Genomic DNA, 113949 nt, shown 5'->3' on the forward strand with positions numbered 1-113949 from the left:
CGGTCCGGTCCGAACGTCTTGGCGGTATAGGTGGGCTGGCCGGCATCAACCAGCAGGGGAACTCCGTCCACGGCGACAACTACGGAACCGACATCCCGGTGGTTGTGGTGTTCGCCGTTGTGCCCGCCTTTGGCTGCCAGGAGCAGGCCCCGGGACGTTCCGGCTGTCTCGCGGGCAACCATGATCTGGACGGACGGAAGGTAGGTGAAGGGAACCAGGGGCGGGCCGGTCCGGTCCGCTGTGCCCGCGCTGTGCACCTTTTCCGGTGTCTCCACCTCCGTTTTCTCCGGGCTGCCCAGTAGCGAATGAAGCACACGTCCGAGCCCTGCTGAAGGCTCAAGTTGGGAGGCCATCATGGCCGCTGCGTGACGGGCGGCATCCTGGTCGCCAAGGCGTTCCGCCCAGCCATGGAGCATGTCCCAGGGCAGGGCGGCCGCTGCCTGCGCTGGACCGTCGGCCACGTTCAGGAACCAGTTGGCGCCGATGTGCATCCGGTGCGGAAAAGCCACCACTTCGCGGACCACGGGCAGGCCGGCGTCGAGCCTTCCCCCGGTGGCCTGCTCCAGCAGGGCCAGGCCCTCGAGCGCACGTCCGGCACCGTTCCACCAGTAGGCAAAGCCCTCGTCTATGGCACCGTCGGCAGGAAGGGAGGCGAGGAAACGGTCCAGGCCCTCGATGCACCGGGAAATTGTGCGCGCCTGGGTGTCGGGATCGTCCACCAGGAAGAGCGCCGTGGCTATGAGATTGGAGTGGATCCAGGGATTCCAGTTGTGGACGTCCCCGTCCAACCCCAGCCAATGCCAGTCCATCCGGTCCAGGAAGGGCCGGACAACGCGCCGGGCGGCCTCCCCTCGGATCCGCGTGCGCAGGCCCGGCGCCCTTTCGTCCAGCTGTCCGCCCAGGACGTGGTCAATCCACGCCAGTTGTGCTGCCACTTCACCGGCACCCAGGTCCAGGAAGGGACGGTCTGGGTCCGGCACCACTTCCCTGCTGCGGGCAAACACGTCGTCGTGGGCAGCCCAGCTCCAGGAGCTCTGCTCACAGAGGAGGTAGGCGCCGTCGATCACTTCATCCAGCCAGGGCGCCGGCCCGGCATCCGTCCCGGAAGCTGCTCCAGCGTGTCCTGACACCAGGGCCATCACCACGGCGCGGGTCAGCCGTTGCTGGCGGGCGGCCACCAGCCCCTCGTAGGCGGTGCGGTTTCCGTCGCGGAAGTACCGCGCATAGTGGGAGACCAGCGGCTGCGGCCACGGGTTTCCCCGCTCGTCGCAGGCCTGCTTCCGCAGCGGCTCAAGGACAGCGCTGTCCGCGGCGAGCCACCGGGGGCCACCTTCACGGGGCAACTGAAGCCGTGCCCGTGCGCCGTACAGCAGGCTCACGAGCCCGGAGGCGCCGGCGGCGGAACCCCATGCGGTTGCGAGGGGTTGCGCGGCCCTGGCCGTGGGATGGGCCGCAACTCGGAGGGGTGGTGTCATTCGCGAAAGCCTCAATGTTCGACTGTGAATGTTTCTGAATGAATACGATCAGCTTGGATGAACTGTCTTGTTTATGAGTATCTACTGATTGTTAGATGTGATGCAAGACATGGAATCAAGCCCGCCGCAGGGCACCGCCACAACCCGAAAGGAGGCCCCGTGTCCCGAAAACCCAAGGCCCTGCTCGTCATGAACCGCGGCACTTTTGCGGACCAGTTCGATACCTCGCGGCTGGAGCGCCTCGCACACCTGGTGGATCTCGGCGCCCAGCCGTGGACCGCTTCACTCGACGTCAAGGAACACCCCGGACTGGCACCGCGCCTTGCGGAGGTGGAAATCCTCCTCACCAGCTGGGGCGTCCCCCGGCTGGATGCCGCCGCGCTGGCACACATGCCGAGGCTCCGCGCCGTCTTCCACTGCGCCGGGACTGTCCGCAGCTTCGTCAGCCAGGAACTGTGGGACCGCGGCATCCTGGTGACCAACGGCGCCGACGCGAACGCCATACCGGTAGCCGAGTTCACCTTTGCCTCCATCGTCCTGGCCGGCAAAAAGGCCCAGGTGCTGTCCAACGATGCCCGGATCCACAGGGAGGACTGGAGCTACAGCTCCTTGCGCGGCGAGCTGGGCAACATCGGTCGGACCATCGGGGTCATCGGCTTTTCCCGCATTGGACGCAGGGTGGTCCAGCTGGTCCAGCAGCTCCAGGACGTCACCTGCCTGGTGAGCGATCCCCATGCCGATCCTTCAGCCGTGGCCGCAGCAGGGGGGCGACTGGTGTCCCTGCCGGAGCTCCTCGCGGCGTCGGACATCGTCACCGTACACGCCCCGGCACTTCCGGAAACCCGGCATATGCTGGGCGCAGCCGAACTGGCGGCGATGAAGGACCACGCCACCCTGATCAACACTGCCCGCGGTTCACTGGTGGACACCAGCGCGCTGGAAGCCGAATGCGCCACCGGCCGCATCCACGCGCTCCTTGACGTCACGGAACCCGAACCGCTGCCGGCAACCTCCGTCCTCTATGACCTTCCGAACGTGGTGATCACTCCGCACATCGCCGGTTCCCTGGGAACTGAAACCCGCAGGATGTCCGACGCCGCCCTGAACGACCTGGAACGGTACCTGACCGGACAGAAACTGCTGGCGCAAGTGGTCTCTGACGACCTTTCCCTCAGCGCCTGAGCAGTCCGGTATCCGGGCAACCGCAACCGCAAACCTCGCCGCAGCCGCGGCAAACCCGAATCCCTAGTAAGGAGAACGCAATGAAGCGCACAACCCTCGCCGCCATCGCCCTGGCAGTGACAGCAGGACTTGGCCTGACCGGCTGCGCCGGCGCCGCCGGTCCCGCGGAACCCCAAAGCCAGGACGGCAAAACCCGCCTGACGGTATCCGTGTGGAACTACGAAGGCACACCGGAATTCAAGGCCCTGTTTGACGGCTACGAGGCCGCAAACCCGGATGTGGACATCGAGCCGGTGGACATCCTCGCGGACGACTACCCGCAGAAGGTGACCACCATGCTGGCCGGCGGCGACACCACCGACGTCCTGACCATGAAGAACGTCATCGACTACGCCCGCTACGCCAACAATGGCCAGCTCCAGGAAATCAACGGTGTGGTGGACGCCGTAGGCAAGGACGACCTTGCCGGGCTGGACGCATTCGACATTGACGGCAAGTACTACGCGGCGCCGTACCGGCAGGACTTCTGGCTGCTCTACTACAACAAGGAGCTGCTCAAGGCCGCCGGCGTCGAAGAGCCCAAGGACCTGACCTGGGATGAGTACACCGCGCTGGCCCAGAAGCTCACCAATGAAGAGGGCGGCAAGAAGGTCTACGGCACCTACCACCACATCTGGCGCTCGGTTGTGCAGGCCATAGCGGCGGCACAGAACAACGGTGACCAGATCAGCGGCGAGTACAGCTTCTTCGAAGACCAGTACAACACCGCACTGGAGCTGCAGAAGAGCGGTGCCACCCTGGACTTCGGAACGGCCAAGAGCCAGAAGACGAGCTACAGGACCATGTTCGAAACCGGCCAGGCCGCCATGATGCCCATGGGAACGTGGTACATCGCCGGTGTCCTGCAGGCCAAGAAGGACGGCAAGACCAGCGTGGACTGGGGCCTGGCCCCGCTGCCGCAGAAGGACTCCAACGGCAAGGTATCGACGTTCGGCTCGCCCACGGCTTTCGCCGTCAACAAGAACGCCGCGCACTCCGAGGAAGCCAGGAAGTTCATCGAATGGGCTGCCGGCGAAGAAGGCGCCAAGGCCATCTCCAAGATCGGCGTGGTCCCGGCCCTGCAGAACGATGCCGTGACGGACACCTACTTCCAGCTCGAGGGCCTGCCCACCGATGAGCTGTCCAAGAAGGCGTTCTCCCCCGACGAAACCGCGCTGGAAATGCCGGTCAGCGACAAGTCTGCCGCCACGGACAAGATCCTCAACCAGGAGCACGACCTGATCATGGTGGGCGAGCGCTCCGTGGCCGACGGCATCACCGAGATGGGCAAGCGCGTCAAGAGCGAAGTCCTCGGTCAGTAACAGGCAGCCATGACTACTGAAACAGTTCCTTCGGTTGCCCCGGCTCCAGCACCTGTCCACAGCCGGGGCAACCGGAAGCAGGCGCGGCGCAACACCCTGATCGGCTGGACGTTCATCCTTCCGAACTTCCTGGGCTTCCTGGCTTTCACCCTGATCCCCGTAACCGCAGCTTTCGCCCTCTCCTTCATGGAGTGGACCTCGTTCACGGCCCCCCGCTGGGTTGGACTGGAGAACTTCCAGCGCATGTTCCAGAGCGACACCTTCTGGGTGGCGCTGCGCAACACCGTGGTCTACGCCCTGGGGCACGTCCCCCTCACCATGGCCCTGGCCCTTCTCCTGGCCATGCTGCTGAACCGCAAACTGAAAGGGATCGGCTTCTTCCGGGTGGCCATCTTCTTCCCGTACATCACGTCGCTGGTGGCTGTGGCCGTGGTCTGGAACATGCTCTTCAGCCCGGACACGGGCCCCATCAACCAGTTCCTGAACTCGATCGGGATCGCGGAACCCCCCGGCTGGACGTCCAGCTCCGACTGGGCCATGCCCGCCGTCATCATCACCAGCGTCTGGCGGGACATGGGGTACTACATGGTCCTCTACCTGGCAGGCCTGCAGGCCATCCCCAGCGAGCTGTACGAGGCCGCGGAGGTGGACGGTGCCAGCGCATGGCAGCGTTTCTGGAACGTCACCATCCCGTCCCTGCGGCCCACCACCTTCTTTGTGGTGGTGATGCTGACGGTCTCCAGCTTCAAGGTATTCGACCTGATCGTGGTCATGACCAACGGCGGGCCGGGACGCTCCACCACGGTGCTGTCCCAGCTCATCTACCAGGAGGGCATTGGCGAAGGGAAGTTCGGATACTCGTCCGCCATTTCGCTGGTGCTGTTCGTCATCGTCCTGACGGTCACCGTCCTGCAGTTCAAGATCCAACAGCGGAGGGAACGCTGATGACCAACATGGCCGAAGACCTCAAGGCCGAGGCGCCCTTCGCCGGGGCGGGCCTGGCACCCGCGGCGGAAGACCGCCGTCGTACGCAGCGCGACTCCCCGCGGGAACGGAAGAAGCGCACCACCGACGCCGTCATCTACGGCGCACTGGTGGTGCTGGTGGTGGCGCTGATGGTGCCGTTCATCTGGATGGTGTCCTCCTCGCTGAAGGAGAACAACCAGGTCCTCACCGTTCCGATCCAGTGGATCCCTACGGAGTTCGTCTGGAGCAACTACACGGACATCTGGACCCGGATCCCCATGATGGGGTACCTGCAGAACTCGCTGTACCTCGCGGTGATCATCACGTGCCTGCAGGTCCTCACCGGTTCACTGGCTGCCTACGGCTTCTCCAAGGTGCGCTTCCCGGGACGGGACGTGCTGTTCCTGGCGTACATCGGCACCATCGCCGTTCCGTGGCAGGCCTACATGGTGCCGCAGTACATCATGATGCAGAACCTGGGCCTGACCAACAGCTTCAACGCCCTGATCCTGCTGCAGGCCTTCGGCGCGTTCGGCGTGTTCCTGATGCGGCAGTACTACATGACCATTCCGGATGAACTCTGCGAGGCCGCCCGGATCGACGGCCTGAGCGAGTATGGCATCTGGGCGCGGGTCATCCTGCCGCTGTCCAAACCGGCGCTGGCCAGCCTGGCGCTGCTGACGTTCGTGAACACCTGGAACGACTACATGGGCCCGTTCATCTACCTGACGTCCAACCGGCTTTGGACCGTCCAGCTGGGCCTGCGCTCCTTCGTGGGCCAGTTCGACGCCGAGTACGCCATGATCATGACCGGCTCCGTCATCTCGGTGATCCCCATCCTGGCCATCTTCCTGGTAGGCCAGCGCTACTTCATCCAGGGCATCGCCACGAGCGGCATGAAAGGATGACCACCGCGCAGCACCCAACCCCCTCCCGGCGGCGTGGCCTGGCCGGACGCCTTCCCAGCCCCGGGTTTGAGACCTTCGGCGGCATCTTCGGCTTCGTCTACACCTTCCTGGCCGGGAACGTCTTGCTGGCCCTGGCCAACGCGCCGCTGGTGCTGTGCCTGGCCCTGGTGGCGGACCCCATCGCCGCCTGGCCGTTCTTCCTTGGGCTTTCGGTGACTGTTCCGCCGTCCCTCGCAGGCCTGTTTGCCTCCTTCCAGGCTTTGAACGACGACGGCGCCGCGGTTAAGCCGGTTGCATCCTTCCTCAGGGGCTACTTCGGCGGTTTCCGGCGGACCGCCCCGCTGGGGCTGGCCGCCGTGGCGGTGCTGCTGTTCCTCGGCGTGGACCTGGCTATCACCCGTTCCATGCCGGCAGCGGCCGTGCTGGTACCTATCATCGGGGTGGCCGCCGCCGTCACCGTGGCCGTCACCGTAACGGCGAGCGCCGGCGTGGTGCTCTTTCCCGAAGCGGGACTCAGGGTCCTGCTCAAGGCAGCCCTCTACCTGTGCGTGCAGCGCTGGTACCTGAGCCTTTCCGCGCTTGTCCTGCTGGGCATCATCGCCTCCGCCGGGCTGCTGCAACCGGTGCTTGGTGTGGCCCTGGCACCGGCCCCTCTGCTGTTCGTGGTGTGGAGCAACTCGGCCTACGCCTTCCACGCAGCGCTCCGTACTCCCTAGCTGCGGATTTCCCCATAGCCGGGGCGGGTTCCAGCGGGTAAAACTGAGAGATGACTACCCCAGAGCTGGTGCTAGGCCCCATGATGCGGTACGTGGACCAGACCTCGGCGAGCATCTGGGTGGAGACCCGGGACACCGCCCGCGTGACTGTCAGCGCCGGAGCCGGGGAGTGGGAAGCGCGGACCTTCGCCGTCCACGGCCACCACTACGCCCTGGTGGAAGTGGACGGCCTGGAGCCTGGAACGGTGACGCCCTACACAGTGGCAGTCAACGGAATCCCGGTGTGGCCCGAGCCCGGTACGCGGTTCCTGCCGCCGGTGATCGCTACCCTCAAACCCGGCAAGCCGCTGCGCCTGGCCTTCGGTTCCTGCCGCACCAGCGTCCCCCACGACGAGTCCGGAAACCGCAGCCACGGCGTGGACGCCTTGCGGGCCTACGCCCTGGAAATGGGTTCCGGGGGCAAGGAGCCCTGGCCGGACCTGGTGGCGTTCCTGGGGGACCAGGTGTACGCCGATTCCACCAGCGACCAGATGCAGGAATTCATCAGAGCCCGGCGGGACATCACGGCGCCTCCGGGCGAGGAGCTCAAGGACTTCGAGGAGTACGCGCACCTCTACTATCTGGCCTGGTCCGACCCCGCCAACCGCTGGCTGCTGTCCACGCTGCCCAGTGCCATGATCTTCGACGACCATGACATCCGTGACGACTGGAATGCGTCGCGGAGCTGGCGGGAGGCGATGTCAAAAACCACGTGGTGGCAGGGGCGGATCGTGGCGGGGCTCGCGTCCTATTGGGTGTACCAGCATCTGGGGAACCTGTCCCCGAAGGAGCGCGCCTCGGATGTGATCTGGCAACAGATTGCCGCCCACCCCGGGGAGGGAGAGCCGGACATCACCGCGGAGCTGGACCGTTTCGCCGCGAGGGCCGACCAGGATCCGGAAGCCTACCGGTGGAGCTTTTGCCGCGATTTTGGCGACACCCGGCTGCTCGTGGTTGATTCCCGTGCCGCCCGGAACCTGGATCCGGACCACCGCGCCCTGCTCGATGAGGCCGAGATGGACTGGCTGGATGCCCGGATGCACGGCGGTTTCCGACATCTGCTGGTGGCAACATCCCTGCCGTTCCTCCTGCCCATGGGCCTCCATCACCTGGAGGCCTGGGACGAGGCAGTCTCCGAGGGCGCCTGGGGCAGATTCCCGGCGCGGATCGGCGAAAAACTCCGCCAGGCCGCGGATCTGGAGCATTGGGGCGCTTTCCAGCAGAGCTTCCGGCGTGTCGCTGCGATGGCCAAGGAAGTGGCCGACGGCGGGCGCGGACCTGCCCCGGACAGCGTGACCTTCCTGTCCGGGGACGTGCATTTCTCCTACGTCTCCGAGGTGGAGCGGACTGCGGGCAGCCGCATCATCCAGGCGGTCTGCTCACCTATCCGCAATCCGCTGCCGCGGCTGATGCGGTCCTTCGGCGCCGTGATGTCCTACGGCCTGGCCGCCCCGGTGGGAGCCCTGGCCGCACGGTCGGCGAAGGTCCCGGACCCGCCGTTCCGCTGGTCCGGGATCAAGGGCCCATGGTTCGACAACAACCTTGCCTGCCTTGAAGTGGTGCCGGAAGGCCTGAAGCTGTGGTGGCAGCGGGGCGTCGTGGAGGAAGGCAACAACCTCAATCCGCGCCTGGAACGCGTGGCCGAAATTACCGTCGCGTCCCGCAGGGCGGGGCGTGCTGCCGTTACACCCTCTTAGATCAGGCCCTGGGCCAGCATGGCATCGGCAACCTTCACGAACCCGCCGATGTTGGCGCCGAGCACGTAGTTGCCCGGATCGCCGTACTCATCGGCAGTGGAGGCGCAGCGGTCGTGGATGCCCACCATGATCTCGGTGAGCCGTTCCTCCGTGTGCTCGAAGGACCACGAATCACGGCTGGCGTTCTGCTGCATTTCCAGCGCCGAGGTGGCCACCCCGCCGGCATTTGCCGCCTTGCCGGGTCCAAAGAGCACGCCGGCGTCCTGGAACACTGCTACGGCGTCGCGGGTGGACGGCATGTTGGCGCCTTCACCGACCGCAAGGAGCCCGTTGCGCACCAGCCGGGCGGCAGCATCGCCGTCGAGCTCGTTCTGCGTGGCGCAGGGCAGCGCCACTGTGGCGTCCACGTCCCAGACGGAGCCGCCTTCCACGTAGGAGACGCCGGCGCGGCGTTCGGCGTAGTCCTTAAGGCGTCCGCGTTCCACTTCCTTGACCTCACGGAGAAGCGCGACGTCAATGCCCGCCTCATCAACCACGTAGCCTGAGGAATCGGAACAGGCCACCGCGGTGGCACCCAGGGACTGGGCCTTGGCGATCGCGTTGATGGCCACGTTGCCGGAGCCGGAGACCACCACGCGCTGGCCGTCGAAGGACGCCCCGCGGGTCTTCAGCATCTCCTGCGTGAAGATGACCGTTCCAAAACCCGTGGCTTCCGGCCGGACCAGGGATCCGCCCCAGGAAATGCCCTTTCCGGTGAGGACGCCGGATTCGTAGCGGTTGGTGATGCGCTTGTACTGGCCAAACAGGTATCCGATTTCGCGGCCGCCCACGCCGATGTCACCGGCCGGAACGTCCGTGTATTCGCCAATGTGCCGGTACAGCTCGGTCATGAAGGACTGGCAGAACCGCATGACCTCGGCGTCGCTGCGGCCGCGGGGGTCGAAGTCCGAGCCGCCCTTGCCGCCGCCGATCGGCATGCCGGTGAGGGCGTTCTTGAAGATCTGTTCAAAACCGAGGAACTTGACGATGCCCAGGTATACCGAGGGGTGGAAGCGCAGCCCGCCCTTGTATGGACCCAGTGCCGAGTTGAATTCCACACGGAAACCACGGTTGATCTGCACCCGGCCGGAGTCGTCGGTCCAGGGGACACGGAAAATGATCTGGCGCTCGGGCTCGCAAAGCCGCTCAAGGATGGCCGCCTCAAGGAATTCGGGGTGCCTGTCATGGACGGGCCCCAGGCTTTCGAAGACCTCAATTACTGCCTGATGGAACTCCGTTTCGCCGGGGTTCCTGGCCAGGACGGTGTCCCTGATGGCCTCCAGCCGTGAATCCATGAACTTTTCCTTACCGTGGGCGTACTGCGGACTGCCAGGAAGGGCGGCATTATCCCCGAACAGTTTACGTTTCAACCTAACCGATTATGACCGGGCACCGTTAAGTCGCACGAAAGCAATGCCCTAATGTCCGTATTGTGACAGAAATATTCCGCTTAGTGATAATTGCCAGGACGATGCCGACAGGATCCCGCTGATGCCGCACGTCTGCCTCCTCCTCTCCGGCGCCGCCCTCCTGGTCAACGGGCTCGCTGCCCTAGGGCACCTACCCCGCCGCGACGCAGCAGTTTTGGGCATGCTGGTGGGAACCCTGCAACTGGTGCTCGGCGTCGTCGTACTGTCCCTCGACGGTGCCGCCGGCTCAGCGCCGGCGGCCGCCGGGATCCTCCTGTTTGGGCTGACCTACGCCTACGTGGGCCTGGATACCCTGCTGGACCTTGGATCGAAGGGGCTGGGCTGGTTCTGCGGGATGGTTGCCTTTGTTGCCGTGCTCCTTGCTTTCTTCTGGTTCCCTGCCGATCCCCTCTTGGCCGTGCTGTGGCTGGCGTGGGCGGTGCTCTGGGGCCTGATGTTCGCCTCCCTGGCGCTGGGCCGGAGCCGGTTGGACCCCTTCATCGGCTGGGCGCTGGTCCTGGCCAGCCAGGTGACGGCCACGGTACCGGCCTTCCTGGGGATCGCCGGGCTCTGGCCGTACAGTGCCCAGGTTGCCGCGGCCGCCGCCGGCCTGCTGGGCCTTCTTTTCCTTGCCGCAGGCGTATTGGCCCGGCGCCGGCCGCCAGGGGAATGGCCCGCACCGGAGAATCCCGGAACCCTTGCTGCCCTGCCCCGGAGGGCACGGCGCTGAGAGGCACGGGACTGGGAAGCACCGCACTGGGAAGCGCGGCACTGGGCGGCACGGAACTGGGCGCCGTGGCATACTGCCGTAACCAGTGCCTGCCGGATCCGCCGGCTGACGGCCGGAAGGGGTTTCGATGCAGGAATTCGTCATGGTGGACGAAACGGTGCGGCAGCATGTCCTTGACGCCCTGGCGCGGGCGGGCGACTCCGCAGATCCTGACTTCCGGCGGAGGTTCGAGGCTCACTTCCCGGACCTGTGCCGCCTCTTCCGGTCCCTCTACGGATCCCGGCAGGACTGGCTGGACCAGCTGACCGCCCTGGTGGTGGAAAGCGCACGCTCCTGGCAGGAGCGGCCCGCCGAGCTGAAGGTCCTGGACGCACAGCGCGAGGCGGACAGCGGCTGGTTCCTGTCCAGCACCATGCTGGGCGGGGTCTGTTACGTGGACAGGTACGCGGAAAGCCTGGAGGGGCTCCGCACCCACATCCCGTATTTCAAGGAACTGGGCCTGACCTACCTGCACCTCATGCCGCTGTTCCTGGCACCGGAGCCGCACTCCGATGGCGGATACGCGGTTTCGAGCTACCGCGAGGTGAACCCGAAGCTGGGCACCATGGAGCAGCTCCGCGGCCTTGCCGCCGAATTCCGCAGCCACGGCATCAGCCTGGTGGTGGACTTCATCTTCAACCACACCTCGGACGAGCACGAGTGGGCCCGGCGGGCGGCCGCAGGCGACCCCAAGTACAGCGACTACTACTGGATCTACCCTGACCGGACCATGCCGGACGCCTTCGAGCAGAACGTTCGCGAGATCTTCCCGGAGAACCATGCGGGGTCCTTCATCCGGATGGAGGACGGCCGCTGGGTGTGGGCCACTTTCCACACGTACCAGTGGGACCTGAACTACTCCAACCCGGACGTGTTCCGGGCCATGGCCGGGGAGATGCTGTTCCTGGCCAATCAGGGCGTGGACATCCTGCGGATGGATGCGGTGGCCTTCATCTGGAAGCAGCTGGGCACGCCCTGCGAAAACCTGCCCGAGGCGCACGTCCTCCTCCAGGCCTTCAATGCAGTGTGCCGGCTGGCCGCGCCGTCGCTGCTGTTCAAGTCCGAGGCAATCGTGCATCCGGACGAGGTGGCACTCTACATTGACCCCGCCGAATGCCAGCTCTCCTACAACCCGTTGCAGATGGCGCTCATCTGGGAATCCCTGGCCACCCGGGACGTTTCGCTCCTGGCCCAAGCACTGGAACGGCGGCACAACATCCCCGCCGGCACCTCGTGGGTGAACTACGTCCGCAGCCATGACGACATCGGCTGGACGTTCGCCGACGAGGACGCGGCGGAACTGGGAATCAACGGCTTCGACCACCGCCGCTTCCTGAACTCCTTCTATGTCAACCGCTTCCCCGGCAGCTTCGCCCGCGGGGTGCCGTTCCAGGACAACCCCAAGACCGGTGACTGCCGGATTTCAGGGACGACGGCGTCGCTGTGCGGCATGGAGGTGGACCCGGCGGAGGCCGTGGAGCGGATCCTCCTGGCCCACTCGGTTGCCTTCAGCACCGGCGGCATCCCCCTGCTGTACCTGGGCGACGAAGTGGGCCAGCTGAACGACTACGGGTATGCGAAGGAGGAAGGGCACGACGCCGACAGCCGCTGGGTGCACCGGCCCCACTATCCGGAGGAGCAGTACGCCCGGCGGCACGATGCCGCCACGCCCGAAGGCGCCGTCTACGCGGGCCTGAAGCGGATGATCGAGGTCCGCGCGTCCGCTCCCGAACTGGCAGGAACAACGCTCCTCGATTTCGATACCCACAACCGGAGCGTCCTGGCCTACCAGCGGCCGGCAAGTGCAGCCGACGGCGGCGAAACGCGGGTCCTGGCCCTCGCGAACTTCAGCGACGAACCCCAGTCCCTGCCAAGGGAAACCTTCAGCGGATTCCATCCCGCCGCCGTCGACCTTCTCTCCGAAGCAGCGCTGCAGCTGGACGAGGGCGTCATGCTCCTCCCCCGCCAGTACCTCTGGCTGCGCGTCATTCCCCAGTATTGATTCGGCCCACGGGCACGGGTCGTGAAACCATACGGATCATGGCCCAGAAGATTGCGTACCAGGGTGAGCCCGGCGCCAACTCCAATATCGCGTGCAAGCAGATGTTCCCGGACATGGAAAGCGTGCCCTGCGCGAGCTTCGAGGACGCGTTTGAACTCGTAGCCAGCGGCGAGGCGGAGCTGGCCATGATCCCCATCGAGAACTCCATTGCGGGGCGGGTGGCGGACATCCATATCCTGCTGCCCCAGTCCAACCTGCAGATCGTGGGGGAGTTCTTCCTGCCCATCCACTTCGACCTGCTGGGCATCCCTGGCAGCACCATCGAGGACGCCACCGAGGTCCACAGCCACATCCACGCCCTGGGCCAGTGCCGGAAGCTCATCCGCGAGCACGGCCTCAAACCCGTTATCGCCGGCGACACCGCAGGTTCCGCCCGGGAAGTGGCCGAGTGGAACGATCCGCGCAAGCTGTCCCTGGCGCCGCCGCTCGCCGCGCAGATCTACGGCTTGGAAGTCCTGGCCTCACGGGTCGAGGACGATCCCTCCAACACCACCCGCTTCGTGGTCCTGGCCCGCGAAAAGGAGCTGCCGGCCCGGGATGAACTCTCCGGACCGGCAGTCACCAGCTTCGTGTTCCGCGTCCGCAACGTCCCCTCCGCCCTATACAAGGCACTGGGCGGCTTCGCCACCAACGGCGTGAACATGACTAGGCTTGAGAGCTACATGGTGGGGAACGAGTTCGCTGCCACCATGTTCATGGCCGACGTCGAAGGCCACCCCGAGGACATGCCGCTCAAGCTTGCCCTGGAGGAACTGGACTTCTTCACCACGGAGGTGCGGATCCTCGGCGTCTATGCGGCCGCGGAGTACCGGACGGGTCAGACGGTCAGCGGCTGACCTGCCCGCTGCCGCTTCAGGAGCGGCCCGAAGAACTCCGCCAGCTCAGTGGTGGCCGTCAGCGGCAGGATGTTGGCCACGTACTGGTCCGGCCGCACCACCACCACAACACCCCCGCGGTCCAGGCCCCGCAGCTCGAAGATGTCAGCTTTGGGGTCGGTGCCGTAAACCTTCTCGTAGTCCGTCAGCTTGAACGGGCCCACCTGCGGCTTGAAGACCGCCGGCACCGCATTGATGTCCAGCTCTGTGTGCGGCTGCTGGTAAACCACCTTCACATCGAACCAGGCGTCAGGATCAGCATCCGACGGCGTTGCGGCCAGCGGCGATTGGGGTGAGGACGCGAGCCATGCGGCCAGCTTGTCCGTGGCGGACCCTGTGCCCGGAAGGGCGGGATCGGCGAAGACGTAGATCCGCCACCGGCCGTCCGCCGTGGCGTGGTGGCCCAAGTGGATGGGGTTGGTGTCGCCCACCCGCACCACGGGGGCGGACTTGAAGCGCTTGCCCACCGGAAAACCTGTGGCCAGGTCCTGGTGGTCGGAGCTGCCAACGATCAGCGAGGGCGTGTACTGGGTCATGAAGCCGGCCGGAAACTCGGCGGTACTGACGTAGAAGTCCTCCAGATCCGAAGGGTTGGCGAACTCCTCGGGCTTCTTGGCCATCATGGTGGACCACTCTTTGTCGAAGTCGATGAGGTTTTTCGCCACCACCTGGCGCTCCTCCGAGTAGGTGGACAGCAGGCTTTCCGGGCTGCGGCCTTCCAGCACGTGCCCCAGCTTCCAGGCCAGGTTGAAACCGTCCTGCATCGAGACGTTCATGCCCTGCCCAGCCTTCGCACTGTGCGTGTGGCAGGCGTCGCCCGTGATGAACACCCGCGGCGTCTGCTTGCCGCGCTGGTCCGGAAGGACGTCGTCGAACCTGTCCGTCAGGCGGTGGCCCACCTCGTACACGCTGTGCCACGCCACATTCCGGACATCAAGGGTGTAGGGGTGGAGGATCTCGTTGGCCTGGTGGATGATCTGCTCAATGGTGGTGGCGCGCACGGCGCCCTTGTTGTCCGGATCCACCACGCCAAGGTCCACATACATGCGGAAAAGGAAGCCGCCCTCACGGGGGATCAGCAGGATGCTGCCCTTTTCGCCCTGGATGGCGCACTTGGTGCGGATGTCCGGGAAGTCCGTAACAGCCAGGACGTCCATGACGCCCCAGGCATGGTTGGCGGCATCGCCTGCAAGGTGGCAGCCGATCGCGTCCCGGACCTTGCTCCGCGCGCCGTCCGCACCGATGACGTACTTGGCGTGGACAACCCGTTCCTGGCCTTCGCTGGCACCGTCGGCGTGCGCCAGGGTCACGGTGACGGGATACTCCCCCTGTCCGGTGACCTCAAGGCCGCGGAACTCGTAGCCGTAGTCCGGCACCATGCGGGTGGGCGAGTTGGCCATGAACTCCGCGAAGTAGTCAAGGACCCGGGCCTGGTTGACTATCAGGTGCGGGAATTCGCTGATTCCCATTTCGTCGTCCACGGCGCGGGCGGCCCGGACGATGCGGGAGTGGTCCGCGGGGTCCGGCTTCCAGAAGGCCATCTCGGTGATCCGGTAGGCCTCGGCAATGATGCGCTCGGCGAACCCGAACGCCTGGAAGGTCTCAACGCTGCGGGCCTGGATCCCGTCGGCCTGGCCGATGGGAAGCCGTCCCGCCCGGCGCTCGATAATGCGGGTGGTCACGTTGGGGAACTGTGAGAGCTGCGCGGCGGCGAGCATGCCGGCGGGCCCGGTGCCCACAATGAGCACGTCAACCTCGTCCGGGAGCTCAGCTGGTCGGTTGATGCCGACGCCGGCTGCCGGCCTGACGCGCGGGTCTCCGGATACATAGCCGTGGTGGTGGAACTGCACGGGTTTCCTCACTTCGTTGTGTGGGTTCAGGCGAATTGGTGTTCGATAATAGAATTTCAGTTTCCATATAAGAAAGCTGTGCGACTGAGCACCACAGTACGCCACCTGTGACGCGGACGACAAGGGTGCCCGGATGCGCCAAAATTCGGGGTTGACGGACGGCCCGGCGAGCGCGATAGTGATCGTATACGATTTCGTACCTCGCAAGGAGATGCATTGGAGCACGTCAACGGAGACACCCTGGCAGGGGCCCGCAAGGTGATCGCGGTGCACATCAACTACCCCAGCCGGGCAGCCCAGCGGGGGCGCACTCCGGCGCAGCCGTCCTACTTCCTGAAGCCGTCGTCGTCGCTCGCCCTCAGCGGCAGCGCTGTTGAACGGCCGGCGGGCTGTGAACTGCTCGGCTACGAGGGCGAGATTGCCCTGGTCATCGGCAAGGCCGCCCGGCGTGTCAGCCTGGAGGACGCCTGGACCCACGTTGCCGCCGTGACCGCCAGCAACGACCTCGGCGTCTACGACCTTCGCTACGCGGACAAGGGTTCCAACCTGCGTTCCAAGGGCGGTGACGGCTTCACGCCGGTGGGCCCGGCACTGATCCCGGCAGACGCCGTCGACCCCTCCCGCCTGCGCATCCGCACCTGGCACAACGGCCAGCTGGTCCAGGATGACACCACGGAGGACCTGCTCTTCCCGTTCGGCCGGCTGGTGGCGGACCTTTCGCAGCTGCTCACGCTCGAAGAAGGGGACATCATCCTCACCGGCACTCCGGCGGGCGCGTCCGTGGCCAGGCCCGGCGATGTGCTGGAGGTGGAGGTGGGCACCGCTGACGGCAGCCTCACCACCGGCCGGCTGGTCACCCGGGTGGAGGAAGGCACGACGCCGTTCGCGGACTTTGGTGCCGGACCCAAAGTTGATGACCTGCAAAGGGAGGAGGCGTGGGGTTCGCGCGAGGCTGCGGGGCTGGCTGCCCCTGCCAGCGTCCTTACCCCTGAGCTGAAAGCCAAGCTGGAGTCCGTGGCCACGGCCACCCTGTCCTCGCAGCTGCGCAAGCGCGGCCTCAACAACGTGAGCATTGACGGCCTGCAGGCCACCCGGCCTGACCGCCGCGTGGTGGGCCTGGCCCGGACCCTGCGGTACGTGCCCAACCGGGAGGACCTCTTCAAGACCCACGGCGGCGGCTTCAATGCCCAGAAACGGGCCATCGACTCCGTGAACGAGGGCGAGATCCTGGTGATGGAGGCGCGCGGCGAAAAGGGCACCGGAACCGTGGGCGACATCCTGGCCCTGCGTGCCCAGGTCCGCGGCGCCGCAGCGATCATCACGGACGGCGGCGTCCGCGACTATGCCGCCGTGGCCGGGCTGGAGATGCCCACCTACTTCGCCAACCCGCACCCCGCCGTGCTGGGCCGCCGCCATATCCCGTGGGACACGGACATCACCATCGCCTGCGGCGGTGCCACCGTCCAGCCCGGGGACATCATCGTGGCCGACTCCGACGGCATCCTGGTGATCCCGCCGGCCATCGCGGAGGAACTCGTGGAGGACTGCATCGCCCAGGAGAGGGAGGAGACCTTCATCTTCGAGATGGTCAAGCAGGGCAACAGCGTGGACGGCCTCTACCCGATGAATGCCGCCTGGCAGGCACGGTATGAGGAGTGGAAGGCAGGCAAGGCCAATGACTGAAACAGTGTTGGCCGCGGGCAGCAAGTCCCAGCAGGCTTACGAAGTGGTGAAGGCCAGGATCGTGGAGGGCACCTACTCCCCCGGCTACAGGCTGGTCCTGGGGAGCATCGCCAGGGACCTCGGGGTCAGCGTGGTTCCGGTCCGGGAAGCCATCCGGCGGCTTGAAGCGGAGGGTCTGGTGACGTTCGAACGGAACGTCGGCGCCACGGTGGCCGGGATCGATCCCACCGAATACCTCTACACGATGCAGACCCTGAGCATTGTGGAGGGTGCCGCCACGGCCTTGTCCGCGCCGCTGATCGATGCGGTGGCGATTGCCCGCGCCCGGGCCGTGAATGAGGAGATGCGGGAATGCCTCCAGCACTTTGATCCCGTCCGGTTTACCCAGCTGAACCAGGACTTCCACGGCATTCTGTTCGAGCACTGCCCCAACCCGCACATCCTGGATCTGGTCCACCGGGGCTGGAACCGGCTGGCAGCACTGCGGTCCTCCACGTTCCGTTTTGTCCCCGGCCGCGCCCATGAATCTGTGAATGAGCACGAGGCGCTGCTCCAGCTCATCGAGTCCGGAGCCACCGCCGACGAGATCGAGAAAGCCGCGCGGCGCCACCGCTCCGCCACCCTGGATGCCTACCTGGCACAAAGCAAGCAGTAAACCTACAAGTCAGGACTCAATGATGACCTCTCCCGTAGAAACGCCCAGTACCCATTACGTGCCGCAGGACCTGCCCACCTCCATCCAGCACTACATCAACGGCAAGTTCGTTGACTCCGTGGGCGGGGCGACCTTCGACGTCCTGGACCCGGTGTCCAACAGGAACTACGCCACCGCGGCAGCCGGCCAGAAGGAGGACATCGACCTCGCCGTCGCCGCCGCCCGCGAGGCCTTCGTCAACGGCCCGTGGCCCCGGATGAAGCCCCGCGAACGCGCCCGCGTGCTGAACAGGATCGCCGACGCCGTCGAGGCCCAGGAAGCCCGGCTTGCGGAGCTCGAAACCTTTGACACTGGCTTGCCCATCACCCAGGCCAAGGGCCAGGCCCTCCGGGCCGCGGAGAACTTCCGCTTCTTCGCGGACCTGATAGTTGCCCAGTTCGACGACGCCATGAAGGTCCCCGGCTCGCAGATCAATTACGTGAACCGCAAGCCGATCGGCGTCGCCGGGCTGATCACCCCGTGGAACACGCCGTTCATGCTCGAATCCTGGAAGCTGGCACCGGCCCTGGCCACCGGCAACACCGTGGTCCTCAAACCCGCCGAGTTGACTCCGCTGTCCGCGTCCCTGTGGGCCACGATCTTCAAGGACGCCGGACTGCCGGACGGCGTGTTCAACCTGGTCAACGGCCTGGGCGAGGAAGCCGGCGACGCGCTGGTGAAACACCCGGACGTCCCGCTGATCTCCTTCACCGGCGAGACCACCACCGGCCAGACCATCTTCCGGAACGCCGCCGCCAACCTCAAGGGCCTGTCCATGGAGCTCGGCGGCAAGTCCCCCTGCGTGGTGTTTGCCGACGCCGACCTGGACGCTGCCATTGATTCCGCGTTGTTCGGCGTCTTCTCCCTCAACGGCGAGCGCTGCACCGCCGGCTCCCGCATCCTGGTGGAGCGCGCGATCTACGACGAATTCTGCGAAAAGTACGCCGCCCGTGCCAAGAACATCGTGGTGGGCGATCCGCACGACCCCAAAACCGAGGTGGGTGCCCTGGTCCACCCGGAGCACTACGAAAAGGTGGCCTCGTACGTGGAGATCGGCAAGTCCGAAGGCCGTCTCCTGGCGGGCGGCGGCCGCCCCGACCACCTGCCCGAAGGCAACTACATCGCACCCACCGTGTTTGCCGACGTCGCACCCGATGCGCGGATCTTCCAGGAGGAAATCTTCGGACCCGTCGTGGCCATCACCCCGTTCGACACCGACGACGAAGCCCTCGCCCTGGCCAACAACACCAAGTACGGGCTGGCGGCCTACATCTGGACGCAGAACCTGACCCGGGCGCACAACTTCTCCCAGAACGTCGAAGCCGGCATGGTGTGGCTGAACAGCCACAACGTCCGTGACCTGCGCACCCCGTTCGGCGGCGTCAAGGCCTCAGGCCTGGGCCACGAGGGCGGCTACCGCTCCATCGACTTCTACACCGACCAGCAGGCCGTGCACATCACCCTTGGCACCGTCCACACCCCCAAGTTCGGCAGCATTGGGGACTCCGCCGCCAACGAAGGCTGAGCGCCCGCACCCACGCCAGCCCGCCGGCGTCGTTCTTTCCAAAAACCTTTCAAAGAAGAGAGACCATCATGACCAACTTCGTTCCCACCCCATCCGTCCCGGCGCCGGACATCGTCCGCTGCGCCTACATGGAAATCGTGGTCACCGACCTCGCCAAGTCCCGCGCCTTCTACGTGGACATGCTCGGCCTGCACGTCACCGAGGAGGACGACAACGCGATCTACCTACGGACCCTCGAGGAGTTCATCCACCACAACCTGGTGCTGCGCAAGGGACCAGTCGCCGCCGTGGCAGCATTCGCCTACCGGGTGAAGTCCCCCACCGAGGTGGACGCCGCCGAGGCGTATTACAAGGAACTGGGCTGCCGCACCGAGCGCCGCAAGGAAGGCTTCACCAAGGGGGTGGGCGACTCCGTCCGCGTCGAGGATCCGCTGGGCTTCCCATATGAGTTCTTCTACGAGGTGGAGCACGTGGAGCGCCTCACCCAGCGCTACGATCTCTACTCCGCCGGCGAACTGGTCCGCCTGGACCACTTTAACCAGGTCACCCCGGACGTCCCCCGCGGCCGCAAGTACCTGGAGGACCTGGGCTTCCGCGTCTCCGAGGACATCCAGGATTCCGACGGCGTCACGTACGCCGCGTGGATGCACCGCAAGCAGACGGTCCACGACACCGCCCTGACCGGCGGCAACGGCCCCCGGATGCACCACATCGCGTTTGCCACGCATGAGAAGCACAACATCATCCAGATCTGCGACAAGATGGGCGCCCTGCGCATCAGCGACAGGATTGAGCGCGGGCCCGGCCGGCACGGGGTGTCCAACGCGTTCTACCTGTACATCCTGGACCCTGACGGCCACCGTGTGGAGATCTACACCCAGGACTACTACACCGGCGATCCGGACAACCCCACCATCACCTGGGATGTGCACGACAACCAGCGCCGCGACTGGTGGGGCAACCCGGTGGTCCCGTCCTGGTACACCGAGGCCTCCCTGGTCCTGGACCTGGACGGCAACCCGCAGCCCGTCATCGAGCGCGAGGAAAAATCGGAGATGGCCGTCACGGTGGGCGCCGACGGCTTCTCCTACACCCGCAAGGATGGAGCTCCTGAAGAGGACCGGACCGGTTTCAAGCTTGGGGCGCAGCTGTAGCCATGCTGGATGACAAGACGATCGAGGCCATCGCGGACGAGCTGGTGGAGGCAGGCCGGAACCGGAAGCCTGTTCCGCGACTGACTGCCCGGTACCCGGACATGACCGTGGAGGACTCCTACGCGGTCCAGCAGTTGTGGCGGCGCCGGAACGAGGAAGCCGGCCGGACCCTGGTGGGGCGCAAGATCGGCCTCACGTCCAAGGCCATGCAGGCCGCTACCGGCATCACCGAACCGGATTACGGCGCCATCTTTGATGACATGGTGCTGGAAACCGGGTGTTCCGTGGAGTGGGACAAATATACCCATCCGCGGGTGGAGGTGGAGCTGGCGTTCGTGTTGAAGGACGGGCTGAAAGGCCCCGGTGTCACGATCTTCGATGTCCTGAATGCCACCGACTACGTGGTTCCAGCCCTGGAGATCCTTGATTCGCGGATTGAGATGGAGGGCCGGACCATCGTGGACACCATCTCGGACAACGCCGCCATGGGCGCCATGGTGGTGGGCGGCCGCCCCGTCAAGCCCGACGCCGTGGACCTGCGCTGGGTATCCGCGATCCTCTACAAGAACCAGACAGTGGAGGAAACCGGCGTCGCCGCCGGCGTCCTGGACCACCCGGCCAACGGCGTGCACTGGTTGGCCAACAAGATCGCCGCCCACGGGGATTCACTGCAGGCCGGCGACATCATCCTGGCCGGATCCTTCACCCGCCCGCTCTGGGTGTACAAGGGCGACACCGTGCACGCCGACTATGGGCCCCTGGGGAGTGTGACATGCCGTTTCGACTAGGGGACACCTTCCGGGATGCACTTGCTGCGCAAAAGGGTGAAGCAGGCCGGCCGCTGGCAGGAATGTGGGTCTGCTCCGGCAGCCCGCTGATTGCCGAACTCTGCGCCGGATCCGGGCTGGACTGGCTGCTGGTGGATGCCGAGCACAGCCCCAACGGGCTCGAATCCATCCTGTCCCAGCTGCAGGCCATCCACGGCTACCCGGTCCAGGTGATGGTCCGCCCGCCCGTGAATGACCCCGTGGTGATCAAGCAGTACCTGGACCTTGGCGTGCAGAACCTGCTCGTCCCCATGGTGAACTCGGTTGCCGAGGCGGAGGCGGCGGTGGCGGCAACGCGCTACCCGCCGCACGGCGTGCGGGGCGTGGGTTCTGCGCTGGCCCGGGCCGCGCGTTGGAACCGGGTCCCGGACTACCTGGCTCGCGCCAGTGAGACCATCAGCGTCACGGTGCAGATCGAATCGACTGCGGCGGTGGACGCGGTGGAGGACATCCTGAAGGTGGGCGGCGTGGACGCCATCTTTGTCGGCCCGTCGGACCTCGCCGCTTCCATGGGCCTGCTGGGACAGCAGGAACACCCCGAGGTGCGCGCCGCCGTCGAACACTGCCTGGCCGCCGCCAAAGCGGCCGGCAAGCCCGCCGGCGTCAACGCCTTCAACCCGGATACTGCCCGGCACTATCTCGACGCCGGGGCCAACTTCATCCTGGTGGGCGCCGACGTCGCGCTCCTGGCGAGGGGTTCCGAAGCCCTCGCCGCTCGGTACGTCCCGGCGGCGAACACCAAGCCGGCCGACGGCGGCGCCCCCGCCAGCTACTGACTTAAACACAAAGGACAGCGCCGGGGCAGTTTGGGGGACCTGCCCGCGGCGCGGGGTCTGTTGTTCCGCCTGGCTAGGCGAGGGAGAGGAAGAGCTTCTCCAGCTCTTTCCTGTCCATGGTGTTGTCCTCGCGGACAATGCACTGTTCCAGGCCGCTGGCGATGATCGCGAAGCCTGCCCTGTCCAGCGCCTTGGATACGGCAGCGAGCTGCGTGACGATGTCCTTGCAGTCCCTGCCCTCCTCCAGCATCCGCGTGACAGCGGCGAGCTGGCCCTGGGCGCGCTTGAGGCGGTTGACCACTGGGGCCAGTTCAGTCGAGTCGAGTTCCATGAGGTCTCCGTAGGTGGGTTCTTGCCTTCAACTATATACCCCTCGGGGTGTTTTGACTACCCCCGGGGGTATCTGTGATACTCGGTGGGGTATTCATCCTTCCCCTATCGAGAGGCCAGCAATGACTTCCCCTTCCACGGCAACCACCGTTACCGCACTCGCCCCTGAAACCCTCCAGTCCTGGTTCAAAGAGCACCAGGACCTCGTGGTGCTCGATGTCCGTTCGGCTGCTGAGTTCGAGTCCATGCACATCCGCGGCTCCTACAACGTGCCGCTGCCGCTTTTGTCCGAGCACACTGACGAGCTCGCTGCCCGGCTGGGTTCCCGTGTGGTCCTGGTCTGCCAGTCCGGCGTGCGCGCCGAGCAGGCCCGCCAGCGCCTTGCCAAGGCCGGAATCGACACCGCCTACGTCCTGACCGGCGGCGCACCCGGCTTCGCCGCCGCCGGCGGTGACGTGGTCAAGGGCAAGGACCGCTGGGACCTAGAGCGCCAGGTCCGCCTTGTGGCCGGCTCCCTGGTGGTCCTGGGCCTGGCCGGCGGCAAGTTCGTCTCCCCGAAGATCCGGACGCTCGCCGGGGTCATCGGTACTGGCCTGACCTTCTCCGCAGCCACCAACACCTGCGCCATGGGCAAGGCCATCTCGGCGATGCCGTGGAACAAGGCCGCCAAGGAACCCACCCGCGAAAGCGCCATCCTTACCCTGCCCGCAGTCAGCAACAAGAGCACGGAAGCCGCAGCCTAATGACCCTCACCCTCGTCCTGGTTCTCGCCCTGTCGGTAGTCATCGGACTCTCGCTCGGCGTCCTGGGGGGCGGTGGATCTATCCTGACGGTCCCGATCCTGGTCTATGTGGCCGGGTTTGAGGCCAAGGAAGCCATCGCTGCCTCCCTGTTCGTCGTCGGCGTCACCTCCGCGGTCAGCGTGATCAGTCACGCCCGCGGCGGCAGGGTGATGTGGCGGACCGGCCTGATCTTCGGCGCCGCCGGCATGGCCGGCGCGTTCGTCGGGGGCCTGCTGGGCGGGCACATCCCCGGCCAGATCCTGCTCATCGCCTTCGCCATCATGATGGTGGCCACCTCGGTGGCCATGCTCCGCGGCCGGAAGAAAAAGAACGACGACGGTGCCGCACCGGTCAAGCATGAACTGCCCCTGGGCAGGGTCCTGCTGGACGGGGCTGTCGTCGGGCTCATCACCGGCCTGGTCGGCGCGGGCGGCGGATTCCTCGTGGTCCCGGCCCTGGCACTGCTCGGCGGCCTGCCGATGTCCGTTGCCGTGGGCACCTCCCTGGTGGTCATCGCCATGAAGTCCTTCGCCGGACTCGCCGGATACCTCACCACCGTCCAGCTCGACTGGGGCATCACCCTCAGCGTGACCGCCGCCGCCATCGTTGGCTCGCTCATTGGCTCGAAGCTGGCCGGCCGGATCCCCGAAGCGGCACTGCGGAAGGCCTTCGGCTGGTTCGTCCTGGCCATGGGAACCTTCGTCCTCATCCAGCAGGCCCCGGCCGACCTGCGCTGGTTCATCGCCGCCGGAATCGCAGCCCTCACCGCAGCCACCGCCGGCATCTGCTGGTTCTTCATCAGCTCCTGCCCCCTGCGCAACCGCACCGGCCGCCGCAGCAAAATCCCCTCACCCGCCTGAACCCATCACCACCAAGGAGAACACCATGGACCTCATCAGCTCCCTGAAAAAAGCGTTCAGCAAGCCCTACACAACGGTCTCAGTAGCTGAGGCCAAGGATCTCCTGTCCTCAGGCGCCGCGCTGATCGATGTCCGCTCTGCCCAGGAATGGCGCTCCGGACGAGCTCCCCAGGCGAAGCACATCCCGCTGGACCGGCTGCAATCCGGCTTCGCCGGAACCAACACGACGGGAATCAACAAGAACAAGCCCGTGATCGCTGTCTGTGCCTCCGGGGTTCGCTCCGCGTCAGCGGCACGGCTCCTTGCCTCCCAGGGGTACCAGGCCTACTCCCTGCGCGGCGGCATGGGCGCCTGGCGCTCGGCCGGCGAGCCCGTCCGCTAACACCAGCACACAATTTTTCGAAGGAGAATCCAATGGCTGAAATCACCATCACCGAAGCCGACCAGCGGCGCACCAGCGCCCGCATCCTCGATGTCCGCGAGGACTTCGAGGTCGCCGAAGGCATCATCCCCGGCGCCCTGCATATCCCCATGGGCCAGCTGCAGGCACGCCTGTCCGAACTGGACCCCGCAGTGCCCGTCATTGCGGTCTGCCGCAGCGGCAACCGTTCAGCCCGCGTGGCCGACGCCCTCAACGGAGCCGGCTACACCGCCGACACCATGGCCGGCGGCATGATTGCCTGGACCCGCGCGGGCCTCCCCACCACCTGACCCCTGCAGTTCCGCCAACCTCCACCCCACACAACGCCCGAAAGGAACGAAAGACGATGGCAACCATCGACGTCACCGAACAGAGCTTCGCCCAGACCCTGGAGAGCAACGAGATCGTCCTCGTTGACTTCTGGGCAGCATGGTGCGGCCCCTGCCGCATGTTCGCCCCCACCTACGGGAAGGCCGCAGAACGGCACCCGGACATCACCTTCGCCAAGGTGGACACCGAAGCAGAACAGGCCCTCGCCGCAGCAGCGAACATCACCTCCATCCCCACCCTCATGGCCTTCAAGGACAAAACCCTCGTCTTCTCCCAGCCCGGAGCCCTCAACGCCACCGGCCTCGAAGAAGTCATCCAGGCCGTCAAGAACCTGGACTTGGACAAGCTCCGGGCAGATGCAGCCGGCCAGCCCGCCTGACGCGGGAGCACCACGGGAACCATTGCGCACCATCACCGCGGACGGCCTCGCCGAAATCTGGCCCGCCGCCACGGTAGTGGACGTCAGGAGCCGGGAGGAGCATTCAACCGCTTTCATCCCGGGCAGCCGGAACATCCCCCTGGACGAATTGCCCTCCCGGCTTGCCGACCTGCCCGGCGGCACGCTGTACCTCATGTGCGGGTCAGGAAAACGCAGCAGCCAGGCCGCCCGGATCCTTACCGACCGCGGATACCAGACCGTCAACGTGGCCGGCGGGATCACCGAGTGGTACCGCAACGGCCACCCCGTCACCTATCAACCCACCCCGGAAAACCCGTCACAGCAACAACCTGGCCACGCCCCGGCAGGCCTGCGCCGGCTCCTGCACAAGCTGTTCCACAGAAAAACGGCCTAGGCCGCAGTCCACTTGCAGGATACCCCCCGGGGTATCTATACTGGATTCAGAACAAACCCCCAAACCCCTTTCAACCAAAGGAGATCACCAGATGCTTATCGAGCGCATTTACGATGAAGACCTCGCCCAGGCCAGCTACCTGATCGGCTGCCAGGCCAACGGCACCGCCGTTGTCGTCGACGGCCGCCGCGACATCGCGGTCTACCAGGAACTGGCTGAAAAGAACGGCATGAAGATCATCGCCGTCACCGAAACCCACATCCACGCCGACTACCTCTCCGGCACGCGCGAACTGGCTGCAGCCACCGGCGCGAAGATCTACGTCTCCGGCGAGGGCGGACCGGACTGGCAGTACGAATTCGACGGCGAACGCCTTTACGACGGTGACAAGATCACCATCGGCAACATCAGCATCCAGGCCGTCCACACCCCGGGCCACACCCCCGAGCACCTGTCCTTCCTGGTCACCGACGGCGCGTTCAGCGACCACCCCGGCTACCTGCTCTCGGGCGACTTCGTCTTCTCCGGCGACCTCGGCCGCCCGGACCTGCTGGACGAGGCCGCCGGCGGCATCGACACCCGCTTCGAAGGCGCCAAGCAGCTCTTCGCCAGCCTGCGGGACAAGTTCCTCACCCTGCCGGACTACGTGCAGGTCCACCCCGCCCACGGCGCCGGCAGCGCCTGCGGCAAGGCCCTGGGTGCCATCCCCTCCTCCACCGTGGGCTACGAGCGGCTCTACGCCTGGTGGGGCCCCTACCTCGCCGCCAACGACGAACAGGGCTTCATCAACGAACTCCTCGACGGCCAGCCCGACGCCCACGCCTACTTCGGCCGGATGAAGCGCGAAAACCGTGAAGGCCCCGCCATCATGGGCGAGCGCACCCCGCTGCCCGAGCTCGCCCCGGGCACCGTCGCAGCAGGCCTGGCAGCAGACACCCTGACCTTCATCGACACCCGCCCCAACAGCGACGTCCACGAAGCCACGGTTGCCCGATCCCTGAACGTCCCGGCCGGCAAGTCCGTGGCCAGCTACGGCGCCTGGGTAGTCAACCCTGAGACCGACAAGAACCCCTTGGTGCTGCTAGCACCGGACCAGGAAGCCGCCATGGACATGTGGGACCACCTGGTCCGCGTCGGCATCGACAACGTCGCCGGCTACCTCACCAGCATCGAAGGGCTCCCCACCGCCACCCCGAAACTCATCCAGCCCGAGGAACTCGACGGCTTCGACGCCGCCATGATCCTGGACGTCCGCAACAAAACCGAGCACACCGCCGGACACATCCCCGGCTCCCACCAGCTCAGCGGCGGCCGCGTCATGTGGCACCTGGACGAACTCCCCGTCAACGGCACCATCATCACCTACTGCCAGTCCGGCGTCCGGAACTCCGTAGCAGCCAGCGCCCTGCGCCGGGCCGGGTACGACGTCGTCGAACTCGACGGCAGCTACGCCGCCTGGGACGCCTTCCAGCAGACCCGACAGAACGCCGTCTCAGCAAAGTAAACCCCCTAAGACCGCCCGGGCAGGACCCCCCTCCTGCCCGGGCAGCCCGGGCGCGCCCCCGCGCGTCCGGGCATCCTTATATCCCACCTCGAACGGAGAACTCCGCATGCAGGGCAGGACAATCCCACGCCATGGGCGGGGATCAGGCGGTACCGTGCTGGGGCTTCGGCAAAACCTGGCACAGTTCATGCTGCTGGTGGCGGTCAACGCCCTGGTGGGCGGCACACTGGGCCAGGAGCGCACCGTGCTGCCGCTGCTTGCGGAAGATGTCTTTGGCCTGGACCAGTACACCACCGCCCTGACGTACATCGTGGCGTTCGGGCTGGCCAAGGCTGCCACCAACTACTTCGCCGGAACACTCTCGGACCGCTACGGCCGGAAACCGGTACTCATTGCCGGCTGGCTCATTGCCCTCCCGGTCCCGCTCCTGCTGATCTTCGGCGATTCCTGGGGGGTGATCGTGGCTGCCAACGTGGTGCTGGGCATCAGCCAGGGCCTCACCTGGTCCACCACCGTGATGATGAAGATGGACCTCGTGGGCCCCGAACGCCGGGGCCTGGCAATGGGACTCAACGAAGCTGCCGGCTACCTCGGCGTTGCGGGCACGGCGCTGGCCACCGGCTACATCGCCTCAACCTACGGGCTGCGGCCCTGGCCCTTCCTGCTCGGGGCAGCGTTCATCGCCATAGGCCTGGGGCTGTCCGTGCTGGCAGTGCGCGAGACACACCACCACGCAAAAACCGAGGCTGCCAGCCACGTCTCCGTCCACGCAGGAGCCCGGGCCGGCCTGAGCAGCCGCGAAGTCTTTACGCTCACCAGCTTCCGCGACAGGTCGCTTTCCTCCGTCAGCCAGGCCGGGCTGGTGAACAACCTCAACGACGGCCTCGCCTGGGGGCTTTTTCCCGTCCTGTTCGCCGCTGCGGGATTGAGCATCGAACGCATCGGAATCCTCGCCGCGGTCTACCCGGCCGTCTGGGGTGCGGGGCAAATGATTACGGGCCCGCTCTCCGACCGGATCGGCCGCAAACCGCTCATCGCCGGAGGCATGCTGGTCCAGGCCGCTGCGCTGGCCATCGTCGCCGTCGGGCAGGATTTTGGAACCTGGCTCGCAGCGCTGGTCCTGCTCGGCGCCGGCACGGCGATGGTCTACCCCACCCTCCTCGCAGCGATCGGCGACGTCGCCCATCCACTCTGGCGGGCACGTTCCGTGGGGATCTACCGGCTGTGGCGGGACGGGGGCTTTGCTGTGGGAGCCCTGCTTTCCGGGGTCCTTGCCGATGCTTACGGCATCCCGGCGGCGGTGCTTGTGGTTGCCGCCATCACCGCAGCATCCGGCGTGCTGGTGGCCGTCCGGATGCGCCGGACGGACCATCACCGGCGCGGCTGAGCCCAGTGCAGCTCATCCGGCAGGGAGCCGTCACAGCGCCGAAAGGATCCCGGCGATATCGTCCATGACGCCGGGCACCAGTGAATAGTAGGCCCACGTGCCGCGTTTTTCCCGGTGCAGGATCCCGGCTTCCACCAGGATCTTCAGGTGGTGGGAAACAGTGGGCTGCCCCAGGTCCAAAGGCTCCGTCAGATCGCAGACGCAGGACTCCCCCGATTCCTCCGCCTTGACGATGGACAGCAGGCGCAGGCGGTTGGGATCGGCCAGGGCCTTGAAGACCAGCGCTTTCCGCTGAGCCTCTTCAACGCCCAGCGCCGGCTTGTCCGAGGGAACGCAGCAAGAAGCGTCGACGGCGGGAGCAGCAGTCTGCAGGAGGTTCATGACACCCATTATGCACATAGATTGACATCCATCGATATAGCTGGCAATACTTCCTATATCGACTTTCATCAATCTATTACCGAGCAGCGCAGGAGACCCGTGAGCACCCGGACCCAGATACCGCCCACCCAAGGGGAAGAGGCCGTCGTCGGCAAACTTTCCACCCTGGACCGTTTCCTCCCTGTATGGATCATCGCCGCCATGGCCCTCGGCCTGCTGCTCGGCAACCTGGTCCCGGGCCTCAACACAGCCCTGGAAGCGGTGAAGGTAGGCGAAGTGTCGCTGCCCATTGCCGTCGGCCTGCTGGTCATGATGTACCCGGTCCTGGCGAAGGTCCGCTACGACCAGGCCCGCCGCGTGATCGGTGACAAGAAACTCATGGTCTCCTCCCTGGTGATCAACTGGCTCCTGGCCCCCGCTTTCATGTTCGTCCTGGCCTGGGTCTTCCTCGCGGACCTTCCCGAATACCGGACCGGCCTGATCATCGTGGGCCTGGCCCGCTGCATCGCCATGGTGATGATCTGGAACGACCTCGCCTGCGGGGACAGGGAATCCGCCGCAGTCCTGGTGGCCATCAACTCCGTTTTCCAGGTGGTGGCCTTCGGTGCACTGGGCTGGTTCTACCTGCAGCTCCTGCCGTCTTGGCTTGGCCCGCCCACCACCAGCGCGGATTTCTCCTTCTGGGCCATCACGCTTTCGGTGCTGATCTTCCTGGGCATCCCGCTGCTCGCCGGCTTCCTCACCCGCACCCTCGGCGAAAAGGCCAAGGGCCGCGACTGGTACGAAGGCACCTTCCTTCCCAAGCTCGACCCGTGGGCGCTCTACGGCCTGCTGTTCACCATCACCCTCCTCTTCGCCCTGCAGGGCGGAACCATCACCGCCCGCCCGCTGGACGTAGCCCGGATCGCGCTTCCGCTGCTGGTCTACTTCGTGGTGGTGTTCGGTGCCGGCATGCTGATCGGCAAGTGGCTGGACCTTGGCTACGCCAAGACCACCACGCTGGCCTTCACGGCCGCGGGCAACAACTTCGAACTGGCCATCGCCGTGGCGATTGGCACCTTCGGTGTGACGTCCGGCCAAGCCCTTGCCGGCGTCGTCGGCCCCTTGATTGAAGTGCCGGCACTTGTTGCACTTGTATACGCCGCACTGTGGGCGCGAAAGCGCTTCTTCAGCTCCGCCACCGCTTCACTCTGACCACCGCCATACCCCGGGAGAACACCATGACCACCGAATCTGCCAAGAAGCCCTCCGTCCTGTTCGTCTGCGTCCACAACGCCGGCCGCTCCCAGATGGCTGCCGCCTTCCTCACCAGCCTCTCCAAGGGTGCGATCGAGGTACGCTCCGCAGGCTCCCAGCCCGCGGACAAGATCAACCCCTCCGCCGTGGAGGCAATGGCCGAGGTAGGCATTGACATGTCCGCGGAGGTCCCCAAGGTCCTGACCACGGAGGCCGTGAAGGAATCCGACGTCGTCATCACCATGGGCTGCGGCGACGAATGCCCCTACTTCCCGGGCAAGCGCTACGAGGACTGGGTCCTGGAGGACCCGGCCGGCAAGGGCGTGGAGTCCGTCCGCCCCATTCGTGACGAGATCAGGGGCCGGATCGAGGACCTGATCGCTTCCCTGACCCCCGCCGCCAAGTAACTTCCCAAGAGCATCAGGAGACTCCCGTGACTGAAACCGCGACCGCAGAGAGCGTCAACAAAGAACAGCTGATCATCATCGGTTCCGGCCCTGCCGGCTACACCGCCGCCATTTACGCCGCCCGCGCCGGGCTGGAGCCCCTGGTCCTGGCCGGCTCGGTCACCGCAGGCGGGGCACTGATGAACACCACGGAAGTGGAGAACTTCCCCGGCTTCCCGGGCGGCATCCAGGGCCCTGAACTGATGGACGGGCTGCAGCAGCAGGCGGAAAAGTTCGGCGCCAAGGTAGTGTTCGACGACGTCACGGAGGTGGCGCTGGCGGGCCACCTCAAGCGCGTGGTCACGGGCGGCGGCGACGTGCACGAGGCCCCCGCCGTCATCCTCGCCACGGGTTCCGCCTACAAGGAACTCGGGCTGCCCGAGGAGAAGAAGCTCAGCGGCCACGGCGTGTCCTGGTGCGCCACCTGCGACGGCTTCTTCTTCCGCGAGCAGGACATCATCGTGGTCGGCGGCGGTGATTCGGCCATGGAGGAAGCGATGTTCCTGACCCGCTTCGGCAAGTCGGTGACCGTCGTCGTCCGCCGCGAGGAGCTGCGCGCCTCCCGCATCATGGCGCAGCGTGCCAAGGACCATCCCAAGATCAGCTTCGCATGGAACTCTGCCATCACCGCCATCCACGGCGACAGCAAAGTCACCGGCGTCACGCTCACCGACACCCGCACCGGGGAGACCCGGGAACAGTCGGCCACCGGTATTTTCGTAGCGATCGGCCACGTCCCGCGCACCGAACTGGTTGCCGGGCAGGTGGACCTGGACGACGAGGGCTACATCAAGGTGGACGCCCCCACCACCGTCACTAACCTCTCGGGCGTCTTTGCCTGCGGGGACGCCGTGGACCACCGCTACCGGCAGGCCATCACCGCTGCCGGCACCGGCTGTGCCGCAGCACTCGACGCCGAACGCTACCTCGCAGCCCTCGAGGACGCGGACAGCATCGCCACCGCCCTGGTGGAGGAACCAACCCACGCCTAGAAACCCTGCTAGGGGAGGGGGTGAGCTGAATGGATAGAGGATGCTGCGGCGATTCCGGTTGCTGCGACGACGGTTCCTGCACTGACGAGGACTGCTGCTAACCCCAGCACGCCCCCTCCCCCAACCAGGTAGCAGCAAGTGTCGTTATGAGCCCCCAAACGACATCTACTGCTACCTGGTTGGGCCGCCCACCGCGCACACCTACGGATGAAACAGAGGACACCATGGATGCAGCACAGAACCTTGCAGCACAAGCTCTTCCCGTTGCCGTGATCGGCGCCGGTCCCGTGGGGCTGGCCGCGGCGGCCCACCTGCTGGAGCGCGGCCTCGAGCCGCTCATCTTCGAGGCAGGCACGACGGCGGGGGCGGCCATTGAGCAATGGCGGCACATCCGGCTGTTCTCCCCTTGGCGGTTCAACCTTGACGCCGCCGCGGTGCGCCTCCTGGAGTCCGCCGGGTGGGAAGCCCCCCGGCCCACCGCGCTGCCATACGGCGGGGAACTCGTGGACAATTACCTTGCGCCGCTGGCTGCGCTGCCCGCCATAGCCTCCCGGCTGCGGACCGGCGCCCGGGTCACCGCCGTGACCCGGGCGGGGCTGGATAAGACCCACACCCGCAACCGGGACACCACACCCTTTACTGTCCGGGCAGAGCACGCGGACGGGGAAACCCGGGACCACACCGTTGCCGCCGTCATCGACGCATCCGGCACCTGGTCCCGCCGCAACCCCTTGGGCACCTCAGGCCTACCCGCCATCGGCGAGGACACCGCAGCGGACCGGATCTCCGCACCGCTGCCGGACGTTACGGGCCGTGACCGGGCAGCCTTCGCAGGACGCCGGGTCCTGGTGGTGGGTGCCGGCCACTCCGCCGCCAACACGCTGACCGGCCTCGCAGACCTCGCCAAGGATGAGCCCGACACCCGGATCCTTTGGGCCGTCCGCGGCGCCTCGGCCGCCAAAGTCTACGGCGGCGGCGACGCCGACGGGCTTCCTGCCCGGGGACAGCTCGGCGGCCGCGTCCGGCGCCTCGTGGAGGCCGGGAAAATTGAGCTCCACACCGGCTTCGGCATCAGCTCACTGAAGACCCTCGACTCCCATGTCACAGTCGAAGCCGCCGATGGCCGCACCCTTGATGCCGACGTTGTGGTCCCCTGCACCGGGTTCGGCCCCGACCTGGACATCCTGCGCGAGCTCCGGCTGGAGCTCGATCCCGCCGTCGAAGCTCCCCGCGAGCTCGGCCCGCTGATCGACCCGGAATTCCACTCCTGCGGCACCGTCCCCCCTCACGGCGCCAAGCTCCTTGCCCACCCGGACAAGGACTTCTACATCGTGGGCATGAAGTCCTACGGCCGGGCACCCACGTTCCTCCTGGCCACAGGCTATGAGCAGGTCCGCTCGGTGGTGGCCGCCCTGGCCGGGGACCGCGAGGCGGCTGACACCGTCCAGCTGGAACTGCCTGAGACCGGCGTCTGCTCCACGGACGCCGGCACCAGCTGCGACGTCCCCGCCGCATCCGCCGCCCAGCCCGATGCCGGCTGCTGTGCATCCCCCGAGCCTGTCCTGGTGGGCTTTCCCACGGGGCTTTCCCACGGCCGCTCCGGCAGCAACTAGATCCAGACACTGAACACCGACCTCCGGAGCAGCACCATGTCCAACCCCAGCCACCAGCCACCCGCGTCCAAGAAACCGGCCGTCCTCTTTGTCTGCAGCAAGAACGGCGGAAAATCCCAGCTCGCCGCCGGCCTGATGAACCAGCTGGCCAACGGGAACGTCACCGTGTACTCGGCCGGCACCAAACCCGGGAAGTCCCTGAACCCCCAGGCCGTGGAGTCGCTCACCGAACTGGGCATCGACATCAGCAGCGAACACCCCAAGCCGGTCACGGAGGACGTCCTGGACGTTGTGGATGCGGTGATCGTGCTGGGAACGGAAGCGAAGCTCGAGCCCCGCGAGGGAACGCGCTTTGAGGTGTGGGAGACCGACGAGCCCTCCGAGCGCGGCATTGAGGGCATGGAGCGCATGCGCCTGGTGCGGGACGACATCAGGTCCCGTGTCCGGGACCTTTATGAGGATCTTTCCCGCGGTTAGCCGCGATGCCGCCTACCCCATCGCAGGAGCGGCGGAAGTGCGGCCGGCAAACTGCCGGCGCGCCCAGCGGGCCAACTTCTTGCCCTTGCCCTTCCACCAGTTGTCCTCGTCCTTGTCGTGGTGGAGGCGGAAGATGATGGCCACCAGCACGAACATGCCCATAACCACATCGATCCAGGACCACAGCACCAGCGCGATGAGCACCGTCAGGCCATTCACCACGATGGACGGAATGGCCAGGGAGCGGAATACCGTGCTGGCCAGGTAGCGCCGGTGGGACCTCGGGACGGACAGTGCCCGCACCATGTCAAAGCAAACGCACACCACCACCACCGTCTGTCCGAGTGCCAGCAGCATCTGGCCGGGAAGCGAGCCGCTGAACGCTGCCACCGACTCCATCCCCGGGCTCATCGGTGAACCCCAACGGCAGGGCTGCAAAAAGCGAAACCACACATGGAAAAACCCCCAGAAACTTTGGAACCACTGCTGCTGATCCAGCAATGGTTCCATTGAAGTTTCCGGGGGCTCCAGGGGTCACGAGTAGTGGGTACTCTATTTCCTGCCCGTACCCGTGGTGTTGTACTTACCTGCCGATGGCGCGAGGCCGCCACAGCACCACAGCCTGAGAGCGCGGGCGTGGACGCTGGCCGCGTGCCAGGCTCACGACGTCGCCCGCAGCGCCCGCAGCGAAGATCCGGGTGTCCAGCGGCTGCCGGCGCCGGCCGAGTTCCTCGGTCAGTTCCGCAACCCTGCTCTGCAGGGCGGCCACCTGGTTCTCCAGCTCCAGGATCCGCTTGATCCCCTCCAGCGAGACGCCTTCCTGGGACAACCGCTGCACCTCACGGAGCATGTTGATGTCCCGCTGGGAGTAGCGGCGGGACTTGCCGGGGGCACGGCTGGGCGAGACGATGCCCAGGCGGTCGTACTGCCGGAGCGTCTGGGGGTGCATGTCCGCAAGTTCAGCCGCGACCGAAATCACGAAGATAGGCTGGTCAGCACTGACGTCCACAGCACACCTCCCCTGCTACAACCGGGCCTTGGCGGCCAGGCCCTCACGGACATCGGCTCCGGACGTGGCCTCGGCAAACGCCTTGACCGCGGCTTCGGCTTCCTTGTTCAGGTTCTTGGGGACGGCGACGTCGATGGTCACCAGCAGGTCGCCGGTTCCCTTGGACGTCTTCACGCCTTTGCCCTTGACCCGCAGGGTGCGGCCCGACGGCGTGCCGGCCGGAACGCGGACCCGCACCTTTTCGCCGTCGATCGTGGGCACCTCGATGTCTGCTCCCAAAGCAGCTTCGGGGAAGGTGACGGGAACGTGGATCCGCAGGTTGTCGCCGTCGCGCGTGTAAAACGCATGCGGCTGGACGGCGACGGACACCACCAGGTCCCCGTAACCGGCGGCGCCAGGCTGGCCCTTCCCCCGCACGCGGACCTTCTGGCCGTCCTTGATGCCCGCGGGCACCCGGACGTCGATCACTTCGCCGCTGGGCTCCCGAAGGCCGATGGTGGTGCCGCGGATGGCACCGGCGAAGGAAATACTCGTGGAAGCTGTGCGGTCCGCACCCTTCTGCGGGGTCCGCTGGAATCCGCTCTGGCCGAAGCCACCGCCGAAGAGGTCGGCGAACTCCGGCGGGATGCCGCCGGCGGAGGGGTTGAACCCGCCCGCATGCCGCCCGGTGTTGCCCGTGAACAGGCCGCCGAACATGTCCTCGAAGCCGGCGCTGCCCGCCCCGGCTCCGCCAGGTGCGAACCGGGCACCGCCGCCCATGGCCCGGATGGCGTCATACTGCTGGCGCTCATCGGGGTCCGAGAGCACGGAGTAGGCCTCGGAGATGTCCTTGAACTTCTTCTCCGAGGCAGCATTGCCCGCATTGGTATCCGGGTGGTGCTGCCGCGCGAGCTTCCGGTACGCCTTCTTGATGTCGGCGTCGGAAGCGTCCTTGGCGATACCAAGGATCGCGTAAAAGTCCTTGTCCACCCAATCCTGGCTAGCCAATGGCGTTTCCTTTCAAGAATTGTGCCGAGATGACAGTTCGCGCCAATGTTCTGTCGAATCACTGCCGCGAACTGTCATCTCGATGGGAGTAATGCTAAGCCGGAACGGCCACAATCACCTGGGCTGCGCGGAGGACCCGGTCGCCTGACTTGTAGCCGGAGCGGAGCACCTGGCTGACGGTGTCAACCTCGATGTCCTCGCCGGGCTGCTGGATCAGGGCCTCGTGGATCGTGGGATCGAACTCCACGCCGGTCTGGTCGATGCGGACCAGGCCATAGGTCTTCAACGCGTTCTCCAGCTTGGTGGCGATCGCGGCGAACGGTCCGTCGGCCAGGTCGCCGTGCTGGCGCGCCGCGTCCACGTCGTCCAGGACCGGAAGCAGGGAGTTCAGGACGCCGATGACGGCCATCTCCCCTGCCACCGCGCGGTCCCGTTCAACGCGCTTGCGGTAGTTGACGTACTCGGCCTGCAGCCGGAGGAGGTCGTTCCGCAGCTCGGCTGCCTCTGCGTTCGCCGAGCCCGTTGCAGCCGCGCCCTGCGCCACGGATTCCTCCGCCGGCACCTCCACGCCGTTGAGGATTTCCTCGGCCTGGGCAAGGGCGTCGCCGTCGGAATCCTGCCCAGCGGAATCCTGCCCGGCGGAAGCCGAACCTGCGCCCTGGCCGCCTTCATGGTGGCCGCCCTCCGGGTGCCGGGCCTGCCCGGTCACCGGGTCAACCTTGCGGTTGTCCCGGATGACCGGCTCGCCGTCGTGCCCGCCCTGGCCGGTGGAGGCGTTGTGTTCTTCCTCGTTACCGTGATGGGGCATGATTACTTCTTCGCTTCGTCTTCGTCGATGATCTCGGCGTCAACGATGTCCTCGTCGCCAGCCTTGTCACCGGCAGCGGAACCCGCAGCGCCTTCAGCACCTGCAGCGCCGGTGGCGCCGTCGGGTGAGCCGGCCTGGGAGTAGATGGCCTCGCCCAGCTTGCCCTGGGAAGCCTGCAGCTTCTCGAAGGCTGCCTTCACCGCGGCGTCATCGGTGCCTTCGAGTGCCTTCTTGAGGTCGTCGACGTCGGCCTGGACCTCGGTCTTGACCTCTTCAGGCAGCTTGTCGGCGTTGTCGGCGATCAGCTTGTCCACGGAGTAGGCGAGCTGCTCGGCGGTGTTGCGGGTGTCGGTTGCCTCGCGGCGGGCCTTGTCCTCGGCTGCGTGCTCCTCGGCATCCTTGACCATGCGGTCGATGTCTTCCTTGGAGAGGCTGGAACCGCCCGTGATGGTCATGGACTGTTCCTTGCCGGTGCCCTTGTCCTTCGCGGAGACGTGGACAATACCGTTGGCGTCGATGTCGAAGGTGACCTCAACCTGCGGGACGCCGCGCGGAGCCGGAGCAATACCGGTCAGCTCGAACGTGCCCAGCGGCTTGTTGTCGCGGGTGAACTCGCGCTCGCCCTGGAAGACCTGGATGGCAACGGAGGGCTGGTTGTCGTCCGCCGTGGTGAAGGTCTCGGACCGCTTGGTGGGGATGGCGGTGTTGCGCTCGATCAGGTGCGTCATCACGCCACCCTTGGTTTCGATGCCGAGGGACAGCGGGGTGACGTCGATCAGCAGGACGTCCTTGCGCTCACCTTTCAGCACACCGGCCTGCAGGGCGGCACCAACGGCTACAACCTCATCCGGGTTCACACCCTTGTTGGGCTCCTTGCCGCCGGCCAGTTCCTTGACCAGTTCGGAGACGGCGGGCATACGCGTGGAACCGCCGACGAGCACGATGTGGTCGATGTCGGAGAGCTTGATGCCGGCTTCCTTGATGACGTCGTGGAACGGCTTCTTGGTGCGCTCCAGCAGGTCCTTGGTGAGGTCCTGGAACTTGGCGCGGGTCAGCTGCTCGTCCAGGTGGACCGGGCCGTCGGGGGTGACGGACAGGTACTGGAGGGAGACGTTGGTGCTGGAGGAGGAGGAGAGTTCCTTCTTGGCCTGCTCGGCTGCCTCGCGGAGGCGCTGCAGGGCGATCTTGTCCTTGGACAGGTCGATGCCCTTGACTTTGAGCTGGTTGAGCAGGTAGTCAACGACGCGCTGGTCCCAGTCGTCGCCGCCCAGGCGGTTGTCACCGGCGGTGGCGCGGACCTGGATGGTGGAGAAGTTGTCCTCGTCCTTGCCGACTTCCAGCAGCGAGACGTCGAAGGTACCGCCGCCGAGGTCGAAGACCAGGATGAGTTCGTCTTCCTTGCCCTTGTCCAGGCCGTAGGCCAGGGCTGCCGCGGTGGGCTCGTTGACGATGCGCAGGACGTTCAGGCCTGCGATTTCGCCGGCTTCCTTGGTTGCCTGGCGCTCGGCATCGTTGAAGTAGGCCGGGACGGTGATGACGGCGTCGGTGACCTTTTCACCCAGGTAGGACTCGGCGTCGTTCTTCAGCTTCATGAGGATACGCGCGGAAATTTCCTGCGGGGTGTACTTCTTCTCGTCAATGTTGACGGTCCAGTCCGTGCCCATGTGGCGCTTCACCGAGGCGATGGTGCGGTCAATGTTGTTGACGGCCTGGCGCTTGGCGATCTCGCCCACCAGGACTTCGCCGGACTTGGAGAATGCAACGACGGACGGCGTGGTGCGGCCACCCTCGGCGTTGGCAATAACGGTGGGCTCGCCACCTTCGAGAACGGAGACGACGGAGTTGGTGGTTCCGAGGTCGATACCTACTGCACGTGACATGTGTTGCTTCCTTCTTTCCTTGGAAACTGGTTGGCGCCCGCTATTGAGCGTTCTGCACTCAACTTTACTCAGCACGCGATTGATGTCAATCCCAAGTTGAGCGGGGTACGCTCAACTTCGGCGCAGGGATCCGTGCAGCCGCCAGCACTGGCGCGGATTTGGCGCTTAAACGCGGACGACGGCGGCTCTCCGCTTTCGCTGTTGGAGAACCTACCGCCGTACTGCTTGTGTTGAGGTGCTACCGCTCGCTGTCGCGCCGGCCGTGCAGGGGGTCCCGCTCTTCCCGGGCTGCGTCCGCTTCGCGGGCCGTGCCGGACGTGCCGGCTTCGCCGTAGTCCCCGTCCGGGTATTCCCCGTCCTCAAGGTTCCCGGCCGGCTCCCCCACGGCACCGGCATCGCCATAGTCGCCCTCCACGTACTGCCCGCCCTCGCCTTCCAGCCCGGGGGCAGTGCTTCCCTTGCGGGGCTGCTCGGCCGGGGATTCCTGGTTCTCGGTCATGGTGCATCTCTCCTTTGAGTTCCGCGTCCATGCGGGCGCAGAGGCAGTCTATCGAGCCGGCGTTTCCTCCAACAGGGCCTCAGCCCGGCCCGGACGCTCCCCAACCGCCTGCCGCCCCAGCTTGCTGGGCCACCAGATGCGCGGGCCGATGTCGTAGGCCAGGGCCGGCACCAGCAGCGACCTCACCAGTACGGTGTCCAGCAGCACGCCGAAGGCCACAATGAAGGCCAGCTGCACCAGGAACATGATGGGGATGACGCCCAGGGCGGCGAAGGTGGCGGCCAGGACCACGCCGGCGGAGGTGATCACGCCGCCGGTGACGCCCAGGCCGCGAAGGATGCCGGGCCGGGTACCGTGTTTCAGCGACTCCTCCCGGACCCGGCTCATCAGGAAGATGTTGTAGTCCACCCCAAGTGCCACCAGGAATACGAAACCGAACAACGGAACGGTGGCATCAGCGCCGGGGAAACCCAGGATGTTGTTGAAGACGAACGCCGAAACCCCCATGGCTGCCGCGTAGGACAGCACCACCGAGAGCACCAGCAGCACCGGCGCGAGGACTGAGCGGAGCAGCAGCATCAGGATGAAGAGGATAACCACCAGGACCACGGGGATGATGATCACCAGGTCGCGCTGGGCGGTGGTGTTGGTATCCAGCGCGGTCGCCGTCACCCCGCCCACCAGGGCCTCCGGGTCCACGGCCTTGACGTCTTCGCGCAGGGCCTTGACCGCTTCCTCGGCCTCCAGGGAGTCCGCGGCAGAGTTCAGGGTGGCGTTGATGAGCACCCTGCCGTCGCGGACGTCGGGGGCGCTGGGAGCGCCGGGGGCTCCGGTGATTGGTACGCTGCCCTGCGCCAGCAGGTAAGCCTCCCCCACGCCGTCGGCGGCTTTCACCGCATCCAGCACCTCCTGCGCCTTGCCTTGGTCCGCAACCACGACGGCGGGGCTGCCGCTGCCGGCGTCGAAGTGCCGGGCCAGGGCGTCCTGGCCGTCGACGGCGTTGGAGGCTGTGAGGATCACGTCCGTCTGCGGGACGCCGTTGGCCTTGAGCTGCAGGACGCCCGCGGACGCCACCAGCAGCAGGAGGACCGAGGCGATCCAGACCGCGCGAGGACGCCTGGAGACCAGGGATCCGGTGGCGCGCCACAGGCCCTTCTGCCCCTCCAGCCCGGTCACCAGTTCGGGCTCGCGCTCGTCCTCCGGGACCAGCTTGGGGCGGAACGGCCAGAAGGCCGCCCGGCCCAGTAGAGCCATCAGTGCCGGGAGCAGCGTGAGGGCCGCGAACAGGGAGCAGAGAATTCCGGCAGCAGCCACGGGGCCCAGGGCCTTGTTGGAGTTCAGGTCGGAGAAAAGCAGGCACAGCAGGGCAATGATCACGGTGGCGCCAGAGGCCAGGATGGGCTCGAACGATGCCTTCCACGCGGTCAGGACGGCTGCGGTGCGGTTGGTGGTGTGGGTCAGGGCCTCGCGGAACCTTGCCACGTAGAGCAGGGCGTAGTCCGTTGCGGCACCAATCACCAGGATGGACAGGATTCCCTGGCTTTGGCCGTTCAGCTGGATCCATCCGGCCTTTGCCATTCCGAAGACCAGCAGGATGGCTGCGCACAACGCAAAGACGGACGTCAGGAGCACCATGATGGGCAGCAGGAGGGAGCGGTAAACAATCAGGAGGATCACAAATACTGCGGCGAGGGCCACCAGGAGGAGGATTCCGTCAATGCCGGCGAAGGCGGCCGTGAGGTCCGCGGCGAGTCCGGCAGGTCCGGTCACGAAGGTCTGCATCCCTTCGGGGGCGGCCTCGGCAACGGTGTCCCTCAGCTCCTGTACAGCCTCTTTGACCTCAGCGGACGAATCGATCGGCGCGATGAACTGGACCGCTTTGCCGTCCTCGGACGGGATCGGGCCGATGACGGCGCTGCCAAGCTGCAGCCCCTCCAGTTCTTCCTTCAGGCCTGCCACCTCACCCAGCTGCGCGGGAGTGAAGGCTTCATCGCTCTCGATCACGATCACGCCGGGCACCTCGTCCGAATCCCGGAACTTCGCCTGCCAGTCCTGTGCGGCCGTAGCCTCAGCGCTGGCGGGCAGGAAGGAAGCCTGGTCATTGGATGAGACTTCTTCGAGGCGTCCGAAAGTGGGGCCTCCGACGCCGGCGAGTGCCAGCCACGTCAGAACCAGGATGACGGGGACCAGCCAGCGCAGCCAGAACGGCACGCGTTCCGTTCTTTCCGATTTGTGTTTCATGACGCCTTCCGGACGACGGGCGGGAGTAGCATTGTTTCCATATTAGAGTATCTCCACCATGGAGATAAGCGTCTGGCTAGCTTTTTCTGGATTTCCCGGATACTGGGGCGCTTGGGCCGCTCAAGTAATATCCGTCAGTACGCAAAGCACAAATGCTCTGCAGGCGGCCAAGGACCAGGAGGTGGACATGGCATACGGCACCGACCCGGCACCGCAGGGAGGGCCTCCGCAGCCTGCCGGCGGACCCCATCCCCTGGTGCGCCTCCTGCAGGAGTTCACGCTGGAGGCCAACCGCTACGTGGACACGGCAGGCGGCCGCAAGGACATGCACCGGACAGACCTCAACGCCCTGGCCGTGATCATGCGCCACACCGCCAAGGGAAATGTGGTTACTCCCGGACTCCTGCGCAAGGAACTGCACCTCAGCTCCCCCGCCACCACTGCCCTGATCGACCGGCTGGACCATTCCGGGCACGTGACCCGTGAGCGGCACGGCTCGGACCGCCGTCAGGTCCAGCTCAGGATGACGCCCAAGGCTTTCCAGGAGGGCGGTGCAATTTTCGCTCCGCTGGCCCGCCAGATGGGCAGTGCCATGGCCGGATTCTCGGCCGAGGAGCTGGATACCGTCACCCGATTCATGACTGCCATGGTGGAGGCCACGGTTGCGGCGCGCGAAGAGTCCTCCGCCAGCCAGCCGGACAACCCTGCCTGACCCAACCAACTCCCCCGCCCCACCCCGCCCGGCAATCCCCACCACCCAAGTAAGTAGCAGTTGGGGGTAGCGTTTGGTTATGAGTGCGCAGCAGCCTGAAGACGACGTTTACACGCACGGCCACCATGAATCCGTGGTCCGCGCCCATGCCGCCAGGACCGCCGAGAATTCGGCAGCGTTCGTCCTGCCGCACCTCACACCTGGGTCCGGCGTGCTTGATGTCGGCTGCGGACCGGGCACCATCACGTGCGACTTCGCCGCCCTGGTGGCACCGGGGAAGGTGACGGGGCTGGACCGGTCCCCGGACATCATCGCCCAGGCAAAGGCGCTCGCCATGGAGCGCGAGGTTCCCAACGTGGAGTTCGTGGCCGGCAATATCTATGACCTGGACTTTGAGGATGAGACGTTCGACGTCGTCCACGCCCACCAGGTGCTCCAGCACCTTACGGACCCGGTGGAGGCGTTGCGTGAGATGCGGCGGGTGGCCAAGCCCGGCGGCATCGTTGCCGTGCGCGACGCCGATTTCCACGGCATGAGCTGGTACCCCGCCATTCCGGAACTGGACGAGTGGATGGAGCTCTACCAGCGCATCGCGCGGCGGAACGGGGCGGAACCCGACGCCGGCCGGCGGCTGGTGAGTTGGGCTCAGGCGGCCGGGTTTACCGACGTGGCGCCCTCCAGCAGCAACTGGCTCTATGCCACCAGCCAGCAGCGCCGGTGGCAGGCGCGCGTGTGGGGCGAACGCGTGCTCCATTCCGCCTTCGCGGAGCAGGCACTGGAGTACGGCTTCGCCAACCCTGCGGACCTGGCCCGGATCTCGGCCGGGTGGCACCGTTGGGGTTCCACCGACGACGGGTGGTTCCTGATCCCCAACGGCGAGGTCATCGCCCGGGCCTGACCTTGCGGCGCTTTGATACGTGGCTTGCCCACAGGTCTCACCGGGTGCACCTGCTGTACGGCAGTTGCGGCCCGCCATCAGGGCAAACAGGTGATTAGGTGGCGCCAACGACCACTAAACTCGAATGGTGCAATTCTCCCTTTGGCTCGCCCTGGTGGGCGCCGGAACCCTGATCAGCTTCACGCCCGGCGCCGGAGCCATCAACACCATGAGCAACTCCCTGAACGCCGGGTTCCGCCGGTCCATCTGGGGCATCCTGGGACAACAGGCAGCCCTGGTGATCCACGTGGTGATCGTGGCGCTCGGCGTCGGAGTGCTGGTGGCAAGCTCTCCCGTCGCCTTCAACATCATCCGCTTCGCAGGCGCCGCCTACCTGGTGTACCTGGGCATCAGGCAGTTCCTGAGCAAGCCGGTTCTCGAAGAGCAGCAAACCGCCGCCCTCCGGAATGAGCCCGCCTGGTCCATCTTCCGCCGGGGGCTGTGGGTCAATCTGCTCAACCCCAAGGCCATCATCTTCTTTTTGGCCTTCATGCCCCAGTTCATCAGGCCCGAACAGGCGCTGCTCCCCCAGTACATTGTGCTGACTGCCACGATTATTGCCATTGACATCCTGGTGATGTGGTTCTTCTTTGCGGCAGCCGCCCGGTCCTTCCACCGCTTTACGCGCTCCACCCGTGGGCAGCTGGTCCTCAGCAAGGTTTTTGGCGTGCTCTTCATCGGCGTGGGCATCCTCCTCGCCGTCCTTCACTAGACTCAACCATCCAGCGTTCGTGACACGGAAAGAAAGTTTCTTTACAAGGCTGTCAAGCAATGTGAATGACTTCTCTAGCCAATCCGTCCAATAGCGCGCATGCTTAGTTTCATGAACTCAGCGTCGAGCCCATACCGCGTCATCGCCGTCTGCACCGGAAACATCTGCCGGTCCCCCATGGCTGAGCTCATGCTCGCCGCGGCCCTTGAACGCGAAGGCCTGGACGGCCTGGTGGCCGTGGACTCCGCAGGAACCACCGGCTACGAGGCCGGACGCCCCATTGACCCCCGGGCCGCCCGCCGGCTCGCCGCCACCCAGCTTGGCTCAGAGCAGCACGTGGCACGCGAGTGGGAGCTGGACTGGTTCCATTCAAGGGACCTGATCCTTGCGCTGGACATCGACCACTATGCCTGGCTCAGCGAAGCCGCTCCGGACCAGGAGTCACTGGACAAGATCCGCATGTTCCGCAGCTTCGATCCCGCCACGGCAGGCCTGGACCTGCTGGACCAGGGCATCGAGGACCCCTGGTACGGCGGCCACGCGGACTTCGACGCCGTCTGGCACCAGATCCACGCTGCACTCCCGGGGATCGTGGAGCACATCAAGTCGGCCGTCCTCCGGGGCGCGGAACTCCAGCGGCAGGCCCGTTAGCTCCCTGCCCGTTGTGCAAGGCCGGCGGCCGTAAAGGTACGCTCTACTCCATGAGCCCAGCCCCCGTCATCATCGCCATTGACGGACGCTCCGGCGCTGGGAAGACCACGCTCGCCGTCGAACTGGCCGCCAGGCTGCGCGCGCACCACAGGGTGTCGCTGTTCCACCTTGAGGACATATACCCCGGCTGGAATGGGCTGGCGGCGGGCATCGAGAGGTATGTCTCCACGGTGCTCGCTCCCCTGAGCCGCGGGGAGGCAGCCTCCTGGGTCTGCTGGAACTGGGAGAAGCATTACGACGGCGAATCCCGGGTGACGCTTCCGGCCGAGATCGTCATTGTGGAGGGCGTCGGGGCCGCCGCGGCAGAGGCCCGGCCGCTGCTGAACGCGGTGATCTGGGCCGAAGCGCCGGATGACGTGCGCCGGATCCGGGCGCTGGACCGGGATGGCGAAACCTATGAGCCGTTCTGGGACCAGTGGGCAGCGCAGGAAGAGGCGTGGCTCGCGGCGGACAACGTCCCCAGCATTGCCGATATCCGCGTCCGGAACCCCGCGGACGGATCAGCACCGGCGGACGTGCTGCAGGTCCTCCCCTACCTTCCGGCGCTGGCCCCGGCCCTGGCACCGGAACTGTCAGCACGGCGGGGGCTGCGCCTCCGCGCGGAACGGCTGGACGTCCGCCCGGACGGCCCAGGACTTTTCCGTTCCCTATACGGCCGCTCGGCCAACGCCGTCTGGCTGGACTCCTCCAACGCGGGGGCCCTGCCGGAGCAGGACGGAGGGGAAGCGGCGGCTGCGGAGCGCAGCCGCTTTAGCATCATGGCGGACGACGGCGGCACGTTCGGCCAGTCTGTAACGCACCGTTCGGGCCAGAGCCTGATGAGCGCGGGATGCGCCACCGCCACCGTACAGGGCCCGTTTTTCCGTTGGCTGGACACATTGTGGGGCCTCCCCGCCGTCGAGAGTCCCAAGGCGTACCCCGGCGGGTTCACGCTCGGCTGGCTCGGGTGCCTGGGGTACGAGCTCAAGCGCGAGACGGGCGGCACCGACGTTCCCTCCCCCACCGCCGACGCGGCGCTCATCTTTGCCGGCAGGGCCGTGGTCCTGGACCACGCCGAAGGAACCGCCTGGCTCCTGGCACTGGACGCTCCCGACGCGGATGACTGGCTGGACCGGGCGCGGGCCGCCGTGGAAAACGCAGGGCCGGCCGCTAGGGCCGGCGGCAGCACCGGCGTCGTCCTCCCGGCAGCGCCGGAATTCCGCAGCCGGGACACGCGCGCTGAATACCTGGCGAAAATCTCTGCAGCACAGCACCAGATCGGGGAGGGGAACTCCTACGAGGTCTGCCTGACCACCGCCCTGTCCGCGGACATTCCGGCGGATGCCCTGGATCCGTGGACCACCTACCTGGCGCTGCGCCGCAGGAATCCCGCCCCCTTTGCCAGTTACCTGCGCTTTGGCAGCCTCACGGTAGCCAGCACTTCGCCCGAGCGGTTCCTGAAAATCGCGGCCGACGGCGGCATGCGGGCAGAGCCGATTAAGGGAACCCGCCGCCGGGGTGCAGACCCTGCCGAGGACGCCAAACTTCGCACAGACCTTGCCACGGCGCTGAAGGACCGCGCCGAAAACATCATGATCGTGGACCTGCTGCGCAACGACCTGAGCCATTTCGCCGTGCCCGGCTCGGTGACCGTCAGCAGGCTCTGCGCCATCGAAAGCTACGCCACGGTGCACCAGATGGTGAGCACCATCGATGCGCAGCTGAAACCCGGTTCACCCCGGGCCGAAGCCGTGGCCGCCTGCTTCCCCGCCGGATCCATGACCGGCGCGCCCAAAATCAGCACCATGGCCATCCTGGACAGCCTGGAAGGCGGACCCCGCGGGGTCTACTCGGGAGCCATCGGCTATTTTTCGTTGGACGGGGCCACGGACCTCGCCGTCGCCATCCGGACCCTGGTGACCAGCACCCGCGGCGACGGAACGGCGGAACTGACGCTCGGCGTCGGCGGTGCCATCACCGCGGATTCGGATCCGGAGGACGAATACGAGGAAATCCGCACCAAGGCGTTCGGCGTCCTCTCAACGCTCGGCGCGGACTTCCCCCACACCTGACCCCTGGAGTTTTTGTCCAGATATGCAGACTTCAGGTCCCCTAAACCCTACATAAGTGGACAAAAACTCCCAGGGTTTACTGGACCGTTGCCGTCAGCCTCGCCACGTTGTCCACGTAGCGGGCCGCCAGGGGCCGGTTGATCCAATCCGTCAGCTTGAGCTCGTGGGATATGTCCCGGTAGGTGTCCTCCACGGCCCGCATCTTGGTGACGATGTCCTCGCCCAACAGCATGACGGAAACCTCCATGTTCAGGGAGAAGGAGCGCATGTCCATGTTGCTGGAGCCGAGGACCGCCACCTCGTCGTCGATGGTGAAGTGCTTGGCGTGGAGCACGAACGGGGCCTTGTAGAGGTAGATCCGGACGCCGGCTTCCAGCAGGGCCTCGTAGTAGGACCGCTGGGCGTGGTGCACCAGGAACTGGTCACCCTTCTCAGATACGAAAAGCTCCACGTCCACCCCGCGCTGGGCGGCTGTGGTGATGGCGTAGAGCAGCGAGTCGTCCGGAACAAAGTAGGGGCTGCAGATGGAAATCCGGTGCTGGGCCGAGTAGATCAGGGTGTTGAACAGCCGCAGGTTGTTCTCGGTGATGAACCCGGGGCCGCTGGGAACCACCTGGGCGGTGACGTTCCCCGGTTCCGGATTGGCCGGAAGCTGCAGCTGGTGCTCCAGCGATTCATCGGTTTCGCTGAGCCAGTCGGTGGCGAAAACAACGTTCAGCGTGGTGACGATGGGCCCGCGGAGGCAGGCCATCAGCTCCACCCATTCGCGGCCTGCCTTGCGGTGCCGGGGGTTGTTGTAGGAGGGCTCGATCAGGTTCTGTGAACCCGTGAAGGCGATTTCGCCGTCGATCACCATGATCTTGCGGTGGTTGCGCAGGTCCGGCCGGCGCCACTGGCCGTGGATGGGCAGCAGCGGCAGCATCCGCTTCCACTGGATCTTGCCGGCGCGCAGCCGCTTCAGCAGTTTCCGGTAGCCCTGCACCCGGAGCGTGCCGATATGGTCGAACAGCACGCGCACTTCCACGCCACGCTCGGCTGCCTCCTCCATGGCCGTGAGGAGGTCGTCGGTGATGTGGTCCGTGCTCATGATGTAGAACTCGGCGTTGACGAACTTCTTCGCCTTGCGGACCGCGTTTGTCATCTCCAGCAGGGAGTCCGGGTAGCCGGGGATCAGGTCCACGGAGTTGCCGTCCACCATGGGCAGGGACCCCAGCCTGCGGTTCAGTTCCCCGGCGGACTTGACCCATTCGGGTCCCGGGTAGTCGCTTTCGACGTCGGCAAGCGAGGAGATCCCGGCCCGCACCCGTTCGTTGACCTGCTGCTGCTGCTCCCGGCGGCGGCTGGAGAGCTTGAAGTTGCCGAACAGGAGGAACAGGATGATGCCCACGAACGGAACGAAGAAGATGCCCAGCAGCCAGGCCATGGCCGTAGTGGGCCGCCTGTTGCCGGGAATGATGCCCACAGCCAGCACCCTGATCACCAGGTCGGCGATGCCCAGCACCACAACCACCCACCCTGGAGCGGTGCCGGCAAGCGAAAATGGCCACAACACGTGAGATGAACCCCCGGAAAATGAGCTCCCGGCGGACGGTTTCCAGCCAGGGCACTTCGCCCAGCTTATCGGTGGGACGCCGCACTAAGCTGGAGCCATGACCTCTCCAGCGCCCGTGGTTCTCGTTTTCCTCGACCCCACTTACCCTGACGGCCGGCTGGCCGACGCTTCCCAGCCGCAGCTGATGGTGACAGACCAGGGCGCCACCCGCGGTGACGGTGTCTTCGAGACCATGCTGGCCGTGGGCGGAAACGTCCGGAAGATCCAGGCCCACCTGGACCGTCTTGCCGGCTCCGCAGACGCGCTTGACCTCGCCATCCCCGGTCAGGACGAGTGGCGCCGGGCCATTGCCACCGCACTGTCCGAGCACCGGGTCCAGAACCCTCCCGCCGCCGGGGCCGGGGACGAACTGGTGGTGAAGCTTGTGGTGACCCGCGGTGTGGAGGGCGCGGCTGCCCCCACCTGCTGGGTGCAGGTCTCGCCCGTGGGCGCAGGCGCCCGGCGCCAGCGCGAAACCGGGATCGACGTCATCCTCCTTGACCGCGGCTATGACAGCGACGCCGCCGAGCGCGCACCGTGGCTGCTGCTCGGCGCCAAGACACTCTCCTACGCCGTCAACATGGCTGCCCTGCGCCACGCCCACAAACAGGGCGCGGACGACGTCATCTTCATTTCCACGGACGGCCGGGTCCTGGAGGGTCCCACCTCCACTGTGCTGCTGGCCCACGTGGAAAAGACCGACGACGGCACATCCGTGAAGCGGCTGATCACGCCCCAGCTGGACAGAGGGATCCTGCCCGGAACGTCGCAAGGGGCGCTGTTCACCGCCGCCAAGGCAGCAGGATGGGAACTGGGCTACGGCCCGCTGGAGCCGCAGGACCTGCTGGACGCCGATGCTGTGTGGTTGATCTCCAGTGTCCGGCTGCTGGCCCCGGTCAACCACATCGACGGCAAGCAGGTGGGCACGCCGTCAGTCCAGAAGGAACTCACCGCGGAACTCAACGAACTGTTTGCGGGCATCCAGTAGCTCGGCCTGCGATTCGGGCCGTCGCACTCTAGGTTCCGCAGGGACAGTGGCCGTAAGGTGTGGTTCATGGACTCGCAGACGCAGCCGGATGGCACCCTGACCTTTGACGAATGCTGGGAACTCCTGGCTAATGACACAGTCGGCCGCCTTGCAGTGGTAGTGGACGGCCACCCGGAGATCTTCCCGATCAACTACGTGGTGCACCGCCGAAGCATCGCGTTCCGGACGGCCGGCGTCACCAAACTCTGGAGCGCACTGTCCGAACGGCCTGCGGCCCTGGAAATCGACGGCTACGATCCCCACACCGAAGAGGCGTGGAGCGTGGTGCTGCGCGGGGATACCCAGCTCATCGAGGACCAGGCAGACAAGGATGCCGTGGACAGCCTGGGACTTGAACCATGGCAGCCGGGCGAGAAGGCGAACTACATCCGGCTGTCGGCCCGCGCGCTGACGGGCCGCCGCTTCAAGGTGAACCGCCCCGACGTCTGGGCCACCCGCGCCCAGGACAAGCGCCGCGCTTCCTTCGAGTAGTTCCGTTCCCGGTCCGGCGTCCGCAGGGAGTTTTCAACGGCGGCTTGGCGCTTGCCGATCGCGGCTTGGCACTTGCGGACGGCGGTTAGCCGGCCGAGCTGCCCAGGCGCAGTGAAAGCTGCGCTTCGAGCCCGGACAGCAGGATGGTGACGCCCTGGTCCAGCTCGGCCGAGCCCTCGTACTCGGCCAGGGCGGGGGCCAGTGCCCGCAGCCGCGGAAACTCCTTGGCGGGCAACCGGTGCAGGCCGAGCCGCAGCAGGGCTTCGTTCTCCTCCGGGTCCACCACGAATTCCTGGAGTTCGTTCAGGATATGGCCATAGAGGAAGCCGTAGTAGGCGCGGTAGACGTGGAGGGCGTCGGCCGGGCTGAAGCCTGCCCCGATCAGGAGGGAGAGGATCTGCTCGAGGGGACGCAGGGTGCCCAGCGGCCGCAGTCCCAGCGGGGTGGAGAGCGGCCTGGTCACGAGCAGTGGCACCACGTTGGGGTGCTGCAGGGCCAGGCGGCGTAGATCGTGCGCGATCTGGCGCAGCTGGGCTTTCCAGTCGGGATCCTGGGGGTGGATGGTGAGTTCATTGAGCACCAGCTCGGTGACCCCGTCCAGCAGCGCGGCGCGGTTCTCCGCATAGCGGTAGAGGCTCATCGGGTCCCTGCCCAGTTCCTGGCCGAGGCGGCGCATGGTCAGTGCGTCCAGGCCTTCGGCGTCAACCACTTCGAGCGCTTTCGCCAGTACGAGCTCCCGGCTCAGGCGCTGCTTTTGGGCTGGCCCGGTGAAGTTCGCGGGGACTTTCGCGGAGGCCATTGTTTCCGTCCTGGATGGCGGCAAGCCCTGATGGGGAGGGAAATTCCATGCGCTTGCCTGATTGGTTGTCTACGGCTAAAGTCTACAGTGTAGATGCGGCAGTGACACCGCCCGGAACCAACAATTCGGTAGTCAGCAAATTCGTAGTGCCGCTGTTCAGCAGCCCACCTGTTTTGCGGCTTCATCCACACTCCATTGCCCTGTGCACGGCATTGAGGTTCGCTGCTGTAGCCGAACGGCAGTACCACCGCACTTAGCGAAGGGAAGCCGTCTTGGCACATTCGCAGTTCGACCTCTTTCTCAAAGAAGCCACCTACCTCGACCAGGCCTCGGAATCCACGCTGGACCGTGACCGCCTGTACGGCCTGTACACCAGCTGGTGCTTTATCAACCAGCAGAAACCGGGACCTGAATCGGACTTTTGGGCAGCCATGAGCCACCGCAGGATTGCCTCCGGCCACAACGGGCTGCGCATGAAGGGCCCCGCTGCCGCCGACTACATCCTGGCGAGCTACCCCGGGCTCGTATAGCAAAGCCGCAGTAGACGGACAATGGCGTGGACCACGTGCCTTCGGGCACGGGGTCCACGCCATTCCTGTTCCTGCGGATCTCTTCTTGGCGGCGGCCGGATACGCTGCATCCACAGCGCCCCGCCCGAAAGGATCCGTACATGATTGACAGCAGCGCTGACCTGCGCGCAGGACTACGCATCAGGTTGCTCACGGCCGCGGACGCCGTCGCGCTGTCCGAGGCCTACACGCGCAATCGAGAGCACCTGGCTCCATGGGAGCCGAAACGCTCGGATGCGTTCTTTACCGGCGGGCACCAGTCGGACATAATCCGCGCCAAGCTCGGCCAGTACGCGCTGGGCTCGGAAGTTCCGTGGGTACTGGTACAGGAAGAGGACGACGGCGGGGGCACGCCGCGCACCGGCCGGGCGGGCGGGCGCGTGGCTGGGACAGTCACGCTGACGGGGATCGTCCGCGGCCCCTTCCTCAGCGCGAACCTCGGCTACTGGGTGGACCACAAACTCACCGGGCAAGGGATTGGCACGGCCGCCGTTCTGCACGCGGTCGACTACGCCCGCACCGGGCTTGGCCTGCACCGCATCCAAGCTGCCACCCTGCTGCACAACACAGCGTCCAAGCGGATCCTGCAGCGGGCAGGGTTCCGGGAGATTGGGGTTGCGCCGCAATACCTGAAGATCGCAGGCCGGTGGCAGGACCATCTGCTCCACCAGCTGATCCTGCCGCAGCCATGAGTGAGTTCAGATAAGCCTCCGCGGAGGTCGCGTCCTTAGGTGGGGATGATTTTGAAGAGGAACCGGGTCCGCACCATCACCCAGAGGAGCCCGAGGACTACGGCATAGGCGAGGGTGTTGACCAAGATGTTTCCCTGCTGGAGGGCAGGAATATTGGCAACGACGGCTATGAGAACCACGTGCATGATGAACACATAGAGGGTGGCGCGGCCCAGGGGGACCAGGAACCAGCCCAAGGCGCGCTGCACCGGCTTCCAGTACGCGGTGAGGAAGGCATAGGCCGCCACCACCAGGACCAGGACGTTTAACAGCCGGCCCGGAGCGAGGTAGGTGCGTCCGAAGAACAGGTCATACATGGCCCGGTACGCGGTGTCCGGCATGATCGCCAGGCGGACGTCAAACCCGTTGGCCAGGTACGGATTGCCCCATGACAGGAAGGCAAACGCGAAGGCCAGGGCGGTGCAGGCCGCCACCGCCCAGGGGTGCGCTGAAAGCCAGGCCACGATCCTCCGCCGGTGGAACCCGGCCGCCAGGCCGACGACGAACAGCACCTGCCACACCAGCAGGGGAAATGAATCCTCGAACTGCGACGGCAGGATCCGGAAGCGCGTCACCGTACCCGCCGCGTACACGGCCAGCGATGCCGCCAGCACCCACACGGCTTTACCGCGGTTGAGGGCCGCGAGGATCAGGGGGCTGGCCAGCAGCAGCACCACGTACAGGCCCATCACGTTGAACTGCCACGGCCCGAACTGGAGCAGCAGGATGGCGGGAAGAACCTGTGGCGGCACGGGGAACTGGAACAGCGTTTCCATGCCTGCATAGAGGTCGTAGCTGCGGCCGGCACCTTCATGCCCTGCACCGCCCGTGCCCTGGTCCACGAAGGTCGTGAGCGCATCTGTCCGGAACACCGGCAGCAGCGACAAGAGGAAGACGCCCACCAGCACCACCAGCGCCGTCAGGTAGAGCTTTCCTGCCCGGCGCGAAGTAAGGTCCACCACCGTTCCAAAGTCGTCCTTCGCCCTGGGCCCATAGACCATGCCCACCACCAGCCCGGAGAACAGGACAAACAGCTCGGCGCCCGAAACAAAGCCCACCGCCTCCTGGGTCAGGAGCTGGAACAGCGACACCAGGCCCAGGTGGTTCACCACCACAAAGACGATGGCAAGGCCACGGAGCAGGTCCACGCGGGAGTCCCTGCTGGACCTGTCGCTGTAGCCCCAGGCCGTGACCGCACCGACTTTGGCGGGGAGTTGCCACAGTGCCACCAGGAGGATGAGGAGGGCCGCCCCCACGCTCCAGGCGGCCGCCCCGGACAGCGTGTTGGACCTGACGAACGATGCACCAGGGGTGACATCGGTAACCGGCCCCGTCACCACCGGGGATCCCTCAAGCCGGGTGCGGGCAGCCTCGGCAATCCCCGCGTTTCCGGTGAGGCGCCAGTCGATGCTGGCCACACCCGTGTCCCGTGTACTGGTGCGTTCGTCCCAGACCACTGCGCCCGTCATCGCGAAACCGGCTGATCCGGCAGCTCCCAGGACCTGGCCCCACCAGCTGTCCTTGATCTCCGCTTCCGCGGCACCTCCGGCGGACGGGCTGTAAAAGGCCGAAGTCTGCAGCATCAAGGGCTTGTCCCGCCCCGCCGCATACGTCCCGTAGAAGTTTTCCCCGCCGGAGGCCGTCAGCATCTCCTGCAGCTCACCGGCGCGGGGAACGGTATTGACCGCGGTACCCCCTGCAGTGTCATCGTGGTAGGCCGTCAAGCCCACCCAGTCCACGGCGTCGTCCCCGGGGTAGTAGGGTTCGTAGGCTTTGTCCGAGCTGTTCCAGGCGCCGTCGCCGTTGGTGTCCAACAGGGAGAACCCTTCGGTTCCGGGCGCGGGCGCGTTCCGGTTCCGTTCGAAGGGATAGTCCCTGCCCAAATACGGTTCCCACACCATGGCATAACCGCCGGCGGTCCCGGCCGCCCGGAAAGCCGCTGTCACCGCCTGGAATGACTGCCGGTAGGCGGCCGGCTGCTGGCCCCACTCCACCCAGCTGGCATTCATGTCCGGAGCGAAGCGGATGAGCAGCTGGCTTTTAGAGTCACCTTTTATCCGGCGCACTTCCCCGGCAAAAGCTGCAGCGGCGTCAGGGGTGACCTGGTCCAGCGGGACAACAGGCCTTACCGTGAGCATCGCATCGGCGCCCTGTCCGGCGGATTGCTCCAGGAAGCCCCGGATGTCGCCCTCTTCCGAGGCGCGGAAGGGGAAGGCGATGTCGTGTCCGAAGATCGCGGGGGATGCCCCGAGCCGCTCGGAGAAGCCCCCGGCGGTGTCCTCTCCCCATTCGAGGACTGCGCCCAGCAGCGGCTTGCCTTCCTCCGGGAGGTTTCGGGCCGCCTGCGCCGGCCCGGCGGGCACCACCACGGCCAGGACGGCCATCAGCGCGGCGGCGAGGACGGCAGCCATCCGGTGGAGGGGCCGCGGGCGGCCGCTCGGGGCGGGACGTGCGGGAGCGGATAGCGTGCTGATGAGACCCCCCAGGGACTTATTCCTCAAGTGACGGGGCGGCGCCCCTGGACAAACTTTATCCGGGCTGGCGCTGGCGGCAGGCACCTGGCACCTGCATGCCCAAGGTGGCGCCGCCGTCGTGCGTTGAACGGACGTGGCGCATGCATCTTTGGTGCCGCGCCTCCGCGCAGCATCCTTCAGTTACGCAACATGACGACGACGGCGGTGCAGCCCCGGGCGGCAAGTGTTACGTTTTTGGGGAGTAATGAGTACCGGCGCCAAGCCCTGACTGGCCGGTCGGCAACCCTCCTTCCACGGCGGGGTGCCTCAGGTGAATACTCGGCATATCGACCATTCGAGCTGCAAGCGTGAGAGAAGGAGATCCGTCGTGTCTGACGCACCTGCCCCTGAAGAAAAACTGTCCTACCGCCTCATCAGCGGCCCGGACAACCGTGAATTCTGCGAGCGGATCTCGAACGCCCTGGCGGAAGGCTATGTGCTGCACGGCAGCCCCGCCGCAACCTTCAACGGCACCAGCGTGATCGTGGCACAGGCCGTGGTCCTGCCGGCAGCCATCGCCTCGGCAGACGCCGCAGTGGCGGATGCCGTGGACGACCTGGAGTCGTCAGGCGAAGACCTTGAGTTCGACGGCGAGGGCCACGCATGAGCTACGCAGGAGATCTGACGCCACAGGAGGCCTGGGACAAGCTGGAACAGGGCGCCATCCTGGTGGACGTACGCACCGAGGGCGAATGGGCCCACATCGGGATCCCGGACACCAAGGCAACAGAGAACGATCCACTGTTCATCCAGTGGACCTTCCCCGGGGGCATTCCAAACCCGGACTTCATCAACGACCTCAACCAGCAGGCGCCCGAAGACCGCAAAACAGAACTGGTGTTCCTGTGCCGCTCCGGTCAGCGGTCCATCGCGGCGGCCATAGCGGCCACCCAGGCCGGCTTCACCTCCTACAACGTGCTGGAGGGCTTTGAAGGCGACCCCGACCGCTTCGGCGAACGCACCGTCAACGGCTGGAAGAACCGCGGCCTGCCAACAAACCTGGGAAAGATCTAAGTGACCTTCAACGAAGACGCCGCCGGCTGGAGCCCCGATACCCAGGCCGTGCGCGGCGGCCTGGACCGCACCAACTTCCAGGAAACCAGTGAGGCCATTTTCCTGAATTCAGGGTTCGTGTACGAATCTGCCGCCGCCGCCGAGCGCGCCTTCACGGGCGAGGACGAGCGTTTTGTCTACTCCCGCTACGGCAACCCTTCCGTGGCAACGTTCCAGGAGCGGCTCCGCCTCCTGGAAGGAACAGAGGCGTGCTTTGCGACCGCGTCCGGAATGTCGGCCGTGTTCACCGCCCTGGGTGCCCTGCTCGGTGCCGGCGACCGTGTAGTGGCCGCCCGTTCGCTGTTCGGGTCCTGCTTCGTGATCCTGAACGAAATCCTGCCGCGGTGGGGCGTGGAGACGGTCTTCGTTGACGGACCGGACCTGGAGCAGTGGCGCGAGGCCCTGTCCCAGCCCACTACCGCCGTCTTCTTCGAATCGCCGTCCAATCCCATGCAGGAGATCGTGGACATCGCGGCGGTCAGCGAACTGGCTCACGCGGCCGGGGCGACCGTCGTCGTCGACAACGTTTTTGCCACTCCCCTGCTGCAGCGCTGCGGGCAGTTTGGCGCGGACGTCATTGTCTACTCCGGGACCAAGCACATCGACGGCCAGGGCCGGGTGCTCGGCGGGGCAATCCTGGGCACCAAGGAGTTCATCGAGGGCCCCGTGAAGCAGCTGATGCGGCACACCGGCCCGGCATTGTCCGCCTTCAACGCCTGGGTCCTCACCAAGGGCCTGGAAACCATGGCGCTGCGTGTTAACCATTCCTCGGCCACCGCGCTGCGGCTCGCGGAGTGGCTGGAGGAACAGCCGGCCGTCAGCTGGGTGAAGTACCCGCTGCTGAAGTCCCACCCGCAGTATGAGCTGGCAGCAAAGCAGATGAGTGCCGGCGGCACGGTCCTCACCCTGGAGCTGGCTCCCTCCGGGGGCCGCTCGGGGAAGGAAGCCGCCTTCGCGCTGCTGGACGGCCTGCGGATCATCGACATCTCCAACAACCTCGGGGACGCCAAGTCCCTCATCACCCACCCGGCCACCACCACGCACCGCGCCATGGGGCCGGAGGGGCGGGCCGCTATTGGCCTGAGCGACGGCGTTGTGCGGCTTTCCGTTGGCTTGGAGGATGTGGACGACCTGATTGGCGATCTGGAGCAGGCGCTCAAGCAGATCTAGGGTTGCACCGGGAATCAGGCGCCTTGAACGGACAGGTTCACTTCCACGGAGTCGCCTTCGCTGATTCGCGCCCTGGCCCTGATAGCCTTCTTGACCGGCAAAAGGTACGTCCCTGTTGTGGTGTCCGGGAAGAGCGAGGTCTGCCAGGTTTGGCCGGCGATTTCCGCACTCACCTGGACTGAGCCGAACGCTTTGCTGCGCCCTGCATTTTGTGCGCGGACATCGTCCGCGACGTCCGGGGGCAGGGTGAGGAAATGCCAGCCAGCCTCGCCGGGGTACAGCCAGAGTTCCGCTTTGAACGAGTACGACGACGTCACGCGCCGAGTATTGCATGCCTGCGGGGGTGCCGCCAGGGCCGTGGATATCCAGCAGGCCACTAGTTATCCACAGCCCCTGCCGTATGGTCCTTTTTGTCAGACCCCCGCAGGATGATGTCCTTATGGAAACGGACCCGGCGGTTGAGCAGGCGGAGGCAGCCGTTGTGGCTGCCGTCGCTGCGTTAGCTGCTGTATTGGATGGCAGGGACGCTGCGGTTGACGCCGGAGGGCTTAGCCCCGAAGCCACCCCAAGTCCTGCTGCTGCTTTGGATGATCCGTTGCAGCGGGTTGCTGACCGGGCACTGTGGGTTCTGGCGGGAGTGGCGCGATCGGAGGCGAGGCTGGCGGCGTTGAAGGCGCAGGCGGTTCAGGTGCTCGCTGCCGCCACGGGCCTGTTGAACGGTCCGCCGTCCTCGCCGCATGAGGCCGCGGCACAGGAGCGGAGCCTGGTGGCCGAGGTGGGATGTGCACTGGTGATCGGTGACCGGGCCGCCAGTGCGCTGTTGGCCGAGTCCCACGCCCTGACCACGTCCCTGCCCCGGACCCTTGCCGCGTTAGGGTCCGGGACGATTTCCTGGGCGCATGCCCGGGGGATGGCGGAGGAGGCTGCCACGCTTGACCCCGCAGGCGCCGCGGCCCTGGAGGCCCACTTCCTGGATCCGGACACACCCAGACCGCCCGGAGCGGCAACGATCGGGGAGATGCCGGCGTACCGGTTCAGGGCCAAAGCCAGGACCTGGCGGGAACGCCACCATCCCGAATCATTGGAGAAGCGCCACGCCAAGGGCGTGGCGGAGCGCCGGGTGGGGTACGCACCTGGCCAGGATGGCAAGGCCTGGCTCTCGGCCTACCTACCCGCTGACCAGGGCTTGGCGATCTGGAACCGGCTCACCGCCCTCTCCCGGGGAATGCAAAGCCCCAACGAGGCGCGCACTCTCACCCTGCTCCGCGCAGACGTCCTCGCCACCGCGGGCCTCACCAGCGGCGCTGGCCACATAGACTGCACCCACGGCAAAGACAGCACAGGCTCCGGCACCGGCCCTGGCGACAGCAGCACAGGCTCGGGCACAGACCAGGGCACGTCCATCCGGGCGCAGGTCCTCGTCACCGTGCCGGTATTCTCCCTCATGGGACTGACGGATGAGCCCGCGATGCTGGACGGGCACGGTCCGGTACCGGCGTCCATGGCCCGGGAACTCGTCGCGAATGGTGCCGCCTCGTTCCATCGGGTCCTGGTTGATCCGAGGGACGGGGCCCCGTTGGAGATCGGCCGGACCAGCTACCGGGTCACCAAAGCCATGCGTGACTGGCTGCGAATGCGGGACGGCAAATGCTCCTTCCCCGGCTGCAACAACAACTCGTTGGATAACGAGGCAGACCACCTTTTGGCCTGGCAGCACGGCGGGACCACCGGCATCAGCAACCTCGGACAGCCCTGCCCGAAGCACCACAAACTTCGGCATTCCAGCGGATGGATACCAACACCGGCCACCAAAAATGAACCGCCCGGCTGGACCTCACCCACCGGCCGGCACTACAAAAGCGAACACCAGGACTGGGAACCACCCCACTGGCCAGGCTGGGTTACTGACATGTGGAGTGCTGCAAAGCAGCCGGATCCAGGACAACCGGTTTTGTCTGCGTTCGAAGGCAGGGACCTCCAGGGCTTTGTTGAGCATTTTGGGATGCCTCAGGACGTGGACCCGCCCGATGACTTCGATCCGCCAGACGTGGACCTGCCGGAAGACCCCGGACCCACGGAGGATGAACTCCCCAACGACCCGTTCCCGAAGTGGCACCTATGGCTGGAAGCGTCCCTTTCGGCTCTTTAGGTCAGGCCACGGTGTAGGACAGACCAGGGCTGCAGGACAGACCAGAATCGGCTGACGCCCAGGGCTGCACAAGGTTGCCCAGGGCTGCCTAGGACTGCCGGACGCGCAGCAGGTCCGGAGCAGCTTCCACTTCCGCGAGGTCGGGGGCACCCCGCATGGTGATGTTGACTGCGTGGTTCACAACGGCGCCCAGGCCGAGATCTTCGGGCGGAGGACCTGCCATGGCCTTGTCCCGGACCCGGCGTTGCTCAGCTGCCCCGGTGCCACGGGCGATGATGTCCTCCACACCCTGGCGGACGATCGCGAGCTCTCCCTGCTCGTCCAGGACGGGCGCGAGATAATCCACCAGCGAACGAACCACATCCGTGGCCCTGGCCGGCCGGAACGTGCCGAAATCCAAAAGCTCCCCGCTGAGCCCGCTGCTGCTTGCCTGCCATGCAGCCATCCGCAGCAGCACAGTGGGCACCGGCGCAGGGTCCACGCCGTCCCGCCACTCCCGGCTGGCCGACTCCACCAGTGCGCGGACCAGGAGCGCGATGAGCGCAGCGTCCTCGGCCCGGAGGCAGACATCGGCCACGCGCACTTCCACAGTGGGGTGATTCCGGGAAAGCCTGGCGTCGAAGTAGAGCATCCCCTCGTCCAGCATCACTCCGCTGTCCAGCAACCGCGTGACAACCCGACGGTACGCGGGGTAGGTCCCGTAGATCCCCGCGGGTCCGGACGTGGGCCAGCGGTTCCAGGCCTGCGTCCGGTAACTCTCGAAGCCCGTCGCCATAGCGTTCCAAAACGGGGAGTTCGCGCTCAACGCGGTCAACACGGCAAGCTTGTCCCGGATCCGGTCCAGGACCGCCACGCCCTCCTCCGGCGATTCGATATACGTGTGCACATGGAAGCCACACGTGAGCTGCTCCTGCGCCGTGAGGCCGAAGCGCTCCAGCATCAGGGCATACCGGGGGTCCGGCGTCGTATGGCTGGTGGAAGCCAAGGGGGAGGTGGCAAGCGCCGCAACCCGGGCACCGTTCTTTTGGGCAGCCCGGTCAGCAAGCGTCCGGCCGGCACGGATCTGGTCCAGCAGTACGCCGTACTCCAGGCAGGGCCGCGTCTGGGTCTCGATCTGCTCAAGCTTAAGCTCGGCACTCAAACCCATCTCGTCGTCGTCGTAAACGGTCTTATCTTCGGTTTCCAGCGCATGGGCATCCGGTGCATCATCGGCGGCCATCCTGTGCCCGGACAGCAGGGCATCGGCCAGTGCAAGCGGCTCCCCCGTTGCCGGGTCAACAATCAGGAGCTCTTCCTCGACGCCGAATGTACGCATACTGTCATTCTGCGGCAGGCAGGAAGATTTTGGAGTTGATCCGCCTTTCATGACGAACCGTGAAAGGTCAGTCCTGGAAGTACTCCACCTTCGCACCGATGGCGTTCAGCCGCTCCGCCAGGTCCTCATAGCCGCGCTCAATGACGTAGATGTTCCGCAGCTCTGACACTCCCCGCGCAGCAAGCATCGACAGCAGCAGGCAGGCTGCCGGACGCAGCGCAGGCGGGCAGCCCACCTCGGCCGCACGCCATTTTGTGGGTCCGTTGACATAGATCCGGTGCGGGTCCAGCAGCTGCACCTGGGCGCCCAGCCGGTTGAGTTCCGTAAGGTAGATGGCCCGGTTTTCGTAGACCCAGTCGTGGATCATGGTCTGGCCCTGGGCGTTGGCTGCGATGACGGCGAAGAAGGGCAGGTTATCGATGTTGAGTCCGGGGAACGGCATGGGGTGGATCTTGTCCTCCGGAGCGTGCAGCTCCGAAGGCTTGGTGGTGACGTCCACCAGGCGCGTCCGGCCGTTCCGGGCCATATACTCGCCGGAGATCTCCAGCTCCTGGCCCATCTGGCCCAGGGTTGCGAGTTCAATCTCCATGAACTCAATGGGCACGCGCCGGATGGTCACCTCTGAATTGGTGACAATGCCTGCGGTGATCAGGCTCATGGCCTCGATGGGGTCCTCTGACGGGAAATATTCGATCTCGGCGTCGATGGACAGGCGCCCCGTGATCTTCAGGGTGGTGGTGCCCACCCCCTCGATCTCCACGCCCAGCATCTGCAGGTAGAAGCAAAGGTCCTGCACCATGTAGTTGGGGCTGGCGTTCCGGATGACGGTTGTACCCTCACGGTGGGCTGCTGCCATGATGGCGTTTTCGGTGACAGTATCGCCGCGCTCTGTAAGCACGAATGACCGGTCCCGGCTGTCTGCGGGCGGGGCCTGCACACTGTAAAAGCCCGCGGTGGCCTCCACTGAGAGGCCGAACTGCCGCAACGCCTGCATGTGCGGCTCAACCGTACGGGTGCCGAGGTCGCAGCCGCCCGCATACGGGAGACGGTACCTGGCCGACTCGTCCAGCAGCGGGCCCAGAAGCATGATCACGCTCCGCGTGCGGCGCGCAGCGTCAACATCCATGGCTTCCAGGTTCAGCACGGCCGGCCGCCGGAGCTGCAGGTCGGTGTCGTTAAGCCAGGTGCACTCCACGCCGATGCTGGTCAGGACCTCAACAATCCGGTTCACTTCTTCGATGCGCGCCAGGCGGCGAAGGATGGTGGTTCCCCGATTGATCAGGCTGGCACAAAGCAGTGCCACCCCGGCATTCTTGCTGCTGTTGACATCCACGGAACCGGAAAGGGTGTGGCCGCCCTCAACCCGCAGGTGGGTCATCTGCGGCTTGCCCACGTTTACGATGCTCCTGTCGAAGATCGCCTCGAGGCGGTGGATCATTTTGAGGCTCAGGTTCTGCTTGCCCTGCTCCATCCGGGCAACGGCGCTCTGGCTCGTGCCCAGTTCGGAAGCCAACTGGCCCTGGGTCCAGCCCTTCTCACTGCGGGCGTCTCTCAACATGGCGGCAACGTGTTCGGCGGTTTCCTGCGTCATAGTCAATTTTATATCATAAATGAGCTAGAGGGGAGGATTCGCAGGCAATTGACAGGAGCAATGGGCGAAGCCTTACCCGTTTCATGCGATAGAAGCGGACTCCTGGTCACCTTGACCTCCCCGGCCCCCGGCGGGACACTGGAGGAGGATCCCTTCGTCCAGCGGCAACGGAGGCAACATGCGCCGCACACCAGCCAGCGAGGCGTCGCCAAGCAGAAGACTGCGGGGCAGGGCACAGCCGCACTGGGCATCACCCGCCAGGAATACACGGGCCCTGCCGGTCATGTTGGGCTTCCTTCTGGCCGCGCTGCTCCTGATGGCCGGCACTCCCGCCCACGCCGCGCCCTCACCCGGCGAGGGGCAGCAGTCGCTTCTGGGGAATGACATCTCCTGGCCGCAGTGCAACGGCGATTTTCCCATGGACCAGGCTTTTGCCATTGTGGGCGTCAACAACGGCCTGGCCAACACCACGAATCCCTGCCTGGACGAGCAGCTCAGGTGGGCAGAGGATTCCGCAGGCCACCCCGGCCAGCCCACCGTCTCCCTGTACGTCAATACCGCCAATCCAGGCACCGCCGGCTCCTGGTGGCCCGAAAGCGACGAATACCCGGCCGGGCAGGTGGTCCATAACCCTTACGGTCCCTGCAAAGACGGGGATTACGGCAAGGCCTGCGCCTACATGTACGGCTATGCCAAGGCCTACGACGACGCGTACCTCCGCGGGATCAGCCACCCCGCCAGCTACTTCTGGTGGCTGGACGTCGAAACGGAGAACAGCTGGTCCCGCACCGACAAAGACGCCAACCGGACAGTCCTGGAAGGCATGACGGACTTCTTCCACAGCATCGGGGCCAAGGTGGGTATCTACTCGACCGGCCAACAGTGGGAGCGGATTGTTGGAACGGTCAGCAGCTCGAGCAATCTCTATGTGCTGCCCAGCTGGCTGGCGGGATCGCTGAACGCCTCCGGCGCGGCGGACGCCTGCTCCAAGGAGCCCCTGACCGCCGGCGGCAAGGTGGTGCTGGCCCAGTTCGGATCCAGGGGGTTCGACTACAACTATTCCTGCCTTTAGACCGGTGCAGGTGTCAGCTTCCCAGCCACACCATGTTCCATGTTCCGAGGGACACGGCTGCAATCACGGCTGTTCCCGCCATCACCACGCCCCCGGCTAGCACCCAGGCATCCAGCGCGCTGAAGGTGGATTCACGCGCCCACGTCCGGCGTCCGCCGCCGAAACCGCGGGCCTCCATGGTCACGGCCAGCCGTGACGCCCGGCGGATTGCCTGGACCAGGAGCCCGAAGCTCTGCCCCAACGTCGCCTTCAACCGCTGCATTGCGCTGCCCCGGGAACCCACACCCCGGGCCCGCCGGGCCATTCCTATGGTCTGCCACTCTTCCGCCATCAGGCCCACCAGCCGCATGGCCGCGAGCGTGCCCAGCACGAAGCGGTGCGGAAGGCGCGCCTTCTGCGCCAGCGCATCGGCGAGGTCCGTGGGGTCCGTGCAGCTCATCAGCAGCACGGCCGGAAGGGCGATGGCCAGCCCGCGCAGGGTGAAGCCCACCCCCAGCTCCAGCGAGCCTTCGCTCATGGTCCAGATGCCGACGTCGATCAGCGTCCTTCCGCTGTCCGGAGCCAGGATGGAGGTACTCCAGCCTCCCACGGCCGCGGCAAGGATCAGCGGCCAGCCGCGCTGCCACAGCAGCGTCACCGTCAGGCCAGCGAGAGGGAACAGCAGGAATTCGAAAGCCAGCGCCACCGATGCGGAAACCCAGTCGATCGAAAGGGCCAGTACGGCGGTGATGAGGAAGACGGCGGCGAACTTGCTCAGGGGATTGGCCCGGGCCAGCAGGGCCTGGTTGCCGCGCAGGTTCAGCTCCTGCCTCATGGCGCCACCGGTTCCGGGGCAGCCATGCGCAGCTCAGTGCCACCCAGCGCGGCCGTGAACTCGGCGTCGTGGGTTACGGACACCACTGCGGTGCCGGCATCCAAAAGCTCGGACAGGAACGAGGCCAGCTCCGCCCAGGTGTTCGCATCCTGGCCGAACGTCGGCTCGTCCAGCACCAGCACCTGGGGATGCGCTGCCAGCACGGTGGCCACGGAGAGACGCCGTTTCTCCCCGCCGGAGAGCGTATAGGGGTTTGCGTCCACGAGGTGGGTCAGCCGCAAACGCTCCAGCAGCTCGTCAACGCGTTCTTCCCCGTGTCCAAGGTGCCGCGGGCCGAAGAGCAGCTCATCCAGCACCCTCCCGGTGACGAACTGGTGCTCGGGTTCCTGGAACACGGTACCGATCCGCTCAATGAGCGCCTCGGCCTTCCAGGCGTAAGGGTCAATCCCGGCGCCGCGGCTGAGCTCCAGGGTTGCGGAAACCTTGCCTGCCACCGGCTCCAGGAGCCCCGCGAGGGTCAGCGCAAACGTTGACTTGCCCGCACCGTTGGGACCCGTGATGGCCAGCGCCTGCCCGGCCCGGACCTGCGCGGAAATGTCCTGCTGGACGGGGACCGGGGGTATTTTCCGAAAGCCGCTGCGGCGGGGGCGTTCGCGAGAGACCGCAAGTTTCTCGGCCGCCAGCAGCAGGGCTCCGGAGGGGGCGGCCGGGCTTGCTGACCGGGCCCGCGTCTGCGGAACGTACCCGGGCACCCACACGCCTGCCGCGGCCAGCATGGTCCGGGCTTCGGCGAGCACCTGGTCCGGAGGGCCGTCAAGCAGCACGGCATCATCGGTGGCGCTGCCCGGCTGCAGCACCACGATCCGGTCCACCAGGTCCTTCCACACAGCCACCCGGTGCTCCACCACAACCAGCGTGGCACCGGTTTTGTCCAGGCAGCGGCCCACGGCGTCGCGGACTTCCAGCACACCGGCCGGGTCCAGGTTCGCTGTGGGCTCGTCAAGCAGGATCAGGCCCGGCCGCATGGCAAGGATCCCTGCCAGCGCAAGGCGCTGTTTCTGTCCGCCGGACAGGGCCGACGTCGGATGGTCCAGCGGCAGGTGGGAAAGTCCGACGTCGTCCAGCGCTTCGTGCACGCGGGCCCAGATGGCGTCGCGGGGCACGGCAAGGTTTTCGGCGCCGAAGGCGACGTCGTCGCCAACGCGGGAAAGGACCACCTGCGTCTCCGGGTCCTGCTGCATCAGTCCCGCCCGGCCGCGCTGCTCCCGGGGCACGGCGCCGTCAACCAGCAGTGAGCCCGTCTCGTCGGAGTCCCCGGTGTCGCCGCCGTCGTCGTTTATGTCCCCCAGCACCCCTGCCAGGGCGTGGAGGAGCGTGGACTTGCCGGCACCGGAAGGTCCCAGGAGAAGCACCCGCTCCCCCGGGCGGACCTCCAGGTCGAGGGCACGCACGGCCGGCCTGGTGCGCCCTGCATGGCGCCAGCCCCAGCCACGGGCCGTGACGGCAGCCGGACGCACCGGGGTCGATGCCTCATGCCGCGAAGGGGCGCCCATCAGGAGAAGACAGGCTCCGTTGCCGCCTTGCGTGATGCAAAGGAGCTCAGGACACCAGTCCTGGCCAGGCCGCGGGTGGCAACCCAGGACAGCGCCCCGGCGATGATGGCGCCGGAGATGGCGGTGAAGATGATGTACGCCAGCTTGTCGCCGGCGGCGTAGGCAATGTTCCAGCCCCACGGTGCGAACGAGTCGTTCAGGCCGCAGAAAAGACCGGCGGCAGCGCCTGCCAGCAGGGCTACGGGCAGGTTGAACTTCCGGTACACGAAAATGGCGAAGATGATCTCCGCGCCAAGGCCCTGAACGAACCCGGAGAACAGTACGGACGCCCCGTACTGGGAGCCCATGAGCAGTTCACCGGTGGCTGCCACCGTCTCGCAGAAGAGCGCAGCGCCGGGCTTGCGGATGATAAGCATGCCCAGGACAGCCGGAATCATCCAGCCTCCGGCGATCAGGCCGGTCAGGGGCGGGTAGACGGCATTCATGGGCCCGGAGACCGCGGCGGCACCCTGGGACCAGGCCCAGAAGATGACGCCGCCGGCGACGGCGATGAGGGCCGCCACCACGATGTCCACGACGCGCCAGGACTTGCCGGCGGGCTTCTTGATTGCTGTTGTTGCCATGTAGTCCTCCTGAGGAACAGGAGGGGAAAGTGGGCGCGGTTTCCGGCACTGCTGCCGCTGCGCGCACTTCGAGAACTCGACTCCCTTGCGCCGGTACTAACCGGATCAGGTTCGAGGGTCTGCGGCTGTCCGCACTCTCAGCGCCCACCTGCGGTCCCTGGCATGGCCAGTGATGCCGACGGCGGCGCTCCCCTGTCGTTGAATGATTCTGTTTGGTGAAATATCCGCCCTGTTGGGCGTGGTTCAGTTTACCGCAGGGAGGGGTAGATTGTGGGCCATGACTGCGAATCCACCAGATATGACCGGGTACGATCCAGATTCCCAGGCTGCCCAGCCGGAGGGATCCCTGGAAGCACTGATTGCCCGGATTGAGGCGGAGGTCCGGGAGTTGCAGTTTCCCGGCTTTTCCATGGATGACGCCCTGAACCTGGGGCTGCTCCTGGTGGAGTTGGGCAAGGAACGCGGGCTGCCCATCGCCATCGACATCAGCAGGGGCGAGCAGGCCCTCTTCCACGTTGCCCTGCCGGGGGCAACGCCGGACAACATGCACTGGATCGGGGCCAAGAAGCGGACCGCCGCCCGGTACGAGGCCCCTTCCCTGCTGGTGGGGCTGCGCGCCAGGCTCCAAGGAGGACGGATCGAAGACAACGCCTGGTTCGACCAGACCCGCTACGCCGCGCACGGCGGCTCCTTCCCCCTGTATGTCACCGGAGTGGGTGCCGTGGCAACCGTCACCGTGTCCGGTTTACCGCAAGTGCAGGACCATGACCTGGTTGTCGAGGCCCTCCGTGACATCCTCGGGCAGGCCGGCGCGGACTGACGGGTACGCCGTCGCCGCCCCCGCGTGCATGGACACCCCCGGGGCGGCGGGAGTACATTCGAGCCGAGTGGCGGGTATTCCATCCAGGAGGGCGTCGTGACCGGTCCAGCATCCGAGAACCAGGTCCGGGCGGCGCTGGACAAAGCCTCGGACGAGATGCTTTTCATCGGCCCGGACCACCCCTACTATCCGCTGCTTGCGGAACTGGTGGCCGTCGTCGGGAAATCCTGGCAACAAGGCTACGAGCACGGCCGCCGCGGAGGCCCGCCCACAAACCCGTACGCGTGGAACGGCGCGGGAGGATAGCAGCCTGCGTTCACTGCGCAGCCTGGGTTCAGCGCGCCGGCGCCCGGCCCCAGCAGAATACAAAGGCTGCTTAGCATTTATTAGTAATCATGCTTACTATGTTGTCTCCAGCGTTTGAGGAGTACAGCACATGGCAGCCAGCATCCGCATGAAAGGCGCCCGCACAGGCCTGCAGAACGCTGCCCTCGGAACGGGCGCCGTTTTCAGCCTGGCCGGCATCCTGGGATTCATTCCCGGCGTTACCTCCAATCATGGCTCGCTCCGCCTGGCCGGCCACGCATCGGAAGCGCTGCTGCTCGGGGTCTTCCAGGTGTCCGTCCTCCACAACGCCGTCCACCTGCTCTTTGGGGCTGCCGGCATCCTGATGTCGCGCTCCCACCCGCAGGCACGGAACTTTCTCATTTACGGCGGCGTCATCTACCTGGTCCTTTGGCTGTACGGGCTCCTGGTGGGAGATCCCATCCCTGCGAACTTCATCCCCGCGAACCATGCGGACAACTGGCTCCACCTGGTTCTTGGCCTGGCGATGATTGCCCTGGCCATCATGTTCGCCCGGGGGCCGGCTCCCGCAGCGGACACCAGCAGCACCGCCAGTTCGTCAGCACCCGGGACCCGCCGCCGCTGACCATCATCTCCTGCCGGGCCCCCAGCGCCGGGGGCACGGACCCGCTACACGCCAGACCCGAAGGAGCATCATGAAAGTCCCAACAGCAAGGGGTCCCGTCAGCACCGCTTTGTTCAGCGCCCTCTCGGAGCTGCCGGGCACCGATGAGGGCGCCCTGGCGGCGCTGCAGCGGACGGTGGAAGGCCACCTTCCGGCAACTCTGGACATCATTGGCGACGATGACCTCCAGCTGACGCTCTTCTGCCTCTACGAGCTCCATTACTCCGGGCTTGAGGGCGTAAGCGACGACTGGGAGTGGGTGCCGGAACTGGTCCGGGTGCGCCAGCTCCTTGAAAAGCCGTTCGAAGCCGCGCTCCGGGAAGCTGCCGCGGCGGCCGCCGGGGATCTGGAACTCCCTGCCCAGTCCCGTGTCACCAGCGACGAAGTGGCAGACATTTTGTTCGGCCTGGCCGGGCGCGACAGCGGCCCCAGCCTCTCCCGGTATGTGGCCAAGCAGGCCAGCCTTGGCCAGCTCAAGGAATTCCTGATCCACAAGTCCATCTACCAGCTGAAGGAAGCGGACCCGCACACCTTCGCCATCCCGAGGCTCTCGGGGCGGGCCAAAGCGGCACTGGTGGAAATCCAGGCGGATGAGTACGGCGGCGGACGGCCCGAGCGTATGCACAGCGCCCTTTTTGCCCGCACCATGCGGGGCCTGGGAATGGATGACGGGTACGGGTCCTACGTGGACGCCGTCCCGGCGGTCTCCCTCGCGGCCGTGAACCTGATGTCGCTGTTCGGCCTGAACCGTCGGCTGCGCGGTGCCATCACCGGACACCTGGCCATCTATGAGATGACCTCGTCCCAGCCCAACCGCCTCTACGGCAGGGGCTTCCGCCGGCACGGTTTCGATACGGAGGTCACCCATTACTTCGACGAGCATGTGGAGGCCGACGCCGTCCACGAGCAGATCGCCGGCCGGGACCTTGCGGGCGGGCTGGTTGAGGCGGAACCCCATCTCCTGGCGGATGTCCTGTTCGGCGCCACTGCGGTCATGGCTGTGGACGGCAGGTTGTCTTCGCACATCCTGCAATCCTGGGAAAACGGCGTGTCCTCGCTGCGGGCGGAAGTGCTGGATGCGGCATGAACGCCCCGGCGCCAGGCAAGACGGCTGAGTACATCCTGCCCCTGCGCTGGACGGATGATTCGGACCTGCCGGACCTGGCCGCCTACCTCCGCCGCCTCACGAACTGGATTGCCGTCACGGTGGTGGACGGCTCCGCGCCGGACCTGTTCGAGCAACACCGCAGGGTGTTTCCGCCCACCGTCCGGCATCTCCGGCCGATGGCCGCAATCGGCAATGACCGCCCTGGTAAAGCCGGCGCCGGCCGCGGCGGAAACGGCAAGGTGGCGGGGGTGATGACAGGAGTAAGGGCCTCGACGGCGGACCTGCTGGTCATTGCCGACGACGACGTCCGCTACACGCGCGAGTCCCTCGCCGCCGTCGTCCAGCACCTCAGCTCAGCAGACGTGGTGAGGCCGCAGAACTACTTCGACCGCCTGCCGTGGCACGCGCGGTGGGATACGGCGAGGACCCTGATCAACCGCGCCTGGTCCGCAGACTTTCCCGGAACCCTGGCACTGCGCCGCAGCACCCTTGTGGCGGCAGAGGGGTACGACGGGGTCCTGTTCGAAAACCTCGAGCTGATCCGGACCATCAAGGCCGCAGGAGGCTGCGAGAAGGTTGTCCCGGACCTGTTCGTGGCACGGAGGCCGCCGAAGGCGCGGCATTTCCTGAAGCAACGCGTCCGCCACGCCTACGACGATTTCGCCCAGCCGCGGAGGCTCGGCGCGGAACTGGCGCTGCTTCCGGCAATTCTCGCCGCTGCGCGCCTGCCCGGGCGGCTCCGCGTGGCCGCCCTTCTTTCGCTGGCAGCCGCATCCGCCGTTGCCGCCGGGACCGGACGGCGGCGGAACGGGGGCACAACGGTCTTCCCCTTCAGCACGGTGTGGTTTGCCCCGCTGTGGGGTGTGGAGCGCGCGGTCTGCATCTGGATCGCGCTTGGCTTCCGGCTGAGCGGAGGCATGCCCTACGCAGGGACCCGCCTCAAGACAGCCGCGCATTCGGAGGCCGACCTTCGGCTGCGGCACAGCAGACGAGCAGGAACCCGGCGCCAGGACCGTATAGATGACCACAGCAACCCAGAGCAGGAGCACAAATGAACCAGGAACCAGCCGAGAGCTCCATTGTGGTCTGCCCCGACGGGCCGCTTATTGTGCGCGGCGACTTCGAGATCGTCACGCCGTCCGGCGAACCGGTGCCCCGTGACCGCAAAACCGTGGCGCTGTGCCGGTGCGGTGCCTCCGCCATCAAGCCCTATTGCGACGGGACGCACAAGATGATCAAGTTCCGCACGGAACCCCCGTCAAGCTGAGCAAAAGACCCTGCAAACGCCAGATAGGCTAGGGACAGCCCGTTTTCCGCCCGCAAGGAGTATCAAGGAATGAACCTTTTCATTAAGCTGCTCGGCACCGGCGTGAGCCTCGGCGCCGGCTTCGTCGGCACCAAGCTGGTCAACACCATCTGGGAAAAGTCCACCGGGCGCAAGCCGCCCACCGGGAAGGACGAGGACGTTCCCACGAGCCTGCAGTCTGCCCTGACGTTCGCACTGATCTCAGCCTCGGTCAGCACCATCATCCAGGTCCTGGCCAACCGCGGCACCCAGCGCGCCATCACCCGGTTCGCCAAGAGCAAGGACATCGTCTGACCCCTCCCCACTAGTTTTTGTCCAGATAAGGCGGGTTCCTCACGCGGGAAGTCCCTGTAACTGGACAAAAACTCTTAGGTGCGGGATGTGCCGTCGCCGGAACCGTCCTCACGAGCGGCTTTGGCGGCGGCTTTTTGCACCACGGCCTCCAGCTCATCCGAGGTGAGGAGCTCGCGGTGCAGGTGCTTGGTGCGGTAGCCGGCGCGGCCCACCATGTGCGCGGAGACCGGTACGGTAAGCAGCTGGAAGATCCACGCCACCAGCAGCACGGGCCACACCCACCAGGTGCGCATCTGCAGTCCAATGGACGCCAGGAGCAGGAACAGCCCCAGAACCTGGGGCTTGGTGGCGGAATGCATACGGCTCAGGAGATCCGGGAACCGCAGCAGGCCGATTGCCGCTCCCAGCGACATAGTGGCCCCAACAATCATGAACACCGCGGACAACACGTCCACCCAGGAATCCAGGGCAGTGGAATCAGGACTCATTCGGCTGTTCCCTCCGGTCTGCGACAAACCTTGCTACGGTCACGGACCCGATGAAGCCGATGATCGAGATGGCCACCACCAGCATCAGGTTGTTCAGGTGCCTGTTGACGGCCATGTCCACGCACAGGGCCCCGCCCAGGATGGCCAGCAGGACGTCCGTGGCCAGCACCCGGTCCAGGAGGGACGGTCCGCGGGAGATCCTGATGATGGCGCCGACGGCCGCAAGCGAAAAGATCACGGCGGTAACTGCCAGGACGATCTGCATCATGCGGCCGACTCCGTCCGCAAAATCTCGAGTTCTTCCCTGGTACCCATAATCCTGATCAGCCCCGCTTCGATGGACAGCACCTCGTTCTTCAAGTTTTCGACTTCCTGCGGAGAGCTGATGTTCAGCGCATGCAGGTAGAGGGTGGATGTTGACCGGTCCACCTCAACCACCAGCGACCCGGGAATCAGTGAAATCACGTGGCCCGTGGCTGTGACCAGGAGGTCCTGGTGGCTGCGCAGGGTCACCGCCACAACGGCGTTCTTCACCTTGGGACCCCGGGCTACGGCGAGGTACAGGAGCTGCATGCTGGCCATCACCACCTTGGCCAGGAACACCAGTGCGAACGGAACGGCATACAGGATATTGAAGCGTCCGCTGAGCTCCACCGGGGGAAGATAGAACAGTCGTGCCACGGCCACCGACAGCAGGGCTCCGAACAGCAGGTTGCCTGGGCTGAAGTCTTGCCACAGGGCACCCCAGACGATGACCAGCCACACCAGGAGCGGAAGCTCCTGGCGCAGCGAAATGCGCCGGCGGCTCATTTCCCTCCTCCTGCGGTAAGGACCAGCGGAACGTCGGTGTCCTCCCCCAGGACAGCCTGGACGTAGGAGGACCTGTCCAGCATGTCGTGCGCGGCCTGGTCCGAAACCATGAACAGCGGTCCTGCAAACACAGTCAGGCCCACGCCCAGGCCCACCAGCCCAACAGTGGAGCCCACCATGGTCCGCGGCAGGAGGGTGACGGTGTTCGGCTTGGCTCCCGGCCCGGTAACGCGCGCGGCGGGCGTGGCCAGCAGCACGGGATCCGGATGTTCGGCGTCCGAGGGCCGGCGCCAGAACGCGCGGTTCCACACCCTGGCAACGGCCAGGAGGGTCAGCAGGCTGGTCAGCACGCCGCCGATCACCAGCACGTAGGCCAGCGGTGTTCCGAGTTCAACGCCCGCCTGCATAAGCCCCACCTTGCCCAGGAACCCGGAGAAGGGCGGGATGCCGGCCAGGTTCATGGCGGGCACGAAGAAGAGCAGCGCCAGCAGCGGCGACAGCTTGGCCAGGCCGCCCAGCCGGTCCACGGACGAGCTGCCGCCCCGGCGTTCGATCAGTCCCGTCACCAGGAAGAGGGAGGTTTGGATGGTGATGTGGTGCACCACGTAGAAGACCGCCGCGCCAAGCCCCGCCACGGAGGACATGGCCAGGCCGAAGACCATGTAGCCGATATGGCTCACCAGGGTGAACGAGAGCAGGCGTTTGATGTCGCTCTGCGCCAGGGCGCCCAGGATTCCCACCACCATGGTCAGTAACGCGGCAATCATCAGCGGAGTGTTCAGCGAGTCCCCGGGGAACAGCAGCGTCTCGGTGCGCACCATGGCGTAGACGCCCACTTTGGTAAGCAGGCCGGCGAACACCGCAGTGACCGGGGCCGGCGCCGTGGGGTAGGAGTCCGGCAGCCAGAAGGACAGCGGGAAAACAGCTGCCTTGATGCCGAAGGCCACCAGCAGCATCACGTGCAGCAGCGTCCTGGTGCCCTGGTCCAGCTCGCCGAGCTTGATGGCCAGGTCCGCCATGGTGATTGTTCCGGTGGCGCCGTAGACCATGGCAATCGAGATGAGGAACAGCACCGAGGACACCACGGACACCACCACGTAGGTGACGCCTGCCCGGATGCGGGGTCCCGTGCCGCCAAGCGTCATCAGCACGTAGCTTGCCGTCAACAGGATCTCGAACCCGACGTAGAGGTTGAAGAGGTCCCCAGAAAGGAATGCGTTGGAGACGCCGGCCACCAGGATCAGGTAGGTCGGGTGGAAGATCGAGACGGGCGCGTCCTGGTCGCCGTCGGCCATGCCCTGCCCTGTTGCGTACACCAGCACAGCGAGGCTCACCGCCGAGGAGACCACCAGCATCAGGGACGAGAACTGGTCCACCACCAGCACGATGCCCCATGGCGGCAGCCAGCCGCCCAGGGTTACGGCGAACGTGCCGCCGTCCCAGACGGAGGCCAGCAGGAGGCACTCCAGCAGGAGTGTGAGGGACAGCAGGGCGATGCTCACCGCGCGCTGGGCCCGTGAATGCCGGATCAGCATGAAGGTCAGGGCGGCGCCCAGGATGGGAAGTACGACGGCGAGCGGGGCAAGGCTTGCAAGGTTCACTTTCCGCCTCCTTCCGGGCCAGGGGCCACATTGGTGGAGCCGGGTTTCTCTTCAGAGGCTGCCTGTTCGACGGGAATCTCGCGGCCGCCGGCTACCAGCGTTGTCCCGGCAGCGCCGTCATTCAGGGCAGAGCCGCCTGGGCCGCCCTGGCCCGTGCCGCCGTCGTTGGAGGCACTGTGGTTGGAGACGCCGTGGTTGGAGACACTGCGGCCGTCCGTGCCCAGCATGGTGAGCGGAAACTCCGAGGTCTCGGCAGGGACCTCGGCGTCGTCCTCGGCGTCGAAGCTTGGCGTTACTGCAACACGAAGGTCTTCCACGTCGTCCTGGATCTCGTCCCGGCGGGCCAGCACCCAGGTGCGGTAGATGATGCCGAGCATAAAGGCGGTGACGGCAAAGGAAATCACGATGGACGTCAGGATCAGGGCCTGGGGAAGGGGATCGCTGTAATCCCCGGCCGCAGTGTCCTTTGAGTACAGGGGCGCAAGCCCCGCGTACCCGCCGGTGGCCAGGATCAGCAGGTTGGTTGAATTGGCCAGGAGCATCAGTCCCAGCAGGACGCGCGTGAGGCTGCGTTCCAGCACCAGGTAGATGCCACAGGCGTACAGGGCCCCCATGACGATCAGCAGGGTCAGGTTTACGCTCATGCTTGGCCCCTTGCGGTGGTCTCGGAAGCTACGCCTTCAGGCTCTTGCTCCGGCGCGGACGTTGTGGCGGAGGCTTCGCCCGCAAATTCCTGCTCCTCGCCGGGAGTCCGGCCACCCACAGCTGAACGCTCTTCGAAGTGTTCGTCGATTTCGGCGCCGAGGCTTCGCAGGACGTCCAGCACCAGGCCCACCACCACGATGTAGACGCCGATGTCGAAGATGGTGGAGGTGACGAACTTGATGTCCCCGAACACCGGGAGCCACAGTTCGATGATCGCGCTCTGGAACACCTGGCCGCCCAGCAGCAGCGGCACTGCGCCGGAAGTTGCGGCCACAGCCAGCCCGATTCCCAGCAAAGCGCCGGCGCTGACAGGTGTGGCCTCGCGGAGTTCAAACCGGCCTCCGGCCAGGTACCGGATAGTCAGGGCGAGGCCGGCTGTCAGGCCGCCGGCGAAGCCGCCGCCGGGCAGGTTGTGGCCAGCCAGCAGGAGGTACAGCGAGAACATGATCATGGAGTGGAAGATCAGCCGGGTGACCACCTCGAAAATGATGGACCGGCGTTCGGGGGCCAGTGTCCGGCCGGCCACGATCCAGGCATCCCGGGCAGACGCCGCGAACTTCCGGCTGACGGCCAGCGCCGCCGCGTCCCGGGTGCCGGGGTCGACCCCCCGGTGGCGTCCCACGGTCCCCTCCGCCACAGTGGCGGAGTTCAGGATTTTGTCACCGCGGCCGCGGACGAAAATGAGGCTCGCCACGCCCGTGGCTGCCAGCGCCAGGACGGTGATTTCGCCGAAGGTATCCCAGGCGCGGATGTCCACGAGCGTCACGTTGACGATGTTCAATCCCCCGCCGCCCTCATACGCGAGCCGCGGATATTCCAGGGAGACCGGCGTTGCTATCCGTGCTCCCATGGCGTAGATCGCGGCGAACACCATGGTGACGCCGAATGCCAGGCCGATGATCACGCGCACCACCCGGTATTTGCCGCCGGTCCGGTCGCGGAGCTCGGGCGGCAGGCTGCGCATGGCAAGCACGAAAGCCACCAGGATGATGGTTTCCACCAGCATCTGCGTCAGTGCCAGGTCCGGGGCACCCTGGAGGGCGAACATCAGGGCAATGCCGTAACCGGTGACGGAAACCATCAGGACAGCCAGGAACCGCTTGTTGGCTTTGACGGCCGCCAGGGCGCCGATCACGATGCCGGCACCCACGACGAGCTGGAGCGGGGATCCGGGGTCCACCAGGTAGATCCCGTCCGGAAGCGGCTTGCCGGCCACCAGGATGACGGACAGGGGCAGCACAAAGGCCACGCTCAGGATGACAGCCAGGTAGTAGTACAGGGAACCGCGCTGCGTGCGTCCGGTAATCCACACCGCTGCGTCATCCAGCCCGCCGATGGTGTACTGGTACGCTTTGTCCCCGTCCACCCATGGCGGCACCAGGGACTGGACCCGCGCCACCGCGTCGCGGCCAAAGTTCATCGCCAGGCCCAGCGCGAACGTGAGGGCCGTCAGGCCCAGCGCCGGCGTGAAGCCGTGCCACAGCGCAAGGTAACCGGCCTGCTCGGCGGCTGTTCCGGCGTCGGGCGCGTTGGACGCGAACAGTGCGGCGTAAGGCTGGATCCACGCGTCAACAGGGGCTGGCCACAGCCCGTACGCGATGGTCAGGAGGCTGAGGATGGCGGGCGCGGCGAGGAAGGAGGGCCTGATGGCCTTGAACGGGGTGGGCTCCACGCCGGGCTTGACGGCAAAGGCGCCCCACATGAAGCGCGCACTGTAGGCGAAGGTGAGGATGGATCCCAGGACCAGCCCGGCCAGGACCACCATGCCCCACGGGCCGGCTGCATCGTCTCCCGCGTGGTGGACGAAGGACTCCAGCACGGATTCCTTGGCCACGAACCCGGCCAGCGGGGGAACTCCGGCCATCGATGCGGCGCCAATGGCGGCAACCACGGCGAGCGCACGGGAGGAGCGGAACACGCCGGACAGCTTGCGGACGTCGCGGGTGCCGGACTGGTGGTCGATGATGCCCACCACCAGGAACAGCGTGGCCTTGAAGAGTCCGTGGGCCAGGAGCATCGCGAGCCCTGCGAGCGCCGCGTCCGGCGTGCCCAGGCCCACCACCATGGTGAGGAAGCCCAGCTGGCTGACGGTGCCGTATGCCAGGATGAGCTTGATGTCGGTCTGCCGCAGCGCACGGTAGCCGCCCACCAGCATGGTGGCCAGGCCGAGGCCCAGCACCACCGGCTGCCAGTACGCCGTTTCGGAGAATCCGGGCGCAAGCCTGGCCACCAGGTAGATGCCGGCTTTCACCATCGCAGCGGCGTGCAGGTAGGCGCTGACCGGCGTGGGTGCGGCCATGGCGCCGGGAAGCCAGAAGTGGAAAGGGACCAGGGCGGACTTGGTGATGGCGCCCGCCAGGATGAGTACGACGGCGGCGCTCACCATGGAGCCGGAGGCTCCGCCTGCCAGGGCGGGGGCCTGCTCCAGGATGCTGGAGATGCGGTAGGTGCCGGCCGTGTGGCCCAGCATGATGAGGCCCACCAGCATGGCCAGCCCGCCCGCGGTGGTGACCATCAGGGCCTGCAACGCGGACCGCCGCGCAGCCAGCCTGGTGCGGGCGAACCCGATCAGGAGGTAGGAGAGGATGGTGGTGAGTTCCCAGAAGATGAACAGCAGCAGCAGGTCATCGGCCACCACCAGCCCGAACATGGCGCCCGCAAAGGCCAGCAGCTGGGCACCGAAGGCACCAAGGTCCTGGTCTTTTTTCTTGAAATACCTGGCGCAGTAGACCAGCACCAGCGAGCCGACGCCCAGCACCAGAAGTGACATGACCCAGGCGAGCGCGTCCATGCGGAAGGCAAGCTCGAGTTTGAGCCCGGGGATCCAGGGGACGGTTTCGCTGACCCATCCCATTCCGGTGTACACCGGGCCGTGCTGCAGCAGCAGCCAAATGAAGGATGCGCCGGGAACAGCTGCCAGTGCATAGAACGCGTTGCGGCCCCAGGACCTGAAGAGGAACGGCGCCAGGACAGCCACCGAAAAGTGCACGGCAAGGACTGTTATCACTGGTATCTCCGCGTCGTCAGGGATTCGATTGTCAAAAGTTGGAGCAGGCGGTTCATTCGTTAGGTCCGGGAGGATCCAGTTTATCAAGGCATAGGTGGCCGTCCCTCCGTCCCTACGCCCTGCCAGGCGCGCGGCCCGGTATCCCCGGGGGTTCGCTCCGGCCCCCGTTCGCCACGGGCGGATACGATGCACCTATGAACAGCGCCAGCGCTCCAGGGGCAACGCAGCCGTCCTCGGAACTTGACTCCGGGAACCAGCGCACCAGCAAGGGCCGCATCCTGGCGTGGGCTTCATGGGACTGGGGGTCCGCAGCCTTCAATGCCGTGATGACCACCTTCGTCTTCACCGTCTACCTCACCTCCAATGCCTTCGGCGGCGAAGACCAGGCCTCGGCGGTCCTGGGAGGTGCGCTGGCAGTTGCAGGCCTGGCCATTGCACTGTTGGCTCCGGTCACCGGCCAGCGCTCCGACGCGGGCGGCCGGCGGAAGCTGTGGCTGGGGGTCAACACAGGGGCTGTCGCCCTCCTCACCGCGCTGTGCTTCTTCGTTTTCCCGCGGCCTGAGTTCCTGCTGCTCGGAGTGTCCCTGATAGCCCTGGGCAATGTGTTTTTCGAGTTCGCGGGTGTCAACTACAACGCCATGCTCGCCCAGATCTCCACGCCGCGGAACATCGGCAGGGTCAGCGGATTCGGCTGGGGAGCCGGCTATCTTGGCGGCATCGTTGCCTTGCTGATCGTCCTCCAGCTGTTCGTCCAGCCCAGCTTCGACTGGTTCGGGGCGTCCACCGAGGACAGCCTGAACATCCGGCTGGTGGCGGTTTTCTCGGCCCTCTGGTTCCTTGTTTTCGCCCTTCCCGTGCTGTTTGCCGTGCCCGAGCTTCCCCGCTCCGCCCAAGCGAAGCGGCTGGGCCTCCTGGCCAGCTACGGCCTGCTTATCCGGCGGATCAAGGCCATCTACGCCACCAGCCCCCACACCATCTACTTCCTGCTGGCCAGTGCTGTCTTCCGGGATGGGCTGGCCGCCGTCTTTACGTTCGGCGGGATCATCGCTGCGGGAACCTTCGGCTTTGAGCTGTCCCAGGTTATTTTCTTCGCCATTTTCGGCAACGTCGTGGCCGCCGTGGGTGCAGTCTTGGGTGGCCTGCTGGATGACCGGATAGGCCCCAAACGGGTGATTATCGGCTCGCTGGTGGGCCTTCTGGTTGCAGGGAGCGCCATCCTGGTGCTCGGCAACGGGGACTACACCTTCCTTGGGGTGGACTGGGCTGGCAGCACCACCTTCTGGGTGTTCGGGCTTTTCCTGTGCCTGTTCGTGGGGCCCGCCCAGGCCTCATCGCGCGCCTACCTGGCCAGGCTGGCCCCGCACGACGAGTCGGGTGAACTCTTCGGCCTCTACGCCACCACCGGCCGCGCCGTCAGCTTCCTGGCGCCAGCGCTTTTCACCCTCAGCATCACCCTCGCGGCTCCGCTGGTGGCACCGGGCGAGGCCCAGCGCTGGGGCATCCTGGGCATCATGGTGGTTCTGCTGGCGGGGCTGCTGGTCCTGTTGCCGGTGAAGTCGCCGGACAAGGCACCCATCGCCACGGTTCCTGCTGCCTGACGCCGTGCGGGTTTTTCCTCGAGTTCTGCCACACACCTCTTGACGCCGGATGTTATCGATCACATAATGGTGATCGATAACATGAATCCTTTCAATGAGGAGGAGCACCATGACGAACTCCCCACAGCAGCCCCGCGCGGGAATCATCGGCACGGGCGGCATCGCCCACGCGCACGCAGAAGCCCTGAAGCTGGCGGGCGCCGAGCTCGTAGCGGCGGTGGATGTCGACCCAAATAGGGCAACGGAATTTGCGCAAAAGGTGGGTGTTGCACAGACCGCTTCCACCCTGGCAGCGGCAGCGGAAGCCGGACTGGACCTTGTTGCCGTCTGCACCCCGCCGTCGTCGCACGCCCCGTTGGCACTGGAAGCCCTGGCCCTGGGCATGGACGTGGTCCTGGAGAAGCCCCCCGCACTCTCGCTCCGGCAGCTCCGGGAGCTGCAGGAAGCGGAACGCGCCACCGGCAAACGGGTGAGCTGCATCTTCCAGCACCGCTTCGGCACCGGCGCCCGGAAGCTTGCGGACCTGCAGGAGTCCGGAGCCCTGGGCAACCCGCTCACCGGGTTCTGCAACACCCTTTGGTTCCGCGACCAGGCATACTTCGACGTTCCGTGGCGCGGCCAGTGGGACGTTGAGGGCGGCGGTCCCACCATGGGGCACGGCATCCACCAGTTCGACCTCCTCCTCCACCTCTGGGGGCCATGGCAGGAAGTAACGGCTTTCGCCGGAAGGCTTGCCCGCCGGACCGAGACGGAGGACGTCTCCACTGCCATCGTGCGGTTCGAGTCAGGCGCCCTAAGCACCGTCATCAACTCGGTGATCTCGCCCCGGGAAACCTCACAGCTGCGGTTCGACTATGAACATGCCACTGTGGAACTGGAGCACCTCTACGGCTACGACGATTCGAACTGGCGCTTTACCCCTGCACCCGGCCAGGAGCACCTTGCCGCGATGTGGGCGGATGGCCAGGCCGGCACAGCCAGCGGCCATCCCGCACAATATGCCCGGATCATCGAGGCCTTCCGCGCCGGGACCGTTCCCCCGGTCACGCTTGCCGACGCCTACCCCACCATGGAGCTCGCCGCCGCCCTCTACGCCTCCGCCATCACCGGCAAGACCGTCCGGCGCGGTGAAATCACTGAAGGAAGCCCTTTCTTCGACCGCGCCGATGGCCGGCTGGAACCCTGGAAACTGGAAAAGAGTCACGCATGAGCACCACCGCCGGAACAACCGCCCCAGCCCCCGCACGTCAGCTCGGCTGGACGGACGATGGCGCCGCCGTCGAAATCTCAATTGATGGCGTGTCTGTGCTTACCTACACCTACGCGGCCGACGATCCCCAGGCCGAATCGCCCCGGCCGTACTTCCATCCGGTCCGCACGCCGGGAGGTGACCTGGTGAGCGCCTACCGCCCGCACGACCACGTCTGGCACAAAGGCATCGCCTGGTCCCTGCCGCACCTTGGCCCGGACAACTTCTGGGGCGGCCCCAGCTACCGGCGCGGCAAGGACTACCAATGGCTGCCCAACAACGGCGCCATGCGGCACCGGGAAACCACCAAGGCAACGGACGACGACGGCACGTTCAGTTTCGCCCACAGGCTGCAGTGGATCACCCAGCAGGGATCACCCGTGGTGGAGGAGGAGAGGTCCTTCCGGGTAGTGCCGGGGACGGACGCCAGCTACACGCTGGTGTTCGACACCGCCATGACCAACGTTTCCGGAGACGACATCCACATCGGCTCCCCCACCACGGAGGGCCGTGAAAACGCAGGCTATGGCGGGCTGTTCTGGCGCGGCCCCCGGTCCTTTGCCGGCGGAACCATCATGGGACCCGGCGGCGCCACCGGCGAGGAGCTCCGCGGCCAGCGGGCCCCGTGGCTTTCCTTCGTGGGGCAGCATGATGGGACCTGCCGCTTCTCAACGCTGGTGATGGTTGACGATCCCGGCAGCGCGCATCCGGAGCCGGAGTGGTTCGCGCGGTCCGAACCGTTTGCCTGCATGGGCCCCGCCCCGTTCTTCAGCAAGGAAGTCCTGTTCCAGCCAGGAGCCACCCTCCGTTTCCGGTACGGCGTTGTGGTTGCGGACGGCCCGTCGGGCCTGGGCCGGGCGGAAGCCCTGGCAGCCGCCGCCCGCGGCGTCCTTGCGGCTGCGCCGGTGTCCCCGGCCGGGAAATGAACGGCCAGCCCGTGAACAGCCAGCCCCCTCCGGCTCCGGGCTTTCCCGGCGGCACCGCAGTGACCGCGCTGCGGGTGTATGACTGGGAGTCCGGAGACGGGCTGTGCGGCGGCTCGCCGCACCTCCATACCGTCTCTTCCGAGGCGTACGTGGTCACGGCCGGCACCGGAGAGGTGCACACCATCTCGATGGCAGGTGTCCAGGTGCACGGCCTGGCAGCCGGATCATTGGTGTGGTTCAGCCCCGGTACCGTCCACCGCCTGGTGAACACGGGCGGGCTTACCCTCAACGTGATTATGTCCAACGCGGGCCTGCCGGAGGCCGGAGACGCCGTCCTGACCTTTCCGCACCGCATCCTCCAGGAACCGGAACTCTACGCCAACCATGCCGCCCTGCCGCGGGAAGCAGCGGAAAACGAAGTGGCGGCGGCAGCGCGGAGGCGGCGCGACCTCGCACTGGAAGGATACGCCGAACTGCATACCTCCGTGCTGCGGGAGGGCATTCCGGCGCTGCAGGAGTTCCACCGTGCGGCGGCGCGGCTGGTCCGCCCGCGCGTCGGGCACTGGAAGGAGCTCTGGGCAGCCACCGTCCAGAACCAGGTGACGGCAACGGAGCAAGCACTCCGTGAATTGGCAGAGGGCTCGGCCGCTTCCCTGGCGGGCGCAGCGGTAGCCAGCGCCGAACAGCGCGCGGGTGAGGGGTTCGGCATGTGCGGACGCCTCACCACCTGGGAGGATTCCAGGCCGTGACGCAAACACCCGCCGATGCCCCGCAGCCTGCCCGTGCAGCCACGATCTACGAGGTGGCGCGGCTGGCCGGCGTCTCCCACCAGACGGTCTCCCGGTACATGGCTGACCGGTCCAAGCTGAAGGCCGCCACCTCGGAGAAGGTGGAACGGGCCATGGCGGAACTGAACTACTCGCCCAACCTCACCGCCCGCTCGCTGCGGACCAGGGCTGCCTACCGGCTCCTGGCCCTGGTCCCCGGATCCTCGCCGTACTTTCCGTCCCGGATGCTCAACGGCGCGGCCGCAACAGCCCAGGAAGCCGGCTACCACCTGGACGTCGTTGCCCTGGAAGGGACCGGCCCGGATCGGACCGAACGGCTGCGCCGGATCCTGGAGGGCGGGCCGTTCGCGGGGGCACTGTCCTTTGTTCCCATCTCCGGGACGGACCTCCTGCAGGCGCAGGAACGGATTCCCGTGGTGGTGGCCGGCGAGTATGACGACAAGATGCGCGGCCAGGGCCGCATTTCAGAAGGTTCTGCCGCGCAGGCCATCGTGGCGCACCTCGCTGCCCTCGGCCACCGGCGGATCGCCCATATTGCCGGGCCACAGGAGTGGCCGGCAGCACGCAACCGCTTGGCTGTCTACCGAAAAGCCGTCCGCGACGCCGGGCTGGAGGACGGCGGGGTGGCCGAGGCCCAGTGGAGTGCAGCCGCCGGATATGACGCCGCGCGGGCCCTCCTGGCCAATCCTTCCTTCACTGCCATCTTTGCCGCGAACGACCAGCTGGCCATCGGCGCCATCCGGGCGCTGCACGATCAAGGACTCCGTGTTCCCGGTGATGTAAGTGTGGTTGGCTGGGACGACCATCCGGAATCGGCGTTCCTGGTCCCGTCCCTGACCACTGTCCACATGGACCTGGAGGCCCAGGGCAGCAGCGCCATGGGGCAGTTGCTCGCAGCGTTGAACCCGGGCGGCATGCCCGCCGCGGAGCCCGGTCCCACCGGCATGCGGCTGGTGCTGCGGGAATCCTCGGGACCCGCACCCAACCAAGGCCAGGCAGACTAGTCTGGAACTATGAACGTGGACGAAACCAACCTTCCCGGTCTGGGCCGGCGCAAGGATTTCATGACCGCCTCGGGCCGCCGGATCGGCGTGGTGGAGCGGCGCGAGGGCCAGACCGAGCTCATTGTCTCGGCCTGGGATGATCCGGACACCTGCCAGGCATCCATCCCCCTCACCACCGAGGAAGCAGCCACCCTTGGCAACCTCCTTGGCGGGCAGCACCTGGCCATGAAGCTTACAGAGGAGCACAAGGACGTCCCGGGAATCGTTACCCGGCAGTTCTCCATCGCTCCGGGCTCCCCCTTCCAGAACCAGCCCATGGGCAAGGCGTGCATCCGTACCCGGTGCGGCGTCTCGATCGTGGCGATCATGCGCGAAGGCGAGGTGCTCCCGTCGCCGGGACCCGACGTCGTGCTTCACTCCGGTGACCTGCTGGTGGCAGTGGGTACCCAGGAAGGCCTCGACGCGGCGGCCGATATTCTGCGTCGCGGATAAGACGGCATGGACCCGCTGGCCCTGACCCTCATTGAACTGGGGGCCGTTGTGTTCTGCCTTGGCCTGCTGGCCAGGCTGGCCGGACGGGTCGGAATGTCCCCCATCCCGCTCTACCTCCTGGGCGGGCTCGCTTTCGGAGCAGGCGGCATCGTCAAGCTCGACGGCATGAAGGAATTTGCGCACGTCTCCGGTGAAATCGGGGTCATCCTGCTGCTGCTTATGCTCGGGCTGGAATATACGGCGACGGAGCTCTTCACCGGCCTGCGCAGGTCCTGGCAGGGCGGCGTGCTGGACCTGGTCCTGAACTTCCTGCCCGGGGCCGCACTTGCCTACCTGCTGGGCTGGGGCGGGGTGGGTGCCATGGTTCTGGGCGGCGTCACGTACATTTCGTCGTCCGGAATCGCGGCCAAGGTCATCACCGACCTGGGCCGGATAGGCAACCGGGAAACACCGGTGGTGCTGTCCATCCTGGTCTTCGAGGACCTTGCCATGGCCGTCTATCTTCCCGTTCTGACAACCATCCTGGCCGGCGTCAGTTTCCTGGGCGGCCTCACCAGCGTGGGCATCGCCTTGGCAGTGGTGAGTGTGGTGCTGATGGTGGCACTGCGGCACGGCCATCACGTGTCCAAGGCCGTTCACAGCGAAAACTCGGAGGTATTCCTCCTGAACGTGCTGGGCGCCGCGCTGCTGGTGGCCGGCATCGCCTCCGCCATGCAGGTTTCCGCCGCGGTGGGAGCATTCCTGCTCGGCATCGCAATTTCAGGGGCCACGGCGCACAATGCCACCCGCATCCTGGAGCCGCTGCGGGACCTTTTTGCCGCCATCTTCTTTGTGGCCTTTGGGCTCAACACAGACCCCACGTCCATCCCGCCGGTCCTTGGCTGGGCCCTGGTGCTGGCCGTCATCACGGCCGCCACCAAAATGGCCACCGGCATGTGGGCGGCCAAGCGCGCAGGGATTGCCCGGCCCGGCCGCCTGCGTGCCGGAGCCACGCTGATCGCACGCGGGGAATTCTCCATCGTCATCGCGGGACTGGCAGTCGCCTCCGGGGCGGTCCCCGGCGAACTGGCCGCCCTTGCCACCGCGTATGTGCTGCTGATGGCGGTCATTGGCCCGCTCGCGGCCCGTTTCGCAGGACCCCTGACGGCAGCACTGCCGCCCGCAGGCGTGGCTGCCAAAGCCTGAGAACGCGCTGCCCCCACATGCTGCTCCTACACGCTGCCCCGCGTGGGGGCTCCGTGGCAGGCGCTCCGCTGTTTCTACATCCCCGTGCGGTGGAAGTTCAGGTGGCTGCGGCTCGCGGTAGGGCCGCGCTGGCCCTGGTAGCGGTTGCCGTAGTCGCCCGAGCCGTAGGGGTGTTCCGCGGCGGACGTGAGCCGGAAGAAGCACAGCTGGCCAATCTTCATGCCCGGCCACAGCTTGATGGGCAGGGTGGCCATGTTGGACAGTTCGAGCGTTACGTGGCCTGAGAAGCCGGGGTCGATAAAGCCGGCGGTGGAGTGGGTCAGGAGGCCCAGCCGGCCCAGGGATGACTTGCCTTCCAGGCGCGCAGCGATATCGTCCGGCAGCGTGACGGTCTCGTACGTGGACCCCAGGACGAACTCGCCCGGGTGCAGGATGAATGCCTCGTTCGGCTCCACTTCCACAAGGCGCGTAAGCTCCGGCTGTTCCTCGGCCGGGTCGATGTGGGCGTACTTGTGGTTATCAAACAGGCGGAAGAATTTGTCGATCCGGACATCCACGGACGACGGCTGGACCATCGCCGGATCGTACGGCTCCAGCACGATCCGCTGGGAGTCTATTTCGGCACGTATATCGCGGTCAGAGATCAGCACGGTCCCAAATTACCGTATGGCCCGTCCTGGACAGTTATCCACAGCAACATTTTTTCGTTGTTGCAGAGCGCTCGTGGGGCTACTGTTACAGCAGTGATTCAGGCGCCGGATGGTCTCCCGGATGGCCCAACAGAGCTGGGGATGTTGTGAATAGATTGGCCGCGCCCTCTTTTACCGGGGTGCTCTTGGCTTTAGCGCTGCTCTCCTCGTCGGCGGGAACGCCGCCGGTACCGGCCGCAGGGCCGCCGGCGGCTGCAACGGGGCCCAGCAGCGTCAGCCTGGGCGCTCCGGCCATGACCGACGGCGCCGGGGCCCCCTCCGGCGCGGGCTCCGGCGGATCCCTGCTCGCCCCCGCGGTTGAACCGGATATCCGCCCGGCCTCACCCACGGGGCCCATGGCTACGGACCCGCTGCCGGAACCTGTGATGCCGGAACCTTTGCCGACGGAATCTGAGGCGGCGGAACCTATAGCACCCCCACCCGCCACCAGTCCGTCCACCGGCACCCTTGATGATTCGGTCGGGCCTGCGGCACCGGCACCCGTTCCAGCCTCCGAAGAAGAACCTTCCCCCGAGGTTCCTTCCATTCCTCCCCTCTGGGCGCCGGACGCTGAACTTTCCTCGCCATCGGCGTCCGGCCTTGCGGCCCCGGAATCCCTGGCTGCTCCGGCGCCCGAAGCCCTCATTCCCGACAGCAACGCAGCGGCCATCCTCACGGTGTTCAACCGGATCAATGAGTACCGGGCGTCCAAGGGCCTGAACCCCGTGAAGTACCACGCAACAGTGGCAGCACTGGCACAGGAATGGTCGGACAGCATCGCCTCCCGCGAGGTTATCGAGCACCGCGCCAGTTTCTGGACCGATCAGCGCGCCCTGAGCCCGAACAACGGTGCCGGTGAGGTCATCGCAATCCGAACGGACCGCGACGCGGCGCTGCTGGTGGAATGGTGGAAAGGCTCCCCCGGCCACAACGCCATGCTGCTCGATCCTCGCTTCAATGTCATGGGGGCCGGGATCAGCTATACGGACCGCACGTACAAGATCTGGGGCGTGGTGAACTTCTTCGGCTACACCACCCTTCCCGCCGGCACTACCGACTCCCCCGGTGGGACCGGGTCGGGCACACCCTTCCCGGCACCGCCGCCCACCATGTGCGACGCACCCGTACGGCACATGCCACCCACGCTTGACCTCTCGGCCGCGGCCATCAAGGGGCCCGCAGACCTGGTGACCGTCGATTCTTCCGGCCAGCTCCTGGCACGTGCAGCCACGGGCGCGCGCACCTACGCCGCGGCCAAGGTCATCGGCTCAGGTTTTGCCGGCGCCAAGGAAGTGTTCACTATCGACTGGGACCGGGACGGCGCCTATGACCTGCTCACGCAGTGGAGCAGCGGCACCCTGACCCTCCACCGCGGCATTGCCGCCGGCGGATTCCAGCCACCCGCCACCCTCGGAAGCGGCGGGTGGGAAACCCTTACCCTCGCCGTGGGCGGGTGGTGTGCCAACAACAGGCTCCCCCAGATCCTTGCCCTGGACGGGGCGGGGAACCTCTACCTGTACCCCAATAAGGGCCTGGGCGACCTCTCCGCACGGACCTTCGTAGCCTCCATCGGTGCCGCCCGGAAGCTGTCCATGGTGGATTACGACGCCGACGGGTTCCAGGACATCCTGGCGCTCCGGGCTGACGGCTCAGTCCAGCTGCACCGCGGCTGGGGCACCACCGCGCTGCGCGCCGAAGCCAGGGCCACCGTGGCTACCGGCTGGGGTGACGTCACGGGCATCAGGCCGCTGCGCAACGTAACCGGCCTGAACTCCACCGGGCTGGCCCTGCGACGGGCATCCGACGTTGTGCAGTACTGGGACCTGACCTCCGGAAGCCTCGCGTCGCCGTCGAACATCCCTGGCCCGTGGGCCGGGCAACGCCTGGCCCAGTAGGCGCGCCGCCGCGGTGGACGCGGGTACGCACATCGTGCAGCGAAGCCTGCCCGCGGCTGGCGGGGCTGGCGTGCTGGTGCGGGCCGACGGCACTGAGGCGGCTGGCGTGCTGTGCAGGCCCACGGGACTGAAGCGGCTGGTGCGCTGGCGGTGTGGCGGGGCGGAACGGGGCTACCTGGCCGGTTGCAGTTCCAGGACGTCCTTGAGCCGTTCCAGCTGCGCCACCTCGGAGCAGAGGCTCCGCTGAAGCATCCTGTTGAGGAATCCGATCCGGTCGAGGAACCTGAGCCTGTGCAGGATGCCGGCCGCCCCCTCCGCCCGGGCCTCAAGGGCAAACCTGACGCGCGTTCCCGCCGCCTCCGTACTGAGGTAGTAACCGCCCGAACGGTGGGCGGGGCCGGAGATGGCCTGGAACCGGATTTCGGCGCCGGGCCTGGCGTGGGTGATCTCCAGCTCCGCCGGGATGCTCAGCCCGGACCGGCCGGCCACCATCTTCCGGTACACCGCTCCCTGGGATGCCGATGCGCCCTGCAGCAGTTTGACGCTGCGCACCGAATCACTCCACACGGGCAGGTTGGTCGCATCAAGAAGGTACAGATACACGGCCATGGCGTCCCGCCGGATGAGGACCTCGTGTTCTGCGAATGCCATGGGGATCTTTCTGTGGGTAACGTCGGCGTGGCTCATAGCTGCAATCCCCCCGGCCCCGCAGCTACCCGGAACAGGTTAGCCAGCGCGCGGCAGGCGCACCTAGCTACGGCAGGCGGCGTTATTGAAGAGTTACTGGATGACGCGCCTGCAACCGGGACACGGGCGGTCCGCAGGCCGGGTGGGCAGAGCAGGCAAACTTCTGCGCTAAGCTATGTTCTGCCCCTCCACGGCGGGGCAGCGCGGCTGTAGCTCAATGGTAGAGCGCTAGCTTCCCAAGCTTGATACGCGGGTTCGATTCCCGTCAGCCGCTCCACGCTCGCAGCGGGACAGAAGACAAACCACCCCGGGACCATTAGGTACCGGCGTGTATGGTCAGAAGTCAGGAACCTCTTCGGTTCCGCTACAGGAGCAATTCATGGCTGACAAGTCCCCGCGTCAAACAGCATCCAAAAAATCCGGCAAGTCCATCAAGGAAAAGCGGGCCGACAAAAAAGCCGCTTCCGCCCCGGCCAGCTCCCTGGACGTGACGCCCGGCAAGGCCGCCAAAAAGAAGTGACGGGGCCCCGGAACAGACTCACCCTCGGCGTCCTGGCATCAACAAAGAAGCCCGACGAGCGCCGGCTCCCCATCCACCCGCTGCACGTCGAGCGCATCGCACCCGAAATCCGCGAGCACATCATCCTCGAAACCGGCTACGGCGAGCGGCTGGGCGTCTCGGACGAACACCTCTCACCCTTGGTGGGCAGGATGGCCGGCAGGGAGGCGCTGCTGGCGGAGGCCGACGTCGTCCTCCTGCCCAAGCCGCAGCCGGAAGACCTTCAGGATATGCGGGACGGCCAGGTCCTCTGGGGCTGGCCGCACTGTGTCCAGGACCGCGCCATCACCCAGCTGGCCATCGACAAGAAGCTGACGCTGATCGCCTTTGAGGCCATGAACCACTGGGCCAGCGATGGCGGCTTCGGGCTGCACGTGTTCCACAAGAACAACGAACTCGCGGGGTACTGCTCCGTGCTGCACGCCCTCGCCCTGACCGGGTCCACCGGCGACTACGGCCGAAGGCTGAGCGCCACGGTCATCGGCTTTGGCGCAACAGCCCGGGGCGCCGTCACTGCCCTGAACGCCCACGGGATCCACGACGTCCAGGTGCTGACCAACCGTGGCGTGGCCGCCGTCGGCGCGCCCATCCACTCGGTGAACATCGTCCAGTTTGACCACGACGACGAAGCCCCGTTCCTGAGCCAGGTCATCAGCGAGCGCGGCCGGGTACCGCTGGCGCCGTTCCTGGCCGAGAGCGACATCGTAGTCAACTGCACCCTGCAGGACCCCAACAACCCGTTGACGTACCTGCGGGTGGAGGACCTGGCAGCGTTCAGTCCGGGGAGCCTCATTGTGGATGTTTCATGCGACGAAGGCATGGGTTTCAGCTGGGCCCGGTCCACCACCTTCGCCGACCCCATGTTCACGGTGGGCGGCCACATTAACTACTACGCCGTGGACCACAGCCCGTCCTACCTCTGGAACTCCGCCAGCTGGGAAATCAGCCAGGCCCTGCTGCCTTTCCTGGAAACCGTGGTCAGCGGCCCCGGGGCGTGGGACGGCAACGAGACCATCTCCCGTGCCATCGAGATCCGCGACGGCGTCATCCGCAACAAGGATGTGCTGGAATTCCAGAAACGCGAAGAGGCATACCCGCACCTCGCGCTGTAATCCTGGCTATGCGGCGGCCCGCCGGACAATCCGCACGGGCTGCCGCCGGTCCTTGAAGTCCACCCTCAGCAACAGCGAACCCTTGCGCGCCAGGATCACCGCGACAGTCAGCGCCGCGAGGGCGGGCACGCCGCCGGACACCAGCAGTGCCACATGCGGGTCGGCGTGCTCGGCGATCCAGCCCAGCATGGGCCCGCCGATTGCCTGGCCGCCGATCAGGACCATGATGTACAGGCTCATGACCCGGCCCCTGATCCCCATGTTGGAGCTGACCTGTACCAGCTGGTTGGACCCGGTGAGGAACATCAGGCACCAGAACCCTGAAAGCACCATCACCGCGCCGAACACCGGCATGGATGGTGCCAGCGCGGCCAGGCACAGCATGGCCCCGTACATTCCCGCGCAGAACACCACCGAGCGCAGGCGGAGCTGGCGGCGCCGGGTGGACGCCACCGCACCGGCCAGCGCGCCAAGCGCCACCAGGGCGTTGAGGAGCCCGTACCCGGCGGCACCGGCGTTGAATACGTTGTCCGCGAAGGCGGCGAGCACCACGGGCAGGCTCATGGCGAAGACCGCGATGAAACCTGCCATCAGCCAGGGCCAATAGATAGTGGGCTTGCCCAGCGCGTAACGCAGTCCCTCGCGCAGCATCCCCTTGGTCTTCGGGGCAGGCTCACTCACGAACAACTGGTCCTTGCGCAAAAGAAGCAGCATGGCCACGGTGGAACAGCACGCGAGCGCGTTGCCGGCGAAGGCCCATCCCGCCCCCACGGCAGTAAGCATCCACCCGGCCAGGGCAGGACCAATGAGGCCGCCCAGCTGGAAGGTTGTGGAGTTGACGTTGATGGCGTTGCGCAGGTATTTGGGCCCAACGAGTTCGTTGACGAAGACCTGCCGGGCCGGCTGGTCGAGGACCGTCACCAGGCCAAGCACCAGTGCAATGACGTAGACATGCCACACCTCAACGGCCCCGGTCAGCGCGAGGACCGCAAGCGCGGCCGCCAGGACCGCCGCCATGCCCTGGCAGAGAATCAGGATCTTCCGCTTGGCGAACCTGTCGGCGATCATCCCGCCCCACGGCCCCAGGAGCAGGGATGGCAGGAACTGCAGCGCCACGGTGATGCCCACGGCGGTGACGGAACCGGAGAGTTCCAGCACCATCCAGTCCTGGGCGATCCGCTGCATCCAGATGGCAACGACGGCGATGAAGTGGCCTGCTGCGAAAATACGGAAGTTGGGGACGCGCAGGGAGATGAAGGTGTGCTTCCAGGGCAGGCGTTCGCTGACGACGGCGAGGGGCTGGGTCTGGTGGTCAGGGGGTGCCGGGTTGGCGTTATCGATGATGGGCTGGGTGACGGTTGCCGATGACGGCGGTGGGGGTGCCACAGGTGTGTCCTCAAGTGCGTGCGGTCCGGGATGTCCTTAACGCTAGGCTGGGACACGTGATTATGGAGGCGTATCGTCCCTATAACTCGTATTGCAGACCGCAATGCCCTCGTTGTCCGCCCGATGCCCCCGGAGTCCACGTGTTCGAACCGGCCCAGCTGCGCTCCTTCCTTGCCGTCGCAGAAACACTGAGCTTCACCAAGGCAGCCGAGCGGCTGGGCCTGGCCCAGCCCACGGTCAGTCAGCACGTCCGCAAACTGGAGGCAGCTGCCAAAAGGGTCCTGGTCAGCCGGGATACGCGGGATGTCAGGCTGACGGACAACGGGGACGCGATGGCAGGCTTCGCCCGGAACATCCTGGCAGCCCACGACTCGGCCTCCCGCTACTTTTCCGGCTCCGCCATGCGCGGACGGCTGCGCTTCGGCACGGCTGATGACCTCGCCATCACCGGCCTGCCCCGGATCCTGCGGGAGTTCCGGCAGATCTACCCGCAGATCAACCTGGAGCTGACAGTGGGCCAAAGCGACCAGCTGTACCGGAAGCTTAACGCGGGGCAGCTGGACCTGGTTTTCGTCAAGTGGGTGGCGGGAGCCAAGGACGGAACGGTGGTCCAGCACGATTCCTTTTCCTGGGTGGGCCTGGAGCAGACCACACTGGATCCGGCAGCGCCGGTCCCGCTCATCGCCTACCCGTCCCCCAGCCTGAGCCGGAAACTGGCCATCGACGCCCTCGAGTCCCATGGCAGGACCTGGCGGATCACCTGCACTACGCGGCAGATCAGTGGGGTGCTGGCGGCCGTGAGGGCAGGAATCGGCGTGGCGGTCATGCCGTCGTCGCTCGTTCCCGAGGACCTGAAAATCATCACCCGGCGGTTCGACCTGCCGGCGGTGGGCGACGTGGACTTTACCCTGATCCGCAACCCGCTGGCTAACGCAGAGGTCATCGACGCACTGACGCAGTCCATTGTGGGCAGGACGATTAACCGGCAAGCATAACGCCGTTACCGCCCCTTTGGGCGCAGCCATTCGCCCGTTTCCATTGATTGCGGAAGGTTGCATCCCCTATGCTGACTTTCTAGGTCAAGCAGCTGGCCGGTTCTCAAGTACGGGGGGCCTCCTGCATGTCAGGAATTCCGCCCGAGACAGGCAGCCAATGACGACAGCCAGGAACACCCATGCCAGTTCGGCCCACGCGCGGCCGCTTAACACTGCGCGGACGCCGGCCACCCGCCGCTCCAATCTAGGCGCCGGGATCGCAACAACCGATACCGGCTATGTAGGAAAACCCACCTGCGACACCTGCCGGACGGACGAGTTCGTCTATCTGGAGTCCTACATCCCGCCAACCTACCGGCGTGATGGAACGGTCGCTTCGTTGGGCGAGGTCGCGTACACGTGCACCCGGTGCGAGGATTTCTCCGCCCACAGCGTTCCAGTGACATGGACGCCGCCCGGGTGGTACTTGGGTTAGCTACCGCGAGGTCTCCACCCGCGCAACAGGCGCGGACTCATGACGGCAAAGAAGGCCGGGAGCCACCATAAGGTGTCCCCCGGCCTTCTGCTTGCACGCGCCACGTCGTCCGCGGAACGGGCAAGCGCGCCTCCAGCCAGGGCCAGCGCCCCGCGGAGCTAGATCAGCGCGTCCGAGAGATGGTTCGGGGTTCCGAAACGGTGGGCGGTGATGCTGACGGCCTGCTCATGCAGGAAGGGAAGCAGTTCAACGCGTCCCGCTTCCGTGACCGGGTGGGCGTAGACGGCGAGGTCGGGGCGGCCGCCTGTGGCCTTGGCCAGCTCGGTGGAATCCCCGCCGATCAGGCGGATGCGTCCGTTGGACAGCTTGCCTGCCGCGGCGAGGCGTCCTGCGGAAGCCAGCCAGTCGGCGTCGGACTCCACGGTCACCTCGATGTCCAGCGCGATCAGTACCGGGCGCAGCTGGGCGGGAAGCTCGATGGCAGTGGACACCGTCAGTTCCGATCCGGCCAGCACGCCGGCCGCCACGGTCCGCACCAGGTGCGCCAGCGGTGCACCCTCGGACAGCCGCACCGTCACGGGAAGGCTGCGGTAGCGGAAGATGTTTCGTTCCGCAGTGAGTCCGGAGACGTCCTTGGCGGTACCGAATTCATCAGCCCAGGCCTGCGCGTCGGAGGCAAGTGCGCGCTGGACGGACGCGAGGCCTTCAGGTTTCAGCGCGGCTTCGGCTGCATCGATGATGCGGCGCACGCCCGGGTGGGTGATCTCAGCGTTCGCGGCGCTCTTGGCTGGGGTCCAATCACCCAGGCCGGCCAGGTAGTTGGGTCCGCCGGCCTTGGTCCCTGCGCCGACCGCGGACTTCTTCCAGCCCCCGAACGGCTGGCGCTGCACGATGGCACCCGTGATGCCGCGGTTCACGTAGAGGTTTCCGGCCTGGATGCTGTCCAGCCAGGTACCGAGTTCCTCGGAGTTCAGGGAGTGCAGGCCGGCGGTGAGGCCGTACTCGATCTGGTTCTGGATGGCGATGGCCTCTTCCAGGGTCTCTGCGGTCATCACGCCCAGGACCGGCCCGAAGAATTCGGTCAGGTGGAAGTAGGAGCCGCGCTTGACGCCGTACCGCACGCCCGGGCTCCAGAGCCGGCCGGTGTTGTCCAGCTTCTTCGGTTCCACCGCCCAGTTCTCGCCCTCGCCAAGGGTAGTGAGGGCGTTGAGGAGCTTGCCGTTGGCGGGCTCGATGATCGGTCCCATCTGGCTGGTGGGATCCTCGGGGTAGCCCACCTTCAGGGAGGTGACCGCATCGACCAGCTGGTTGTGGAAGCGCTTGGACTTGGCTACCGAACCCACCAGGATCACCAGAGACGCGGCGGAGCACTTCTGGCCGGCGTGGCCGAACGCGGAGTACGCCACGTCCTTGGCTGCCAGGTCCAGGTCCGCGCTGGGAGTGACGATGATGGCGTTCTTGCCGCTGGTTTCGGCCAGCAATGGCAGGTCCTGGCGGAAGGAGCGGAACAGCTCGGCGGTCTCGTAGCCGCCGGTGAGGATCACGCGGTCAACTGCCGGGTGGCTGATGAGCTGCTTGCCGAGCTCCCGCTCACCCAGCTGCACCATGGTCAGCACGTCACGCGGCACGCCGGCTTCCCAGAGGGCCTCGACCATCACGGCACCGCTGCGGGCGGCCTGCTTGGCAGGCTTGAGGACGACGGCGGAGCCGGCGGCGAGTGCCGCGAGGGTGGACCCGGCCGGAATGGCGACCGGGAAGTTCCACGGCGGCGTGACCACGGTGAGCTTGGCAGGGACAAACGTGGCGCCGTCGACCGTGCCCAGCTTCCGGGCGGACTCAGCGTAATAGTGGGCGAAGTCAACGGCTTCGCTGACCTCGGGGTCGCCCTGGTCGATGGTCTTGCCGGTTTCACTTGCCATGACCTCGAGCAGGTCGGCGCGGCGGGCCTCCAGGACATCTCCGGCGCGGTGCAGGATCTCGGCACGCTCGGCGCCGGACAGGGCACCCCAGGCCTTGCCCTTTTCGACGGCGGTGCTGATGGCCTCGTTCAGCTTTGCTTCTTCGTTGATGAAGGCAGCTTTCACGGACGCGTTGCCCAGGGTGGAAGACGGGACGCGCTCCAGGATGGCCCGGCCCCAGTCACGGTTGGCAGGCAGTGACGGGTCCGTGTCCGGGGTGTCCTTGAACGAATCGTGCGGCAGGGACTGCGGCGGGAGGTTGCGGTTCTGCTGCCGGTTGGGCGCCGGAACGCTGTTGTCCAGTGCCTCCAGTGAGGCAAGGAAACGCTGCTTTTCGCGCTCGAACAACACCTCATTCTCGCTCAGCTCGAACACCGCAGACATGAAGTTGTCCTGGCTCGCGCCCTCCTCAAGGCGGCGGATCAGGTAGGCGATCGCGACGTCGAACTCGGCAGGGTGCACCACCGGGGTGTAGAGCAGGAGCGAGCCCACGTCCTTCTTGACCGCTTCGGCCTGGCCCTGCGCCATGCCCAGCAGCATTTCAAATTCCATCCCGGACTCAACGCCGCGCTGCTTGGCCAGGAGCCAGGCAAAGGCGATGTCGAACAGGTTGTGGCCGGCAACGCCGATCCGGATGTTCTTGATCCGCTCCGGGTGCAGGGAATAGTTGATGACGCTCTTGTAGCTGGTGTCCGAGTCCTGCTTGGTTCCCCACGTGGCAAGCGGCCAGTCGTGCAGCGAGGACTCCACCTGCTCCATGGGGAGGTTGGCGCCCTTCACCACGCGGACCTTGATGGCGGCTCCGCCGTCGGCGCGCCGCTCGGCAGCCCAGTCCTGCAGGCGGATCATGGCTGACAGCGCGTCCGGCAGGTAGGCCTGGAGCACGATGCCGGCTTCAAGGTTCTTGAACTCGGGCTTGTCCAGGATCCTGGTGAAGACCGCGATGGTCATGTCCAGGTCCTTGTACTCCTCCATGTCCAGGTTGATGAACTTGGCCTTCGGAAATGAAGCTGCGCGCTCGAACAGCGGGGTGAGCTTCTCGACGACGTGCTCAACGGCTTCGTCGAAGGCCCACGGCGAGTGCGGGGCCACGGTGGAGGAGACCTTGATGGAGACGTAGTCGACGTCGGGACGCGCCAGCAGCGTGTGCGTGCCTTCGAGCCGGCGTGAGGCCTCGTGCTCCCCCAGGACTGCTTCCCCAAGGAGGTTGACGTTCAGCTTGATGCCGTCCTTGCGGATCTTCGCGATGGCGGGGCCCAGCTTGGCGTCGGTGGCGTCAACGATCAGGTGGCCCACCATCTCGCGCAGAACCTTGCGGGCGATGGGGATGACCACCTGGGGCATCATCGGGGCCATGGTCCCGCCCAGCGCCACGGCGCTGCGCATGTACCAGGGCAGGAAGGTGGGGACTTTGGGGGCCAGCGCGGCGAGGTTGCGGGCGGCAACGTTCAGGTCCTCGGGGCGGACCACGCCGTCCACGAAGCCAACGGTGAATTCCAGGCCGTTGGGGTCCTTAAGGACTCCGGCCAGCTGCTGGGCGGAAGCGTCCACGGGAACCTTCGACGCCTCGGTCAGCCAGTGGCGGACCAGTGCCACCGCTTCACTGGCCAATGCCTTGGCCTGGGGCACGTCAACGTCGACAGTCCGGGGCGCAGTTCCGGTGGCGGCTGCCGGTTCCATTGCAATGTGGGTCATGGCGTTTCTCGTTCTTTCCTGGGGTTTCAAGGAGGTCTTATCCACCAGTATGAGCTTCCGCTCACATAAGATAAAGCGATCTTTTCTAAGCAATACAAGTTAGAAAAGATGAAGCTTTGAGCCCCCGGCCCCGTGCCCCGCCACTCAGCGATTCACCCACCACGCTCCCGCATTTAACGGTGCAAATTTCCGCACGCTCTCCCACTTGATGCAGGAACTTTGCGGACGCTCTCTCACTTGATGCAGGAAAAACGGAAAACGCTCTATCACCCTCCAGAGGAAAGGTGAACTGCTCCCCGGAAGTTGGACTGAGAAATTCAGTTCCGACTTCCGGGGAGCAGTTTTATGCATACACGTAGTTCATTGTCTGAAGCGCAGCGCGAGGCGGCTGTAGCGTTGTTTGAGAAGGGTGTCGGGTATGGGTCGGCGGCTCGGTCGCTGGATGCGCCTCGTGTGCCGGTCAGGGCGCTGTATGGGCGGTGGAGGATTCATGGGCAAGGAGTGCTGGTGGCCAGGCCGGTGAGGTCGTACTCGTTTGAGTTCAAGCGTGCCCTGGTCGAGCGGTTCCTCGCGGGCGAGTCCGGCCCGGATCTGGCAGTCGAGGCAGGTCTGGCCTCGCGTGAGCTGCTGCAAAAGTGGGTCCTGGCGTACCGGCGCGAAGGCGAGGACGGGTTGCGGCCCAAGCCCAAAGGCCGGCCGCGGAAACCCGATTCGCCGCCGCCTGCGGATTTGTCCGAGCTTGAGCGGTTGCGGCGGGAGAACGAACGGCTGCGCGCTGAGGTGGCGTACCTGGGAAAACTGCGGGCCTTGAGGGAACAGGGACGACGGTAAAGGTTCAAGCCGTCGTTTCCCTCAAGGCTGACTATCCGCTTGGTGTCCTGTTGAACGTCGCCGGGCTGGCCAGGTCGACGTTCTTCTATCACCAGCCCCGGCTGCAGGCGCCGGACCCGGAAGAGAAACTCAAAGCCGCGGTCACGGAGATTTTCGAAACGAACCATGGCCGGTACGGGCACCGGCGGGTCCATACTGAGCTGTCCAAGCAAGGGTGGACGGTCGCGAAGAAGACTGTGCTGAAGCTGATGCAGGAACTCGGGCTGGTCTGCAGAGTCCGGCGCCGGAAGCGCTACAACTCCTACCAGGGCGAACAGGGCGCGGTAGCGCCCAACGTGCTGAACCGGGAGTTCGACGCCGATGCACCGAACCAGAAGTGGGTTACCGATGTGACGGAGTTCAGCGTCGGGGACCGGAAACTTTACCTCTCACCGGTCATGGACCTCTTTGACCGGCAGATCATTTCCTACTCGCTGGGCTCATCCCCGAACCTGGCGCTCACCAACGATTCCCTGCGTGAGGCCCTGACCTGCCTGCAGCCCGGCGAGCAGCCGCTGGTGCATTCGGACCAAGGTTTCCAATACCGCCACCCCTCCTGGCGCACCCTGATCGCGGGCGCCGGTGCGGTCCAGTCAATGTCCCGCAAGGGCAACTGCTACGACAACGCCGTCATGGAAAACTTCTTCGGCCACCTCAAGGAAGAACTCTTCCACCGCGTCCGATTCCTCAACACCGACGCACTGGCCGCCGCCGTCGAGGAATACATCCACTGGTACAACACCAAAAGAATCTCAACAAAGCTCAAGGGCCTGAGCCCGGTCCAATACCGTGCCCAGGCCCTCGCAGCTTAGGATCCTATTTAGCCAGTCCAACTTCCGGGGAGCAGTTCAAGGTGATAGAGCGTCCGGGGTAAAGCGACTTTGAGTGAGAGAGCGTCCGGGGGTCAGACCAGGGGGCGGTGCATCTCCACGATCTCGTCATGCCGGGGGCTGTTGGGATTCATCAGCGAGTGCTTCTTTCCGTAAAAGAAGTAGATGGCCAGGCCAACAAGGAGCCAGACGCCGAACCGGGCCCAGGTTTCCCAGTGCAGCTGGAACATCAGGAATGCCGACGCCAGCACGCCGAACGCCGGGATGAACGGCATGAACGGCAGGCGGAAGGTCCGGGGTGCGTCCGGCTTCTTGTAGCGGAACACGATCACCGAGAAGCAGACGACGACAAACGCGGCCAGGATGCCAATGTTGGTCAGGTCGGCAACAGCCTTGATGGGGAACACCCCGGCAAGCAGGGCGGAGGCGACGCCGGCGATCCACGTGACGCGCTGCGGGGTGCCGTGGCGGTCTGTCTTGGAGAACCAGCCGGGCAGCAGGCCATCGCGGCTCATGGAGAACCAGACGCGGGTGACACCCAGGAGGAAGGTCAGCATCACGGTAAGGATGGACAGAACGGCGAACACCGAGATGATGGTGGCGATCACCGGCAGGCCAACACCCGTGAAGGCCGAGGCAAAGCCCGCCGTGGGGTCAATGTCCTTATAGTTCTGCATGCCGGTGAGCACCAGGGTGGCCGCCACGTAGAGCAGCATCGCAATGATCAGCGACAGGATGATGGCCTTGGGCATGTGCTTCTTGCCGTCCTTTGCCTCTTCCGCCGCGGTGCTCATGGCGTCATAGCCGAAGACGGCGAAGAAGACAGTGGCTGCGCCGGCCAGGACCGGACCGAAGCCGCTGGGCATGAACGGGTTGTAGTTGTTGGTGTCGATGTAGAAGACGCCCAGCCCGATGATGAAGAGGATCAGGATGACCTTGATGGCAACGGCTACGAGTTCGAACCGTCCGAAGGCCTTGGTGCCGCGGGACAGAATCCAGGTCACGATCAGGCAGACCGCGATGGCCGGGATGTTGACGACGCCGCCCCTGCCCTCGTCCGCAGTGGAGGTCATCCAGATAGGCATGTTGATGCCGATTCCCGATAGGAAGGCATCGAAGTAGCCGGAGATGCCGATGGCAACCACCGCCACGATGGCGATGTACTCCAGCAGGAGGTCCCAGCCGATGAACCAGCCGATGATCTCGCCGAGTGCTACGTATCCGTAGGTGTAGGCGGAACCGGCGCGGGGAATCATGCCCGCGAATTCCGCATAGGACAAAGCAGCGGCGGCGGACGCAAGGCCAGCCACCAGGAAGGAGATCAGTACCGCGGGCCCCACCCCGGGCGTGCTCTCGCTGCCGGCGGCCACCAGTCCCGCGAGGGAAAAGATGCCGACGCCGATGATGCCGCCTACGCCGATCGCCGTAAGCTGCCAAAGCCCGAGTGACTTAAAGAGGCCACTATGTTTGTTCTCTTCCTCAATGTCGTCAATGGGCTTGCGCCGCATGATCGACTGGGTCATATCTCTAGTGCTCATCAGGAACTCCTGCTTGGGGTGCGACCCCGTCACGGCGCGCGAAGAATCGCTTGTGACGGGGGTAACTCGGTCCCAACAGTATGCAAGCGTGCTTGCGTTAGATAAAGTGACTACTTCTAACCTATATTCGTTAGTTTCGGTAAGGATTTCCTCATGCTTGATGTCCGCCGGCTCCGTCTCCTGCGTGAACTCAGCATCCGGGGCACGCTCGCGGAGGTGGCAGAGGCACTGCAGTACAGCCCGTCGTCGGTATCCCAGCAGCTTGCCCTGCTGGAAAAGGAAGTGGGCGTCGAGCTGCTCCGCAAGACCGGGCGCCGGGTTCAGCTCACACCGCAGGCCGAAGTCCTGGTGGCGCACACTGCGAGCCTGCTGGAGACCATGGAGCAGGCTGAGGCGGACCTGGCCGCATCGTTGACAACGGTCACGGGCACCGTCCGGATCGCCGTCTTCCAGTCTGCAGCCCTTGCCCTCATGCCTGAAACGCTCACGCGCATGTCCCGCACCTATCCTGAAGTCCGCATCGAGATGATCCAGCGCGAGCCTGAGACCGCCCTGCACGAAACCTGGGCCCGCGATTTTGACCTCGTCATTGCCGAGCAGTATCCGGGCCATGCCGCCCCCCGCTATCCCGAACTGGACAGGGTCAAGCTGACCACCGACGCCATCCGGCTGGCCATTCCGCCGGCGTCCGACGGCGGCCCCGCCATCGCTTCGATCGAGGACACGGCGGAACTCGCGTGGGTGATGGAGCCGCGGGGTGCCGCATCAAGGCACTGGGCTGAGCAGGCGTGCCGGAGCGCCGGGTTCGAACCCGACGTGCGCTTTGAGACCGCCGACCTTCAGGCCCAGATCCGGCTGATCGAGTCGGGCAACGCCGTGGCGCTGATGCCGGACCTGGTGTGGACCGGCCGCGGCACCAATGCGCGGCTCCTGGACCTGCCGGGGAAGCCGCGGCGGACAGTCTTCACCTCGGTCCGCCGCTCCAGTGCCACGCGGCCGGCCATCCTGGCTGCCCGGGAAACCCTGGCGGCCACGGCAGAAGCCGTGGCGGAGAATGTCGCCGGGTGAGCAGCCGGCGTCGGACATGGCTTCCAACCTGGGTGCCTGCGCTCTTCCCCGCGCCGTGACGCGGGGCATCACCGCGCCGCTACCGCTCCCGGGCAACTGTTTCCTGCGTCACTGCGCCGCAGGGCCCCCGCCGCTAGACTGAACCCGTTATGAATCGAACAATGTTCAAGTCCAAAATCCACCGGGCCACCGTCACGCACGCTGACCTGCACTACGTAGGTTCAGTCACCGTTGACCTGGACCTGCTCGAGGCGGCCGACATCCTGCCGGGTGAGCTGGTGTCCATCGTGGACGTGACCAACGGCTCGCGCCTGGAGACGTACACGATCGCCGGCGAGCGCGGCTCCGGCGTTATCGGCATCAACGGGGCAGCGGCCCACCTGATGCAGGAAAACGACATTGTCATCCTGATTACCTACGCGCAGATGACCACCGAGGAAGCCAAGAGCTACGAGCCCAAGGTGGTCCACGTGGACGAGAACAACCGCGTGATCCAACTGGGCAACGACCCCGCCGAGGGCCTTACCCCGGGTTTGCTGCGCCCCCCTTTCGCGCTTAACAACGCCGCCCTGTAAGCGGAGCGTGAGCCCCGCTCCCCTGCCCTGCCGCGCCTGGCGGGCCGTCCCATGCTAGGCGTGCTGGCCGGCTTCTTCGTCGTGTGGTGCATCATCCTGGTGGGCTGGTTCGTGGGCCGGCAGAAAATCCTGGGTGACAACGCCCGGCAGGTGCTGAGCTCCCTCACGTTTTTCGTGGCCAGCCCGGCCCTGCTCTTTGAGACCCTCAGCAAAGCGCGCCTCGCCGAAGTCTTCGCAGCACCCCTGCTGGTGGCGGCTGTCTCAGCCGTCGCCACCGCCCTCCTCTTTTTTGTCATTGCCAAGTTCTGGCTCAGGCGTTCGCTTCCGGAATCGCTGATGTCCTCCATGGCGGCGTCGCTGGTCAACTCGGCCAACCTGGGCATTCCCATCGCGGTCTACGTCCTGGGCGATGCCAGTTACGTGGCACCGCTGCTGATCTTCCAGCTCGCCTTCTTCACGCCGCTGTTCCTGATGCTCCTGGACTCGAGCACCAGCAAACACCGCACCACGCCGCTGAACTTCGCTGTGATGATCCTGCGGAATCCCATGATCGTCGGCTCCGCGCTGGGCCTGCTGGTGGCGGGCACCGGATGGAAGGTGCCCGACCTTGTCATGGAGCCGATCCACCTGATCGGCGGCGCGGCGATCCCCGCCATGCTGATTGCGTTCGGCATGAGCCTGAACGGCACCCGCCCGCTCCAGGCCGCCGCTGCCCGACGCGTGGATACGCTGCTGGCCAGCGCGTTCAAACTCGCGGTCCAGCCGGCGCTTGCCTATCTCTTTGCCCGCTTCCTGCTGGGGCTGGACGGCCATGTCCTGTTCGCCGTCGTCGTGACCGCTGCGCTGCCAACCGCGCAGAATGTCTTTGTGGCCGCCAGCCGCTACAACACCGGCCTCACCGTTGCCAAGGACACCGTACTGATTACCACCGTGGTGGCTGTGCCGGCCATGATCGGCGTGGCACTGCTGCTGACCTGAGCCTGGAGGGCTGCATGAATACTGTTCTGGACACCGTGGTGATCGGCGGCGGAGCGATGGGCTCGGCCGCCGCGTGGGCTTTGTCGCGCCGCGGCCGGCAGGTGACGCTGGTGGAGCAGTTTGGGCCCGGGCACCGGATCGGGGCTTCGCACGGCACCACCCGCAACCTCAACCCGGGCTACCACCGGCCCGAGTACGTGGCCATGCTGGCGGAGGGGCTGGCCCTGTGGGATGAGCTGGAGCAGGAAAGCGGCGAACAGCTGCTGGCGCGCACGGGGGTGGTCAACCACGGGCCGGAGCCGCTGTTTGCCGATGTTGCCGCCGCCCTGGAGCAGGCCGGGATCCGCGCTGGATTCCTTCACCCCGCAGAGGCGGCAGAGCGCTGGCGCGGCATCCGCTTCGACCAGCAGGTGCTCCACCTGCCCGACGGCGGCCAGCTCAACCCTGACGCGGCCCTCCCTACCATGCAGCGGCTGGCCGTAGCCCGCGGCGCCGAGATGCGGCACCACACCAAAGTGGTGGACTTCCAGGTGATGGACGACGGCGTCCGGCTGGTTTTGGAGTCCGCTGCCGGCACGGAGGTGGTCACCGCTGCACAGGCTGTTGTCACGGCCGGCGGCTGGACGGAGACGCTCCTCGGCGGACTGCCTGGCAACAGCACCGGTTCAGGGCTGCGGATTCCACAGCTGCGCGTCACCCAGGAGCAGCCGGTGCACTTCAGGGTCACGGATCCGGGGGCAGAATGGCCCGGCTTCAACCACTACCCGGGGGCGGGCGCTGCGTACCGGGGCTGGTATTCCCCTGTGTACGGGATGCAGACACCGGGCGAGGGAATTAAGGCCGGCTGGCATGGAGTGGGTCCGGTTGTGGATCCGGACCGGCGGTCCTTCCTGCCGGAGCCGGTGCAGCTCGCCGCCCTGCAGGAGTACGCCCGGACCTGGCTGCCCGGGGTGGACGCTGACTCTTTCGAGGCGGTCAGCTGCACCTACACCACCACGCCGGACGAGGACTTCGTCCTGGACCGGATCGGCCCCGTGGTGATCGGTGCCGGATTCTCGGGGCACGGCTTCAAGTTCACGCCGGTCATCGGGCGGATGCTTGCGGACCTGGCCACCGGCGCCAGGCCTGCCCCGGAAATCTTCCGCGCCGGCCGCTGATTGCCTGCCGTCATGCAGGGGACAGTTAGCGGGAGCTGTCCTCGGCATCGGTAAGGACCGGTTCCCCGCCGTCCCCGCCCGCGGCGTCCGTGTTGGCCGCCCGCACGGCAGGCATCGCCAGGACCGCCGCCACCGTGAGGACCCCCGCGGCAAGGGCGGCCACGAAGACTGCGCCGGAAGCCGCCACTACTGCGGGTCCGTTGCCGCCTCCTCCGGCGGCTCCCCCATAAATGGCGTTGGCCACCGCACCGAAAACGGCCACGCCCAGTGCGCTCCCGATGGACCGGGCGAACATGTTGGTGCTGGTGACCACACCCCGCTCATTCCAGGAAACGCTGGACTGGGCGGCGATCAGCGTGGGGGTGGCAACCAGCCCCAGGCCGAGTCCGACGACGAAACAGCTGACGGCGACCAGCGTTACGCTGGGACCAGCTGAGGTAAGTGCAAGGACCGCGAGGCCGGCCACGGTGATGGAGATGCCGATGAGCGCTGTGGCCTTGAACCCGATCCGCAGGTAGAAGCGCCCGGCCTGGGAGGCGCTGATCGGCCAGCCCACGGTGAGTGCCGCCAAGGCCAGCCCGGCGACCAGCGGTGAGCTGGCCAGCGCACCCTCCAGGAACGTGGGCACATAGGACGTCAGCCCGATCAAGACGGCACCAACGCCGAAGGACACAAGGGCTGTGGTTCCGAGGAGACGGCGCGACACCACCCAGGACGGCAGCACGGGCTCCGCCGCGCGCCTTTCCACCATGAGGAACAGGACCAGCAGCACCCCGCCCACGGCAAAGATGCCAATACTGACGGGTGAATTCCAGGCCCAGCCCTGGCCGCCTTCGAGGGCGCCAAGGATCAGCAGGCCAAGCGAAGCCGCCAGGAGGGCTGCCCCGGCGTAGTCCACCCGGTGCTTGGCACGGTCCACGTTCTCGTGCAGCGTCCGGACCAGCATCCATCCCGCCAGCATGCACAGCGGGATGTTGACCAGGAAGATCCCCCGCCAGAACCCCAGTGCTGCGAAAATGCCGCCGAGGCTTGGTCCCACCACGGAGGAGACCGCCCACACGCTCGCGAGGTAGCCCTGGACCTTCGCGCGTTCCTCCAGTGAGTAGATGTCACCTGCGATGGTGATGGAGACAGGCAGTACTGCGCCGGCGCCGAGGCCCTGCAGGGCACGGAAGCCGATCAGGGCGGGCATGCTCCACGCAATGCCGCAGAGCACGGACCCGAGGAGGAACAGCCCGATACCCGCAAGGATGATGGGTTTCCGGCCCACCATGTCGGAGAGTTTGCCATAGATGGGGACGGAGACGGCCTGCGCCAGCAGATACGCCGAAAACAGCCACGGGAACGATTCGAACCCGCCGATGTCGCGGACAATCGACGGGACGGCCGTGGCCACGATGGTGGAATCGATCGCCACCAGCCCGGTGGCGAGCATCAGGGAAATAAGGATGGGGCCCCGTTCAGAACGGAAGCCCACTCCCTGGGCGCGGGCGGTTGGCATGGGCCTCGTTTCGGTTTCCGGGTGGTGTCACCTCCACTCTAGGTACCCACTAGGAATGCCGACTACCGTTTGCCCTGGTGTTCGTCCAGGATCCGGGCGCAGCGGATGAAGCCAAGGTGGGAGTAAGCCTGCGGGTGGTTCCCCAGGTGGGTTTCCGTGCCGGGGTCGTACTCCTCCGGCAGCAGCCCGGTGGGCCCGAAGAGGTTCACCAGCTGGTCGAAGAGGTCCCAGGCCTCCTCGATCCGGCCCGTGGCAACGTACGCTTCGATCAGCCAGGTGGTGCAGATGTGGAAGCCACCCTCCAGCCCCGGCAGGCCGTCGTCGTACCGGTACCTAAACACGGTGGGACCCACCCGGAGTTCCCGCTCCACGGCGGTGACGGTATCCAGGAACCGCTGGTCCGTGACGTCCAGCAGCCCGGAAAGCCCGATGTGCAGGACGGCGGCGTCCAGGTCCGGGCTGTCATAGGCCACCGTGTAGGACTTTGCGGACTCGTCCCAGCCTTCCCGCAGGACTTCGTCCCTGATGGTGGCGGCCACCGGCGCCCAGGCTGCCCCGGGAGTCCGGCCGTGGCGGGACGCCGTGCGGAGTGCCCGGTCAAGGGTGACCCAGCACATCACTTTCGTGTAGATGTGGTGCCGCGGTGCCCGCCGGGCCTCCCAGATGCCATGGTCGGGTTCGTGCCAGCGGGCCAGGACGGCTGACGCCATCTGGATCATCAGTTCCCAATGGTCCTCGGCCAGCGCCCCTTCCCGTTCGCTCAGGCTGTGGATCAGCTCGGCAATGGGACCAAAGACGTCCAGCTGGACCTGGTGGTCAGCGGCGTTTCCGATCCTCACCGGGCGGGAGCCGGCATACCCGGGCAGGCTGTCGATGACGGCTTCAGTGGAGAGCGGCGCACCCGTCACCGAATACAGGGGATGCAGCCATTCGGGGCCGGGGGCATGTTCGAGGATCCGTCCCAGCCATGCCAGGAAGCCGGTTGCCTCGCCGGTGGAGCCCAGGTCCACCAGCGCATTGACGGTCATGGAGCCGTCCCGCAGCCAGCAATAGCGGTAATCCCAGTTCCTCGTCCCGCCGATCCCTTCGGGCAGGGAGGTGGTGGGCGCCGCCAGGACCGCGCCGGTGGGCTCGTGCACCAGGGCGCGCAGCACCAGGGCAGACCGCCGGACCAGGGAGGGCTTAACGCCCGGCAGCGCGAGGCCCTGCACCCATTGCCGCGAGTGCAGCGCCACCGCGGAGCGCCTCTCCGCCTCATTTTCGGGAACCGCGGGCCGGTGTTCCGTGTCGCCGCAGCGCAGGTTGAGCACCACCGGGCCGTCCTGCAGGTTGACGGCGGCAGTGGCCGTGGCATGGCGCCCGTCCGAGGTGATGCTGAAGGTGACGCCGGGCGCGAGCAGGATGAAGGGCTCCGAGGTTCCCATGACGTGCAGTTCATCGCCGCGGGCCTCCATGCTGAACGGGGCGTTGGCGTAGTCCGGCCGCGGGGCGAAGGTGATCCTGGCCGCCCCGTTGCCGGAGAGCACCCGGACCAGGCTGGTGATGCCGTCCGGGGCGGGCTCCAGGTAGTCCGTTACCGTCACGTCCGCCCACCGGGTTTCAACGATCATGGTGCTGTCCACGTAACGCTGCCCCAGCACCTGCGAGGCCTTGACCGGCTCCACCGAGAAGTGGCCCGCGGCGTCACCGCCCAGGATGTGCGCAAACAGCGAGCCGGAGTCCGGCAGCGGGTGGCTCATCCAGCAGATCTTCGCGTCCGGCGTCACGAGGGCAGTGGAGGTTCCATTGCCGATCAGGCTGTGCCGTTCCAGGCCCACGGCGTCCTCGCCGAACAGCCAGGCACGGCGCAGCTCGAACAGGATTGCCAGCACCCGGGCGAACGATTCCGGGTCGCGGAGCCGGTAGGAGGCAGAGCTCTCCCCCGGGCCCACCCGCAGCCCCATGTCCGGGCCGCGCAACGTGGCCATGGCGAGTTCATCGCTGTCAGCGTCGCCCGCATACATGGCCGCACTGGCTCCCAGCCGGGACCGCAGGCTTTCCAGGGCCTCCGCCTTTGACGGTTCCACGACGGACAGGTCCAGCACGGAGCCGTCCACAATGAAGTGCAGTCCGTGGGTGCGCGCCACATCCCTTGCGGTGTCCGTCACCGCCGCCACGATGTCCGGCGCCGCGGGCCGGGTGTGTACCGAAACGGCTACGGGTTTGCGTTCTATCCAGATGCCCTTCTGGAACCCGACGGCCTCGTTGAGCGCGGCATGGACTTTTTGCAGGACGGACTCGGTGGCAAGGGTCTGCTGGTGCGCGAACCCCATGTCGAACTCGGCGCCGTGCGAGCCCACCAGGTGCACCTCCGCCGGCAGGCGCGATACTGCGGCAAGGTCACGCAGGGAACGGCCGGAGATGACAGCCGCGTGGGTATTGGGCAGCGCCGCCAGGGCACGCAGCGCGATGGCGGCGCTGCCCAGCGGGAGCGTCTCCGTGGAAATCCCCTCGGCGTCGCACAGGGTTCCGCCGTAATTGCAGGCCACCAGCAGCCCCGGCACCCGGGCCAGCACCTTCAGTTCCGCAAGGAGCGCAGGCGTGAGCCCTTCGTCGGCGGCGTCGGACTGGACGAATGCCCGGAGCATGCCCAGGGGAAGGGACCTGGTGAGCAGTGCGGAATCCGCGACGCTTTGGTTCAACGGCGTTGGCATCCATGTACCCCTTTGAGGCAGGACCGGGCCGGGACTACAGCCGCTGGATCTCCTGCGGGCTACCGGATGGTGCCCCTCCCCGGGGTTCACAGAACTCCGGAGGGGGCACTCCCATGGTGAGCCTCCGGAGTTTCCCCCGAAAGTCCCCTGTATTGCGTATGTGTAAAAGTCCGGCAGCACGGTTTCGGCTGTGTCAGGGCCCGTGGCACGCACGGCAGCGTTTTGGACCACGACGGCGGCGCCCGCCTCATGAAACCGGGGAACCCGCCGTCGTGCTTTCCCAAAAGGGTGCCAGGCGTGACGCCCGGACCCCGGCGCCTAGACCCGCGCGAGCCCCGCGGCTTCAGCCAGGAGCTCCACGGAGCGCAGCCGGGCGTCCGTGCCGGTGCTCTGGTGCGCCACAATCAGTTCGTCGGCATCGGCGTGCCGGCCGAAACTGTCCAGGTAATCCATCACCACGTCAGGCGTGCCCACCGCGGAGTAGGTCATCATCTGCGAGACGTGCTGGCCCTGCGGCGAATCGAGGATCATGTCCGCCTCGTCGTCGGTGAACTCGCGGCCGCCGCCGAAGAACAGCGACACCCGCGCACGCTTGGTGGCCTGCATCATGGCTTGCGCTTCGGAGGCCGAATCCGCTGCAATGACGTTCACGCCGGCAATGACGTGCGGGGCATCCAGCTGCGCCGAGGGCTTGAACTCCCGGCGGTAGAGGGCCACGGCGTCCTGCAGGGCGTTGGGGGCGAAATGGGAGGCAAACGCGTACGGCAGCCCCAGCTGGGCGGCCAGGCGTGCGCCGAACAGGGACGAGCCCAGGATGTAGAGCGGTACGTTCGTGCCCTTGCCCGGGGTGGCTTCCACGCCTTGGATGCGGGTGGGCCCGGTGAGGTAGCCCTGCAGTTCCAGGACATCCTGCGGGAAACTGTCCGCGGACATCGGGTCCCGCCGCAAGGCACGCATGGTGTTCTGGTCACTGCCAGGCGCGCGGCCCAGGCCAAGATCGATGCGGCCCGGATGCAGGGTTTCCAGGGTGCCGAACTGCTCGGCGATGGTCAGCGGTGAGTGGTTGGGCAGCATCACGCCGCCGGCGCCGAGCCGGATGCTTTCGGTATGGGCGGCGACATGGGCGATGAGCACACTGGTGGCCGAGGAGGCGATGGAGGACATGTTGTGGTGCTCGGCGTACCAGACGCGGCGGTACCCCAGCTTTTCCGCGCTCTGTGCCATGGCCACGCTGCCCGCGAAGCTCTCCGCCGCCGTCTGGCCCTTGCCGATGGTTGCCAGGTCAAGGATGGAGAGGGGGAGAGTCACGTCGGGTGCCGGCCTTTCAAAGCTGTTCATGGGATTCCGGCCCGCCGGATCACGGCAGGCACTTGAGGCATAACGACGGCGGGGCCCGGCTTATTTCAGGGCGTCCAGGAATACTCAGCAAGCTTATGATGTTGCCGCCCCTATGAGCCTAAATACGTCGAAGCAGTTGGAACTGTCCGCAACGATTGAGCTGAAGGACCTGGGAACCGTGCACCGGCTTGGCTTTGGTGCCATGCGCATCGTGGGTGACGGTGTGTGGGGCGAGCCTGCTGACCGGCACGCCGCGGTCCAGGTGGTGCGACGCGCCGTCGAACTCGGGGTGGACTTCATCGACACGGCGGACTCCTACGGCCCCAACATCAGCGAGGAAATCCTGGCCGAGGCCCTGCACCCGTACAAGGACGGGCTGAAGATCGCCACGAAGGTGGGCTTCACCCGCACCGGGCCCAACCAGTGGATTCCCGTGGGCCGCCCCGAGTACCTGCGCCAGCAGACCGAGCTGAGCCTGCGCAAGCTCAAGGTGGACACCCTGGACCTGCTGCAGCTCCACCGGATTGACCCCAAGGTGGACGCCGAGGAACAGTTCGGCGTGCTGCGCGAGCTCCAGGACGAGGGCAAGGTCAAGGCCCTGGGGCTCTCGCAGGTCAGTGTGGAAGAGCTGGAGGCCGCCGGAAAGCACTTCACCGTGTCCACGGTCCAGAACCGGTACAACCTGACGGACCGCAGCTCCGAGGACGTCCTGCGCTACTCCGAGGAAAACGGCATCGGATTCATTCCGTGGGCCCCCATTTCTGCCGGCGAACTTGCCCGGCCGGGCGGGCCGCTGGACGAAGCCGCCAAGCGGCTTGGCGCCACCACCTCCCAAGTGGCGCTGGCGTGGCTGCTGCGCCGGTCCCCCGTGATGATGCCCATCCCCGGCACCGGTTCAGTGCATCACCTGGAAGAAAACCTGGCCGCGGCCGGCGTCAGCCTGGACGAGGAGACCTACGCTGAACTTGAAGCCGCGGCCGGATAACCGGCCCCTTAAGAAGCAGCCTGGAAGACAGTCAACAACGACAGGAGCAACACCCATGGCAAACATTCTGATGGTTGTATCAGCAGCCGATTCCCTCACCATGAAGGACGGCAGCGAACACCCCACCGGCTTCTGGGCCGAGGAGCTGGTGGTGGCGCACCAGACCCTGCTCGGCGCTGGCCACACCGTCCACCTCGCCACCCCCGGCGGGGCGAAACCCACAGTGGACCAGGTCAGCCTGGCGGCGGAATCCGCGGGCGGCGAGGACCGCGCGAAAGGCTTCCAGGACTACCTGGCGTCCATCGACGGCGAGCTCTCCAACCCGCTGGTGCTTGCCGACGTCGACCCTTCCGCCTATGACGCCGTGGTGATGCCCGGCGGACATGGACCCATGGCCGACCTGTACAAGGACGCCGACCTGGGCCGGCTGCTGACGGCGGCGGACAAAGCGGGCAAGGTCATTGCCCCCTTCTGCCATGGTCCCGCCGGGCTGCTCAGCGCAACGGACGACGATGGCTCGTTCGTTTTCGCCGGACGCCGCCTCACCGTGTTCACCAACGAGGAAGAGCTGGGCGGCGGCACGGGCGAGAACACCCCGTGGCTGGTGGAGGACGCGCTGAAGGAGAAGGGCGCTGTGATCGAGAACGGGGCTGCCTGGACCTCCAATGTGGTCCGGGACGGCAACCTCATCACCGGCCAGAACCCGCAGTCCAGCGAGGACGTGGCCAAGGAAGTCATCAAGGCACTGGGCTGATTCTGGCCACACGCTGCTGACACGCAGAGGGGCCAGGTCATGATGACCTGGCCCCTCCGCTGTGCCATCAGATGGCGCAGCCTCCGAGCGCGATCGTTCCGTCGATAGCCCTTATCTGGACCTGAATCTCGCCCACGCTGGTTATCAAAGCCGTGACCGTCGACTTCTGCGCAGTGATCGCGTCCTTGTTCTGCTTCTTTTGGGCCTCCAGCGTACGCAGCGTGGCCTGGGCGTCGGTGACCTGCTTGTCCAGGGTGGTCAGCTGCAACTGCAGCGACGTCAGGTTTGCCTCGACGGCGCTGATCTCGCCGTTCAGCTTGCTAAGCTGATCCGCCAGTGGCGCCACCCGCTCCTGCAGGGAAACGATTTCAGCCTCCTTGGCCGTGATCCTGGCGTTCGCGGCGGTGACTTGCGCGGCCAGGCTCTCAGCCAGTGTGTTCAGCGAAGCAACCTCGGCTTCCTTTGCCGCGGCGGCCTTGTCCGCGTCATCCAGGGCTGCCTGGAGCACGGAAAGTTCGTCCTGCAGCGCCCGGATCTCGGACTCCTTGCCGTCAACTGCAGTGTCCGCCGCCGCAAGGTCGACCTGGGCCTGGGTCAACTCCAAGTTCCGGGTGGCCAGGACCGCTTCCTGGTCGGCGATAGCCTGCTGGGCGTTCTGCGCGTCGGACTCCAGCCCCTGGAGGGCGGCCTCAAGGTTTGCCACGATTTCCTCTTGGGCCGCGACCGCAGCTGCTGCGTCCGCGGCCGCCTGCTCAGCCACGGCACGCTGTTCCTCCAACGCTGACAGCTCTGTCTGCTTGGCACTCAGCGCCGATTCCGCCTCGTTGAGCGCGTCCTCAAGGCCGGGAACCTGGGCCTCAAGGTCGGCAATGTCAGATTCTTTTGCGGTGACCCCGGCATTGGCTGCCGTCAATGCCGCCTGGAGCGGCGCAGCGTTCTGCTGCAGCGTGCTGCTTTCCTGCTGCTTGGCCAGCAGTTGGGTGTTCAACGTGTTGACCTGGGTGTTGAGCGCCGCCAAGTCACCGTGCAGGCCCGAGATGTGGGCTGCTTTGTCGGTGATCTGCTGGTCCACCAACGCCAGCTCGGCCTGCTTGCTTTGGCGCAGGTCAAGCAAAGTCTTCTTCTCGTCCGTGTTACCCCGGATAGCACTGATTTGCTTCGTTAATTCTTTAATTTCAGCGTCAAGCGCGGTTGCTTGGCCCTCGAGCGCCTCGAGCTCCGCCTGGGCTTTGCTGATCTCTGCCTGCTTGGCCGTGATGGCCGCGCCGGTAGCCGAAATCTCACCCTCCAGGGCGCTGATTTCAGCGGCGACCGCAGCGATCATCTCGTCGTTTGCCGTCACTGCCGCGGCCGCTTCTGCCGCCTCGGGCTGGAGTGTGGCCAGCTCGGCCTGTGCCGCTGCAATCGCGGCATTCGCGGCATCGAGTGCTGCTTTCGCATCTGCGGCAGCGGACTCCAGCGCTGCCAACTCGCCCTCGGCAGTGGCGATCTCGGCTGCCTTGTCAGTAACAGCAGCGTCCGCTTCCTTGACCTGGGTTTCCAGACCTGCAAGCGCCTCCTGGGCGGCACTCACCAGGTCCTTCTGCGCCTTGAACTCCTCATCTGCGGCGGTACCGGCGGCCACCATCGAGGCGAGTTGAGTCTCAGCTTCAGCCACAGCCGCCTCCGCTGCGGTGACGGCATCAGCAGCCTGCCCTGCCTGGGTAGCCAGTTCTGCCAGTTCACCTTGCGCCTGCCCGGTCTGCGCTTCCTTGCCGGCCACGGCGTCGGCTGCGTCAGCCGCTGTCTGCTGCAGCGTTTCAAGTTCACCTTGGGCCACGGCAATGGCTGCATTGTTTGCATCCTGGTCTGCTGCCAACAATGCAGCCTCGCCCTTCAACACCTCCGACGCTGCCAGGGCTGCTGCAAGGTCTTCCTCAAGTGGTGCCAGCCTGCTGGCAACGTCCGCATACTGGCCCTGCAGCACGGCGAGCGCCTCCTCCCCACCGGCAATGGCGGAGTTTGTTTCGGCCACTTTCAATTCCAGTGCTGCAAGAGCGGACTCCGCATCGGCGAATTCCTTGTCCAGTTGCTGCCCTTGTGCATCAAGGTCCGCCAGCGTTTTGTCTATGGCCTCGATTTCCGTTGCCAGAACCGCCTCCTGGCTCTGGAGCTTTTCCTTCTCCCCCTGCAACGCGGCGATGGCATCAGCATTCCTCTTGGACGCTGCCTTCAGCAGGTTCTCCTGGACGCCGCCCCGGTGCGCCTGCTGGTTCACCACGCCGTTGCAGATTGAGGAATTGGACGTTGTTCCTGCTGCGGCAGCAGGCTGGATCAGCACAAGGCTGCTGGTAAGCAGGCCCGGCAGGACGACGGCGGCCGCGAGCCGGCGCGAAAGGACAGACTTGGACGGGGAAGTGCGCATGAAAGCTCCTGTTGAGACCATCGGGCGGCCCACTCTGGCCGCTGCCTGGACTAACCGTAGGTGGCAACGGAGCGGAGCACACGCGTACTCCCCCACCCGACTTTCGGCGTGAGTACTCGTTTTCCCATGCCAGCCGAAACCGGCACTACTTGGTGTACCTGGCCAGGCGGATCCCCTGCATAAAGTGCGCTCACGGCCGGTTTGGCAATAGTCTGGCCAGATGGGGACCAGTGCCGTGAACTCCGGCGAACAGATTGACCGGCAGTCGCGCATTCTCGAGGCGGCGCTCGACCTGCTGTCGCGGCACGGCATCTCGGGCGTCAGCATGCGGGCCGTGGCCCGTGAAGCCGGCGTCGCACTGGGCCTCGTCAACTACTACTACGACGACAAGATGAGCCTGATCCGGGCCGCCCTGCGCAGCGTGGATGAACATGACCTGGCCCTGGTGGCGCCTGACCCGTCGTCGGCCCCGGATGAACAGCTCCGCAAAGCCCTGCGGCGGGTTGCCGGCCCAGACCTGCTGACCACCCGGTACCTGTCCCTGCGCCTTCACCTTTGGGCCCTTGCGCAGGCCCACGAGGATTTTGCCCACATCAATGCCGCAGCCTTCGACCGGTACCTCGATGGGCTCGCAGCACTGGTCTCCAACGCCAACCCAGCGCTGCCTCCGGAAGAATGCAAGGAACGTGCGGCCGACATCGTCGTTGTACAGAACGGCATGTGGCTGACGGCGCTCCTGGGGGTGGACAACGCAGCGATCCAAAGGGGGATCGCCCGCACCGAGCAGATTGCGTTTGCCCCGCCGCGGAACACGTAGCTCCCCGGCACCCGCCAGGCAATAAGCGTGAACTTTCACGGTGAACTCCTCGCAGCTTCACATTGAACATCTGTTCAAGAAATCTATTGAACGTCCGTTCAACCTCGGCTACTGTCCTCCGTATGACTTACGCCACACCGTCCCAGGACGGGACAGCATCAACCCTTTTCATCAACGGTTCATGGGAGCCGGCAGCTTCCGGCGCTGTCCGCGAGATCCGCAACCCCGCCGACGGCGAGCTGGCTGCCACCGTGTCCGAGGCCGGCCGGGAGGACGCGGTGCGGGCCATCGCCGCTGCGCGTGCAGCCTTCGACTCGGGCGTCTGGTCCTCCGTCCCGGCACCTGCGCGGGGCAGCTTCCTGCTCAGGGTCGCCGCGGAACTGCGCGAGCGCAGGGAAAAGTTTGCCCGCGCCGAGTCGCTGGACACCGGAAAGCGGATCGCCGAAAGCCGGATCGACATGGACGACATTGCCGCCTGCTTCGAATACTTCGGCAGGCTCGCCGGGCAGCAGGCCGGCCGCATGGTCGACGCCGGTAACTCCGCCGTCGTCAGCAGGATCGTCCACGAACCCGTAGGCGTCTGCGGCCTTATCACGCCCTGGAACTACCCGCTGCTCCAGGCCGCGTGGAAGATCGCGCCGGCGCTGGCCGCAGGCTGCACCTTCGTCCTCAAGCCGTCCGAGCTGACCCCGTCCACCGCCATCCTGGCCATGCAGCTGCTGCAGGATCTCGGCCTGCCGGACGGGGTGGCCAATCTCGTCACCGGCGCCGGTGCCCAGGCGGGCGCACCGCTCTCTGAACATCCCAACGTCGACCTCGTCTCCTTCACGGGCGGCCTGGAAACCGGCAAGCGCATTGCAGCGGCCGCCGCCGGCACCGTCAAGAAGGTGGCGCTGGAGCTGGGCGGCAAGAACCCCAACGTGGTGTTCGCCGACGCGGACTTCGACGCCGCCGTCGACAACGCCCTGAACGGCGCGTTCGTCCACTCCGGGCAGGTCTGCTCCGCCGGGGCGCGGCTGGTGGTGGAGGAATCGATCGCCGAACGCTTCGTGGACGAGCTGGTCCGGCGCGCGCAGGGCATCCGCCTCGGCGGCCCGTTTGATGACGACGCCGAAACGGGCCCGCTGATTTCCGCGGCCCACCGTGAGAAGGTCCACGCCTACGTCCAGCGGGGCATCCAGGAGGGTGCGCGGCTGCGGACCGGCGGCTCCGCGCCGCAAGGGGAGAAGTACGACGGCGGCTTCTACTACCAGCCCACCGTCCTGGACCAGGTGCAGCGCGGCATGTCCGTGGTCATCGACGAGGCGTTCGGCCCGGTGGTGACGGTGGAAACCTTCCGCACCGAGGACGAAGCCGTGGCGACGGCCAACGACACTATCTACGGACTGGCCGGCGCGGTCTGGACCCAGGACGCCGGCAAGGCCCAGCGCGTGGCCGGCCGGCTGCGGCACGGCACGGTCTGGATCAACG

106 protein-coding genes, 1 tRNA gene and 2 riboswitches (2 of these 109 cut by a window edge) are annotated in these 113949 nt (G+C 66.2%); of the genes, 71 read left to right on the plus strand and 36 right to left on the minus strand.

Annotated features, from left to right (window positions below; translation table 11 throughout):
- A protein-coding gene (locus ABRP28_RS13675) for a heparinase II/III family protein (protein WP_350004032.1) crosses the window boundary here: on the minus strand, positions 1-1475 show its 5' portion. 544 nt of this gene lie to the left of the window's left edge; the window shows 1475 of its 2019 coding nt (coding positions 1-1475); the start codon lies at positions 1473-1475; the stop codon falls past the left edge of the window.
- A gap of 159 nt (positions 1476-1634) precedes the next feature.
- On the opposite strand from ABRP28_RS13675, the gene ABRP28_RS13680 reads away from it, so the two are divergent.
- From ABRP28_RS13680 to ABRP28_RS13705, 6 genes are all read left to right on the plus strand, one after another.
- Positions 1635-2657: a hydroxyacid dehydrogenase gene (locus ABRP28_RS13680; protein WP_350004033.1), complete on the plus strand. Its 1023-nt coding sequence runs from the start codon at positions 1635-1637 to the stop codon at positions 2655-2657.
- Positions 2658-2737: 80 nt separating this feature from the next.
- Positions 2738-4018 carry a sugar ABC transporter substrate-binding protein gene (locus tag ABRP28_RS13685; protein ID WP_350004034.1) on the plus strand — a complete coding sequence of 427 codons (1281 nt, stop codon included), beginning with the start codon at positions 2738-2740 and terminating at the stop codon, positions 4016-4018.
- Positions 4019-4027: 9 nt separating this feature from the next.
- Complete coding sequence (locus ABRP28_RS13690; protein WP_350004035.1) at positions 4028-4963, plus strand: sugar ABC transporter permease; 936 nt, start codon at positions 4028-4030, stop codon at positions 4961-4963.
- The gene (locus tag ABRP28_RS13695) at positions 4963-5892 is read left to right on the plus strand and encodes a carbohydrate ABC transporter permease (RefSeq protein ID WP_350004036.1); all 930 of its coding nucleotides are present in this window, start codon (positions 4963-4965) and stop codon (positions 5890-5892) included. The genes ABRP28_RS13690 and ABRP28_RS13695 overlap by 1 nt, the downstream gene beginning before the upstream one ends.
- Positions 5889-6608: a hypothetical protein gene (locus ABRP28_RS13700; protein WP_350004037.1), complete on the plus strand. Its 720-nt coding sequence runs from the start codon at positions 5889-5891 to the stop codon at positions 6606-6608. Before ABRP28_RS13695 ends, ABRP28_RS13700 begins: the two co-directional genes overlap by 4 nt.
- Before the next feature lie 50 nt (positions 6609-6658).
- On the plus strand, positions 6659-8344 hold the full coding sequence (locus ABRP28_RS13705; RefSeq protein ID WP_350004038.1) for an alkaline phosphatase D family protein: 1686 nt from the start codon (positions 6659-6661) through the stop codon (positions 8342-8344).
- On the opposite strand, the gene gdhA is transcribed toward ABRP28_RS13705, so the two are convergent.
- A complete protein-coding gene (gene gdhA, locus ABRP28_RS13710; RefSeq protein ID WP_350004039.1) occupies positions 8341-9678 on the minus strand; it encodes an NADP-specific glutamate dehydrogenase in 1338 nt (445 codons plus the stop codon). The two genes, ABRP28_RS13705 and gdhA, sit on opposite strands and share 4 nt — an antisense overlap.
- A gap of 196 nt (positions 9679-9874) precedes the next feature.
- On the opposite strand from gdhA, the gene ABRP28_RS13715 reads away from it, so the two are divergent.
- The 3 genes from ABRP28_RS13715 (at position 9875) to ABRP28_RS13725 (ending at position 13459) form a co-directional block, all read left to right on the plus strand.
- Complete coding sequence (locus ABRP28_RS13715) at positions 9875-10522, plus strand: AmiS/UreI family transporter (protein ID WP_350004040.1); 648 nt, start codon at positions 9875-9877, stop codon at positions 10520-10522.
- A gap of 127 nt (positions 10523-10649) precedes the next feature.
- Positions 10650-12563, plus strand: coding sequence for an alpha-amylase family glycosyl hydrolase (locus tag ABRP28_RS13720; RefSeq protein WP_350004041.1), 1914 nt, complete (start codon positions 10650-10652; stop codon positions 12561-12563).
- A gap of 38 nt (positions 12564-12601) precedes the next feature.
- The gene (locus tag ABRP28_RS13725) at positions 12602-13459 is read left to right on the plus strand and encodes a prephenate dehydratase (protein ID WP_350004042.1); all 858 of its coding nucleotides are present in this window, start codon (positions 12602-12604) and stop codon (positions 13457-13459) included.
- Here ABRP28_RS13725 and ABRP28_RS13730 read toward each other — a convergent pair.
- A complete protein-coding gene (locus ABRP28_RS13730; protein WP_350004043.1) occupies positions 13441-15348 on the minus strand; it encodes an FAD-binding monooxygenase in 1908 nt (635 codons plus the stop codon). The two genes, ABRP28_RS13725 and ABRP28_RS13730, sit on opposite strands and share 19 nt — an antisense overlap.
- A 216-nt stretch (positions 15349-15564) precedes the next feature.
- Between ABRP28_RS13730 and ABRP28_RS13735 the strand changes: the two genes are divergently transcribed.
- The 6 genes from ABRP28_RS13735 to ABRP28_RS13760 all read left to right on the plus strand — a co-directional run bounded on the left by ABRP28_RS13735 (position 15565) and on the right by ABRP28_RS13760 (position 22007).
- Positions 15565-17031, plus strand: a complete 1467-nt coding sequence (locus tag ABRP28_RS13735) for a fumarylacetoacetate hydrolase family protein (RefSeq protein WP_350004044.1) — start codon at positions 15565-15567, stop codon at positions 17029-17031.
- Complete coding sequence (locus ABRP28_RS13740; protein WP_350004045.1) at positions 17024-17686, plus strand: GntR family transcriptional regulator; 663 nt, start codon at positions 17024-17026, stop codon at positions 17684-17686. Before ABRP28_RS13735 ends, ABRP28_RS13740 begins: the two co-directional genes overlap by 8 nt.
- Positions 17687-17708: 22 nt before the next feature.
- Positions 17709-19250 (plus strand): 5-carboxymethyl-2-hydroxymuconate semialdehyde dehydrogenase, encoded by a 1542-nt coding sequence (gene hpaE / locus ABRP28_RS13745; RefSeq protein ID WP_350004046.1) that lies wholly within the window; start codon positions 17709-17711, stop codon positions 19248-19250.
- A 68-nt stretch (positions 19251-19318) separates the two neighbouring features.
- Complete coding sequence (gene hpaD, locus ABRP28_RS13750; protein ID WP_350004047.1) at positions 19319-20404, plus strand: 3,4-dihydroxyphenylacetate 2,3-dioxygenase; 1086 nt, start codon at positions 19319-19321, stop codon at positions 20402-20404.
- A gap of 2 nt (positions 20405-20406) precedes the next feature.
- Complete coding sequence (hpaH, locus tag ABRP28_RS13755; RefSeq protein ID WP_350004048.1) at positions 20407-21192, plus strand: 2-oxo-hept-4-ene-1,7-dioate hydratase; 786 nt, start codon at positions 20407-20409, stop codon at positions 21190-21192.
- Positions 21177-22007: an HpcH/HpaI aldolase/citrate lyase family protein gene (locus tag ABRP28_RS13760; RefSeq protein ID WP_350004049.1), complete on the plus strand. Its 831-nt coding sequence runs from the start codon at positions 21177-21179 to the stop codon at positions 22005-22007. The genes hpaH and ABRP28_RS13760 overlap by 16 nt, the downstream gene beginning before the upstream one ends.
- A gap of 73 nt (positions 22008-22080) precedes the next feature.
- On the opposite strand, the gene ABRP28_RS13765 is transcribed toward ABRP28_RS13760, so the two are convergent.
- Complete coding sequence (locus ABRP28_RS13765; RefSeq protein WP_013602647.1) at positions 22081-22338, minus strand: metal-sensitive transcriptional regulator; 258 nt, start codon at positions 22336-22338, stop codon at positions 22081-22083.
- A 121-nt stretch (positions 22339-22459) separates the two neighbouring features.
- On the opposite strand from ABRP28_RS13765, the gene ABRP28_RS13770 reads away from it, so the two are divergent.
- The 8 genes from ABRP28_RS13770 to ABRP28_RS13805 all read left to right on the plus strand — a co-directional run bounded on the left by ABRP28_RS13770 (position 22460) and on the right by ABRP28_RS13805 (position 28415).
- Entirely contained in the window at positions 22460-23080 is a 621-nt protein-coding gene (locus ABRP28_RS13770; protein ID WP_350004050.1) for a rhodanese-like domain-containing protein, read from the plus strand.
- Entirely contained in the window at positions 23080-23979 is a 900-nt protein-coding gene (locus tag ABRP28_RS13775) for a sulfite exporter TauE/SafE family protein (RefSeq protein ID WP_350004051.1), read from the plus strand. Before ABRP28_RS13770 ends, ABRP28_RS13775 begins: the two co-directional genes overlap by 1 nt.
- A 25-nt stretch (positions 23980-24004) precedes the next feature.
- Complete coding sequence (locus ABRP28_RS13780; protein ID WP_350004052.1) at positions 24005-24361, plus strand: rhodanese-like domain-containing protein; 357 nt, start codon at positions 24005-24007, stop codon at positions 24359-24361.
- Positions 24362-24393: 32 nt separating this feature from the next.
- Positions 24394-24690, plus strand: a complete 297-nt coding sequence (locus ABRP28_RS13785; protein ID WP_350004053.1) for a rhodanese-like domain-containing protein — start codon at positions 24394-24396, stop codon at positions 24688-24690.
- Positions 24691-24746: 56 nt separating this feature from the next.
- Positions 24747-25109, plus strand: a complete 363-nt coding sequence (gene trxA, locus ABRP28_RS13790) for a thioredoxin (RefSeq protein ID WP_350004054.1) — start codon at positions 24747-24749, stop codon at positions 25107-25109.
- Positions 25110-25131: 22 nt separating this feature from the next.
- The gene (locus ABRP28_RS13795; protein WP_350004055.1) at positions 25132-25524 is read left to right on the plus strand and encodes a rhodanese-like domain-containing protein; all 393 of its coding nucleotides are present in this window, start codon (positions 25132-25134) and stop codon (positions 25522-25524) included.
- 91 nt (positions 25525-25615) lie between these two features.
- Positions 25616-27028: an MBL fold metallo-hydrolase gene (locus ABRP28_RS13800; protein ID WP_350004056.1), complete on the plus strand. Its 1413-nt coding sequence runs from the start codon at positions 25616-25618 to the stop codon at positions 27026-27028.
- Positions 27029-27134: 106 nt separating this feature from the next.
- Positions 27135-28415: an MFS transporter gene (locus ABRP28_RS13805; RefSeq protein ID WP_350004057.1), complete on the plus strand. Its 1281-nt coding sequence runs from the start codon at positions 27135-27137 to the stop codon at positions 28413-28415.
- 30 nt (positions 28416-28445) lie between these two features.
- Here ABRP28_RS13805 and ABRP28_RS13810 read toward each other — a convergent pair whose 3' ends face one another.
- Positions 28446-28796, minus strand: a complete 351-nt coding sequence (locus ABRP28_RS13810) for a metalloregulator ArsR/SmtB family transcription factor (protein ID WP_231455292.1) — start codon at positions 28794-28796, stop codon at positions 28446-28448.
- A gap of 99 nt (positions 28797-28895) precedes the next feature.
- On the opposite strand from ABRP28_RS13810, the gene arsB reads away from it, so the two are divergent.
- The 5 genes from arsB to ABRP28_RS13835 all read left to right on the plus strand — a co-directional run bounded on the left by arsB (position 28896) and on the right by ABRP28_RS13835 (position 33560).
- On the plus strand, positions 28896-29990 hold the full coding sequence (gene arsB, locus ABRP28_RS13815) for an ACR3 family arsenite efflux transporter (protein WP_374152858.1): 1095 nt from the start codon (positions 28896-28898) through the stop codon (positions 29988-29990).
- 26 nt (positions 29991-30016) lie between these two features.
- A complete protein-coding gene (locus tag ABRP28_RS13820; protein ID WP_231455293.1) occupies positions 30017-30439 on the plus strand; it encodes an arsenate reductase ArsC in 423 nt (140 codons plus the stop codon).
- A gap of 26 nt (positions 30440-30465) precedes the next feature.
- The gene (gene trxB / locus ABRP28_RS13825; RefSeq protein ID WP_350004058.1) at positions 30466-31470 is read left to right on the plus strand and encodes a thioredoxin-disulfide reductase; all 1005 of its coding nucleotides are present in this window, start codon (positions 30466-30468) and stop codon (positions 31468-31470) included.
- Between the two features lie 224 nt (positions 31471-31694).
- Positions 31695-33083, plus strand: a complete 1389-nt coding sequence (locus tag ABRP28_RS13830) for an FAD-dependent oxidoreductase (protein ID WP_350004059.1) — start codon at positions 31695-31697, stop codon at positions 33081-33083.
- A gap of 36 nt (positions 33084-33119) precedes the next feature.
- Positions 33120-33560 (plus strand): low molecular weight phosphatase family protein, encoded by a 441-nt coding sequence (locus ABRP28_RS13835; protein ID WP_350004060.1) that lies wholly within the window; start codon positions 33120-33122, stop codon positions 33558-33560.
- 12 nt (positions 33561-33572) lie between these two features.
- Here the strand turns inward: ABRP28_RS13835 and ABRP28_RS13840 are convergent, their stop codons facing one another.
- The 7 genes from ABRP28_RS13840 to ABRP28_RS13870 form a co-directional block, all read right to left on the minus strand.
- Positions 33573-33959 (minus strand): hypothetical protein, encoded by a 387-nt coding sequence (locus tag ABRP28_RS13840; RefSeq protein ID WP_350004115.1) that lies wholly within the window; start codon positions 33957-33959, stop codon positions 33573-33575.
- 184 nt (positions 33960-34143) lie between these two features.
- The gene (locus tag ABRP28_RS13845; protein WP_350004061.1) at positions 34144-34569 is read right to left on the minus strand and encodes a heat shock protein transcriptional repressor HspR; all 426 of its coding nucleotides are present in this window, start codon (positions 34567-34569) and stop codon (positions 34144-34146) included.
- Between the two features lie 15 nt (positions 34570-34584).
- Positions 34585-35556 carry a DnaJ C-terminal domain-containing protein gene (locus ABRP28_RS13850; protein WP_350004062.1) on the minus strand — a complete coding sequence of 324 codons (972 nt, stop codon included), beginning with the start codon at positions 35554-35556 and terminating at the stop codon, positions 34585-34587.
- Between the two features lie 94 nt (positions 35557-35650).
- Complete coding sequence (locus ABRP28_RS13855; protein ID WP_350004063.1) at positions 35651-36364, minus strand: nucleotide exchange factor GrpE; 714 nt, start codon at positions 36362-36364, stop codon at positions 35651-35653.
- Positions 36365-36366: 2 nt separating this feature from the next.
- Entirely contained in the window at positions 36367-38244 is a 1878-nt protein-coding gene (gene dnaK, locus ABRP28_RS13860; protein WP_231455298.1) for a molecular chaperone DnaK, read from the minus strand.
- A gap of 238 nt (positions 38245-38482) precedes the next feature.
- Positions 38483-38743, minus strand: a complete 261-nt coding sequence (locus ABRP28_RS13865; RefSeq protein ID WP_350004064.1) for a hypothetical protein — start codon at positions 38741-38743, stop codon at positions 38483-38485.
- A 48-nt stretch (positions 38744-38791) separates the two neighbouring features.
- Positions 38792-40984: an efflux RND transporter permease subunit gene (locus ABRP28_RS13870; RefSeq protein WP_350004065.1), complete on the minus strand. Its 2193-nt coding sequence runs from the start codon at positions 40982-40984 to the stop codon at positions 38792-38794.
- Between the two features lie 187 nt (positions 40985-41171).
- On the opposite strand from ABRP28_RS13870, the gene ABRP28_RS13875 reads away from it, so the two are divergent.
- The 5 genes from ABRP28_RS13875 to pabB all read left to right on the plus strand — a co-directional run bounded on the left by ABRP28_RS13875 (position 41172) and on the right by pabB (position 46107).
- Entirely contained in the window at positions 41172-41696 is a 525-nt protein-coding gene (locus ABRP28_RS13875) for a MarR family transcriptional regulator (RefSeq protein ID WP_350004066.1), read from the plus strand.
- A gap of 79 nt (positions 41697-41775) precedes the next feature.
- Positions 41776-42594: a methyltransferase domain-containing protein gene (locus tag ABRP28_RS13880; protein ID WP_350004067.1), complete on the plus strand. Its 819-nt coding sequence runs from the start codon at positions 41776-41778 to the stop codon at positions 42592-42594.
- 127 nt (positions 42595-42721) lie between these two features.
- Positions 42722-43345, plus strand: a complete 624-nt coding sequence (locus tag ABRP28_RS13885) for a LysE family transporter (protein ID WP_350004068.1) — start codon at positions 42722-42724, stop codon at positions 43343-43345.
- A 111-nt stretch (positions 43346-43456) separates the two neighbouring features.
- Positions 43457-43996 (plus strand): low molecular weight protein-tyrosine-phosphatase, encoded by a 540-nt coding sequence (locus ABRP28_RS13890; RefSeq protein ID WP_350004069.1) that lies wholly within the window; start codon positions 43457-43459, stop codon positions 43994-43996.
- A gap of 50 nt (positions 43997-44046) precedes the next feature.
- Entirely contained in the window at positions 44047-46107 is a 2061-nt protein-coding gene (pabB, locus tag ABRP28_RS13895) for an aminodeoxychorismate synthase component I (RefSeq protein WP_350004070.1), read from the plus strand.
- A gap of 76 nt (positions 46108-46183) precedes the next feature.
- On the opposite strand, the gene cls is transcribed toward pabB, so the two are convergent.
- Positions 46184-47656, minus strand: coding sequence for a cardiolipin synthase (gene cls / locus ABRP28_RS13900; protein ID WP_350004116.1), 1473 nt, complete (start codon positions 47654-47656; stop codon positions 46184-46186).
- A 100-nt stretch (positions 47657-47756) separates the two neighbouring features.
- On the opposite strand from cls, the gene ABRP28_RS13905 reads away from it, so the two are divergent.
- Positions 47757-48686 carry an aminodeoxychorismate lyase gene (locus tag ABRP28_RS13905; protein WP_350004071.1) on the plus strand — a complete coding sequence of 310 codons (930 nt, stop codon included), beginning with the start codon at positions 47757-47759 and terminating at the stop codon, positions 48684-48686.
- Between the two features lie 66 nt (positions 48687-48752).
- Positions 48753-49217, plus strand: a complete 465-nt coding sequence (locus ABRP28_RS13910; RefSeq protein ID WP_350004072.1) for a pyridoxamine 5'-phosphate oxidase family protein — start codon at positions 48753-48755, stop codon at positions 49215-49217.
- Positions 49218-49302: 85 nt separating this feature from the next.
- Here ABRP28_RS13910 and ABRP28_RS13915 read toward each other — a convergent pair whose 3' ends face one another.
- Entirely contained in the window at positions 49303-50016 is a 714-nt protein-coding gene (locus ABRP28_RS13915) for a TetR/AcrR family transcriptional regulator C-terminal domain-containing protein (RefSeq protein WP_350004073.1), read from the minus strand.
- 272 nt (positions 50017-50288) lie between these two features.
- On the opposite strand from ABRP28_RS13915, the gene ABRP28_RS13920 reads away from it, so the two are divergent.
- Both ABRP28_RS13920 and ABRP28_RS13925 read left to right on the plus strand, forming a co-directional pair.
- Positions 50289-50546 carry a hypothetical protein gene (locus ABRP28_RS13920; RefSeq protein ID WP_231455181.1) on the plus strand — a complete coding sequence of 86 codons (258 nt, stop codon included), beginning with the start codon at positions 50289-50291 and terminating at the stop codon, positions 50544-50546.
- A gap of 140 nt (positions 50547-50686) precedes the next feature.
- Positions 50687-51277: a GNAT family protein gene (locus ABRP28_RS13925; RefSeq protein ID WP_350004074.1), complete on the plus strand. Its 591-nt coding sequence runs from the start codon at positions 50687-50689 to the stop codon at positions 51275-51277.
- Between the two features lie 35 nt (positions 51278-51312).
- On the opposite strand, the gene opgC is transcribed toward ABRP28_RS13925, so the two are convergent.
- On the minus strand, positions 51313-53727 hold the full coding sequence (gene opgC / locus ABRP28_RS13930) for an OpgC domain-containing protein (RefSeq protein ID WP_350004075.1): 2415 nt from the start codon (positions 53725-53727) through the stop codon (positions 51313-51315).
- Positions 53728-54030: 303 nt separating this feature from the next.
- Positions 54031-54144, plus strand: a riboswitch (SAM riboswitch).
- 13 nt (positions 54145-54157) lie between these two features.
- Here opgC and ABRP28_RS13935 point away from each other — a divergent pair.
- Genes ABRP28_RS13935 through ABRP28_RS13945 form a run of 3 tightly spaced genes read left to right on the plus strand, consistent with a single transcriptional unit; the run spans position 54158 to position 56052 of the window.
- A complete protein-coding gene (locus tag ABRP28_RS13935) occupies positions 54158-54436 on the plus strand; it encodes a DUF1737 domain-containing protein (protein ID WP_350004076.1) in 279 nt (92 codons plus the stop codon).
- Positions 54433-54843, plus strand: a complete 411-nt coding sequence (locus ABRP28_RS13940) for a rhodanese-like domain-containing protein (protein WP_350004077.1) — start codon at positions 54433-54435, stop codon at positions 54841-54843. The genes ABRP28_RS13935 and ABRP28_RS13940 overlap by 4 nt, the downstream gene beginning before the upstream one ends.
- Positions 54844-56052 (plus strand): O-succinylhomoserine sulfhydrylase, encoded by a 1209-nt coding sequence (locus ABRP28_RS13945; RefSeq protein WP_350004078.1) that lies wholly within the window; start codon positions 54844-54846, stop codon positions 56050-56052.
- Positions 56053-56066: 14 nt separating this feature from the next.
- Here the strand turns inward: ABRP28_RS13945 and ABRP28_RS13950 are convergent, their stop codons facing one another.
- Complete coding sequence (locus tag ABRP28_RS13950) at positions 56067-56369, minus strand: DUF1905 domain-containing protein (RefSeq protein WP_350004079.1); 303 nt, start codon at positions 56367-56369, stop codon at positions 56067-56069.
- Between the two features lie 122 nt (positions 56370-56491).
- Between ABRP28_RS13950 and ABRP28_RS13955 the strand changes: the two genes are divergently transcribed.
- Positions 56492-58201, plus strand: coding sequence for a DUF222 domain-containing protein (locus ABRP28_RS13955; RefSeq protein ID WP_350004080.1), 1710 nt, complete (start codon positions 56492-56494; stop codon positions 58199-58201).
- Between the two features lie 88 nt (positions 58202-58289).
- Here the strand turns inward: ABRP28_RS13955 and ABRP28_RS13960 are convergent, their stop codons facing one another.
- Positions 58290-59516, minus strand: a complete 1227-nt coding sequence (locus ABRP28_RS13960) for a glutamate--cysteine ligase (RefSeq protein WP_350004081.1) — start codon at positions 59514-59516, stop codon at positions 58290-58292.
- 67 nt (positions 59517-59583) lie between these two features.
- On the minus strand, positions 59584-61107 hold the full coding sequence (locus ABRP28_RS13965) for a UDP-N-acetylglucosamine 1-carboxyvinyltransferase (protein ID WP_350004082.1): 1524 nt from the start codon (positions 61105-61107) through the stop codon (positions 59584-59586).
- 178 nt (positions 61108-61285) lie between these two features.
- Between ABRP28_RS13965 and ABRP28_RS13970 the strand changes: the two genes are divergently transcribed.
- The gene (locus tag ABRP28_RS13970) at positions 61286-62179 is read left to right on the plus strand and encodes a hypothetical protein (protein WP_374152859.1); all 894 of its coding nucleotides are present in this window, start codon (positions 61286-61288) and stop codon (positions 62177-62179) included.
- 13 nt (positions 62180-62192) lie between these two features.
- Here ABRP28_RS13970 and ABRP28_RS13975 read toward each other — a convergent pair whose 3' ends face one another.
- Genes ABRP28_RS13975 through ABRP28_RS13985 form a run of 3 tightly spaced genes read right to left on the minus strand, consistent with a single transcriptional unit; the run spans position 62193 to position 65169 of the window.
- The gene (locus ABRP28_RS13975; protein ID WP_350004083.1) at positions 62193-62993 is read right to left on the minus strand and encodes an energy-coupling factor transporter transmembrane component T; all 801 of its coding nucleotides are present in this window, start codon (positions 62991-62993) and stop codon (positions 62193-62195) included.
- Positions 62990-64546, minus strand: coding sequence for an ABC transporter ATP-binding protein (locus ABRP28_RS13980; RefSeq protein ID WP_350004084.1), 1557 nt, complete (start codon positions 64544-64546; stop codon positions 62990-62992). The genes ABRP28_RS13975 and ABRP28_RS13980 overlap by 4 nt, the downstream gene beginning before the upstream one ends.
- Complete coding sequence (locus ABRP28_RS13985) at positions 64546-65169, minus strand: ECF transporter S component (protein ID WP_350004085.1); 624 nt, start codon at positions 65167-65169, stop codon at positions 64546-64548. Before ABRP28_RS13985 ends, ABRP28_RS13980 begins: the two co-directional genes overlap by 1 nt.
- Positions 65170-65233: 64 nt before the next feature.
- Positions 65234-65373, minus strand: a riboswitch (TPP riboswitch).
- Positions 65374-65446: 73 nt separating this feature from the next.
- Here ABRP28_RS13985 and ABRP28_RS13990 point away from each other — a divergent pair.
- The 7 genes from ABRP28_RS13990 (at position 65447) to ABRP28_RS14020 (ending at position 69667) form a co-directional block, all read left to right on the plus strand.
- Positions 65447-65989 (plus strand): heme-degrading domain-containing protein, encoded by a 543-nt coding sequence (locus ABRP28_RS13990; RefSeq protein ID WP_350004086.1) that lies wholly within the window; start codon positions 65447-65449, stop codon positions 65987-65989.
- A gap of 96 nt (positions 65990-66085) precedes the next feature.
- Entirely contained in the window at positions 66086-66295 is a 210-nt protein-coding gene (locus ABRP28_RS13995; RefSeq protein WP_350004087.1) for a hypothetical protein, read from the plus strand.
- Positions 66296-66425: 130 nt separating this feature from the next.
- The gene (locus ABRP28_RS14000; RefSeq protein ID WP_350004088.1) at positions 66426-66920 is read left to right on the plus strand and encodes a DUF4383 domain-containing protein; all 495 of its coding nucleotides are present in this window, start codon (positions 66426-66428) and stop codon (positions 66918-66920) included.
- A 70-nt stretch (positions 66921-66990) separates the two neighbouring features.
- Positions 66991-68046, plus strand: a complete 1056-nt coding sequence (locus ABRP28_RS14005) for an iron-containing redox enzyme family protein (protein ID WP_350004089.1) — start codon at positions 66991-66993, stop codon at positions 68044-68046.
- Positions 68043-69122, plus strand: a complete 1080-nt coding sequence (locus ABRP28_RS14010; RefSeq protein WP_350004090.1) for a glycosyltransferase — start codon at positions 68043-68045, stop codon at positions 69120-69122. Before ABRP28_RS14005 ends, ABRP28_RS14010 begins: the two co-directional genes overlap by 4 nt.
- Positions 69119-69334 carry a CDGSH iron-sulfur domain-containing protein gene (locus ABRP28_RS14015; protein WP_350004091.1) on the plus strand — a complete coding sequence of 72 codons (216 nt, stop codon included), beginning with the start codon at positions 69119-69121 and terminating at the stop codon, positions 69332-69334. Before ABRP28_RS14010 ends, ABRP28_RS14015 begins: the two co-directional genes overlap by 4 nt.
- A gap of 69 nt (positions 69335-69403) precedes the next feature.
- Positions 69404-69667, plus strand: coding sequence for a DUF4235 domain-containing protein (locus ABRP28_RS14020; protein ID WP_350004092.1), 264 nt, complete (start codon positions 69404-69406; stop codon positions 69665-69667).
- Positions 69668-69741: 74 nt separating this feature from the next.
- Here ABRP28_RS14020 and mnhG read toward each other — a convergent pair whose 3' ends face one another.
- From mnhG to ABRP28_RS14050, 6 genes are read right to left on the minus strand one after another with little or no spacing between them, the layout of a single operon-like run.
- Positions 69742-70155: a monovalent cation/H(+) antiporter subunit G gene (gene mnhG, locus ABRP28_RS14025; RefSeq protein ID WP_350004093.1), complete on the minus strand. Its 414-nt coding sequence runs from the start codon at positions 70153-70155 to the stop codon at positions 69742-69744.
- A complete protein-coding gene (locus tag ABRP28_RS14030) occupies positions 70145-70423 on the minus strand; it encodes a monovalent cation/H+ antiporter complex subunit F (protein ID WP_066279895.1) in 279 nt (92 codons plus the stop codon). Before ABRP28_RS14030 ends, mnhG begins: the two co-directional genes overlap by 11 nt.
- Entirely contained in the window at positions 70420-70965 is a 546-nt protein-coding gene (locus tag ABRP28_RS14035) for a Na+/H+ antiporter subunit E (protein WP_350004094.1), read from the minus strand. The genes ABRP28_RS14030 and ABRP28_RS14035 overlap by 4 nt, the downstream gene beginning before the upstream one ends.
- Positions 70962-72566, minus strand: coding sequence for a Na+/H+ antiporter subunit D (locus tag ABRP28_RS14040; RefSeq protein ID WP_350004095.1), 1605 nt, complete (start codon positions 72564-72566; stop codon positions 70962-70964). The genes ABRP28_RS14035 and ABRP28_RS14040 overlap by 4 nt, the downstream gene beginning before the upstream one ends.
- Complete coding sequence (locus ABRP28_RS14045) at positions 72563-73210, minus strand: Na(+)/H(+) antiporter subunit C (protein WP_350004096.1); 648 nt, start codon at positions 73208-73210, stop codon at positions 72563-72565. The genes ABRP28_RS14040 and ABRP28_RS14045 overlap by 4 nt, the downstream gene beginning before the upstream one ends.
- Positions 73207-76278 (minus strand): Na+/H+ antiporter subunit A, encoded by a 3072-nt coding sequence (locus ABRP28_RS14050; RefSeq protein ID WP_350004097.1) that lies wholly within the window; start codon positions 76276-76278, stop codon positions 73207-73209. Before ABRP28_RS14050 ends, ABRP28_RS14045 begins: the two co-directional genes overlap by 4 nt.
- Positions 76279-76472: 194 nt before the next feature.
- On the opposite strand from ABRP28_RS14050, the gene ABRP28_RS14055 reads away from it, so the two are divergent.
- From ABRP28_RS14055 to ABRP28_RS14085, 7 genes are all read left to right on the plus strand, one after another.
- Positions 76473-77876 carry an MFS transporter gene (locus tag ABRP28_RS14055; RefSeq protein ID WP_350004098.1) on the plus strand — a complete coding sequence of 468 codons (1404 nt, stop codon included), beginning with the start codon at positions 76473-76475 and terminating at the stop codon, positions 77874-77876.
- A 109-nt stretch (positions 77877-77985) separates the two neighbouring features.
- On the plus strand, positions 77986-79086 hold the full coding sequence (locus tag ABRP28_RS14060) for a Gfo/Idh/MocA family oxidoreductase (protein ID WP_350004099.1): 1101 nt from the start codon (positions 77986-77988) through the stop codon (positions 79084-79086).
- Positions 79083-80051 carry a PmoA family protein gene (locus ABRP28_RS14065; protein ID WP_350004100.1) on the plus strand — a complete coding sequence of 323 codons (969 nt, stop codon included), beginning with the start codon at positions 79083-79085 and terminating at the stop codon, positions 80049-80051. The genes ABRP28_RS14060 and ABRP28_RS14065 overlap by 4 nt, the downstream gene beginning before the upstream one ends.
- 11 nt (positions 80052-80062) lie before the next feature.
- Positions 80063-80800, plus strand: a complete 738-nt coding sequence (locus ABRP28_RS14070) for a cupin domain-containing protein (protein WP_350004101.1) — start codon at positions 80063-80065, stop codon at positions 80798-80800.
- Entirely contained in the window at positions 80797-81843 is a 1047-nt protein-coding gene (locus ABRP28_RS14075; protein ID WP_350004102.1) for a LacI family DNA-binding transcriptional regulator, read from the plus strand. The genes ABRP28_RS14070 and ABRP28_RS14075 overlap by 4 nt, the downstream gene beginning before the upstream one ends.
- Before the next feature lie 9 nt (positions 81844-81852).
- The gene (locus ABRP28_RS14080; protein ID WP_066279916.1) at positions 81853-82335 is read left to right on the plus strand and encodes a cation:proton antiporter regulatory subunit; all 483 of its coding nucleotides are present in this window, start codon (positions 81853-81855) and stop codon (positions 82333-82335) included.
- Positions 82336-82341: 6 nt separating this feature from the next.
- A complete protein-coding gene (locus tag ABRP28_RS14085) occupies positions 82342-83520 on the plus strand; it encodes a cation:proton antiporter (protein WP_350004103.1) in 1179 nt (392 codons plus the stop codon).
- 74 nt (positions 83521-83594) lie between these two features.
- Here ABRP28_RS14085 and dcd read toward each other — a convergent pair whose 3' ends face one another.
- Positions 83595-84170, minus strand: a complete 576-nt coding sequence (gene dcd, locus ABRP28_RS14090) for a dCTP deaminase (RefSeq protein WP_350004104.1) — start codon at positions 84168-84170, stop codon at positions 83595-83597.
- A 179-nt stretch (positions 84171-84349) separates the two neighbouring features.
- Here dcd and ABRP28_RS14095 point away from each other — a divergent pair, with 179 nt between their 5' ends.
- Positions 84350-86104 (plus strand): CAP domain-containing protein, encoded by a 1755-nt coding sequence (locus tag ABRP28_RS14095; RefSeq protein WP_350004105.1) that lies wholly within the window; start codon positions 84350-84352, stop codon positions 86102-86104.
- A 171-nt stretch (positions 86105-86275) separates the two neighbouring features.
- Here ABRP28_RS14095 and ABRP28_RS14100 read toward each other — a convergent pair whose 3' ends face one another.
- Positions 86276-86755 (minus strand): hypothetical protein, encoded by a 480-nt coding sequence (locus ABRP28_RS14100; RefSeq protein ID WP_350004106.1) that lies wholly within the window; start codon positions 86753-86755, stop codon positions 86276-86278.
- Positions 86756-86994: 239 nt separating this feature from the next.
- On the opposite strand from ABRP28_RS14100, the gene ABRP28_RS14105 reads away from it, so the two are divergent.
- The 3 genes from ABRP28_RS14105 to ABRP28_RS14115 all read left to right on the plus strand — a co-directional run bounded on the left by ABRP28_RS14105 (position 86995) and on the right by ABRP28_RS14115 (position 88462).
- A tRNA-Gly gene (locus ABRP28_RS14105) sits at positions 86995-87068 on the plus strand.
- A gap of 102 nt (positions 87069-87170) precedes the next feature.
- The gene (locus tag ABRP28_RS14110; protein ID WP_350004107.1) at positions 87171-87311 is read left to right on the plus strand and encodes a hypothetical protein; all 141 of its coding nucleotides are present in this window, start codon (positions 87171-87173) and stop codon (positions 87309-87311) included.
- Entirely contained in the window at positions 87308-88462 is a 1155-nt protein-coding gene (locus ABRP28_RS14115) for a N(5)-(carboxyethyl)ornithine synthase (RefSeq protein WP_350004108.1), read from the plus strand. Before ABRP28_RS14110 ends, ABRP28_RS14115 begins: the two co-directional genes overlap by 4 nt.
- A gap of 6 nt (positions 88463-88468) precedes the next feature.
- On the opposite strand, the gene ABRP28_RS14120 is transcribed toward ABRP28_RS14115, so the two are convergent.
- Entirely contained in the window at positions 88469-89848 is a 1380-nt protein-coding gene (locus ABRP28_RS14120) for an MFS transporter (RefSeq protein ID WP_350004109.1), read from the minus strand.
- A 140-nt stretch (positions 89849-89988) separates the two neighbouring features.
- On the opposite strand from ABRP28_RS14120, the gene ABRP28_RS14125 reads away from it, so the two are divergent.
- The gene (locus tag ABRP28_RS14125; RefSeq protein ID WP_066279926.1) at positions 89989-90843 is read left to right on the plus strand and encodes a LysR family transcriptional regulator; all 855 of its coding nucleotides are present in this window, start codon (positions 89989-89991) and stop codon (positions 90841-90843) included.
- 633 nt (positions 90844-91476) lie between these two features.
- Here ABRP28_RS14125 and ABRP28_RS14130 read toward each other — a convergent pair.
- Positions 91477-94971, minus strand: a complete 3495-nt coding sequence (locus tag ABRP28_RS14130) for a bifunctional proline dehydrogenase/L-glutamate gamma-semialdehyde dehydrogenase (RefSeq protein ID WP_350004110.1) — start codon at positions 94969-94971, stop codon at positions 91477-91479.
- 507 nt (positions 94972-95478) lie between these two features.
- Between ABRP28_RS14130 and ABRP28_RS14135 the strand changes: the two genes are divergently transcribed.
- Entirely contained in the window at positions 95479-95802 is a 324-nt protein-coding gene (locus ABRP28_RS14135; protein WP_374152860.1) for a helix-turn-helix domain-containing protein, read from the plus strand.
- 50 nt (positions 95803-95852) lie between these two features.
- Positions 95853-96653, plus strand: coding sequence for an IS3 family transposase (locus tag ABRP28_RS14140; protein WP_374152861.1), 801 nt, complete (start codon positions 95853-95855; stop codon positions 96651-96653).
- A gap of 92 nt (positions 96654-96745) precedes the next feature.
- Here the strand turns inward: ABRP28_RS14140 and ABRP28_RS14145 are convergent, their stop codons facing one another.
- Positions 96746-98209, minus strand: a complete 1464-nt coding sequence (locus tag ABRP28_RS14145) for an amino acid permease (protein ID WP_231455219.1) — start codon at positions 98207-98209, stop codon at positions 96746-96748.
- Between the two features lie 153 nt (positions 98210-98362).
- Between ABRP28_RS14145 and ABRP28_RS14150 the strand changes: the two genes are divergently transcribed.
- From ABRP28_RS14150 to ABRP28_RS14165, 4 genes are all read left to right on the plus strand, one after another.
- The gene (locus tag ABRP28_RS14150) at positions 98363-99277 is read left to right on the plus strand and encodes a LysR substrate-binding domain-containing protein (RefSeq protein ID WP_350005998.1); all 915 of its coding nucleotides are present in this window, start codon (positions 98363-98365) and stop codon (positions 99275-99277) included.
- Between the two features lie 149 nt (positions 99278-99426).
- Positions 99427-99852: an aspartate 1-decarboxylase gene (gene panD / locus ABRP28_RS14155; RefSeq protein ID WP_231455221.1), complete on the plus strand. Its 426-nt coding sequence runs from the start codon at positions 99427-99429 to the stop codon at positions 99850-99852.
- 51 nt (positions 99853-99903) lie between these two features.
- Positions 99904-100830 carry an AEC family transporter gene (locus ABRP28_RS14160; protein WP_350006001.1) on the plus strand — a complete coding sequence of 309 codons (927 nt, stop codon included), beginning with the start codon at positions 99904-99906 and terminating at the stop codon, positions 100828-100830.
- A 14-nt stretch (positions 100831-100844) separates the two neighbouring features.
- Positions 100845-101987, plus strand: a complete 1143-nt coding sequence (locus tag ABRP28_RS14165; protein ID WP_350006003.1) for an FAD-dependent oxidoreductase — start codon at positions 100845-100847, stop codon at positions 101985-101987.
- 25 nt (positions 101988-102012) lie between these two features.
- Here ABRP28_RS14165 and ABRP28_RS14170 read toward each other — a convergent pair whose 3' ends face one another.
- The 3 genes from ABRP28_RS14170 to ABRP28_RS14180 form a co-directional block, all read right to left on the minus strand.
- Positions 102013-103488, minus strand: a complete 1476-nt coding sequence (locus ABRP28_RS14170; protein WP_350006005.1) for an MFS transporter — start codon at positions 103486-103488, stop codon at positions 102013-102015.
- A 62-nt stretch (positions 103489-103550) separates the two neighbouring features.
- Positions 103551-106181 carry a trehalase-like domain-containing protein gene (locus ABRP28_RS14175; RefSeq protein WP_350006007.1) on the minus strand — a complete coding sequence of 877 codons (2631 nt, stop codon included), beginning with the start codon at positions 106179-106181 and terminating at the stop codon, positions 103551-103553.
- 318 nt (positions 106182-106499) lie between these two features.
- Positions 106500-107489 carry an LLM class flavin-dependent oxidoreductase gene (locus ABRP28_RS14180; RefSeq protein ID WP_066279953.1) on the minus strand — a complete coding sequence of 330 codons (990 nt, stop codon included), beginning with the start codon at positions 107487-107489 and terminating at the stop codon, positions 106500-106502.
- A gap of 142 nt (positions 107490-107631) precedes the next feature.
- Here ABRP28_RS14180 and ABRP28_RS14185 point away from each other — a divergent pair, with 142 nt between their 5' ends.
- Together ABRP28_RS14185 and ABRP28_RS14190 are read left to right on the plus strand one after the other, a co-directional pair.
- Positions 107632-108504, plus strand: a complete 873-nt coding sequence (locus tag ABRP28_RS14185) for an aldo/keto reductase (RefSeq protein WP_350006009.1) — start codon at positions 107632-107634, stop codon at positions 108502-108504.
- A gap of 55 nt (positions 108505-108559) precedes the next feature.
- A complete protein-coding gene (locus ABRP28_RS14190) occupies positions 108560-109258 on the plus strand; it encodes a type 1 glutamine amidotransferase domain-containing protein (protein ID WP_350006011.1) in 699 nt (232 codons plus the stop codon).
- Positions 109259-109325: 67 nt separating this feature from the next.
- On the opposite strand, the gene ABRP28_RS14195 is transcribed toward ABRP28_RS14190, so the two are convergent.
- The gene (locus tag ABRP28_RS14195; protein WP_350006013.1) at positions 109326-111662 is read right to left on the minus strand and encodes a chromosome segregation ATPase; all 2337 of its coding nucleotides are present in this window, start codon (positions 111660-111662) and stop codon (positions 109326-109328) included.
- Positions 111663-111882: 220 nt separating this feature from the next.
- Here ABRP28_RS14195 and ABRP28_RS14200 point away from each other — a divergent pair, with 220 nt between their 5' ends.
- Positions 111883-112479: a TetR/AcrR family transcriptional regulator gene (locus ABRP28_RS14200; RefSeq protein ID WP_350006015.1), complete on the plus strand. Its 597-nt coding sequence runs from the start codon at positions 111883-111885 to the stop codon at positions 112477-112479.
- Positions 112480-112601: 122 nt separating this feature from the next.
- Positions 112602-113949, plus strand: the 5' portion of a protein-coding gene (locus ABRP28_RS14205; protein ID WP_350006017.1) for an aldehyde dehydrogenase family protein. 170 nt of this gene lie beyond the right edge of the window; the window shows 1348 of its 1518 coding nt (coding positions 1-1348); it begins with the start codon at positions 112602-112604; the stop codon falls past the right edge of the window.

This window comes from Pseudarthrobacter sp. WHRI 8279, assembly GCF_040224115.2.
GTDB lineage: Bacteria > Actinomycetota > Actinomycetes > Actinomycetales > Micrococcaceae > Arthrobacter.

Coding starts and splice junctions, on each gene's coding strand:
- ABRP28_RS13685 (WP_350004034.1), top strand. CDS start 2,738: ATGAAGCGCACAACCCTCGCCGCCATCGCCCTGGCAGTGACAGCAGGA.
- ABRP28_RS13690 (WP_350004035.1), top strand. CDS start 4,028: ATGACTACTGAAACAGTTCCTTCGGTTGCCCCGGCTCCAGCACCTGTC.
- ABRP28_RS13695 (WP_350004036.1), top strand. CDS start 4,963: ATGACCAACATGGCCGAAGACCTCAAGGCCGAGGCGCCCTTCGCCGGG.
- ABRP28_RS13700 (WP_350004037.1), top strand. CDS start 5,889: ATGACCACCGCGCAGCACCCAACCCCCTCCCGGCGGCGTGGCCTGGCC.
- ABRP28_RS13705 (WP_350004038.1), top strand. CDS start 6,659: ATGACTACCCCAGAGCTGGTGCTAGGCCCCATGATGCGGTACGTGGAC.
- gdhA (WP_350004039.1), bottom strand. CDS start 9,678: ATGGATTCACGGCTGGAGGCCATCAGGGACACCGTCCTGGCCAGGAAC.
- ABRP28_RS13715 (WP_350004040.1), top strand. CDS start 9,875: ATGCCGCACGTCTGCCTCCTCCTCTCCGGCGCCGCCCTCCTGGTCAAC.
- ABRP28_RS13720 (WP_350004041.1), top strand. CDS start 10,650: ATGCAGGAATTCGTCATGGTGGACGAAACGGTGCGGCAGCATGTCCTT.
- ABRP28_RS13725 (WP_350004042.1), top strand. CDS start 12,602: ATGGCCCAGAAGATTGCGTACCAGGGTGAGCCCGGCGCCAACTCCAAT.
- ABRP28_RS13740 (WP_350004045.1), top strand. CDS start 17,024: ATGACTGAAACAGTGTTGGCCGCGGGCAGCAAGTCCCAGCAGGCTTAC.
- hpaE (WP_350004046.1), top strand. CDS start 17,709: ATGACCTCTCCCGTAGAAACGCCCAGTACCCATTACGTGCCGCAGGAC.
- hpaD (WP_350004047.1), top strand. CDS start 19,319: ATGACCAACTTCGTTCCCACCCCATCCGTCCCGGCGCCGGACATCGTC.
- hpaH (WP_350004048.1), top strand. CDS start 20,407: ATGCTGGATGACAAGACGATCGAGGCCATCGCGGACGAGCTGGTGGAG.
- ABRP28_RS13760 (WP_350004049.1), top strand. CDS start 21,177: ATGCCGTTTCGACTAGGGGACACCTTCCGGGATGCACTTGCTGCGCAA.
- ABRP28_RS13765 (WP_013602647.1), bottom strand. CDS start 22,338: ATGGAACTCGACTCGACTGAACTGGCCCCAGTGGTCAACCGCCTCAAG.
- ABRP28_RS13770 (WP_350004050.1), top strand. CDS start 22,460: ATGACTTCCCCTTCCACGGCAACCACCGTTACCGCACTCGCCCCTGAA.
- ABRP28_RS13775 (WP_350004051.1), top strand. CDS start 23,080: ATGACCCTCACCCTCGTCCTGGTTCTCGCCCTGTCGGTAGTCATCGGA.
- ABRP28_RS13780 (WP_350004052.1), top strand. CDS start 24,005: ATGGACCTCATCAGCTCCCTGAAAAAAGCGTTCAGCAAGCCCTACACA.
- ABRP28_RS13785 (WP_350004053.1), top strand. CDS start 24,394: ATGGCTGAAATCACCATCACCGAAGCCGACCAGCGGCGCACCAGCGCC.
- trxA (WP_350004054.1), top strand. CDS start 24,747: ATGGCAACCATCGACGTCACCGAACAGAGCTTCGCCCAGACCCTGGAG.
- ABRP28_RS13800 (WP_350004056.1), top strand. CDS start 25,616: ATGCTTATCGAGCGCATTTACGATGAAGACCTCGCCCAGGCCAGCTAC.
- ABRP28_RS13805 (WP_350004057.1), top strand. CDS start 27,135: ATGCAGGGCAGGACAATCCCACGCCATGGGCGGGGATCAGGCGGTACC.
- ABRP28_RS13810 (WP_231455292.1), bottom strand. CDS start 28,796: ATGAACCTCCTGCAGACTGCTGCTCCCGCCGTCGACGCTTCTTGCTGC.
- ABRP28_RS13820 (WP_231455293.1), top strand. CDS start 30,017: ATGACCACCGAATCTGCCAAGAAGCCCTCCGTCCTGTTCGTCTGCGTC.
- ABRP28_RS13830 (WP_350004059.1), top strand. CDS start 31,695: ATGGATGCAGCACAGAACCTTGCAGCACAAGCTCTTCCCGTTGCCGTG.
- ABRP28_RS13835 (WP_350004060.1), top strand. CDS start 33,120: ATGTCCAACCCCAGCCACCAGCCACCCGCGTCCAAGAAACCGGCCGTC.
- ABRP28_RS13840 (WP_350004115.1), bottom strand. CDS start 33,959: ATGGAGTCGGTGGCAGCGTTCAGCGGCTCGCTTCCCGGCCAGATGCTG.
- ABRP28_RS13855 (WP_350004063.1), bottom strand. CDS start 36,364: ATGCCCCATCACGGTAACGAGGAAGAACACAACGCCTCCACCGGCCAG.
- dnaK (WP_231455298.1), bottom strand. CDS start 38,244: ATGTCACGTGCAGTAGGTATCGACCTCGGAACCACCAACTCCGTCGTC.
- ABRP28_RS13865 (WP_350004064.1), bottom strand. CDS start 38,743: ATGACCGAGAACCAGGAATCCCCGGCCGAGCAGCCCCGCAAGGGAAGC.
- ABRP28_RS13870 (WP_350004065.1), bottom strand. CDS start 40,984: ATGAAACACAAATCGGAAAGAACGGAACGCGTGCCGTTCTGGCTGCGC.
- ABRP28_RS13875 (WP_350004066.1), top strand. CDS start 41,172: ATGGCATACGGCACCGACCCGGCACCGCAGGGAGGGCCTCCGCAGCCT.
- ABRP28_RS13880 (WP_350004067.1), top strand. CDS start 41,776: ATGAGTGCGCAGCAGCCTGAAGACGACGTTTACACGCACGGCCACCAT.
- ABRP28_RS13890 (WP_350004069.1), top strand. CDS start 43,457: ATGAACTCAGCGTCGAGCCCATACCGCGTCATCGCCGTCTGCACCGGA.
- pabB (WP_350004070.1), top strand. CDS start 44,047: ATGAGCCCAGCCCCCGTCATCATCGCCATTGACGGACGCTCCGGCGCT.
- ABRP28_RS13905 (WP_350004071.1), top strand. CDS start 47,757: ATGACCTCTCCAGCGCCCGTGGTTCTCGTTTTCCTCGACCCCACTTAC.
- ABRP28_RS13910 (WP_350004072.1), top strand. CDS start 48,753: ATGGACTCGCAGACGCAGCCGGATGGCACCCTGACCTTTGACGAATGC.
- ABRP28_RS13915 (WP_350004073.1), bottom strand. CDS start 50,016: ATGGCCTCCGCGAAAGTCCCCGCGAACTTCACCGGGCCAGCCCAAAAG.
- ABRP28_RS13925 (WP_350004074.1), top strand. CDS start 50,687: ATGATTGACAGCAGCGCTGACCTGCGCGCAGGACTACGCATCAGGTTG.
- opgC (WP_350004075.1), bottom strand. CDS start 53,727: ATGGCTGCCGTCCTCGCCGCCGCGCTGATGGCCGTCCTGGCCGTGGTG.
- ABRP28_RS13940 (WP_350004077.1), top strand. CDS start 54,433: ATGAGCTACGCAGGAGATCTGACGCCACAGGAGGCCTGGGACAAGCTG.
- ABRP28_RS13955 (WP_350004080.1), top strand. CDS start 56,492: ATGGAAACGGACCCGGCGGTTGAGCAGGCGGAGGCAGCCGTTGTGGCT.
- ABRP28_RS13960 (WP_350004081.1), bottom strand. CDS start 59,516: ATGCGTACATTCGGCGTCGAGGAAGAGCTCCTGATTGTTGACCCGGCA.
- ABRP28_RS13965 (WP_350004082.1), bottom strand. CDS start 61,107: ATGACGCAGGAAACCGCCGAACACGTTGCCGCCATGTTGAGAGACGCC.
- ABRP28_RS13970 (WP_374152859.1), top strand. CDS start 61,286: ATGCGCCGCACACCAGCCAGCGAGGCGTCGCCAAGCAGAAGACTGCGG.
- ABRP28_RS13975 (WP_350004083.1), bottom strand. CDS start 62,993: ATGAGGCAGGAGCTGAACCTGCGCGGCAACCAGGCCCTGCTGGCCCGG.
- ABRP28_RS13980 (WP_350004084.1), bottom strand. CDS start 64,546: ATGGGCGCCCCTTCGCGGCATGAGGCATCGACCCCGGTGCGTCCGGCT.
- ABRP28_RS13985 (WP_350004085.1), bottom strand. CDS start 65,169: ATGGCAACAACAGCAATCAAGAAGCCCGCCGGCAAGTCCTGGCGCGTC.
- ABRP28_RS13990 (WP_350004086.1), top strand. CDS start 65,447: ATGACTGCGAATCCACCAGATATGACCGGGTACGATCCAGATTCCCAG.
- ABRP28_RS14000 (WP_350004088.1), top strand. CDS start 66,426: ATGGCAGCCAGCATCCGCATGAAAGGCGCCCGCACAGGCCTGCAGAAC.
- ABRP28_RS14005 (WP_350004089.1), top strand. CDS start 66,991: ATGAAAGTCCCAACAGCAAGGGGTCCCGTCAGCACCGCTTTGTTCAGC.
- ABRP28_RS14010 (WP_350004090.1), top strand. CDS start 68,043: ATGAACGCCCCGGCGCCAGGCAAGACGGCTGAGTACATCCTGCCCCTG.
- ABRP28_RS14015 (WP_350004091.1), top strand. CDS start 69,119: ATGAACCAGGAACCAGCCGAGAGCTCCATTGTGGTCTGCCCCGACGGG.
- ABRP28_RS14020 (WP_350004092.1), top strand. CDS start 69,404: ATGAACCTTTTCATTAAGCTGCTCGGCACCGGCGTGAGCCTCGGCGCC.
- mnhG (WP_350004093.1), bottom strand. CDS start 70,155: ATGAGTCCTGATTCCACTGCCCTGGATTCCTGGGTGGACGTGTTGTCC.
- ABRP28_RS14030 (WP_066279895.1), bottom strand. CDS start 70,423: ATGATGCAGATCGTCCTGGCAGTTACCGCCGTGATCTTTTCGCTTGCG.
- ABRP28_RS14035 (WP_350004094.1), bottom strand. CDS start 70,965: ATGAGCCGCCGGCGCATTTCGCTGCGCCAGGAGCTTCCGCTCCTGGTG.
- ABRP28_RS14045 (WP_350004096.1), bottom strand. CDS start 73,210: ATGAGCGTAAACCTGACCCTGCTGATCGTCATGGGGGCCCTGTACGCC.
- ABRP28_RS14055 (WP_350004098.1), top strand. CDS start 76,473: ATGAACAGCGCCAGCGCTCCAGGGGCAACGCAGCCGTCCTCGGAACTT.
- ABRP28_RS14060 (WP_350004099.1), top strand. CDS start 77,986: ATGACGAACTCCCCACAGCAGCCCCGCGCGGGAATCATCGGCACGGGC.
- ABRP28_RS14065 (WP_350004100.1), top strand. CDS start 79,083: ATGAGCACCACCGCCGGAACAACCGCCCCAGCCCCCGCACGTCAGCTC.
- ABRP28_RS14080 (WP_066279916.1), top strand. CDS start 81,853: ATGAACGTGGACGAAACCAACCTTCCCGGTCTGGGCCGGCGCAAGGAT.
- ABRP28_RS14085 (WP_350004103.1), top strand. CDS start 82,342: ATGGACCCGCTGGCCCTGACCCTCATTGAACTGGGGGCCGTTGTGTTC.
- ABRP28_RS14100 (WP_350004106.1), bottom strand. CDS start 86,755: ATGGCATTCGCAGAACACGAGGTCCTCATCCGGCGGGACGCCATGGCC.
- ABRP28_RS14110 (WP_350004107.1), top strand. CDS start 87,171: ATGGCTGACAAGTCCCCGCGTCAAACAGCATCCAAAAAATCCGGCAAG.
- ABRP28_RS14130 (WP_350004110.1), bottom strand. CDS start 94,971: ATGACCCACATTGCAATGGAACCGGCAGCCGCCACCGGAACTGCGCCC.
- ABRP28_RS14145 (WP_231455219.1), bottom strand. CDS start 98,209: ATGAGCACTAGAGATATGACCCAGTCGATCATGCGGCGCAAGCCCATT.
- ABRP28_RS14150 (WP_350005998.1), top strand. CDS start 98,363: ATGCTTGATGTCCGCCGGCTCCGTCTCCTGCGTGAACTCAGCATCCGG.
- panD (WP_231455221.1), top strand. CDS start 99,427: ATGAATCGAACAATGTTCAAGTCCAAAATCCACCGGGCCACCGTCACG.
- ABRP28_RS14160 (WP_350006001.1), top strand. CDS start 99,904: ATGCTAGGCGTGCTGGCCGGCTTCTTCGTCGTGTGGTGCATCATCCTG.
- ABRP28_RS14165 (WP_350006003.1), top strand. CDS start 100,845: ATGAATACTGTTCTGGACACCGTGGTGATCGGCGGCGGAGCGATGGGC.
- ABRP28_RS14170 (WP_350006005.1), bottom strand. CDS start 103,488: ATGCCAACCGCCCGCGCCCAGGGAGTGGGCTTCCGTTCTGAACGGGGC.
- ABRP28_RS14175 (WP_350006007.1), bottom strand. CDS start 106,181: ATGCCAACGCCGTTGAACCAAAGCGTCGCGGATTCCGCACTGCTCACC.
- ABRP28_RS14185 (WP_350006009.1), top strand. CDS start 107,632: ATGAGCCTAAATACGTCGAAGCAGTTGGAACTGTCCGCAACGATTGAG.
- ABRP28_RS14190 (WP_350006011.1), top strand. CDS start 108,560: ATGGCAAACATTCTGATGGTTGTATCAGCAGCCGATTCCCTCACCATG.
- ABRP28_RS14195 (WP_350006013.1), bottom strand. CDS start 111,662: ATGCGCACTTCCCCGTCCAAGTCTGTCCTTTCGCGCCGGCTCGCGGCC.
- ABRP28_RS14200 (WP_350006015.1), top strand. CDS start 111,883: ATGGGGACCAGTGCCGTGAACTCCGGCGAACAGATTGACCGGCAGTCG.